General features: G+C 48.7%; 92 protein-coding genes, 3 tRNA genes and 2 rRNA genes. 40 read left to right on the top strand and 57 right to left on the bottom strand.

Annotated features, from left to right (window positions below):
• Window positions 1–212: 212 nt before the first annotated feature.
• Window positions 213–1580 carry a citrate/2-methylcitrate synthase gene (locus T488_RS0104850; RefSeq protein WP_028519828.1) on the bottom strand — a complete coding sequence of 456 codons (1368 nt, stop codon included), beginning with the start codon at window positions 1578–1580 and terminating at the stop codon, window positions 213–215.
• A gap of 280 nt (window positions 1581–1860) precedes the next feature.
• Here T488_RS0104850 and T488_RS0104845 point away from each other — a divergent pair, with 280 nt between their 5' ends.
• The 5 genes from T488_RS0104845 (at window position 1861) to T488_RS0104825 (ending at window position 5802) form a co-directional block, all read left to right on the top strand.
• Complete coding sequence (locus T488_RS0104845) at window positions 1861–2916, top strand: hypothetical protein (protein ID WP_028519827.1); 1056 nt, start codon at window positions 1861–1863, stop codon at window positions 2914–2916.
• The gene (locus T488_RS0104840) at window positions 2916–3872 is read left to right on the top strand and encodes a hypothetical protein (RefSeq protein WP_028519826.1); all 957 of its coding nucleotides are present in this window, start codon (window positions 2916–2918) and stop codon (window positions 3870–3872) included. The genes T488_RS0104845 and T488_RS0104840 overlap by 1 nt, the downstream gene beginning before the upstream one ends.
• A 203-nt stretch (window positions 3873–4075) precedes the next feature.
• Window positions 4076–4603, top strand: coding sequence for a TIGR04002 family protein (locus tag T488_RS0104835; RefSeq protein ID WP_028519825.1), 528 nt, complete (start codon window positions 4076–4078; stop codon window positions 4601–4603).
• A 198-nt stretch (window positions 4604–4801) separates the two neighbouring features.
• Window positions 4802–5506 carry an AzlC family ABC transporter permease gene (locus T488_RS0104830; RefSeq protein WP_028519824.1) on the top strand — a complete coding sequence of 235 codons (705 nt, stop codon included), beginning with the start codon at window positions 4802–4804 and terminating at the stop codon, window positions 5504–5506.
• Window positions 5503–5802, top strand: a complete 300-nt coding sequence (locus T488_RS0104825; RefSeq protein ID WP_028519823.1) for an AzlD domain-containing protein — start codon at window positions 5503–5505, stop codon at window positions 5800–5802. Before T488_RS0104830 ends, T488_RS0104825 begins: the two co-directional genes overlap by 4 nt.
• A gap of 93 nt (window positions 5803–5895) precedes the next feature.
• On the opposite strand, the gene T488_RS0104820 is transcribed toward T488_RS0104825, so the two are convergent.
• The 20 genes from T488_RS0104820 to T488_RS0104725 form a co-directional block, all read right to left on the bottom strand.
• The gene (locus tag T488_RS0104820; RefSeq protein WP_028519822.1) at window positions 5896–6429 is read right to left on the bottom strand and encodes a 2-oxoacid:acceptor oxidoreductase family protein; all 534 of its coding nucleotides are present in this window, start codon (window positions 6427–6429) and stop codon (window positions 5896–5898) included.
• Entirely contained in the window at window positions 6429–7202 is a 774-nt protein-coding gene (locus T488_RS0104815) for a thiamine pyrophosphate-dependent enzyme (RefSeq protein WP_019680243.1), read from the bottom strand. Before T488_RS0104815 ends, T488_RS0104820 begins: the two co-directional genes overlap by 1 nt.
• The gene (locus T488_RS0104810; protein WP_037297119.1) at window positions 7202–8245 is read right to left on the bottom strand and encodes a 3-methyl-2-oxobutanoate dehydrogenase subunit VorB; all 1044 of its coding nucleotides are present in this window, start codon (window positions 8243–8245) and stop codon (window positions 7202–7204) included. Before T488_RS0104810 ends, T488_RS0104815 begins: the two co-directional genes overlap by 1 nt.
• 45 nt (window positions 8246–8290) lie before the next feature.
• The gene (locus tag T488_RS0104805) at window positions 8291–8497 is read right to left on the bottom strand and encodes a 4Fe-4S dicluster domain-containing protein (protein ID WP_028519820.1); all 207 of its coding nucleotides are present in this window, start codon (window positions 8495–8497) and stop codon (window positions 8291–8293) included.
• A 132-nt stretch (window positions 8498–8629) separates the two neighbouring features.
• Window positions 8630–9286, bottom strand: a complete 657-nt coding sequence (locus T488_RS0104800) for a cobalamin biosynthesis protein CobQ (RefSeq protein ID WP_028519819.1) — start codon at window positions 9284–9286, stop codon at window positions 8630–8632.
• A gap of 297 nt (window positions 9287–9583) precedes the next feature.
• Window positions 9584–11482, bottom strand: coding sequence for a hypothetical protein (locus T488_RS0104795; RefSeq protein WP_028519818.1), 1899 nt, complete (start codon window positions 11480–11482; stop codon window positions 9584–9586).
• Between the two features lie 13 nt (window positions 11483–11495).
• Window positions 11496–12062 carry an RNA polymerase sigma factor gene (locus T488_RS0104790; RefSeq protein WP_028519817.1) on the bottom strand — a complete coding sequence of 189 codons (567 nt, stop codon included), beginning with the start codon at window positions 12060–12062 and terminating at the stop codon, window positions 11496–11498.
• A gap of 182 nt (window positions 12063–12244) precedes the next feature.
• A complete protein-coding gene (acpP, locus tag T488_RS0104785; protein WP_028519816.1) occupies window positions 12245–12481 on the bottom strand; it encodes an acyl carrier protein in 237 nt (78 codons plus the stop codon).
• 41 nt (window positions 12482–12522) lie between these two features.
• Entirely contained in the window at window positions 12523–13329 is an 807-nt protein-coding gene (locus T488_RS0104780; RefSeq protein WP_028519815.1) for an acetyl-CoA carboxylase carboxyltransferase subunit alpha, read from the bottom strand.
• Window positions 13330–13331: 2 nt separating this feature from the next.
• Window positions 13332–14177: an acetyl-CoA carboxylase, carboxyltransferase subunit beta gene (gene accD / locus T488_RS0104775; protein WP_028519814.1), complete on the bottom strand. Its 846-nt coding sequence runs from the start codon at window positions 14175–14177 to the stop codon at window positions 13332–13334.
• Window positions 14178–14198: 21 nt separating this feature from the next.
• Entirely contained in the window at window positions 14199–15551 is a 1353-nt protein-coding gene (gene accC, locus T488_RS0104770; protein WP_028519813.1) for an acetyl-CoA carboxylase biotin carboxylase subunit, read from the bottom strand.
• 21 nt (window positions 15552–15572) lie between these two features.
• Window positions 15573–16016, bottom strand: a complete 444-nt coding sequence (fabZ, locus tag T488_RS0104765; RefSeq protein ID WP_028519812.1) for a 3-hydroxyacyl-ACP dehydratase FabZ — start codon at window positions 16014–16016, stop codon at window positions 15573–15575.
• Window positions 16017–16070: 54 nt separating this feature from the next.
• Window positions 16071–16664, bottom strand: coding sequence for a hypothetical protein (locus tag T488_RS0104760; protein ID WP_028519811.1), 594 nt, complete (start codon window positions 16662–16664; stop codon window positions 16071–16073).
• 9 nt (window positions 16665–16673) lie between these two features.
• Window positions 16674–17270: a hypothetical protein gene (locus T488_RS0104755; RefSeq protein ID WP_028519810.1), complete on the bottom strand. Its 597-nt coding sequence runs from the start codon at window positions 17268–17270 to the stop codon at window positions 16674–16676.
• A 1-nt stretch (window position 17271) separates the two neighbouring features.
• Entirely contained in the window at window positions 17272–17745 is a 474-nt protein-coding gene (gene accB, locus T488_RS0104750; protein ID WP_028519809.1) for an acetyl-CoA carboxylase biotin carboxyl carrier protein, read from the bottom strand.
• A 12-nt stretch (window positions 17746–17757) separates the two neighbouring features.
• On the bottom strand, window positions 17758–19017 hold the full coding sequence (fabF, locus tag T488_RS0104745; RefSeq protein WP_028519808.1) for a beta-ketoacyl-ACP synthase II: 1260 nt from the start codon (window positions 19015–19017) through the stop codon (window positions 17758–17760).
• 77 nt (window positions 19018–19094) lie between these two features.
• Window positions 19095–19835, bottom strand: a complete 741-nt coding sequence (gene fabG, locus T488_RS0104740; protein WP_028519807.1) for a 3-oxoacyl-[acyl-carrier-protein] reductase — start codon at window positions 19833–19835, stop codon at window positions 19095–19097.
• Window positions 19836–19944: 109 nt separating this feature from the next.
• Window positions 19945–20151: a DUF4177 domain-containing protein gene (locus T488_RS0104735; RefSeq protein ID WP_028519806.1), complete on the bottom strand. Its 207-nt coding sequence runs from the start codon at window positions 20149–20151 to the stop codon at window positions 19945–19947.
• A complete protein-coding gene (gene fabK, locus T488_RS0104730; protein ID WP_028519805.1) occupies window positions 20148–21074 on the bottom strand; it encodes an enoyl-[acyl-carrier-protein] reductase FabK in 927 nt (308 codons plus the stop codon). The genes T488_RS0104735 and fabK overlap by 4 nt, the downstream gene beginning before the upstream one ends.
• Window positions 21075–21182: 108 nt before the next feature.
• Window positions 21183–22169 (bottom strand): beta-ketoacyl-ACP synthase III, encoded by a 987-nt coding sequence (locus T488_RS0104725; protein WP_028519804.1) that lies wholly within the window; start codon window positions 22167–22169, stop codon window positions 21183–21185.
• A 284-nt stretch (window positions 22170–22453) separates the two neighbouring features.
• On the opposite strand from T488_RS0104725, the gene fabD reads away from it, so the two are divergent.
• The 8 genes from fabD to guaB all read left to right on the top strand — a co-directional run bounded on the left by fabD (window position 22454) and on the right by guaB (window position 29533).
• On the top strand, window positions 22454–23362 hold the full coding sequence (gene fabD, locus T488_RS0104720) for an ACP S-malonyltransferase (protein ID WP_028519803.1): 909 nt from the start codon (window positions 22454–22456) through the stop codon (window positions 23360–23362).
• Window positions 23359–24195 carry a shikimate dehydrogenase family protein gene (locus T488_RS0104715; RefSeq protein WP_028519802.1) on the top strand — a complete coding sequence of 279 codons (837 nt, stop codon included), beginning with the start codon at window positions 23359–23361 and terminating at the stop codon, window positions 24193–24195. The genes fabD and T488_RS0104715 overlap by 4 nt, the downstream gene beginning before the upstream one ends.
• Entirely contained in the window at window positions 24192–24641 is a 450-nt protein-coding gene (locus T488_RS0104710) for a GNAT family N-acetyltransferase (protein ID WP_028519801.1), read from the top strand. Before T488_RS0104715 ends, T488_RS0104710 begins: the two co-directional genes overlap by 4 nt.
• Before the next feature lie 4 nt (window positions 24642–24645).
• A complete protein-coding gene (locus T488_RS0104705; protein ID WP_028519800.1) occupies window positions 24646–24972 on the top strand; it encodes a hypothetical protein in 327 nt (108 codons plus the stop codon).
• Between the two features lie 44 nt (window positions 24973–25016).
• Window positions 25017–25514 (top strand): shikimate kinase, encoded by a 498-nt coding sequence (locus tag T488_RS0104700; protein WP_028519799.1) that lies wholly within the window; start codon window positions 25017–25019, stop codon window positions 25512–25514.
• A gap of 7 nt (window positions 25515–25521) precedes the next feature.
• Window positions 25522–26691 carry an amidohydrolase gene (locus tag T488_RS0104695; RefSeq protein WP_028519798.1) on the top strand — a complete coding sequence of 390 codons (1170 nt, stop codon included), beginning with the start codon at window positions 25522–25524 and terminating at the stop codon, window positions 26689–26691.
• Between the two features lies 1 nt (window position 26692).
• On the top strand, window positions 26693–27901 hold the full coding sequence (locus T488_RS0104690) for a leucine-rich repeat protein (RefSeq protein WP_028519797.1): 1209 nt from the start codon (window positions 26693–26695) through the stop codon (window positions 27899–27901).
• 159 nt (window positions 27902–28060) lie between these two features.
• Window positions 28061–29533, top strand: a complete 1473-nt coding sequence (gene guaB, locus T488_RS0104685; protein ID WP_028519796.1) for an IMP dehydrogenase — start codon at window positions 28061–28063, stop codon at window positions 29531–29533.
• Between the two features lie 48 nt (window positions 29534–29581).
• Here guaB and T488_RS0104680 read toward each other — a convergent pair whose 3' ends face one another.
• The 17 genes from T488_RS0104680 to T488_RS0104600 all read right to left on the bottom strand — a co-directional run bounded on the left by T488_RS0104680 (window position 29582) and on the right by T488_RS0104600 (window position 41543).
• Window positions 29582–30610 (bottom strand): hypothetical protein, encoded by a 1029-nt coding sequence (locus T488_RS0104680; RefSeq protein ID WP_196243269.1) that lies wholly within the window; start codon window positions 30608–30610, stop codon window positions 29582–29584.
• 94 nt (window positions 30611–30704) lie between these two features.
• Window positions 30705–31421 (bottom strand): hypothetical protein, encoded by a 717-nt coding sequence (locus T488_RS0104675; protein WP_155267159.1) that lies wholly within the window; start codon window positions 31419–31421, stop codon window positions 30705–30707.
• A gap of 20 nt (window positions 31422–31441) precedes the next feature.
• Window positions 31442–32170: a hypothetical protein gene (locus T488_RS0104670; RefSeq protein ID WP_028519793.1), complete on the bottom strand. Its 729-nt coding sequence runs from the start codon at window positions 32168–32170 to the stop codon at window positions 31442–31444.
• Window positions 32171–32318: 148 nt separating this feature from the next.
• Window positions 32319–32462 carry a hypothetical protein gene (locus tag T488_RS19525; protein WP_155267158.1) on the bottom strand — a complete coding sequence of 48 codons (144 nt, stop codon included), beginning with the start codon at window positions 32460–32462 and terminating at the stop codon, window positions 32319–32321.
• Window positions 32463–32594: 132 nt separating this feature from the next.
• Window positions 32595–33275, bottom strand: coding sequence for a hypothetical protein (locus T488_RS0104660; RefSeq protein ID WP_028519792.1), 681 nt, complete (start codon window positions 33273–33275; stop codon window positions 32595–32597).
• Window positions 33276–33288: 13 nt separating this feature from the next.
• Complete coding sequence (locus tag T488_RS0104655; protein ID WP_028519791.1) at window positions 33289–34101, bottom strand: hypothetical protein; 813 nt, start codon at window positions 34099–34101, stop codon at window positions 33289–33291.
• Between the two features lie 18 nt (window positions 34102–34119).
• Complete coding sequence (locus T488_RS0104650; protein WP_028519790.1) at window positions 34120–34806, bottom strand: leucine-rich repeat domain-containing protein; 687 nt, start codon at window positions 34804–34806, stop codon at window positions 34120–34122.
• 57 nt (window positions 34807–34863) lie between these two features.
• Window positions 34864–36687, bottom strand: coding sequence for a translational GTPase TypA (gene typA / locus T488_RS0104645; protein ID WP_028519789.1), 1824 nt, complete (start codon window positions 36685–36687; stop codon window positions 34864–34866).
• Window positions 36688–36903: 216 nt separating this feature from the next.
• Entirely contained in the window at window positions 36904–37446 is a 543-nt protein-coding gene (locus T488_RS0104640) for a hypothetical protein (protein WP_028519788.1), read from the bottom strand.
• Window positions 37443–37985 (bottom strand): YcxB family protein, encoded by a 543-nt coding sequence (locus T488_RS0104635; RefSeq protein WP_028519787.1) that lies wholly within the window; start codon window positions 37983–37985, stop codon window positions 37443–37445. Before T488_RS0104635 ends, T488_RS0104640 begins: the two co-directional genes overlap by 4 nt.
• A gap of 1 nt (window position 37986) precedes the next feature.
• Window positions 37987–38547: a hypothetical protein gene (locus T488_RS0104630; protein WP_196243268.1), complete on the bottom strand. Its 561-nt coding sequence runs from the start codon at window positions 38545–38547 to the stop codon at window positions 37987–37989.
• Between the two features lie 133 nt (window positions 38548–38680).
• Window positions 38681–38766, bottom strand: a tRNA-Tyr gene (locus T488_RS0104625).
• A gap of 36 nt (window positions 38767–38802) precedes the next feature.
• Window positions 38803–38878 (bottom strand) — tRNA-Thr (locus T488_RS0104620).
• A gap of 72 nt (window positions 38879–38950) precedes the next feature.
• Window positions 38951–39027, bottom strand: a tRNA-Pro gene (locus tag T488_RS0104615).
• A 179-nt stretch (window positions 39028–39206) separates the two neighbouring features.
• Window positions 39207–39494, bottom strand: a complete 288-nt coding sequence (locus tag T488_RS0104610) for a hypothetical protein (RefSeq protein ID WP_028519785.1) — start codon at window positions 39492–39494, stop codon at window positions 39207–39209.
• Between the two features lie 108 nt (window positions 39495–39602).
• Complete coding sequence (locus tag T488_RS0104605; protein ID WP_028519784.1) at window positions 39603–40328, bottom strand: RsmE family RNA methyltransferase; 726 nt, start codon at window positions 40326–40328, stop codon at window positions 39603–39605.
• A 102-nt stretch (window positions 40329–40430) separates the two neighbouring features.
• Window positions 40431–41543 carry a D-alanyl-D-alanine carboxypeptidase family protein gene (locus T488_RS0104600; protein ID WP_028519783.1) on the bottom strand — a complete coding sequence of 371 codons (1113 nt, stop codon included), beginning with the start codon at window positions 41541–41543 and terminating at the stop codon, window positions 40431–40433.
• 351 nt (window positions 41544–41894) lie between these two features.
• Here T488_RS0104600 and T488_RS0104595 point away from each other — a divergent pair, with 351 nt between their 5' ends.
• The 7 genes from T488_RS0104595 (at window position 41895) to T488_RS0104565 (ending at window position 54061) form a co-directional block, all read left to right on the top strand.
• Entirely contained in the window at window positions 41895–43283 is a 1389-nt protein-coding gene (locus tag T488_RS0104595; protein ID WP_028519782.1) for an ABC transporter substrate-binding protein, read from the top strand.
• A gap of 194 nt (window positions 43284–43477) precedes the next feature.
• Window positions 43478–44560 (top strand): leucine-rich repeat protein, encoded by a 1083-nt coding sequence (locus T488_RS0104590; protein ID WP_028519781.1) that lies wholly within the window; start codon window positions 43478–43480, stop codon window positions 44558–44560.
• A 489-nt stretch (window positions 44561–45049) separates the two neighbouring features.
• Window positions 45050–47605, top strand: coding sequence for a glycoside hydrolase family 9 protein (locus T488_RS18610; RefSeq protein WP_051536289.1), 2556 nt, complete (start codon window positions 45050–45052; stop codon window positions 47603–47605).
• Between the two features lie 262 nt (window positions 47606–47867).
• Window positions 47868–50528 carry a glycoside hydrolase family 9 protein gene (locus T488_RS18605; protein WP_051536276.1) on the top strand — a complete coding sequence of 887 codons (2661 nt, stop codon included), beginning with the start codon at window positions 47868–47870 and terminating at the stop codon, window positions 50526–50528.
• Window positions 50529–50747: 219 nt separating this feature from the next.
• Window positions 50748–51005: a preprotein translocase subunit SecG gene (secG, locus tag T488_RS0104575; RefSeq protein ID WP_028519780.1), complete on the top strand. Its 258-nt coding sequence runs from the start codon at window positions 50748–50750 to the stop codon at window positions 51003–51005.
• Between the two features lie 84 nt (window positions 51006–51089).
• Window positions 51090–53261, top strand: a complete 2172-nt coding sequence (gene rnr / locus T488_RS0104570) for a ribonuclease R (protein ID WP_028519779.1) — start codon at window positions 51090–51092, stop codon at window positions 53259–53261.
• Window positions 53261–54061, top strand: coding sequence for a hypothetical protein (locus T488_RS0104565; protein WP_028519778.1), 801 nt, complete (start codon window positions 53261–53263; stop codon window positions 54059–54061). The genes rnr and T488_RS0104565 overlap by 1 nt, the downstream gene beginning before the upstream one ends.
• Before the next feature lie 163 nt (window positions 54062–54224).
• Here the strand turns inward: T488_RS0104565 and T488_RS0104560 are convergent, their stop codons facing one another.
• The 3 genes from T488_RS0104560 to glmM all read right to left on the bottom strand — a co-directional run bounded on the left by T488_RS0104560 (window position 54225) and on the right by glmM (window position 59597).
• Entirely contained in the window at window positions 54225–56039 is a 1815-nt protein-coding gene (locus T488_RS0104560) for a Na/Pi cotransporter family protein (protein WP_028519777.1), read from the bottom strand.
• A 159-nt stretch (window positions 56040–56198) separates the two neighbouring features.
• Window positions 56199–57794 carry a hypothetical protein gene (locus T488_RS0104555; protein ID WP_028519776.1) on the bottom strand — a complete coding sequence of 532 codons (1596 nt, stop codon included), beginning with the start codon at window positions 57792–57794 and terminating at the stop codon, window positions 56199–56201.
• A 417-nt stretch (window positions 57795–58211) separates the two neighbouring features.
• On the bottom strand, window positions 58212–59597 hold the full coding sequence (gene glmM, locus T488_RS0104550) for a phosphoglucosamine mutase (protein WP_028519775.1): 1386 nt from the start codon (window positions 59595–59597) through the stop codon (window positions 58212–58214).
• A 388-nt stretch (window positions 59598–59985) separates the two neighbouring features.
• Here glmM and T488_RS0104545 point away from each other — a divergent pair, with 388 nt between their 5' ends.
• From T488_RS0104545 to T488_RS0104510, 8 genes are all read left to right on the top strand, one after another.
• Entirely contained in the window at window positions 59986–63567 is a 3582-nt protein-coding gene (locus T488_RS0104545; RefSeq protein WP_028519774.1) for a YfhO family protein, read from the top strand.
• A 243-nt stretch (window positions 63568–63810) separates the two neighbouring features.
• Window positions 63811–64305, top strand: coding sequence for a CarD family transcriptional regulator (locus T488_RS0104540; protein WP_028519773.1), 495 nt, complete (start codon window positions 63811–63813; stop codon window positions 64303–64305).
• A 314-nt stretch (window positions 64306–64619) separates the two neighbouring features.
• Window positions 64620–66896 carry a cellulase family glycosylhydrolase gene (locus T488_RS0104535; protein ID WP_028519772.1) on the top strand — a complete coding sequence of 759 codons (2277 nt, stop codon included), beginning with the start codon at window positions 64620–64622 and terminating at the stop codon, window positions 66894–66896.
• 299 nt (window positions 66897–67195) lie between these two features.
• Window positions 67196–67912, top strand: a complete 717-nt coding sequence (locus T488_RS16975) for a CpsB/CapC family capsule biosynthesis tyrosine phosphatase (RefSeq protein ID WP_051536271.1) — start codon at window positions 67196–67198, stop codon at window positions 67910–67912.
• A gap of 47 nt (window positions 67913–67959) precedes the next feature.
• Complete coding sequence (locus T488_RS16970; protein ID WP_051536267.1) at window positions 67960–69912, top strand: polysaccharide biosynthesis protein; 1953 nt, start codon at window positions 67960–67962, stop codon at window positions 69910–69912.
• Between the two features lie 30 nt (window positions 69913–69942).
• Window positions 69943–70980 (top strand): flagellin lysine-N-methylase, encoded by a 1038-nt coding sequence (fliB, locus tag T488_RS0104520; RefSeq protein ID WP_028519771.1) that lies wholly within the window; start codon window positions 69943–69945, stop codon window positions 70978–70980.
• Between the two features lie 115 nt (window positions 70981–71095).
• Window positions 71096–73426 carry a leucine-rich repeat domain-containing protein gene (locus T488_RS0104515; RefSeq protein WP_028519770.1) on the top strand — a complete coding sequence of 777 codons (2331 nt, stop codon included), beginning with the start codon at window positions 71096–71098 and terminating at the stop codon, window positions 73424–73426.
• Complete coding sequence (locus tag T488_RS0104510) at window positions 73416–74957, top strand: leucine-rich repeat domain-containing protein (RefSeq protein WP_028519769.1); 1542 nt, start codon at window positions 73416–73418, stop codon at window positions 74955–74957. The genes T488_RS0104515 and T488_RS0104510 overlap by 11 nt, the downstream gene beginning before the upstream one ends.
• A 507-nt stretch (window positions 74958–75464) precedes the next feature.
• Here T488_RS0104510 and nifU read toward each other — a convergent pair.
• The 7 genes from nifU to T488_RS0104475 all read right to left on the bottom strand — a co-directional run bounded on the left by nifU (window position 75465) and on the right by T488_RS0104475 (window position 82585).
• Window positions 75465–75881 carry a Fe-S cluster assembly scaffold protein NifU gene (nifU, locus tag T488_RS0104505; RefSeq protein WP_028519768.1) on the bottom strand — a complete coding sequence of 139 codons (417 nt, stop codon included), beginning with the start codon at window positions 75879–75881 and terminating at the stop codon, window positions 75465–75467.
• A 29-nt stretch (window positions 75882–75910) separates the two neighbouring features.
• Window positions 75911–76315, bottom strand: a complete 405-nt coding sequence (locus tag T488_RS0104500) for an EF-Tu/IF-2/RF-3 family GTPase (RefSeq protein ID WP_028519767.1) — start codon at window positions 76313–76315, stop codon at window positions 75911–75913.
• Between the two features lie 24 nt (window positions 76316–76339).
• Window positions 76340–77533, bottom strand: a complete 1194-nt coding sequence (gene nifS, locus T488_RS0104495) for a cysteine desulfurase NifS (protein ID WP_028519766.1) — start codon at window positions 77531–77533, stop codon at window positions 76340–76342.
• Window positions 77534–77546: 13 nt separating this feature from the next.
• Complete coding sequence (gene rnhA / locus T488_RS0104490) at window positions 77547–77987, bottom strand: ribonuclease HI (protein WP_028519765.1); 441 nt, start codon at window positions 77985–77987, stop codon at window positions 77547–77549.
• A gap of 211 nt (window positions 77988–78198) precedes the next feature.
• Entirely contained in the window at window positions 78199–79644 is a 1446-nt protein-coding gene (gene proS, locus T488_RS0104485) for a proline--tRNA ligase (protein WP_028519764.1), read from the bottom strand.
• Window positions 79645–79734: 90 nt separating this feature from the next.
• Window positions 79735–80406, bottom strand: coding sequence for a hypothetical protein (locus tag T488_RS0104480; protein WP_028519763.1), 672 nt, complete (start codon window positions 80404–80406; stop codon window positions 79735–79737).
• Window positions 80407–80548: 142 nt separating this feature from the next.
• The gene (locus tag T488_RS0104475; protein WP_028519762.1) at window positions 80549–82585 is read right to left on the bottom strand and encodes an endo-1,4-beta-xylanase; all 2037 of its coding nucleotides are present in this window, start codon (window positions 82583–82585) and stop codon (window positions 80549–80551) included.
• Between the two features lie 476 nt (window positions 82586–83061).
• On the opposite strand from T488_RS0104475, the gene rplM reads away from it, so the two are divergent.
• The 4 genes from rplM (at window position 83062) to T488_RS0104455 (ending at window position 87190) form a co-directional block, all read left to right on the top strand.
• Window positions 83062–83490 (top strand): 50S ribosomal protein L13, encoded by a 429-nt coding sequence (gene rplM, locus T488_RS0104470; RefSeq protein WP_028519761.1) that lies wholly within the window; start codon window positions 83062–83064, stop codon window positions 83488–83490.
• A 16-nt stretch (window positions 83491–83506) separates the two neighbouring features.
• Window positions 83507–83908 (top strand): 30S ribosomal protein S9, encoded by a 402-nt coding sequence (gene rpsI / locus T488_RS0104465; protein ID WP_028519760.1) that lies wholly within the window; start codon window positions 83507–83509, stop codon window positions 83906–83908.
• Between the two features lie 236 nt (window positions 83909–84144).
• Window positions 84145–86007 (top strand): DNA adenine methylase, encoded by a 1863-nt coding sequence (locus tag T488_RS0104460; RefSeq protein WP_028519759.1) that lies wholly within the window; start codon window positions 84145–84147, stop codon window positions 86005–86007.
• On the top strand, window positions 85997–87190 hold the full coding sequence (locus T488_RS0104455; protein ID WP_028519758.1) for an HNH endonuclease signature motif containing protein: 1194 nt from the start codon (window positions 85997–85999) through the stop codon (window positions 87188–87190). The genes T488_RS0104460 and T488_RS0104455 overlap by 11 nt, the downstream gene beginning before the upstream one ends.
• Before the next feature lie 44 nt (window positions 87191–87234).
• Here the strand turns inward: T488_RS0104455 and T488_RS0104450 are convergent, their stop codons facing one another.
• Window positions 87235–88284: a tyrosine-type recombinase/integrase gene (locus T488_RS0104450; RefSeq protein ID WP_028519757.1), complete on the bottom strand. Its 1050-nt coding sequence runs from the start codon at window positions 88282–88284 to the stop codon at window positions 87235–87237.
• The gene (locus tag T488_RS0104445; protein ID WP_013499110.1) at window positions 88271–89047 is read right to left on the bottom strand and encodes a helix-turn-helix domain-containing protein; all 777 of its coding nucleotides are present in this window, start codon (window positions 89045–89047) and stop codon (window positions 88271–88273) included. The genes T488_RS0104450 and T488_RS0104445 overlap by 14 nt, the downstream gene beginning before the upstream one ends.
• Before the next feature lie 171 nt (window positions 89048–89218).
• Here T488_RS0104445 and T488_RS0104440 point away from each other — a divergent pair, with 171 nt between their 5' ends.
• The 5 genes from T488_RS0104440 (at window position 89219) to T488_RS0104420 (ending at window position 93690) form a co-directional block, all read left to right on the top strand.
• Window positions 89219–89473: a hypothetical protein gene (locus T488_RS0104440; protein ID WP_028519756.1), complete on the top strand. Its 255-nt coding sequence runs from the start codon at window positions 89219–89221 to the stop codon at window positions 89471–89473.
• Window positions 89454–91130, top strand: coding sequence for a DNA primase family protein (locus tag T488_RS16965; protein ID WP_051536266.1), 1677 nt, complete (start codon window positions 89454–89456; stop codon window positions 91128–91130). Before T488_RS0104440 ends, T488_RS16965 begins: the two co-directional genes overlap by 20 nt.
• Before the next feature lie 409 nt (window positions 91131–91539).
• A complete protein-coding gene (locus tag T488_RS0104430; protein ID WP_028519755.1) occupies window positions 91540–91896 on the top strand; it encodes a plasmid mobilization protein in 357 nt (118 codons plus the stop codon).
• Window positions 91897–92038: 142 nt separating this feature from the next.
• Window positions 92039–92251 carry a hypothetical protein gene (locus T488_RS0104425; RefSeq protein WP_028519754.1) on the top strand — a complete coding sequence of 71 codons (213 nt, stop codon included), beginning with the start codon at window positions 92039–92041 and terminating at the stop codon, window positions 92249–92251.
• A gap of 143 nt (window positions 92252–92394) precedes the next feature.
• Window positions 92395–93690: a hypothetical protein gene (locus T488_RS0104420; protein WP_028519753.1), complete on the top strand. Its 1296-nt coding sequence runs from the start codon at window positions 92395–92397 to the stop codon at window positions 93688–93690.
• A gap of 44 nt (window positions 93691–93734) precedes the next feature.
• Here the strand turns inward: T488_RS0104420 and T488_RS0104415 are convergent, their stop codons facing one another.
• The 4 genes from T488_RS0104415 to tnpA form a co-directional block, all read right to left on the bottom strand.
• Window positions 93735–94028 carry a hypothetical protein gene (locus tag T488_RS0104415; protein ID WP_028519752.1) on the bottom strand — a complete coding sequence of 98 codons (294 nt, stop codon included), beginning with the start codon at window positions 94026–94028 and terminating at the stop codon, window positions 93735–93737.
• On the bottom strand, window positions 94025–95524 hold the full coding sequence (tnpC, locus tag T488_RS16960; protein ID WP_051536264.1) for an IS66 family transposase: 1500 nt from the start codon (window positions 95522–95524) through the stop codon (window positions 94025–94027). The genes T488_RS0104415 and tnpC overlap by 4 nt, the downstream gene beginning before the upstream one ends.
• A 92-nt stretch (window positions 95525–95616) precedes the next feature.
• Window positions 95617–95973: an IS66 family insertion sequence element accessory protein TnpB gene (tnpB, locus tag T488_RS0104405; RefSeq protein WP_028519751.1), complete on the bottom strand. Its 357-nt coding sequence runs from the start codon at window positions 95971–95973 to the stop codon at window positions 95617–95619.
• Entirely contained in the window at window positions 95967–96287 is a 321-nt protein-coding gene (gene tnpA / locus T488_RS16955) for an IS66 family insertion sequence element accessory protein TnpA (protein WP_037297091.1), read from the bottom strand. The genes tnpB and tnpA overlap by 7 nt, the downstream gene beginning before the upstream one ends.
• Before the next feature lie 229 nt (window positions 96288–96516).
• Here tnpA and T488_RS19800 point away from each other — a divergent pair, with 229 nt between their 5' ends.
• From T488_RS19800 to T488_RS0104385, 3 genes are all read left to right on the top strand, one after another.
• Window positions 96517–96837 carry a hypothetical protein gene (locus T488_RS19800; protein ID WP_196243267.1) on the top strand — a complete coding sequence of 107 codons (321 nt, stop codon included), beginning with the start codon at window positions 96517–96519 and terminating at the stop codon, window positions 96835–96837.
• A gap of 615 nt (window positions 96838–97452) precedes the next feature.
• Window positions 97453–98028, top strand: a complete 576-nt coding sequence (locus T488_RS0104390; RefSeq protein WP_028519749.1) for an RNA polymerase sigma factor — start codon at window positions 97453–97455, stop codon at window positions 98026–98028.
• Window positions 98025–99170, top strand: a complete 1146-nt coding sequence (locus tag T488_RS0104385) for a hypothetical protein (RefSeq protein WP_028519748.1) — start codon at window positions 98025–98027, stop codon at window positions 99168–99170. Before T488_RS0104390 ends, T488_RS0104385 begins: the two co-directional genes overlap by 4 nt.
• 407 nt (window positions 99171–99577) lie before the next feature.
• Here the strand turns inward: T488_RS0104385 and T488_RS0104380 are convergent, their stop codons facing one another.
• From T488_RS0104380 to T488_RS0104370, 3 genes are all read right to left on the bottom strand, one after another.
• Complete coding sequence (locus T488_RS0104380) at window positions 99578–101335, bottom strand: ArnT family glycosyltransferase (protein ID WP_028519747.1); 1758 nt, start codon at window positions 101333–101335, stop codon at window positions 99578–99580.
• A gap of 104 nt (window positions 101336–101439) precedes the next feature.
• Window positions 101440–101556, bottom strand: a 5S ribosomal RNA gene (gene rrf, locus T488_RS0104375).
• 64 nt (window positions 101557–101620) lie between these two features.
• Window positions 101621–101777: ribosomal RNA gene (locus tag T488_RS0104370) — 23S ribosomal RNA — on the bottom strand; the annotation flags it as partial.

The raw sequence follows: 101777 nt of genomic DNA, 5'->3' as shown, positions 1-101777 counted from the left end.
GCTGTGTTTGCCATTTATATCACTTTCCTTTCGGATTTTTATGTCATCTGTAAGTTAAATTATAATTTACATTTGTAGGGGACGCCGCCCTCGGCGTCCCGTTGGGCGTGTAATATATCTCGCGGGACGCCGAGGGCGGCGTCCCCTACATTAGCTAACGGCTAAGGGCTAAGGGCTCAAATCATAATTTTGCTCCGCAAAATTATGATTTGTCAGTCCATTCGGTTCTCCATGTCGGTGTACTCGCGCATGGGAGATATTGCCTTGTAGGCAGGACGGATTATCTTGTTGGAGTTGATGAGCTCCTCAATTCTGTGCGCCGACCAGCCTGCTATTCTCGATGTTGCAAAGAGGGGCGTGAACAGCTCGTCGGGTATGCCCAGCATACGATATACGAAGCCGCTGTAGAAGTCCACGTTGGCACATACGCCCTTGTATATCCTGCGCTCCTCGGCTATTACCTCGGGAGCGAGGCGCTCCACCAGCGAATACAGGGCGAACTCCTCATGTCTGCCCTTCTCGGAGCTGAGGGACTCAACAAAGCTCTTGAACACCTTGGCTCTGGGGTCCGACTGGGAGTATACTGCGTGTCCCATGCCGTAGATAAGACCTGCGTGGTCGAAGGCTTCCTTGTGAAGGAGCTTTCTCAGGTAGTTCTTTACCTCCTCCTCGTCGGTCCAGTCACTGACATTCTGCTTCATATCGTCGAACATCATTGCCACCTTGATGTTTGCACCGCCGTGCTTGGGACCCTTCAGTGAGCCCAGCGCCGCTGCTATGGCGGAGTAGGTATCGGTGCCCGAGGAGGAAACTACATGGACGGTAAAGGTGGAGTTGTTGCCGCCGCCGTGCTCTGCGTGGAGAACCAGCGCAAGGTCAAGTATACGCGCCTCAAGCTCGGAGTACCTTCCGTCATCGCGGAGCATATACAGTATATTCTCGGCGATGGAGAGGTCGGGACGGGGACTGTGTATGAACAGGTCTCCCCCAAGTCTTGCGTACTTGTATGCGTGGTAAGCATATACCGACAGCACCGGGAACATGGTTATGAGCTCTACGCTCTGCCTGAGCACGTTTGGTATCGATATATCGTTAGCCTTGTCGTCGTAGGAATACAGCGCAAGGACGCTCTTTGCAAGGGTATTCATCATGTTGTCCGTGGGAGCCTTCATGATAACGTCTCTCATGAAGTTTGAGGGGAGCTCGCGGAAGTCCGCAAGGAGCTTCCTGAACTCGGCAAGCTCATGCTCCGAGGGCATTTTGCCGAAAAGAAGGAGATAAACGGTCTCTTCAAAGCCGAAACGCTTTTCCTTTATGAAGCCTGCGACGATATCCTCTACATCTATGCCGCGGTAATAGAGCTTTCCGTCCCCGTGATTGGGCATACCGTCCCCTGTTTCAAGGACTTTTATGGTGCTGATATTGGTAAGACCTGCTACTACGCCGTTGCCGTTTATATCGCGGAGCCCTCTTTTTACGTCGTACTGTGTGTACAGCTCGGGGTCTATCCTGTAGCCCTCAAGTGACATCTCTGCAAGTCTCGAAATTTCGGGGGTTATTTCTGAAAATTTGTATCTCATGTATCGTCATCCCTTTCTTTTACAGTTTGTAGTAATAAAAGTGCATATTACAATTATATTTGATTTTATTAATTTTGTCAAGGCTTCACAAATAGTTAGGACAATTACTTTTCTCCGTGGCGGCAGTCTGCTGATTTTTTCTCTTTTCTCTTGAAAAATATTATACGATATGGTAAAATATATTTATCGGATCGCTCCGACACATGATATAGAAATTATTCGCCGCGCTCTGCTTGTTTTTCAGGGGTAAAGCTCTGCGCTGCGCAAAGGAGTTGGTTTTTTGGAATCAGTTGAGTACAAGTGCCCGAACTGTAACGCAGACCTGAAATTCAATCCCGCCAATCAGAAGCTGGAGTGCGAATACTGCCTCAGTTCGTTTACAGTAGATGAAATAAAGAAGCTCTGCGCCAACACAGAGAACAGTATCCCACAGGAGGCTGTACAGGTTCAGGAGGACTTCGCCAACCATACTCACCTCTACCGCTGCAAGAGCTGCGGTGCCGAGATAATGGCTGACGATCAGCTCACCGCTACCTTCTGTTATTATTGCCACAATCCTGTCATTTTAGCAGGCAAAATGGGCGGCGAGTTCAAGCCCGACAAGGTCATCGGCTTCAAGCTCACAAGAGAAAACGCCATAGACTGCTTCAAAAAGTGGGTGGGCAAGCGCTGGTTCGTACCCAAGGACTTCAAATCCCAGCAGCAGCTGGAAAAGCTGACAGGTCTCTACGTCCCCTTCTGGCTGGCTGACTGCCATGTGAACGTGGACGTCCGCGCCGTGGGCAAGAAGCTCCGCCACTGGGTATCCGGCAATTACAGCTACACCGAGACCAAGGAGTTCCGCGTGGTCCGCGCAGGAACTATGGTAACAAGAGGTATCCCCGCCGACGGCGAGACCAAGATAGAGGACCTGCTCATGGAGGCTATCGAGCCCTATGACTACCGTGAGCTCAAGGACTTCTCAATGTCCTATCTCAGCGGCTTCTACGCCGATAAATATGACGTGGACAAGGCGGCGGTATTCCCCCGTATCCGCGCCCGCTCAAATCAGGCGTGCAGCGCTCTGGTAAGATCTACTATCAGCGGCTACAGCAGCTATATCCCTTCAAACGAGAATTATACAATCACCAACACCGACTGGAGCTATACCCTGCTCCCCGTTTGGTTCATGTCCTATAAGTATAAGGACAGGATATACGAATTCGCTATCAACGGTCAGACAGGCAAGCTGGCAGGCACTCCGCCCCTCTCAAAGGGCAGGCTGGGAGCTCTCTGCGGCGCTATCGGTATGGGCGTTGCGGCTGTTATCATGGTTCTGGGAGGTGCACTGTTCTGATGAAAAAATCAAGTAATGGTCTCCGCACCTTTCTTATAATTGCTGCAATTATCGCAGGTCTCTGCGGACTGGATTACCTCATTGCCTTCCACACAGGCTCTAAAAACCTGGCAGAGGGCTACAGCGGCTCATCTGCAGCTTCGGGCGTCATCGACGAAAACGGTATCTTCGATGAGGATCCCGCTGCCCTCAGGAAACTCGATCAGCTGGTAAAGGATACCGCCGATGAGCTGGATATGAACATTCTCATATACCTCCCCGACGAGAGCAAAAGATATTACAGCGATGATGCGGTAAGAGACTTCACTGCCAATGAGTACAACAGGAACTTCGGTGAATTTACCGACGGCCTGCTTTACTATATAGACATCTCCGGCAAGAGCCCTGCCTGCGATGACATCGCAAAGAGCGGAAAGGCTTCCCTCATTTATACAGATTCAGTGTGCCAGAGCATTTTCTATTCTCTGGACGAATACCTCCCGCCTTCTTCGGGTCCCGTTTATCCCGACCAGATCTCAAATGCCATAACTCATTTCTGCCCGTTTCTGATCTCTTATTACAGCAAGCCCGACAGGTCGGAGCAGTTCTATGACGACACGGCAGATGTCCCCACCTATACCTACACCAAGAACGGCAAAGTCTACATCACAAGCAGCAAGCCGCCTATGAAGAAGCTCTTCATCTGTATTGTTGCAGAGCTGACAGGCGGTCTGGTGGCACTTATCATATACCTCGCCTCAAGGAGCAGATATAAGTTCAAGAGCAAAACCAATCCCGGTATCTACCTCGCAAACAGCGACGTGAGATTTACCGAGAATTCCGATGTGCTCATACGTTCATATATCACCAAGCACAGGATACAGTCCTCCTCGGGCGGCGGCGGTTACCGCGGCGGAGGCGGAGGCGGCGGACACTCCCACGGCGGAAGTATCAGCCACAGCAGTCACCACAGATAATATAAGGGAGCAGTACGTGAAAACGTTCTGCTCCTTTCTTATTGCCTGTAATAGTTGGAGTTTATACGTTATCTCGCCTATTTTACCGTATTTTTGGTTTGCGAGATTTGGTGAAAAAAGCTCTTGAATTTGTACCGCTTCAATGCTATAATAATGAAAACCCGAAAACATATGGGTCTTGTATATATTAAGGAGGTATAGCTATGACCCGCGCAAATTCTTCCGAAAAGCTGAAAAGAATAGTCGTGACGGGACTTTTTTCCGCACTGATATTCGTTTTTACCGCCTATATCCATGTGCCTACGGGCTCGGGCTACACCCACGCAGGCGACGGTCTCATCTACCTCTCAGCCTGCATACTCCCAATGCCTTACGCTGTTGCCTCGGGTATCATCGGCGGAGCTCTTGCGGACGGGCTGTCGGGCTATCCCATATGGATACCTGCTACCGTTATCATAAAAGCACTGACCGCCATGTTCTTCTCAAACAAAAGCGATAAGATAGTCACAAAGCGCAATCTCCTGGCAATTATCCCCTCGTTCATTATCTGCGTTGCGGGATACAGCCTCTATGAGGGCTTCGTTATCACGAAAGGGCTCTCAGCCTCAGGCATCATCGCCGCCTTCACGCAGACTCCTGCCTATTTTGTGCAGATAGCCGCAAGTACAGTGCTGTACGTCGCCGCAGGCACTGCTCTGGACAAGGCAGGCTTCAAGAGCCGTTTCAAGTAATCAACAGTTATTATAGCATATTCGGGGGGCGCCGCAGGCGTCCCCTTTTTCGTTTTATCTTCCTGAGATACCTTTATATTACGGGCGCACACTGTGCGTCCCTGCAAGCTGAAGGGCTATTGACGGAAATTGCCGATTGTGATATAATGGTAAAGTTGTCGGACAAATAAAATAGTCCCTCAAATCGGAGGTATAAACTTGAAAAACAGCTTCTTACGCGGTATGTCACACGGTATACCTATCTGCCTCGGATACCTCTCCGTATCCTTCGGCTTCGGTATCCTCGCCGTCAGCAAGGCGGGACTTTCGGTATTCCAGGCGTCGATAATCTCCGCGTCAAACCTTACGTCGGCAGGTCAGAAGGCAGGCATAGACGTTATCGCAGCAGGCGGCACTATCATTGAGATGATACTGCTCCAGCTCACTATAAATATAAGATATTCGCTCATGGCGCTGTCCCTCTCGCAGAAGCTGGACAAGCGCTTTACAACTCCTCACAGGCTCATGGCTTCATACGGCATAACCGACGAGATATTCGCGGTGTGCTCCGCACAGAAGACTCCGCTGACCCCTGCTTATATGTACGGCATGATACTCATTGCCGCCGTGGGGTGGGTAACGGGTACGGCTCTGGGAGCGGCGGCAGGCGAACTGCTCCCCTTATCCGTCAGCAAGGCTATGGAGATAGTCCTCTACGGTATGTTCATCGCTATCATCATACCCCCTGCAAAAAAGCAGCACAGCGTCCTCTTTGTCATTGCCATGGCGGCTGCACTCAGCGTGGTGTTCAGGTACTGCCTGCCCATGGTCAGTGACGGCTTCGCTATAATCATCTCCGCTGTTGCAGCTTCCGCAGCAGCTGCCTTCATATTCCCCGTTAAGGACGAGGAGGCTGAAGAATGAGTATAGCTGTTTACATCATCGTTATGGCAGGGGTCACCTACCTCATACGAATGGTGCCCTTCACCTTCTTCCGCAAGAAGATAAAGTCGCGGTTCTTCCGCAGCTTTCTGTACTATATCCCCTATGCGGTGCTCAGCGCCATGACCATTCCCGCTATCTTCTACACCACCCATAATATGTGGACAGCCATTGCGGGAACTGCCGTGGCTGTGGCTCTGGCGTTCTTCGAGATGCCCCTTATCGTGGTGGCTCTGGCAGCCTCGGGTGCGGCTTTCCTGGTGGGACTGTTTATGTAAGTTGAGAGTTGAAAGTTAAAAGTTGAAAGTCGGAGCGTCTCATACGGCGCTCCTACAAGAAAAGGCTATCGGTAAAAACCGATAGCCTTTTTATTATGCGTTCATGCCAAGCTCGATAGCCTTGAAGTTATTGGGAATGAGTGCTGCCTTTTTGGGCGGTACTACCTTCTCGATAGCCTTCTGCATTGTCTCGAGTGAGCAGATATTTGTCTCCTTCAGAAGCTTTCCGAGGAGAATGATGTTTGATCCGCCCTTGAGCTGGTTGTCGTCAGCCATCTGCTGTGAGGGGATACCGTACAGCTCGATGTCTGTTCTGTCTGTCTCGGGCTCGATCATTGTGCTGTCGAAGAATACCTTTCCTCCGGGACGTACACAGCTTACAAACTTGTCGAATGAAGGCTGGTTCATTGCGATGAGGAGGTGAGGTGTGAGAACGAGGGGCGAACCGATAGGATCATCGGAGATGGTAACTGAACAGTTACAGGTACCGCCTCTCATCTCGGGACCGTATGAAGGAAGCCATGAAAGCTCCTTATTGTCCATAAGTCCGCAGTATGCAAGTATCTTTCCTGCGAAAAGGATACCCTGTCCGCCGAAGCCTGCAAGAAGGATCTCTGTGGTTGCCATTACTCATTACCTCCTTCTGTCTTGGGGAATACTCCCTCTTCAACGTCCTTGTAAACGCCAAGAGGATAGTAGGGGATCATTTCGTCCTGAAGTCTCTTGATAGCGTCAAGAGGTGCAAGACCCCAGTTTGTAGGACAAGTTGACAGTACCTCTACGATAGAGAAGCCCTTGCCTGCCTTCTGGTTCTCGAATGCCTTGCGGATAGCCTTCTTTGCAGCCTTTATATGAGGAACGCTGTCAACTGCAACACGCTCTGCATAAGCAGTACCTGTCAGTGTCGAGAGCATCTCACATACCTTTACGGGATAGCCTGCAAGCTCGGGGCTTCTTCCGAAGGGAGTTGTCTGTGTTACCTGACCGGGGAGTGTGGTAGGAGCCATCTGTCCGCCTGTCATACCGTAAATTGTGTTGTTGATGAAGATAACGACGATATTCTCGCCTCTTGTAGCAACGTGAACAGTCTCGGCAGTACCGATAGCTGCAAGGTCGCCGTCGCCCTGATATGTAAATACGAACTTATCGGGGTTTGTACGCTTAACGCCTGTTGCAACAGCCGGAGCACGTCCGTGTGCAGCCTCGATCATATCACAGTTAAAGTAATCATATGCCATTACAGAGCAGCCAACAGGACATACGCCTATTGTATCGCCCTCGATACCCATTTCGTCGATGACCTCACAGAGAATCCTGTGAACTATACCGTGTGTACAGCCGGGGCAGTAATGTGTAGGAACGTCGATGAGCGACTTGGGTCTTTCAAATACTACAGCCATCAGAGGGCACCTCCCATTCTCTTGATCTCGCCCAGTACCTCAGCAGGTGTGGGGATAACGCCGCCTGTTCTTCCGAAGAACTCTACAGGCTTTGAGCAGTTGATAGCAAGTCTGATATCGTCTACCATCTGACCCATTGACATCTCTACGCTGAGAAGCTTCTTAGCGCTCTTTGCAGCCTCGTTGATCTCCTTTACGGGGAAGGGCCACAGTGTCTTGGGACGGAAGAGACCAGCCTTGATGCCCTGTGCTCTTGCATCGTTTACAGCAGACTTTACGACTCTTGCTGTTGCGCCGAATGCGCATACGAGAATATCGCAGTCCTCTGTGAGGTAGAGCTCAGCCTCTGTCTCTGTCTCCTTGATGATATCGTATCTCTTATAACGTTCGATGATGGAGTTCTCCAGCTCATCGGGCTTGAGGTAGAGCGAGTTGATGATGTGGTGCTCTCTCTTCATCTTGTGGCCGTTTGCAGCCCAGCCGCTCTTATCGTAAGCGTCGGGATTGATCTCGGGGAATGTAACAGGCTCCATCATCTGTCCGAGGAGGCCGTCTGCCAGGATCATTGCGGGCATACGGTACTTATCGGCACGGTCGAATGCCTTTACAACGTAGTCTACCATTTCCTGTACGGAAGCAGGAGCATATACCAGAAGCTGGAAGTCGCCGTGGCCGAGAGCCTTTGTAGCCTGCCAGTAGTCAGCCTGTGAGGGCTGGATACCGCCCAGACCGGGGCCGCCTCTCTCTACGTTGATGATAACTGCGGGAAGGTCGGAACCTGCGATATAGGAAACGCCCTCGCTCTTCAGTGAGATTCCGGGTGATGATGAAGATGTCATTGCACGGACGCCTGTTGATGCTGCGCCCAGTACCATATTTATAGCAGCGATCTCGGACTCTGCCTGTAAGAATACGCCGCCTGCCTTATGCATACGCTTTGCCATATAAGCGGCAAGCTCTGTCTGAGGAGTGATCGGATAGCCGAAGAAGCATTTACAGCCTGCTCTGATAGCAGCCTCTGCCAGCGCTTCGTTACCCTTCATAAGATTTCTTTCCAAAGCTGAACAGCTCCTTTCACATTATAATGATCATTTTTCAATAACGATAGCGCAGTCGGGACACATAGTCGCACACATTGCGCAGCTTATACAAGCTGACTGGTCGGTACATTCCGCATAGAAATATCCCTTCTTGTTACGATGCTCCTTCTGAAGAACAACGATCTTCTTGGGACAGGCAGCTGTACACAGTCCGCAGCCCTTGCAGCGCTCGGTAATAACTGTCATCTTTTCCATACACCCTTCGCTCCTTTCAGATTAATTCATAATTCACAATTCATAATTCATAATCAATGCTGATAGGGAAATATACGGAACGCCGTTTTTCCGACAATTATGCATTATGCATTATGAATTATGCATTCTTGCTCAGCCCCAGACGGGCTTCACATATATCTTTGCGGGGAAAACGTCCTGCTTATCGGAAAGCGGGGCGATCTCCTCGGGATATACAGTATAGATAACGGGAAGCCCTGTTATCCTTGATGTTTCCTCGGCGAAGCTGCGTGACTCCTCGATTATCTCAAGGCTTGTCTCAACGCCGAGATTGGTGTTGTTGACTATTGCCGTATGCTTCATACGGGCGGCAGCCTCTATCTCATACATCAGCTTTGTGACCTCCTCAGCCGTATTGGTGAGGTAGCGGCGCTGATTGATGACGTAATACATCTCGATATTGTCTTTGAACTGCTCTAAAGCCTCGGCATAGCGTCCCAGGGCAACAGCTCCTGCGTCATCGCCGCCGACGTCGATAATGAGGCAGTCCTCGTCCATTGCAAGCTCGACCACGTCGAACTGTATGGAGGGAATATCCAGATTGCTCCTTGCGAAGTCGGGAGCTATAAGTCTTACGCCCTTTTCCTCAAAGAGGTCCTTGAAATCCGCGGTACGGAAATAGGGGTTTACTATGTCAAGGTCGACTATGGCTGCGGACTTGCCCTCCGCTGCGGCTTTTACCGCAAGGTTTACGGAGAAATTGGTCTTTCCGCTTCCGTAATGACCTGTGATTATCTTGATATTTTTCATAATTATCCTCTTGACTCTATTGTGAAAAATCCTACAACCTATATTATATCACGTTAAAGCATTAATTGCAAGTGGTATTTCACGCCATGCAACAACTTTGACGTTTGACAAGGCAAACATCATAATTTAACACCGCAGGTGTTAAATTATGAGTGAGTAGAGAGTAGTAAGTAGAGAGTAGTATTATTCAGTGTATCGGCTTCTACTCACTACTTTCTACTTACTACTTACTCAAATCATAATAAGCACAACGCCCCCGAGCACTTTGCAGCACTCAGGGGCTTACGTTAATATGCTTTAATTGTTGCGGCTGTCGTATAATTCCTTGTATACACCGGGAGGACGGGTAACAATATCATTTATGCGCCAGTCGTTGAATTCGGGGTCAAGCACGTACTTTACCTCAGCACAGGTCGCTTCATTGAGATCGTTATAAGGCTCACTTCCGCCGTACCACTCGGCAACATAGGCAGTAAATGATGTATCCGTCTTGTTTGTGATAATAACAGGATAAGCCTCGGAATACTCGGGTTCAAGACTTCCCTTGCCGCCGCCGGGAGCTGTCATGTAGAGCTTTCCGCGGTATATAAGGTAATACCCGATATATTCACTGTCGAGATAGCCGCCGTTTTCAAAATCGTCGGGAGCGGTTATCAGATTATCTTCCAGCCATCTGTATACAAAGCTGTTTTGTGTGAATGCACTTCTCACATAGCTTCTCAGCTCGTCGGCTGTTGTGAAGTTCTCATCGGCAGCAGGCAGGTAGAACTTTACATTGTCCACCCACTGACTGTTGTTGTGTTCATAGTCATAAGATCTGTATCCCAGTTCAGGATCGACACTGACCTTCAGGAAGCCGTCGCCGTAGCCCGAAACGCCTATGCCATTGATCTTGTCATTAACTGTCTCTGATCTCTTGTAGAGCTCAAAGGCGTATTTCTCAAGCTCGCCCTGTACATTTTCGTCAGGAGCCGCCATTGTGACAGTTTCTTCTGCTGCTTCGGCTGTTGTGGTGACTACGGCTGCTGTGCTGACGTCGGCTGCTGTGGTTGCAGCTGGTGCAACTGCCGTCTGTACCGCTGTAGTGAACGGCTTTTCGGGAGCATTGAGGAAATCAAGATTGTTTGCAACCGCAGGGTCAACTCTGTTGCCGTTTTCGTCAACTGCAATGCTTACATAAGGCTCAAAGCCGCTGTCTTCTATCCACTTTCTGAATTCAGAAGGTGTGGTGACGTGGGCATCGCCGTTGTACTTTATATCCGTTATCTCAAAGTCAACAGTATGTTCTTCGCTGGTTTTCCCCTCAGACACATACTTGAGCTCTACACCTGTCTCAGCATCATAATACTCGGTGCTCCTGCCGTATTCATCTTCACTTTCAATAACTACGCAGTCCCTGCCGCAGACAGTGTCCTTGCCTTTTATCGAAAACTTATCGGGATCCAGCGATTTACAGAATGAAGAAGCATTGAAAATATCAAGGTAAAACTCGTTGTCGCTGATGTAATCTCTGTTCCTGTACCAGTCATTGTCATAGGTCATGACCTCATAATGTGCTGCGTCATGGCTGACCGCTACGCTTTTATTTTTATAATAGTAATGTGTCCAGTGGCTATCAGATGTGACATCACCATCGCTCATATAATTGCTAAAATAGTTTTCTTCCGAGTCAAAAAGCAGATACTGTTCACCGGAGTTATACTCAAAATGCGCCTCTGTTGTGGTCCTTGTCTCTGTTGACTCTGTTTTATTATTTATATTCACCAATACATACGATGCCTCAAGCTTGTTGTAATAGTTCGGTGAATTCAGGCACAGCTCGGCAAGGGCTGCCTTGTCGGTATAGACATCTGCCAAAGGCGGGTCATCGGCATTTCTTGATCTTCCTTTTCTGAAAAGTGCCGCAGTTCCCGCAGCAACACCTGCTACAAGCACAAATGATGCTGCGACAGCCAGCGGTCTGAGCCAGACAGGTCTCTTTACGCGCTCAACGCCGCTGACTGCACCATCGTACTCTTTATTTTTATCTTTCCTTGTTCGTTCATATTCTTTCTTTTTCATTTTGTAGTTCCTTTCGCTCACAGCGAGCAGCTCTTCCAGCCGCTCATCGCTGATCTCGGGGCTCATTTCGGTAAGATCTTCCATAAGCTCATCCTCTGCGTTTTCAAATATATCAAACAGATCCGTATTTTTCACAGCTGCTCCTCCTTTACCTTGTGATGCCTGCTTCGGCAAGCTTTATCCGAAGCTTTCCCATCGCTCTCGTTATCCTTGATCGGACGGACGATGCGGTCATTGAAACTGTCTTTGCTATCTCCGCAGAGCTGCGTTCATAGTAGAATTTCTGCATCAGTATAGTAGAATCGGGCTCGCCCAGCTCCTTTATCTTCTGAAGGAGTATCCTGCGGAGTTCAGAACCATCCACCAGCTCATCAACGCTGATGTCCGAGACGAGCTCCGCCATTTCCTCTTCGTCCGCATGGGCATTATGCAGATCGGCGGCGGAAAGGGTCCTGAAGCGGTCTATAGCCTTGCGCTTCGCCAGAGTACCGATATATCCCCTGATGTCGCTCACATACTTCTCATCGTATTCAAACCTGAGAAATATGTCGGTAAACACATCGCAGAAGCATTCCTCTATATCCTCCCTTGTGCCGCAGCTTCTCAGCTTGTTGAACACTATGGCATAGACATATCTGCCGTATTCCTTCATAAGCTGTCTGTGGCATTCCTCGGGAGAAGCCTCAAGGAGCTCTTTAAGCTCATTTCCCGTCATGTTCATCCCTCCTTGTCAGTATATAGTGAAGATCGACCTTTCATAAATAACATTCGTATTAAAAAGCGAAAGTGCTGCAAAATCCAAAAAATTTTTTCATTTATATATTATCACACTTTTCTGTTCATGGCAATGGCATAAAAAAATCCCCCGATCTTCATCGGGGGAGCTTTTACCTATAATTATTCAGCGTCAGTGTTCTTCTCAACGTAATTAACGATGTCGCCTACTGTCTTGATCTCCTCTACAGCCTCGTCGGGGATAGAGATGTCAAACTCGTCCTCGATGGTTGTGATGAGGTCAACAACGTCGAGTGAATCTGCACCAAGATCGTCCTGGATATTTGAATCCATTGTTACTTCGTCTGCCTCCACACTAAGCTGTTCTGCAATAATATCTTTGAGTTTTTCAAAAATCATTATATGGTCCTCCATTTTCTTTATTTTTTCTCAAAACCGGCTCATTCCGTGAACGCTCCGATTTTTCTAAATTTAGTATAGCGTTCTTTAAGCAAAACGTCAATATCTTTTTTGCATTTTTCCGGAATTTTCTGTGACAAATATTCATGTATATTTTCTGAAATTTTGTCTAAATCGTTATGTGCGCCTCCGAGAGGCTCCTCGATTATGGCTTCTGCAACGCCCAGACGCACCATATCCTCGGCAGTTATCTTCATGAGCTCGCTGGCTTCCTGCTCGCGCGAGGCGTCCTTCCAGAGTATGCTTGCGAAGCCTCTTGGCGATAATACGGAATATTCCGCGTTCTCAAGCATTGCCAGCTCGTCGCATACGCCCAGTGCAAGAGCACCGCCGCTTCCGCCTTCGCCCAGAACGATGGAGACTATAGGTGTGCGGAGAGTCATGAACTCCGCGATATTCTTGGCGATAGCCTCACCCTGTCCGCGCTCCTCGGCTGCGACTCCGCAGAATGCTCCGGGAGTGTCGATGAAGCAGATTATGGGACGGTGGAACTTCTCTGCCTGTCTTGCTATCCTGAGAGCCTTTCTGTAGCCCTCGGGGTGAGGCATTGCGAAGTTGCATACCTTGTTCTCGTTGATGTCCCTGCCCTTTACCTCTGCGATTATAGTAACGGGCTCGCCGTCAAGACGGGCAAGTCCGCCGATAATGGCTCTGTCATCGCCGAAAAGACGGTCACCGTGCATTTCATACCAGTCTGTGAATATCTGTGGTATATAGTCCTTGATAGTGGGTCTGCCCTTGGTGTGTATGAGCTGAAGGCGTTCCCAGGCTGTTCTCTTCTCGTCCATACTCACGCCTCCTTAGGGTAAAATCCGTGAAGCTTCAGAAGGTGCGAAAGCACGCTCCTGAGCTTTCTGCGCTCAACTATCATATCAACGAAGCCCTTGTCATACATGAACTCGGCAAGCTGGAAGTCCTCGGGAAGTCTCTGCTTGATGGTCCCCTCGATAACACGTCTGCCTGCGAAGCCTATGAGCACCTTGGGCTCGGCTATGATTATGTCTCCCAGGGACGCAAAGCTGGCTGTAACACCGCCTGTGGTGGGGTCTGTCATTACCGATATATAGAGTCCGCCTGCCTCGCTGTGGAGCTTTACAGCTCCCGAGGTCTTAGCCATCTGCATCAGTGAAACTATTCCCTCCTGCATACGTGCGCCGCCGGAAGCCGTGAACATTATCACGGGGAGCTTGTGCTCTGTGGCGTACTCAAAGGCTCTGGTTATCTTCTCGCCCACTATGCTTCCCATTGAGCCCATCATGAAGCGGGAATCCATTATGCCGATGACCACGGGTGAGCCCTTTATAGTAGCCGTACCTGTGATGACAGCCTCGCTGAGTCCCGTGCTTCCGCGGAGCTCTGCCTGCTTCTCCTTATAGTCGGGGAAGTCCAGGGGGTCTGCACCGCGCATATTGGCGTTGAGCTCCTTAAAGCTCTCCTTGTCAACGGTTATGGCTATACGCTCCTGTGAGGACAGTCTTCCGTGATAATTGCACTTGGGGCATACTCTGTGGAGCTCCTCATATTTGGAAAGGGGGCTGGTGCCCTGACAGCGGGGGCATTTGAACATAGGAGGCTTGTATTCCTCTTCGCCGTCGCCCCAGCGCTTCTTTACAACGTTAAAAAAATCTTCAAACAATTATGTTCACCACATTCCGAGTTATTTGTTCTTTTCTTCCACGAACCTGCCAAGGAAGCCGATATCGTACTTTCCTGCCTTGAAATCAGCATTCCTGATGACTTCAAGCTGGAAGTCTATATTTGTGTCGACGCCCTCAACGATGAATTCGGACAGTGCCCATCTCATCTTGTTTATGGCGTCCTCTCTGTCAGAGCCGTGTGCTATCAGCTTGCTTATCATTGAGTCATAGTATGGAGTTATGGTGTAGCCCTGATATACCGCGCCGTCTATTCTTATTCCGGGGCCGCCGGGCATATAGAGCGCGGTTATTGTACCCGGTGACGGGCGGAAGCCCTTGTCGGGATTTTCTGCGTTGATTCTGCACTCGATAGCGTGACCGCGCATGGTAACGTCCTCCTGCTTTACCTCCAGAGGCTTGCCGTCGGCTATCTCTATCTGTGCCTTTACGAGGTCAAAGCCTGTTACCTCCTCGGTAATGGGGTGCTCGACCTGTATTCTTGTGTTCATTTCCATGAAGTAGAAGTCGCGGTTCTCGTCCACCAGGAACTCGATAGTGCCTGCGTTATAGTAGCCGCACTCCTTTGCAGCCGTAACGGCTGCTGCGCCCATCTTTGCGCGGAGCTTATCGTCCACTATGGGGCTGGGGCACTCCTCCAGCATCTTCTGGTTGCGGCGCTGCATGGAGCAGTCGCGCTCGCAGAGGTGGATATAGTTGCCGTGCTTGTCTGCGATTATCTGTATCTCCACATGGTGGGGATTTATAAGGAATTTCTCGATATATACCGCATCATCGCCAAAGAAGTTCTTTGCCTCCTGCTGTGCGGCAGTCATCTGAGCCTCAAGCTCCTCGGGGCTGTCGACACGGCGTATGCCTCGTCCGCCGCCGCCTGCGGAAGCCTTTACCAGTACGGGGTAGCCTGCCTTGTCGGCTATCTCCCTCGCCTCCTCCAGAGACTTTACGGCACCCTTTGAGCCGGGGATAACGGGAACTCCCGCTGCTGCCATGGTCTCCTTTGCGGCTGCCTTGTCGCCAAGCATCTCTATTGACTTATATGAGGGACCGATGAAAACTATTCCGTTTGCCTCACAGAGCTTTGCAAATTCTGCATTCTCCGAGAGAAATCCGAAGCCGGGGTGGATAGCATCGGCGCCTGTATTAAGTGCCGCCTGGATTATGGCGTTCATATTGAGGTAGCTGTCCTTTGTTGCCGCAGGACCTATACATACCGCCTCATCGGCTATCTGTGCGTGGAGCGATGTGCGGTCGGCGGTGGAATATACCGCTACACTGCGTATGCTCAGCTCCCTGCACGCTCTTATTATTCGTACAGCTATCTCGCCTCTGTTGGCGATAAGAACTTTTCTGAACATCTGTATTATCTCCTGTATGGATTATTTATTGTCTGTGATAACGAAGGTTATCTCGCAGGATACAGCCTTTTCGCCGCCTACCGAGGCAACTGCCTTGCCTGTGCCCACGGGTCCGCGCTGACGGATCATCTCCACCTCAAGGTCGAGAACGTCGCCGGGGACTACCTGTCTGCGGAACTTTGCCTTGTCTATGCCGCCGAAAAGTCCAAGCTTGCCCTTGAATTCGGGCTTTGAGAGCATACATACTGCGCCTGCCTGTGCCAGCATCTCAACCATGAGAACGCCGGGTGTCACGGGATAGCCGGGGAAGTGACCCTTGAACCAGAAGTCCTCCTCCTTGATGTACTTCCTTGCGTGTACCTTCACGCCCACCTCCATATCAACGATCTCGTCGATGAGAAGGAAGGGATCGCGGTGGGGAATGATCTCCATGATCTGCTCTTTATTCATAAGTATATCTGACATATCAAAGTCCTCCGTTATAATAAGCTCCTTCACGGTGAAGGAGGGGTCTGTATATCACAGGAACTCACCATTGTGGGGGTGATCCCTGTTTGCTTTCTCGCGTATACTGTCAAAAGTAAGGTTCTGCACACTGTCAGCACAGCTGTTGAATGTGGTGATATTGAGCTGAGTGAACGACGGGTAGCCAAGCTCCTTTGAAAGCTCGTTCTCGACGTACTCATAGTACCATGTCACAAGGAAGTTTCCCACGGGTATGAGCCAGAGCCTCCAGGAAATGGCTATGACCGAAAGGGATATAAGTGCGATGATGAACTTGTTGCGGCAGTGTTTAAAATAGGCGAACCATATTATAAGTCCGATATAGCCGAAAAACGCCAGAACTCCCAGCCATACCAGAATATCGGGGGTATAGCTGCCGTCGCCGAACTGCTTCATGGTAGTCTCTGAAAGTATCCTGATGACCTTGTATACAAAGTATATGAACTGCACTATCATCCAGACATTGAAGAGGACGTGTGCACCGTGGCGCCTGTTATAGTTCTTTGCGGCTTCGATGTTATACTGCCTTGCTTCCTCGAACATCTCGGGTGAGGTTATGTTCCTTCCTCCCGAGTCGATGACCTCCTGAGTGATATATCTGTACTCCATAAGCTGCTCCTATTTAAGGAATGTACCGTCGTGTCTGTGGGTATTCACCGCACGCTCACGGATATTCTCGAAGGTGAGCTCCTCGACGGTATTTGCCTCGCTGTCGATGGTGGTTATTGCCAGCTGTGTGAAATCGGGGTAACCCGGTTTTGTCTCAAGGTCTTTCTCGGTCTTGTTGTACAGGTATCCTATAACTCCGTTTGCGAGAACCAGTATTCCCAGTGCAGGGTGTGCGAGCATCATAGGTGCGGAGCAGGCGACCATCATCAGAGGTGTCCTCTTTTTACTTATCACAACAAAGTAGCCGTAAAAGACCACATAGGCTATGAGCCCTGCCACGCCAAGCCATATCCTGGCGGAGGAGGTGGTGGTGCCCGTATCTGCCTGCTTTATCGAGATATTGCCTATCAATATGAACAGCATAAGGAATATGAGGACGTTCTGAGCTATGAACCATATACCCATGCCGATATGGATGCGGCTGCGCCTGACATAGTTTCTGTGAGCATCTATGTTGTATTCCCTTGCTTCCTCATACATTGCAGGAGAGGTGATATTCACGCTTCCTGCGTCGATGATGTCCTGAGTCAGATACCTGTAGTTCATCTTATTTTATGACCATGATGGGCTGGTCATACTCAACTGCCTGACCGTCGGACACCAGTATCTGCTCAACTGTGCCGTCGAATTCAGACTGTATCTCGTTCATGAGCTTCATTGACTCGATTATCATGATGACATCGCCCTTCTTCACCTCGTCCCCTGTCTTTACGAAGGGGGGCTTATCGGGTGAGGGTGCAGAGTAGAATGTGCCCACGATAGGCGATCTTACTATCTTGCCGCTGACCTCCTCTGCCATGGAAGCCTCGCTCGCGGAGAGAGTGCTCTCCACAGAGGGCTGAGCCTGGGCGGGAGCTGCCGCAACAACAGGCATGGGCACAGGGGGTACACACTTCTTGCCCTTGAGGGTAATAGTGTTGTCACCGCTTGAGATAGTGAGCTCCGAGAGATCCTTCTTGTTGATTATATCAGCAAGCTTCTCTATTGTTTCAAGGTCAAACTGACCGTATATCTTCTCCATTGAATATCCTCCTTAATCCTTCACCCTTCTGAAGCAGAGAGTAGCGTTATGTCCGCCGAATCCGAGAGAATTGGACAGGACAGCCTTTACCTCCTGCTCTACATTACCGCTTCCGCAGTAATCCAGGTCACACTCCTCATCCGGCACCTTATATCCCACTGTTGCGTGAATGAAGCCTTCCTGCACGGATTTCGCGCAGACTACCGCTTCAACTGCACCTGCGGCGCCGAGGAGGTGTCCTATCATGGACTTGGTAGAGCTTATCTTTACTCTCCTTGCGTCCTTCTCGCCGAGGGCAAGCTTTATGGCTGCGGTCTCGTACTTATCGTTGAGACCTGTTGATGTGCCGTGAGCGTTTATGTAATCTATATCGGCAGGTTTGAGACCTGCTTCTTCCATTGCAAGCTGCATTCCCTTTGCAGCAGCCTCACCGCCGGGCATGGGCGATGTCATGTGATAACCGTCGCAGGTAGCACCGTAACCTGCTATCTCTGCGTATATCTTTGCACCTCTTGCCTTGGCGTGTTCGTATTCCTCGAGGACAAGCACGGCGCTTCCCTCGCCGAGTACGAATCCGCTTCTCTCCTTGTCGAAGGGGATAGAAGCCCTTGTGAGGTCGCCGCTCTTTGTAAGTGCCTTCATATTTGCAAATCCGCCGAAGGTGAACTCAACTCTTGTGGACTCGGTTCCGCCTGCAAGGCAGGCGTCAAGGTAGCCGTCCTTTATCTTGCGGAAAGCCTCGCCTATGGAATGAGTTGCAGAAGCGCAGGCAGTTGTTATATCGAAGTTTGCTCCCCTGAAGCCTGTCTTCATGGAGATGGTGCCTGCTGCCATATTGCTTATCATCATGGGGATGTAGAAGGCGGAAACTCTGCTGGGTCCCTTTTCAAGGTACTTGCTGTACTCGGAAAGAGTAAGGTCAACGCCGCCTATTCCCGAGCCTACCAGAACGCCTATCTTATAGGGATCCAGGTCGGAGAAATCCGTAGCTGCGTCTGTCAGCGCCTCATTGGAAGCCACCAGGGCGTACTTTGTGAAGGTGTCCATGTGCTTTGCTTCCTTCTTGGTGAAGTAACCCTTGCGGTCGTAATATTCCTCCTCATTGAAGTCGCGGACTATACCTGCTATCTTCACGCCCGTACGCTCTGTATCAAACATATCAATGAAGGATATGCCCAGCTTGTTTGCCTTTATTCCTTCCCAGAACTTTTCTACGCCCGTTCCGAGGGGAGTAACTGCTCCCATTCCTGTGATAACTACTCTTCTGCTCATATTTTTTCCTTTCGTTTTTTGATTAAAGTTGAGTGGTAGATACGGGACAGAAGTCCCCTGCTGCGATTATTGGTATGTCACATAGAAAGTCCGCCCGAGATCTCGATGACCTGTCCTGTAACGTAGGAGGCATCATCGGATACAAGGAAGGATACGACCGAGGCTATCTCCTCGGGCTCGCCGTAGCGTCTGAGGGCTACAGCCTCTATCATCTTTTCCTTCAGTTCGTCTGAGAGAACATCGGTCATAGGTGTTCTTATAAGTCCGGGAGCTACGGCGTTGCAGGTGATGTTGCGCGAGCCGAACTCCTTTGCCACAGTCTTTGTCATGCCTATTACGGCAGCCTTTGAAGCGGAGTAGTTCATCTGTCCGGGATTTCCGTAGAGTCCCGCAACAGAAGCCACATTTACTATCCTGCCGTGTCTCTGCTTCATCATAACGGCTGTAACGTGCTTTGTCATGTTGTAAACGCTCTTCTGGTTTACGGCGATAACTGCGTCATACTCGTCCTCGCTCATTCTGGCAAGGAGCTTGTCCTTGGTTATGCCTGCGTTGTTCACAAGTGCGTCGATGGTGCCGAAGTCAGCCTTTATCTGCTTGACCATAGCCTCGCACTGGTCGAATTTTGATACGTCAGCCGCATAGCACTCAGCCTTTACGCTGAAGCTGCGGCACTCCTCTGCAACTGCAAGAGCCTTTTCCTTATCGCTGTCACTGGGGTAATGATTTATAACTACGTCGAAGCCGTCCTTTGCAAGTCTTTTTGCGATGCAGGCGCCTATTCCCTGAGAAGCGCCCGTGATTATTGCTGTTGCCATAATATTTACCTCCGTTTTCGGTATCCGAATGTGATACTCTATTTTAGCACACTTTTCCCCTGATGTGAACGGGAAAAATGTCACTTTCCGCAGTTACAAATGTAACTATTTATTGAAGCTCCTTTTCAAATATCATGTCATACTCCGCCATGATACCATGTGAGCCCATTATCCTCACAGGGACATTCCCCACATATCTGTAGCCCATGGAAGCCATATGCTCTATAGCCTCCCGCGGCGACATTTCCGTGCCGTCCTTTTTATAGTGGAAGTATCCCGTAAGGCTTATCTTTACTCTGAGATACTTGTATCTCATATTTTCAGGAGCTTTTCAGCGCCGTCATTTATTTCCTTTACTATGTCTGCACAGGTCTTTATCTCGTTCACCATGCCGGAGATAGCTCCGCAGAGGAAGGAACCGCTGTCCACATCGCCGTCAACTACTGCTCTGCGGAGAGCGCCCACTGTGAGCTGCTCGAACTCCTCGGGAGAGAGAGTTCCCTCCTTCTCGCCTGTTGCAAGCTTCTTTGCGAACTTGGTCTTGATATTCCTGCACGGATGACCTGTATATCTTCCCGTTACGATATTGTCGGTGTCCTTTGCCTTGATGACAAGGTCCTTGAAGGTGGGGTGTATCTGACACTCCTCGGAAGCCAGGAAGCGTGTGCCTATCTGAACGCCCTCTGCGCCCAGCATGAAGACTGCTGCCATACCTCTGCCGTCGGCGATACCGCCTGCTGCGATAACGGGTATCTCAACCGCGTCAACTACCTGAGGAACGAGACACATAGTGGTGTTCTCGCCGATATGTCCGCCGGACTCCGTGCCCTCTGCGATGACCGCATCGGCGCCGGACTTCTCCATTCTCTTTGCAAGAGCTACCGAAGGAACAACGGGCATTACCTTTATCCCTGCTTCCTTCCATGCAGCCATATATTTACCGGGATTTCCCGCACCTGTGGTGATGACCTTTACGCCCTCGTCGATACAGAGCTGTGCCAGGTCATCGGCATTGGGGCTCATGAGCATGATGTTTACGCCGAAGGGCTTGTCGGTCTTCTCCTTGCAGAGACGTATCTGCTCACGGAGATAGTCGATGGGAGCGCTTCCGCCTGCGATAAGACCTATACCGCCTGCATTTGAAACTGCTGAGGCAAGTGTGTGCTCGGCTACCCATGCCATACCGCCCTGTATGATAGGATATTCACAGCCGAGAAGCTCGGTGATGCGTGTTTTCATAGTAGTAGTTCTCCTTTAATATTTTAGCCTTTAGCCCTTAGACATCCGCCTTCAGCCTGTGGTGTGCCCTTATGGGCGATATAAACTGACGGCTGACGGCTCTGAAGATCAGTATTCCATTATTATGCCGCCGTAGGTGAGACCTGCTCCGAAGCCTATGAGAGCTATCTTCTGTCCGCGCTTTATGATGCCTTTTTCTGTAGCCTCACAGAGCGCAAGGGGTATGGAAGCGCTGGAGGTATTGCCGTAATGGTCGAGAGTCACGATGAACTTCTCCATAGGCACGCCCAGCTTCTTGGCGGCAGTCTCGATTATCCTTATGTTCGCCTGATGGGGCACGAACCAGTCTATGTCGTCCTTGGTGATATTTATCTTTTCAGCCGCAAGCTCAAATGACTTAGGAAGTGCCTGAGTTGCGAACTTGTAGACCTCTTTTCCGTTCTGCTGGAGCTTGTGGAGAGGAGCCTGAGGGAAGGGATCGTCGAATTCCTTTTCCTGCGCCACCTCGGGAGCTACGTTCAGAGCTCTTGAACAGAGGTACTTTGCGCCGCTGCCCTCTGAGCGGAGAGCAGATGAAAAGAGCTTATCACTCTTCTCGACTATGGCTGCCGCAGCGCCGTCGCCGAAGAGTATACATGATGACCTGTCGGAGAAGTCAAGGAAGCGTGAAAGCGCCTCGTTGGCAACTACCAGGACGTACTTCAGCGAATCATCGGTCTCAAGAAAGCGTCTTGCGGTATCCAGTGCATATACAAAGCCCGAGCAGGCTGCATTCAGATCAAAGGCGGCAGCTTCAGCTGCTCCCACCTCATGCTGTATGACGCTTGCCATGCTGGGGGTATTGAAATCGGAGGTAACGGTACAGGATATGACAAGGCCTATATCCTCAGCGGCTATGCCTGCTGCCTCGATAGCACGCAGCGAAGCCATTTTTCCCATGTACCAGGTGGGCTCCCAGCCTGCCATCGGACGCTCCGTGATGCCCGTTCTTGTCCGGATCCACTCGTCGCTCGTCTCGACAAAACGGGTGAAGTCGTCGTTTGTCAATATCTGCTCGGGCACATATCTGCCCATTCCCAAAATGCTGATACCCATTAATATCTCCTTAGCAATTAAAAATTATGTAAATATGGTTGTAAAAACCAGAAAATTGTGTTATAGTAATAGTGTCGGCAGGCTGTCCGAAGACCATTTTCGTCAAACGGGCATAATACCACACATATAATATTGTAAATCATTTCGAGGTTTTTTGCAACGATATTTTGGCACTTTGACAAACTTAAAACAAAATATCGTCATTTCTCACAAATTTACAATGTGACATTAAGAGTTTTTCACCATAACATTGCATATAACGCACAGAAAGGATGTTTATTATTATGACAATTTCACTATTTTCAGGACAGGGCTCTCAGTATGAGGGAATGGGCAAAGATATAGCAGAAGCTATGCCCGAAGTCCTCCCGGTTTACGAGACAGGTTCTGAAATACTCGGCTGCGACCTGAAGGAGATATGCTTCAATGCTCCCATTGAAGAGCTGTCGAGGACCATCAACTCACAGCCCGCTATCATGGCGACCTCTATCGTTTGCCTGAAGGCTGCACAGGCTAAGGGCTTCACCTTCGACGGCGTGGCAGGTCACTCTCTCGGTGAGTACGCAGCTATGTACGCATCGGGCATGATAACTCTTGAGGACGCTTTCCGCCTTATAAAGGCAAGAGCTGCCGCTATGGATGAGGCTACCGCTTCCGCAAAGGGCGCTATGGCGGCTATCATGAAGATAGCTCCCGAGGAGGTGGAGAGAGTCTGCGGCGAGGCTAAGGAATATGTCACAGCAGTAAACTACAACTCCCCCGTGCAGACCGTTATCGCAGGCACTCCCGAGGGTATCGCCGAGGTCAGCGAGATATTCGCAGGCATGAAGGCGAGAGTTATCCCCCTCAACGTGGCAGGTGCCTTCCATTCAAAGCTTATGCAGCCCGCTGCGGATAAGTTCTACGAAACAGCTAAAACTATAGAATTCAAGGCTCCTCAGGTGAAGTATTACTCCAACCTGACAGGCGGCGAGCTCACAGACTTCTCGGATATGGCTTCTATGCTTGCCAAGCACATCGTTTCCCCCGTCCGCTTCACATCGGAGCTGGCAGCTATGCAGGAGGCAGGCGCGGATAAATTCGTTGAATTCGGCCCCGGAAGAACTCTCACAGGACTGGTAAAGAAGACTCTCAAGGACGTGACAGCTTTAAATGTTGAAAACACCAAAACTCTTGAAGGAGCATTATCATGAATAGATTTGCACTCATAGGTCACCCCCTGGGACACTCAATGTCCCCTCTCATACACGAAAAGCTCTTCGCTCTCAGCGGACTTGACGACAGCTCCTATGAGCTCATCGACATTGCTCCCGAGGATATTGCAGGCAGCCGCGGACTTCTGGAAGGTCTCCGCGGTCTCAACGTGACTATCCCCCACAAGCAGGCTGTCATCTCTCTGGTGGACGAGCTGGCGGACAGCGCTCAGCGCTATAATTCCGTAAACTGCATCAGCAATGACGGCGGCAGGCTCACAGGCTACAACACCGACTGCGACGGCTTCCTCCGTTCTGCGGAGCTGCTCCCCATCGGCGGAAACGTAGCTATACTGGGCTGCGGCGGCGTTGGCAGGATGATAGCTATCGAAGTCGCACGCCACGGCGGAAACATCACTCTCGCTGTTATCCCCCAGGACGTTAAGAACGCTCAGCTCCTCATGGCTGAGATACTCGCCAAGTGCAGCGGCGCTTCCGTGAGGATCGCCGATATATCTACACTTGATGGCAGCTATGACCTGCTCATAAACGCTACTCCCGTAGGTATGTACCCCAAGGTGGACGCCTGCGCCGTAAGCGATACCGTTATCGAAAACTCTCTCAGCGTCTTTGACGTTATCTACAACCCCACCGAGACCCTGCTGATGAAGAAGGCAAGGGCTCTCGGAAAGACCGCTGTGGGCGGCGCTTCAATGCTGGTATATCAGGCTGTGAAGGCTCATGAGATATGGTACGGCGGACAGTTCTCCGCTGAGGACATCTCAAAGATAATCCTTGACGTTGAAAGTGCCGTTGACAGCATGAACAGATGATAAGACCTGCAAAAGCCTGCGATGCCTCCCGTATCGCAGAGATAATCATAACCAACTACCGCGTGAACTTCTACCCGTTCTTCCGCAATGACCCCTTCTATTTCGGGGAGCTTAACGTGGTGGATATGGCGGCGGAGTACTGCGAGGGCTCCGAGGAGCTGCAAAACACCTATGTCTATGACGACCAGGGCGTTGTCAAGGGCATTATCCGCGTCAGCGGCACCGAGGTGGTGAAGCTCTATGTGGAGCCTCAGTTCCAGAACAGCGGCATAGGCGCAGAGCTTCTGGAGTTCGCCGTTAAGGAGTTCGGTGCGGACAACCTCTGGGCACTTGAATACAACACACGCGGCATAGCCTTCTATGAGCGCCATGGCTTTCAGCTCACAGGCGAGAAGATGACAGAGGACGAATGGGTGCCGCTGGTGAAGATGGAGAGAAAAGGGTGAGACCATGCTGGCACATGACTTCGGAATAATGCAGGAGACTCCCGAAAAAGGGAGCTATATCAGCTATGAGCCTGAGAAATACGGCTGTATTTCGGTGCATGATGACTATATCCTGCCCATATTCCCGAAGCTCGGGGAGCTGAAATGCTTCCGGCACAGCCTTGACCGTCCCGGATACGGACCGGCTTATTACGGCATTACCCTAATACCGCCCGAGTCCCTCGGCGGCTTTATCGAAGCCACTCTCGGCTGCCCTCAGCTCTCGGAGCTGACAGCCCTGCTGACCGAGGCTCAGCGCGAAAACAAATTCGTTATACATTTCGGAATCTGATACTGCCCAGGATACGGGCAGTTCCGTTATATAAGGAGAAATATATGACTGTATTTTTATGCGGCTTTATGGGCTGCGGAAAATCAACTATCGGCAAGCTCGCGGCAAAGAAACTGGGCTGCGGCTTCTGCGACACCGACGACATCATAGTCAGGACCCTCGAAATGACAATACCCGAGATATTCGAGCAGAAGGGTGAGCCCTTCTTCCGTCAGACAGAGGCTGAGATAGTGAAGTCCCTCTGCGGCAAGACCACCGTTGCTGCCTGCGGCGGCGGAGCTATGCTCAATCCCGATACTGCAAGGGCTGCAAAGGAGGCAGGTGCCGCCGTCATTTTCCTTGACGTCCCCTTTGAGACCTGCTATGAGCGCATAAAGGACGACACGAACCGTCCCATCGTGGTAAAGTCCACAAAGGAGGAGCTGGAAGCCCTTTACAACGCGCGCAGGGACGTCTATCTGAAGCACTCCACCATAAGACTCGAATGTAACGGCAGCCCCGTTGAAAATGCGGAGCGTATCGCCGAGGCTGTCAGAAAGTGAGCAAGCTATGCTTATCTATAACGCTGAAATTCACACCATGGACTCCCGGGGAGTCATCGAAAACGGCTGGCTGGAGGTCGAAGACGGCAAGATAAAGGCTCTGGGCGAGGGCTCGCCCGAGGCAGTCCCCGGGGACAGCATAGACGCCCGCAGAGGACTTCTCCTCCCCGGCTTCATCGACGCCCACACCCACCTGGGCATTATCGAGGACGGTCTGGACTTCGAGGGCGACGACTGCAACGAATCCACAGACCCCTTTACTCCTCAGATGAGAGCTATCGACGGTATCAATCCCTTCGACCGCTGCTTTGAGGAAGCCTGTATGCGGGGCATCACCGCGGCGGCATCAAGTCCCGGAAGCGCCAACGCCTGCGGCGGCGAGATAGCTGCCATAAAGACCTACGGCAGGCGTATCGACGATATGCTCATACGGAACTGCGGAATAAAGTTCGCTCTGGGCGAAAATCCCAAGAACGTCTACAACGGCAGGGAGGAGACTCCCGTGACCCGTATGGCGATAACCGCTCTCATCAGAGAGGGACTCTACAAGGCACGCCGCTACGTCCACGATATGGACAGCTACTACTCCGACAGCGAGAACTACGATCCCCCTGAGTACGACATAAAGTGCGAGGCGCTCATGCCTCTCCTCGACCGCAAGATAAAGGCTTTCTTCCACTGCCACCGTGCCGATGATATATGCACTGCAATGCGTATCTCCAAGGAGTTCAACCTTGACCCCGTCATTATCCACGGCACCGAGGGCTACAAGATAGCCGATATACTCGCCGAGGAAAATATCCCCGTTATCTGCGGTCCCCTTATGTGTGACCGCTGCAAGCCCGAAATGCGCGGACTTGAGCTGAAAAACGCCTCCGTCCTCCACGGCAGCGGCGTAAAAACAGCTATATGCACAGACCACACAGTCACCCCCATACAGTACCTGCCTCTGTCCGCACAGGCTGCGGTGAAGGGCGGTCTCAGCCTTGATGACGCTATCATGACCATTACGGCTTATCCTGCCGAGATACTGGGAATAAGCGACACCACAGGCTCGCTTGCCGAGGGCAAGGACGCGGATATACAGCTCTACGCAAAGGGCTGCAATCCTCTGGACCTTATGTCCGAGCCTCAGTTGGTGCTCATAGACGGCAATGTTTGCCGCAGGGAGATATGATATGAAAAAAATGCTGTCAATGCTGGCAGCTGCCGCTCTTGCCCTCAGCGCTGCTCCCGTAAAAGGGGCGTCCGCAGAGGAGACGGAAGGCTTCATGCTCAGCTATACCATAGACAACAAGCAGGCTACGGTCACAGGCTGCGTGGGCAGCGACTCAGTACTCATTATCCCATCGGAGCTTGAGGGCTTTCCCGTTACTGCTATCGCCGAGGACGCCTTCGCAGGCAACAAGGATATAGGTATCTGCGTTATCCCCGACAGCGTAAAAACCATCGGTGAAAGAGCCTTCAGCACCTGCCCCTCGCTGAGCACTATCACCATCGGCAGCGGCGTCACAAAAATAGGCGATTACGCCTTTACAGCCTGCCCTGCACTGGCTTATATCGACGTCAACAAAAACAACCCCACCTACAGCAATACAGGCGGCTGTCTCTATGAAAACGGCGACACTCTGCTCCTCTACGCAGGCAGCCCGGAGGCTGTCATCGGAAAGGGCACGAAAACTATCCGAAAGGGCGCCTTCTTCGGCAAGGCTGATATTGTTTCCGTAGAATTTCCCGACAGCGTCACAACTATCGACGACCATGCCTTTTCAGGCTGCCTTTCGCTGAAAAAGGTGGATATCCCCGACTCGGTGACCACCCTGGGAAAGGGCTGCTTCATGAGCTGCAGCGCTCTGGGAAGCGTTTCCCTGGGCAAGGGCGTGAAGGCTCTCCCCGAAGACTGCTTCCACTCCTGCACCTCGCTGAAGACCGTCAATATCCCCGACACTGTCACCTCCATAGGCGATGAGGCATTTTACAGCTGCGCAGGTATCAGCGGTATCTACATTCCCTCCTCGGTCAAGACCATCGGCAAGGAGGCACTTGGAAGAAGATACGACGCACGAAGCAGCTCCTCCGAGAATATCTCGGGCTTCACCATAAGGGGCGAAAAGGGCTCTGCTGCGGAGAAATACGCCTCTGACTCAAAGCTCAGCTTCAAAACAGGCAGGCTCTCCATGGGCGATGTCAACGGCGACGGAGCTGTCAACGCCGTGGACGCCTCGGCTGTACTGGCTGAGTACGCAGCCTCATCAACAGGCAGGGAGGGAAGCTTCTCCTCCGACCAGAGAGCTGCTGCCGACTTCAACAGCGACGGCAGCGTCAATGCCTTTGACGCCTCGGCTATACTGGCGGAATATGCACGGCGCGCCACCGCACCGCTTTAACACTGAGTTACTTTACTATAACAAATTGCTTTTTTCGCCAAAACCCGACCTTTTTTGAACTAAAAATTTCTATGCCGTCTCCGCCGCCCAAACTATTGACATAAGCCGTCAAAAATAGTATCATTAAAGTTAATAATATCAATGCAAGGAGGAATTATTATGCTGACCGACATGAACAGCAAATTTCAGAAGGAAGGTCTCACCTTCGACGATGTGCTGCTTATACCCGCTGAATCAAACGTTACCCCCAACATGATCCAGATCGGTACTCAGCTCACTAAGACTGTCCACCTCAATACTCCTATCATGACTGCCGCTATGGACACCGTTACAGATTCCCGTATGGCTATCGCCATCGCCCGTGAGGGAGGTATCGGTATCATCCACAAGAACATGACCATAGAGCAGCAGGCTGAAGAGGTCGATAAGGTCAAGAGAAGCGAGAACGGCGTTATCGTTAACCCCTTCTCACTTACAGAGGATCATATCGTTGCCGATGCGGACGAGCTCATGGGCAAGTACAAGATCTCAGGCGTTCCGATCGTTGACGGAAAGGGCAAGCTGGTTGGTATCATCACCAACAGAGATATGCGCTTCCTCACAGACTTCAATGCCAAGATCTCAGAGGTAATGACAAAGGACAACCTTATCACTGCGCCCGTGGGAACTACTCTCGCTCAGGCTCAGGATATTCTCCGCGCACACAAGATCGAAAAGCTCCCCATCGTTGACGAGGCAGGCTACCTGAAGGGTCTTATCACTATCAAGGATATCGAGAAGTCAGTTCAGTACCCCAATTCCGCCCGTGACAGCAAGGGCAGGCTCCTCTGCGGCGCTGCTATCGGCGTTACCGCAAACGTTCTCGAAAGAGCAAAGGCTCTCATCGACGCTCAGGCTGATGTTCTGGTCCTCGACTCCGCTCACGGACACAGTGCAAACATCATCAAGTGCCTGAAGATGGTCAAGGAAGCTTTCCCCGAGATCCCCGTTATCGCAGGCAATATCGCTACTGCTGAGGCTGCTGAGGCTCTTATCGCAGCAGGCGCTGACTGCCTCAAGGTAGGTATCGGACCCGGATCCATCTGCACCACCCGTGTTGTTGCAGGTATCGGCGTTCCCCAGATCACAGCTGTTTATGATGTAGCCTGTGTTGCCCAGAAGTACGGTATCCCCGTTATCGCAGACGGCGGTATCAAGTATTCGGGCGATATCGTAAAGGCTCTTGCAGCAGGCGCAAACGTAGTTATGCTCGGCTCGCTCCTTGCAGGCTGTGCAGAAGCTCCCGGTGAGACCGAGATCTATCAGGGACGTCAGTTCAAGGTTTACAGAGGCATGGGAAGCCTCGGTGCTATGGCAAACGGCTCCAAGGACAGATACTTCCAGGAGGGCGCCAAGAAGCTGGTTCCCGAGGGAGTTGAGGGTCGTGTCCCCTTCAAGGGCCCCGTTGCCGACACTATCTTCCAGCTTGTGGGCGGTATCCGTTCGGGTATGGGATACTGCGGATGCGTTGACATCCCCACTCTCCACGAGAAGGCTAAGTTCATCCGCATCACAGGTGCAGGACTCAAGGAGAGCCACCCCCACGATATTTATATCACCAAGGAAGCTCCCAACTACTCAACACAGATATAAAATGCAAAATGCCCCTGAGCGCTCGGCTGAACGCTCAGGGGCTTGTTTTTATGAGACCGAAAGCTTATTTATGCACCTGCCTGTATCATCGTCAAATACGAAGATATGCTCTCCGCAGGTCTCGAAGGTGTACGAGCCGTCCTTCTTTATTTCCGATGCTTTACGCAGATCCAGCTCTTTCCAGTCATCTGCGGAGTAAGTTATATATCGACCGCGGTAAATAGTCATCACTTTTTCTGCATCAGCATAGATCATCTTTTCACCCCTGCGGGTCTTATGCTGTTTTATGACCTCTCCGCTGTTTATATCTGTCAGAACAAATATATCATAGCGGTGCTTCTTCAATGATGATATATCGCCTTTATCGCTGTGTCCGCTCCCAAGCCCGACAGTGCTGTGTGTCGCTGTCAAAACTGTACATACACAGTCATCGATGACATTGGAAAATGAATGACAGGCTCTGAACTTATCAGCCAGATCCACTCTGATGATACTGTCCGTATCAGGATCGGCTATTATCAATTCGGGACTGTAGCTCCGTTTAAGATAGATCACCTTATCCTTGCTTCTGCCTATATATTTTGAAGCTGTATCAGTTATCAGCGCATAATATGTCCTGTCCCGATCCCCGAGAAAAGTAAAAACATCATCAGTATATTCAAGCTTTTTAATATCAGTATCTATTCTTTCTCCGCTGCTGTCGAAAGCGGCAGGCTCAATGCTTTCTCCGACAGAGATAACACCGTAGAAAACACCGTTTTCTTCCGCACATATATCCGCATCAGGAAAGTTTATCAGTATCGGCGTTGCTGATAAGTCCCCGTTAAGATCGTATCGCGAGACCTCTGTGCCGTTTTCGGTTGTCTTGCAGATACAAATACTATTTTTGTCACCTGAAAAGAACGCCTTTATATCCTGCCCGTTAAATGGTATCAGGCATTGGCGCTCTGATTTTTCGCCGACTTTATATACTCCGCTATTGCTGATACAGTATAATTCGTTATTAATCTCAGTTTTCCGCGGATCAGAACTGCTGTTTATCACGGTTATCCTGCCCTGAGAAGCAAAACAGCTCAATAAAAAACATACTGCGGATATCAGTGATACTGCTGCCAGCAAAAACAGCACGGACTTTTTCATGATATGATGTTTCCTCCGTATAGCGCAATGTTCAGCTGATATTGTTGTTTTTCTTCTTCCTTGTGCAGAGGTATATTATAAGCCCGATAACGAGGGCTATCACTACAGGGACGCCAAATATCAGCGCCATTACGAACAATTGAATAAATACGGAGCCGTCCCTGTGGACGGTGTATTCAGCCTTTGTGCCGTCTGCCTTTATTTCATACAGACAGCTGACCTTTGAAGGCTTTATCTTCACAGGCTCAGTGACGCTGAGCACATTGCCCTTTTCGTCGCAGTACGCAACCTTGAAGCTGCCGTAATACTCAAAGACCTCACGGTTTTCGGTATTGCTCGGCACACCGAACTCCAGCGAGCATTTATCCTTGTCGGCATGGTTGTACTTAACGAAGTACCTTTTCAGCATACAGCTTGTATAACCGTCATCGTAGACTGCAAGTCCGCAGCTGTCATCGAGGATTATGGGGTCATCGTTTCCCCTGCCCAGGTAGGCTGCGTACACATTGCGGCATACGCTGTGCTTCTCGTCATTTTCATTTGTGGTCGGGTCGGGATAGTATTTATCGTCAGTCTTCTTCGGGAAGAGCAGGTCAACGAAAGCTGTTCCCTCGGGAGCATTCTCATACTCTATGTCGATCTCCCATATGTCAGTACCGAGTCCCATTGCAAAGGCGTTCATGCCGCCTAAAATGCAGGTCATTACCGTGAATACGACTGCTATGGCAGCCTTGATATGCTTTTTCATAATATCCTCCATACCGAGCATTACTGTCTGTACTGCTGCTGATTTTTCTTTTTATTGTGTCTGACAACAAGTATCACCACAACTACAACAATTGCTGCTATGACCGCAATGCCAAGAACAGCTAATATACATACGATCACGCTGCCAAATATAATCGCAGTCAATCCTTTTCCCACATCTATGCCGTGGTCAAGCTTGCACTCAAGACTTGTTCCGTCCGCATTGACATAGAAATTCGCAGGCTTGTCGGTATGCTCTGTCTCCACAGGGTCTGTGACCGCAAGTACATTGCCCTTTTCGTCGCAGTACGCCAACTTCAGGCTGCCGTAGTAATTGGAAACGTCTGTGTTTATCAGCTTCTGCTCGTCCAGTACTATATCCATCCTGAAGCTGTTCACCCTGTACTCTGTGGCAATGTCCCTGCCGAAAAGGCAGCTGGTATAGCCGTCATCATACTTTGCAAGCTCGCAGTCCTCCGGAAGAGTCAGAGTTTCTTCTGTACGCTCGCCGTTTTCATCCTCTCCGTGAAGTATGATCGCTGCGGAGGGCTTACCGTCTGCGGAAGCATATTTGTCATTTTCGGTTTTCGGGAGCAGTATATCCGCAAACACCGTTCCCTCGGGAGCGTCTGTATAGCGGACAACTATAATACCGTCTGCAGCTACCCAAGCAAAGGCGTTCATGCCGCCGAAAATGCAGGTAACTATGGTGAATATAAGTGCGATGGATGCTTTGATGTATTTTTTCATAATGCTGCGCCTCTTATCTGTTTTTTTATATTATAGCACTGAGCAGGCACAACTTCAACCGAAAGCGGCAAATCTTAAATCAATTGTAAAAATATTGTAACAAAAAAGGACGGCATAATGCCGTCCTGTAATTTTTATTACTGCAGTCTTAACCTGCATATGCAGCATCTGCTGCTGTATACTCATTCTGTCCGCTGCACTCCTCTGCATTGGCAAAGCAGTTCATGCTCCCCAGGAAGCAGGCTACCGCTGCAAGTACAAGCGCTGCTGCTGTTTTTAACGCATTTTTCATAATGAAAAAGCTCCCCCTTATGCTTTGATAATCGAATTATATCACATAAAAACGGGAATTTCAAGAGGCTTTTGAAAAGTTCATAGAACTGTAACAAAATAAGGGAGCAAAGCTCCCTTTTTTGTCCATATATCACGAAATAACGTACGCCTTGCCGTCGATGGTATATACTGCAATATCCATATAATCACCGAATCTGTATCTCAGTGAATAGCTGTTACCGTCGTCCACCTTATTGTGGTAGGTAACGTCAACCATGTACAGATTCTTTGAGGTGATGTTACAGCCCGGTGAAGCTGTTTCCATGAGCTTGTCATAAGACTCAAAGGCGCCCTCGGTGTCCTTCAGTCTGCCGTCAACAAGAACGTAATCGAAGGTGAAGTCCATACCTGTGTACTGCTTGAGCAGCTCATACTCGCCCTCAAGGAACTCCTTTTCGGTAGAGTATTCGGAATTTTCCAGGCGGTACTTGATAAGGTCGGGGTGAACAGACTTCTCAAACGCCTCTGTATCGCCTGTGTTAAGGGCATAGAAGTAGTTGGTAAGGGCAGCGCCCTCGTCAGCGGTAACGAAACGGGGGTCCATATCTATACCCAGGGGGTAGTCATTATCGCCCGCCTCAAATTTCTGAAACTCTCCGCCGTAAGGCATATCCTCAAGGTCCTTGCTGTAATCATCGGGAATGTTTCCGCCTGCAAGGTTATTGGGGTCGCTTGAAAAAGAGCTCTTCTTTCCGCTGCATGATACCGATGCGGAAACAGTCAGTACTGCCGCAGCCAGAATAGCAGCTGTTTTTCTGAAAATATCTCTCATTGTATATGCCTCCTTAGCCGAATGTATAATACTTGCCGTCCTTTACGGCGAAAACTATCTCATAGGCGCTGACGATTATTCCCTCGTTGCCGTAGGAGTCCTCGCCCATGACGTAAAAGCTTGCATCTATGACCTCGTCGCTCTCGGACTTTACCTGCTCATAGTAGTCCTTGCCGAATACATCGTCAAGTGACTGGAAATAATTCTCAAGGTTGTCCTTGGTCTCGTCGTAAATGGGAGCAGTCTCCAGCTTTATCCTGGTTATCCTGTAATCGCCGTTCATATTGCTTGCAAGGGTGGAACAGCGCTTGCTGAATGAGGTCTTGAGGTCGTAATCGTATTCCCTGGTGAGGAATTCCTCCATCTCGTCGATATAGCTTGGGAATATGCACTTCTGATAGGTGTTGTAGTCAGCCGACGGGAATGACAGGAAATACTTTTCAAGCGTCAGCATGAGCTCATCAGAGAATACCGTATCGTCGTAATAGAGCTTTACTCCGCTGCTGCTTATCTTATATGCGCCCAGCTCTGCCTCCTGGTCGCTTTCGTCGGGGGTTATGAGCTCATTGCCCACCAGTCCCAGCTCCAGCGGCTCGCTGTCCACGGCGGTGCTGTTCACCTTTTCCTGTATCTTTGTGTAATACTCATCAGCGTTATAGCTGTCTCCTGACAGCTCTGCACCTCCTGCGGGAGCGGAAGTGGGGGTCTGGACAGCTGTCTCAGCGTAGGTAGGCATACTGATGTCTTTTTTCTTTGCACATCCCGAAAATCCCTGCACTGCTGCCGCTGCGGCAAGAGTCAGTGCTGTAAGCCCAAGCTTTCTCATAGACTTTTCCTCTCGTAATCAATAAACGGCGTATTTTCCCATGGCGCCCGCCCACCCGGCAGCTGCCGAGCCCTCGGGTGCAAACACGGTTATGTCGGGAAGCTCCTCAAGCCCCCAGTTATCATATCCGAGTTCAGGATCAAGTATAGTAAGCGCTCTCATCCCCGTACAGGCTGTGAATGCCTGCTGCTCTATGCGTGTCACTCCCACAGGTATGGTAAGTTCTGTAAGGCCTATACATCCTGCAAAGGCGCCGCACTGTATCTCCTTGAGACCTGACGGAAGGTTGATGCTTTCAAGTGACTGACAGTCCGCAAAGGCTCCCTCGCCTATAACTGTCACGCTCTCGGGAAGGGTCACGGAAATAAGGTCGTATTTTGCCTCAAAGGCGTAGAAGCCTATTTCCGTAACGGGAGCACCTTCTATATCTGAGGGTATGTCTACATAGGAGTCCTTGCCCTTGTAGCTGGTTATGACCGCTCCGCCGTCAACTATCTCGTAATCGAACTCCTCAGCCGAAACGATGTTGCGCTCTCTCACGGTAGCAAGGGGGGCATAGGAGCCTGCTTCGGTGGTCTCCTCTGACGTCGTTACAGCTTCGGAAGTATTTCCGCTCACCTCGCTGATCTTTTCCACCTTGCTGCCGCAGCCCGAAAAACAGACCGCCGCAGTCAGCAACAGCGAAGCGAATATAGTCTTTTTCATATCATATCTCCCAAACCTGCAAATTGTATGGTTTATATGTGTTGATTTGGTGAAAAATCAGGCCTTCTTGCCTCTTTCCTTAGCTCTCTGGGTATTGCTGAGGACTCTCTTTCTTATTCTGAGAGACTCGGGAGTTACCTCAAGCAGCTCATCATCGGCAAGGAATTCAAGGCAGTCCTCAAGGCTGAGAACTCTCGGAGGGACCAGACGGAGAGCGTCATCGCTTCCGCTTGCACGGGTATTTGTCAGGTGCTTCTTCTTGCAGACGTTGACAACAAGGTCCTCTGTCTTGGGAGAAGCTCCCACGATCATGCCCTCATATACGGGAGTGCCTGCTGTGATGAAGAGCTGTCCGCGCTCCTGAGCGTTGTAGAGACCGTAGGTAACAGCCTCGCCTGTCTCGAAGGAAACGAGAGAGCCTGTGTTTCTGCGCTCGATGTCGCCCTTGTAAGGCTGATAGCCGTCAAATACATGGCTCATGATGCCCTCGCCCTTTGTATCTGTGAGGAACTCGCTCTTATAACCGAAAAGTCCTCTTGCAGGGATAAGGAACTCGATACGCATACGGCTTCCCTGGGGGTGCATATCCACCATGTCACCCTTACGGGCACCTATCTTCTCCATTACGGAGCCTACGCAGTCCTCGGGAACGTCGATGACAAGGCGCTCGATAGGCTCAAGGCGTCTGCCGTTCTCGTCCTGCTTGTAGAGAACGTGGGGAGTTGATACGCCAAGCTCATAGCCCTCACGGCGCATATTCTCGATAAGTATTGAAAGGTGCATCTCGCCTCGTCCTGCAACGCGGAATGCATCGGTGTTCTCTGTCTCCTCAACGCGGAGGGATACGTCCTTGAGAAGCTCCTTGAAAAGTCTCTCGCGGAGCTGACGTGATGTTACGAACTTGCCCTCTCTGCCTGCGAAGGGGCTGTCGTTTACGGAGAATGTCATCTCAACGGTAGGCTCGCTTATCTTCACGAAGGGAAGCGGATCGGGAGCGTCTGTTGCGCAGATGGTGTCTCCGATGGTTATTCCCTCGATACCCGAGATCCACACGATGTCGCCCATGGTAGCCTCCTGAACGGGAACACGGTTGAGTCCCTGTATCTGGAGAAGGGAAACTATCTTTGAGTTATAGTTCTTCTTTGAGCCAGTGTAGTCACAGACAGTCACCTGCTGGTTCACAGCTATCTTTCCTCTTACGATACGTCCGATACCGATACGTCCCACATACTCATTATAGTCGATAGAAGAAATGAGCATCTGGAGAGGATCGTTCTCCTCGCCCTTGGGGGGCTCGATGTAGTTGATGATGGTGTCGAAAAGGGGCTTCAGGTCTGTACCTGCCTCATACTGGCTGAGGGAAGCAGTACCGCTTCTTCCCGAGCAGAAGAGCAGGGGGCTCTCAAGCTGTTCCTCGTTTGCGTCAAGGTCAAGGAGGAGCTCCAGCACCTCGTCGCCTATCTCGTCCAGACGGGCGTCGGGACGGTCTATCTTGTTTACAACAACGATGATCTTGTGACCCATTTCAAGAGCCTTTGACAGTACGAAACGTGTCTGGGGCATGGGTCCCTCAGCGGCGTCAACAAGGAGCAGAACGCCGTCCACCATCTCAAGTACACGCTCGACCTCGCCGCCGAAATCAGCATGGCCGGGGGTGTCGATGATGTTGATCTTTACGCCGTTGTACATAACTGAGGTATTCTTCGCAAGGATAGTGATACCTCTCTCCCTCTCGATGTCGTTTGAGTCCATTACACGCTCAGCGACCTCCTGGTTTTCACGGAACACGCCGCCCTGCTTGAGCATCTCGTCAACGAGGGTAGTCTTACCGTGGTCAACGTGGGCGATAATGGCAATGTTTCTTAAATCTTCTCTTATCATATTTTCTTTCCTCCATAAGGTTTTCGCAGGGCATCTCTAAAAACCTATCTGATCAAGAAAAAACGGATAGGTACGGCAGAGGCAAGGAAAGCTCCCGAAGGCGTGCTGACGCACTCCGAGGGAGTTTGACACAGCATATGTCGTGCATAGCCGTTTTTTCTCAAAGTGGGTTTTTAGAGATGTCCTATATGTGAACGGCTTTATGCCGTCGTCTTTTTACTTGTGTGTGACTCTGTCTCCCAGCTTGCCTGCCAGAACAGCCATAAGCTCCTCGGCAGTGCCCCCGGTAATCTCCGACAGTCTGAATACTGAGCTGTGTTCGGGAGACTCTATCTTTATGAAGTCCTTGTAGGTGGTGACCTTTTTGACGGCGCTGTAGTGATACCTTCCCTCAAAGGTCACGCCGTTTTTGGCAGTATTTCTTGCGGTGTAGCCCTCATCCTCAAAGATGAGCTCCTCATGAATATCGGGATTTGCAGCGAACAGAACAACAGCTGCCGCGCTGTAAAGAACAAAACGCGCCAGGGCAGTCACCGCGGTGACAAAGCCTGCGACCCCTGCTGTCAGGTACAGGAAACGGGCGTATCTGAAGCCTTCCCTGTATTTAACTACGGCATACACCGTATAAACGCAGAAGCCAAAGCACAGAACACTGAGAGCCAGTATCCCCAGAAGCAGCATGACCTCCCTGAACGAGAACATCATTCTGATCTCAGCCCGAGTGTGGGCTCTGGTCCTGTGACTGTCTATCCTTATCATATCTTCACGCTCCTTTTATCAACGAAGCGCTTGCCGAAGACTGACGCAAGGAAGTACTCCAGCTCGGGAACGCTGCCCTCGGTGAGCTCGGACTTGTGTATGATGAAAGCCTTTTTTGCCTCCACGAAGATAAAGAAGTAATTCATGGTCTCCACAGCTTTATTGATGGTGCCGTATGGAAAATCCCTGTGGACCGTGAAGTTCTCGCCGGTCTTGATTATCTCGAATGCCTGTCCGCCGAAGATAAGCTCTGTGGAATACTGATAGGGCGGAAGCTTGTTTTTGCCCTTGTCATCGCTCAGCAGCTTAATGATGTCTCTTATATACAGTGCCGCGAAAGTGAACGCCAGCGCTATCCAGATGTAGCCGGAGCTGGAACGCAGTATTATTGCAGCGCGCAGGAAAAAAATACCTGCCGCCAGACACACCGCCGTCCACAGTATCTTGGGTATCAGCTTTTTGATGACATATGGTTTTTTTGTCAGGGAGTAGAGTGCCTTCAGATGGTTGTCATTGTATGTTACTCTTGCCCTTACCATATCACTTCTCCTTATACTTATCGCCAAGCTTTGCGCGGAGCAGAGCTCTCAGCTCATCGGGAGTACCCTCGATGAAGTCCTCTGCATTGCACGCCACATATCCCGCAACAGAGATATTCATGAGAAAGAAGCCTTCCTTCTCGGCGGCGCTTATAAACTTGTCATAGGCGTATTCCGCGTGCTTGCTGCCGTTATCGGTCTTTGTGCCGATGATTATGCCCTCATCATTGAAGGTATACTCACCGGTCAGTCCCGGATTTGCCTCCGTGACCTTCTTGTGGAGCTTCATGGGGTCCATTCTCACCAGAAGCCGTATCATATAAGCTGCAAACAGCAGAAATAAAGCACTGACCAGCAGTATCAGAAAGGGCTGAGGTCTGTGAGTGCGGGCAGTTTCGATGACCAGTCCTGCGGAGTTTATGAGGAAAAGTGCGCCCATTAAAATGGCAATATTCTTAGTCGTCTTATAGGCTTTTGTGTTTCTGATTATCAATGAGTAGTGTTTCAGGTCGTTGTTTACTGCGATCTTTACCACGGCGATCCCTCCACAATCTTTATACATTTCTGCACAAAATGGCTGTGTTTCCGTGCAAATCCTCTTTTTTTCAGGGCATAAAAAAGCCCTTGCAGGAAAATTGCAAGGTCTGAAGCGGATACTGTCAAACAAAAACAGCCCCGAAAATTTCGGGGCGTTCTGGTGGGAGAGGATGGATTCGGACCATCGAAGCTGAAAAGCAACAGATTTACAGTCTGCCCCCTTTGGCCACTCGGGAACTCTCCCATAAAGGATCTTGTATTTTGTCTCAGGACAAAATAATGGAGCTGGTGGACGGACTCGAACCCCCGACCTGCTGATTACAAATCAGCTGCTCTACCAACTGAGCTACACCAGCGCTAATGCTTAATTATTATATCACATTTGCTTCTGCTTGTCAAGTACTTTTTTCAACTTTTTTGAAAAAGTCTGGTCGAGGCGACAGGACTCGAACCTGCGGCATCTTGCTCCCAAAGCAAGCACTCTACCAAACTGAGCTACGCCTCGGATAATTCTTCGGCAAGTCCTTGACGGACAGCTTTTATATTATATCAGAACTCGCCTTACTTGTCAAGCACCTTCCCCACATTTTGTAATATCATACAATAGATATTGAAGGTTTTTGTGTTTTTTTGCAGCCCTTGCAACAAAAAAGGGAGCTTTGCGCTCCCTTATCAGATCATTAATCAGTCCTTGATGTCGTCGACGATATCCTCAGCTGCGTCCTTTATATCCTCTGCAACGTCCTCAGCCTTGTCCTTGATATCCTCAACAGCGTCCTCAGCTGCTTCCTTTACGGAATTATCATTGATCTCGAAGTCGATACTCTCATCTGTGTCGAAGTTATCGAAATCATCGTAATCGTCATCATCATAATCTGAACCGGAGCTCTTATCCTTGAGTGCCTGTGCTGCAACATATCCCACAGCTGCTGCTGCGCCGGCTGCTAAAATAGCGACTAAAAACTTATTCATTTTAATTTCCTCTTTTCTCCGCAAGAATTAGTACTTACCGAACCGCTTGCGATCGGATTACGATAATCTGAATTTATTATACCATACTTTTTTTATAATTTCAACTCTTTACATATTATTTGTTAAAAACATCAAAATTGAAAGGGCAGTTATTGGTGCAGTTTCACAACGCAGTATTCTCTGTCCCAGCCAGACTCTTTCTGCGCCTGCTTCCACCAGTGCATCAGCCTCCTCTTTGTCGAAGCCGCCCTCGCTGCCGATGAACAATCCTGCGGTCTTTATGCCGTCAAAGTCCACCTCGCCGAAGGAGCGTCCGCCCTTCTCCTCATACAGCAGTATCGTACGGTCAAGAGACCTTGTCATATCCACGCTCTCCCTGAAGCTTACCAGAGGAGTGACCTCGGGGATAATGCCCCTGCCCGACTGCTTTGCAGCCTCCTCGGCTATCCTGCACAGTCTCGGCAGCTTTTTCCTCGCAAAGTCCTTCTCATCGGGACGTGATACGCAGCGTCTTGTCAGCACGGGGACTATCCTTGCCGCTCCCAGCTCCACGCTTTTCTGTATGATGTATTCAAGCTTGTCCAGCTTCGGGACAGCCTGAAAGAGAGTCACCGATATATCGGGCTCTGCGGCACATCTGTGCTTCTCGACAAGGTCAAGATACACGGCGTCGGCGGTGATACTGCCGATATTGCAGCGGTAGTCCGTACCGTTGCAGCACACCGTTATCTCCTCGCCCACTCTCATTCTCAGTGACCTGCCAATGTGGTTGGCATCGTCACCTGTGAGCACGATATTATCCTCATCTATCTCATTCCTGAAAAATCTCGGCATAGCAAGCACCTCATTACATTTAGTGTTAAAACAATCTTATCACATACCCCGCTCCCTGTCAAGGAGGCAATAAAAAACCCTGTCTGACGACAGGGACTTTTGTCACTCATATTTTGAATCAACTTTGAGGTACTCCTCAAGGCACTGTCCGCTCTTGTAGAGCTCTGTGGCGATCTTTGAACCCACGTATCTGATGTGCCAGGGCTCGTACTGATAGCCTGTGATGTCCTCCTTGCCCTGAGGGTAGCGGATTATGAAGCCGTACTCATGGGCGTGTTCTGCCAGCCATGCCGCTTCGGGAGTTGCTCCGAAGGCGTCGTCGATGGTATTGCAGTCGATGACCAGTCCCGTCTGATGCTCGGAATAACCGGGGCGTGCGGAATAGGTGTCCGCCATATCTGCTCCGTCGCTCTTGACGTAGTTGTCATATATGATCTCCTGATCGTGGTATGAGCGGTAGCCCGAGCCGATGTAGATGCTCAGATCCTCCTTTGCAGCCGCGCTGGACATTGCCTGGAACTGCTGATAGCAGATTGGCTCAAGTCCCGGCTCAAAGGTGGCGGGGAGTCCGTAGGACTTGTTGACTATGAGCACCCCGTCTATATAAGTAAGCCCCTCTGTATCATAAACAGGGGGCTCGGGCGCCTCAGCCGTATTCGACTGAGGCGATGCTGTATCATCTGTTGATTCGCCGCGTACCGTGACCTTGATCATTACCTCCTGTGAGGAGTCTGTCGCAGACCTGAGGGTAACGTAGCAGGTACCGGGCTTAACGCCTGTGATATTGCCTATATTATCGACTGTGGCAATAGAGGAGTCTCCTGAGGACCAGCGCTCGTCCGCTTCGCCCATACCGTCGGGATAACCCTGTACTCTGGGCATATCAGTCTCGCCTACCTCAAGGAATACCGAGTATTTATCGAGCTTGAAATCGCTCTTGTTCACAGGTTCCGTCATAGCTGCCGTAGTAGTAACGGCTGTTGTGGTTATAGCGGGATCTGTGGAAGTTGCCGTAGTTGTTATTGTCGTTACAGCTGTCTTGCCCTTGTTTTTGCTGTCTTTCTTGCCATTGTCAGAGCAGGCATGAGCGACCAGCAGCACGAAGAGGAGCACCAGAAGCGCTATAACGGCGAGAGCTGTCAGCTGTCGTCTTCTCAGCGTCTGACGGGATACTCTTTTGCGGGGACGATGTGAATCATATCTGTTATTGTCCATATAAAAATCCCTTTCACTGCATATATTATTATAGTACAGGCAGGATACTGCTGCCCATATAAAAACCTTACTATCATTATATCACAGGTTAAATAAAATGTCACGCAAAATTATTTCAATTCCGCATTTTTTTAACAACTTGACATATAACAGGCAGTATTTTTGGAGCTTTTTAACAAAGAGTCTCCGCCGCCGTATCATTACCATAGAAAAAAGCAACGTATTTTTCGCCTTTCTTCTTCCCCCTTGTTAACATTATATTCCTTGACACATCTCCGCAGAACGAGTATAATTATATTCGGTGACGACAGATCGCTCACTATGCACCGTTCCCGAAAGGAGTTATTATCTATGTCTTACACAAAGAGACTGTCCGCACTTCTCTGTGCAGCGTCAGTCCTTACAGCTGCGGCTGCCTGCAGCAGCAAGAAGAGCAGCAGCAGTAATATACAGACCACCGTCCCCCAGACCACCGCTGCGGCGTCCGAATATGACGGCACTCCCGCAGAGGCTGATCCCGAAATGGAGATCACCTGGCTGGCGGACTACGACCTGAACCCTCAGCAGGGCGTTCAGCGCTCTGCCGCTCTGGCTGTTTTTGAGGATATTTACGGCGGCAGGATAAACTGCGTCCGCACCGCTCCCAACGACAAGTACAACACCCTGTCATCAATGATAAATTCCGGCGAGACCGTGGATATGTTCCCCTGCGAGCCGGCAGCCTTCCCCAATGGCACCATGACGGGACTTTTCGATCCCCTTGACCCCTATTTCGCCGATATGGGCGTTGACGAGGGACTGTGGTCGGATATGTCCGATGTTATGGATATGTTCGCATACAACGGTCAGCACTATGTGGTGCCCTATTCCGTATCCGAGCCCCTGCTGCTCACCTACAGCAGAAAGCTCACCGACGCCGAGGGCATAGGCGACCCGAGAAAGCTCTGGCAGGAGGGCAAATGGGACTGGAACGCCATGAAGGACATGATAGACAAATTCAGAAAGAACCAGCCCGACGCCCCGAGATACGGCATAAACGGCTGGTACGGACAGGCTGCCCTTGCTTCAACGGGACATACAGTTGTCAGCTTCGACGGAAGCAGTCTGAAGAACAATATAGCCGACGCCGAGATAGGCAAGGCTGTGGGACTTATTGGCGAGATAAGGAACAACGGCTGGTACAGCAGCACTCTCCGCGACACCTTCCCCTCAGATCTGAACACTCTGTTCTTCGCTTCGGGAAGCTGGTCTCTGGGCATTTCTAACGCTGCTAACCCCGAGGCAGACCTGATGATAGTTCCCTTCCCCAAGTCTCCCGACGCGGACAAGAACTACATCTCCTGCAATTTCAACTCACGTATGCTGGTGAAGAACTCCCAGAAGGGCAAGGCTGTAGCCACTTACCTCAAGTGCGAGCGTCTGGCGGCGTCTGACGAGACAATGAAGGCTGCCGCAAAGGAACAGGCTCTTGTACAGCAGAAGAACGCCTCGGGCTCATTCAGGAGCTTCATCACCGAGGAGCAGTACAACGCATTGCAGGAATATCTTGATCTTTCAAAAGTCACTCCCGTATTCGACTGCGGCTGGGGCATGGGCGAAAGAATGAGCGGCAACGGCAACTATACCGCTGACAGCCGCGGCGTGATGCAGCGAATGGCTGAAGCAGGCAAGTCCTATGAGCAGCTCCGCGACGAATTTTCTCACGTTATCGACGAGGAGATAGCAAAGTATAACGGATAAGTGTAAGATCCTCCCCTGAGTGTTCTACAAGAGCGCTCAGGGGCTTTTTGCATCTGTTTATTTGTAAGTATTCACAATTCCAGGCTGTCACATTTGGCTATAATCACGTTTTTGCGGCAGAAAACTCCCTGTTTTTCGCAGAATGTGTTATACTTGAGTAAACACAGGCTGATGACGCAGAAGGAGGTACTACTATGAAAGCAAAACTCGCATCCCTTGTCACCTCGGCAGTTCTTGCCTTTTCCTGCACCGTCCCCACGGTCAGCTCGGCGGACTGGTGGAATTACGACGACATCGAGGAAACAGGCTTCGGCTATACCGTTGTGGAATACGATAATACAAAATACTCCGCGGTACTGATGGACGTGCCCGAGGTCAAGGTCAACGAATACAGCGATACTGTAGAAGAACTGGTCATTCCCGGAGAAATAGAGGGATTTAAGGTAAGGACAGTCTGCCTTTACGACCATGATATGTACAACATCAGGCATATCACACTGCCCTCCACCGTTGAAAACATAATTGTAGAGGGTACGGGAGAAAAGCTGCTGGAAATAGACGTGGACGAAAACAACCCCTGCTTCTGCTCCGTTGACGGCGTGCTCTACACCAAGGACATGAAGAAGCTGGTGGCTTATCCCGCGGGAAGGGATGACACTTCCTTCACCGTTCCCGACGGAGTTGAGGAGATAGGTGAAAGAGCATTTGCAATCTCGCCGAGCCTTGAGGAGATAGTTTTCCCCGACTCTCTAAGGACCATCGATAAATATGCGCTGTACACCAAAAATCTGAAAAACCTGACCATTCCTGCATCGGCAGTGATACATGATCCTGTAATATATGACCGCCATCTGGACAGCATTACCCTGCTCCGTGAGGATATAACCGATCCCTATTCAGACACGGATCAGCCCTTTGAGTATGACGGACTGTACAACGTTCTCGGCGCTCCTGTCCCCTGGACACCGCCGCTTATTATGGATAACGCCCCCACCAGGCTCTACGTTCCTGCCTCTGTCATAGACATATACAGAAAGCTTGTGGAGGACAAGAACTACTATGCCGTATGTATCCCTCTGGAGCTCAAGCTCCTGCCCGACCAGAAGTACGGCGATATAAACTGCGATAACGAGATAAATATCGCGGACGCAGTTACTCTCCAGAACTTCATTCTGGGTACTGGCGACGGCTGCGCTCACGGAGCGGACCTTAACAATGACGGCGTTCTGGACATATTCGACCTGATAACCCTTAAAAAGCTCATTATCGAACAATAATACACCGGACGGGCAGCGCTGATACAGAAGCTTTAAGCCATAGTATTTCTGATACAAGGTCAGAAGTACTATGGCTTTTTATTTCAGAAGCGTTATAAATCATAATTTAGCGGAGCTAAATTATGATTTGAGTTTAGAGTTGAGAGTTTAGAGTTGAAAGTTGTGGAGTCGCCTGCGGCGACAATATTTAAATATTGTGAGCGAAGCGAACACATTAACTCTCAACTCTCAACTTTCAACTATCAACTTAGCGCATACGCGCTAAATTATGCTTTTTTGCAGGCAATATGCGGCTTTTATGATAGTAAAATATAACAAAGGGACGGCAGCGTTTTTGATACATTCTCCAAATATATCACTTTTTGTGCCAAATTACATATAATGTTCACAAATTCAGAAAGAATTATGTTATAATAGTAACATGGAAGCTGTGACCTCAGGCAGCTTTCCTTACCTATCTATTTATATAATGAGAGGAGAATGGAAAAAATGAAACTCAAAAACACTGTTACCAGAAAGCTCACCGCTGCAGCCGCTTCCACTGTTATGGCACTGACATCGGCAGCAGCAGCATTCATTCCCATGAATGCAAGCGCAGCAGATCACGACTACTACAAAGCACTTGCAATGTCACTTTATATGTATGACGCAAACGCCTGCGGCAAGGGCATTACAGACGGCCCTCTGACCTGGCGCGGCGACTGCCATACCTATGACGGAGAGGCTCCCGTGGGAAGTCTCGGAGGCTCCGCAAAGTCCATCGTCGACCCTGACGGTGACGGAAAGGTAGACGTTTCCGGCGGCTTCCACGATGCAGGAGACCATATAAAATTCAACCTCACCATAGGCTTTGCTCTTAGCAGCCTTGCACTCTCGGATTACCTCAATCCCGGAGTATACGAAAAGGCAGGCTGTAAGGACCACCTTATCTATGAGCTGAAATGGGGCGCTGATTACCTCATGAAGACCACCTTCCTGGACAGCTCCGACAAGGTAGCTGCCGTAGCTCACGTTGTGGCAAACGGCGGCACTGACCACGGTATATGGTCCGCACCGGAAGTACAGACCTATGACAGACCCATCTACTGGCTCACAGAGGGCGACAACAACTCCTCCGTAAGCTGCGAGATGGCGGCAGGTCTGGCGGGCACAGCCTACGTCCTCAAGGACTCCGATCCCGCATATTCGGCTGAATGCCTGAAATATGCAAAGGCTCTCCTGGAGTTCGGTCAGAAGCACGTAGGAAACAATACGGGCGGTATCGGCGGATTTTATGACACCGCTGCACAGTATCAGGACGAGGAGGCTATGGCTCAGGCATGGCTCTGGGTCAATGACGCAGGCAGCAAGCCCTCACGCGTCGGCAAAAACGGCGACTACGGCAACAGCCAGTATGACGGCTGGGTATACTCCTGGGACAAGGTATGGCAGGGCTATTCCGCTCTCATGTACAAGGCTACGGGAGATAAGGCATACGCCGATGAGCTTCAGTACGAGCTCAAAAACCAGGGCGACCTGAAGGTCGGCACATACAACGCCGGCGGCTGGGGCGCTTCTCGCTATAACTGCGCTAAGCAGATGGACGCTCTCGCTCTTGCAAACGGCGACGCCAATGCTGATTACGCAAAGGCTGCAAAGTATCAGATGGACCATATCCTGGGCGATAACAACCTTGGCTACAGCTTCCTGCTGGGCTTCGGCGACAAGTGGCCCGTACATATCCACCACCGTGCAGCAAATCCCGGCAATGACAGCTCGGGAGCTTCCTCAAATCCTTCCGCTAAGTATACAGCTTACGGTCTCCTGGTAGGCGGCGATGACTCCAGCGGCTATCAGGATCAGACCGACAAATACCAGTACACCGAGGGTGCTCTGGACTATAACGGCTGCTTCGCTATCGCCTGCGCAGGCGTAGCAAACCTCTACGGCGGCGATGCAACTTCAATGCCCGCTCTTGCTAAGCAGGCAAGCGAGATCAACGCTGACTTCAAGTTCGGCAGCGCTGAGCCCATAACTACAACCACTACCACAACTGTCACCGAGACCACCACAACTACTACCACAACATCGCCTCAGCCCATTTATACCATTGTTATGCCTACTCACTACAATGTCCAGGAAGTCATCTCCTACCCTGCAAAGACCGAATACACCGTAGGCGAGAGCCTTGACCTTACGGGCATTTCCGTAAAGGTACGCTCCGAGACTTACTGGCAGGAGGTTGAAGGCGGCAGCAGAGCAGGTATCATCTACGGCGAGCCTTTTGTATTAGAAAATATCACTCTTGATCCTGCTAACGCCATTATCGGCGGTGAGAACGGCGCTATCTGGAAGGGTGATATGGCTGACGAGCTGACTCCCGGAAGCTATACTGTAATGTATGACAAAACATACACAGATGATCAGAATCGTGAGATACAGTTCGGGAACTTCAAGCACCATATAGCCGTCAAGGAAGCAGATAAGACCGAACCCTATACCTTTGTTTTCGCAATAAAGGACAAGGACACGGGCGAGCTCGTAAAGGCCCCGGAGCTCTCATTCCGCGTAAACGGTCTCATTTCTCTCCCCGAGGATTCGGGACTCCATATAGCCGATCCTTACGATCATGTCTATGTTAAACTCGATGCCGCTAACGGCAATCCCATGACCTACACCTGCGATACATTCAAGGACAGGAAAACAGTCAATGTGGATATGATCACAGCAAAGGCTGACGGCTATACATTTGTTGAGGTCAATGAGGACATCAGGGACGGCGGCAAGCCCAATACCATGTATTACGATGTACTTATGACCAAGGACGATGCAGGTCTCAAGGGCGACACCAACTGCGACGGCAAGGTTGAGCTGGCTGACGCTATCCTCATCATGCAGTCACTGGCAAATCCCGATAAATACGGCGAAAACGGCACTGCCGAAAAGCCCCTCACAAAGCAGGGCAGAAAGAACGGCGACGTAAACTCCGACGGACTCTCCGCCGACGACGCCCTCTCTATCCAGAAATTCCTGCTCCACCTCATACCCTCACTTAACGAGGCTTGATAAAACTTTACCCGGGCTCGTGCAGAACCTCTGTTCTGTACGAGCCCGTTTTTTTGCACCTTTTCTGCGTAAAATCCATAGCAATTATGCACAATGTGCAGATATGTTTTTTAAGCACTATGACGAAAATATTAATAATCTGTTCAATTTTACCAGATTGTAATATCTCTGTTACCAATTTGTTACCAAATTTCAGGGCAAACCCTGTATAATGGGTGTAAGACATATTATAGGCAGATCATATTGAAAGAAGTGTGATAACATGAACAAATTAAACAGGCTGAAATCAGCCATCATCAGCAGTGCTATCGCCCTCACCTCGATTGCAGCACCTCTCTCAAACATCGGTGCTCCCTCTCTCACAGCAAACGCGGCTGACGGTGATAACTACGCAAAGCTCCTTCAGTACTCCCTCTATCTTTATGACGCAAATATGTGCGGAAACAACTCGGACTGCGCTATCTCATGGAGAGGCAACTGCCACACCAATGACGAAGTGCCCGGCGGTTTCCACGACGCAGGCGACCACGTAATGTTCGGTCAGCCCCAGGGCTATGCAGCTTCTACACTGGGCTGGGCTTACTACGAATTCAAGGACGCCTTCACTGCTACAGGACAGGACGCTCATCTTAAAGTCATCACAGACAAATTCTGTAAATTCTTCCGTGACGCTACAGTTCTCAACGGCAACAACGTTTCCAAGGTCCTCATCGAAAAGGGCGAAGGTAACCAGGACCACGATTACTGGGGCGCTCCCGAAACTCAGGGCGACAGAGGCCGTATGGTCTGGACTACAGGCGGTGCTGCAAACATCACTGCCGAGTACGCAGCAGCTCTCGCAGCTAACTACGTAAACTTCGGTAATCCTGACGACCTCAAGTACGCTGAGGCTCTCTACAACTTCTCAAAGCAGAACACAGGAACATATTCAGTTGCTCCTTTCTATGTAAGCGGCACCAGCGGCTCCGCTGATGAGCTCGCATGGGCAGCAGGCTGGCTCTACAAGGCTACAAACAACCAGAAGTATCTCAATGATCTCGGAACTTGTCCCGAGGGCTACTGGGTACACTGCTGGGAGAACGTTGGTCTCGGCGCTTCTATCCTCAAGGCTGAGGCAACAGGCGACTGGAGCATCGTTCACGAGATCGGCGGCGGCAACGAGTACAAGTTCTACGACGAGTGGGGCTCGGCAAGACACAATGCTACCGCTCAGATGGCAACTCTCGTAGCTGCTAAGTACAACCACGGCGACGCAGGCTGGGCTAAGGGCCAGATGCAGTACCTCACAGGCGACAAGGCTTTCCAGAACGGAAAGAGCTACTGCCTCATCGTAGGTTTCAAGGATAATTCTTCCAGGAATCCTCACCACAGAGCTTCTTCACCCGATGCTAATGCAGACCCCAGAAATGACGGAACACCTAACAAGAACCTGCTGGTCGGCGCTCTCTGCGGCGGTCCTAAGCAGGCAAACGGCGACGGCTATGCTGACGTTCGTTCCGACTATCAGGCAAACGAGGTCGCTGTTGACTACAACGCAGGTCTCGTTGGTGCAGCAGCTGGTCTGTACCACTTCTACAAGACAGGCTCAACTGTTTCCACTATCCCCGGCGTTTCCAAGATCTACGGCGGCGGAAGCAGCATAACACCTACTCAGCCTTCTGTAACTACAACTACTCCCGCACCTTACAATCCGCCCACAACCACAACTTCTCCCAACCCCGGCACTTCTTCGGGCGGCGGCAAGACTCTCCTTCCCGCTGACATGAAGGTAGGCGTAGAGGATGGTACAGACGGACCTATCAGCTATGCTGAGTTTGCTCCTCAGGGCGCTAAGAAGGCTACACTTTACTTCAAGATCAATACCAGCGATACACAGGCTTCCGGCGGCTTCGGCACATGGACAGGCAAGTGGGATCAGGTAGACTTTGAGAACGTAAAGGCTGACGCAAACAAGGAAGTAGTTGTTGACTACGATATTCCTTCAAATGTTGGTTCAACTATCAAGGCTATGGTCTGGTGGCCTCAGGGCGACGGCGTTACTATCGAGAAGGTCGTTCTCGACGGCAGCGGAAGCAGCAGTGTAACTCCTTCACAGCCCGCAGTTACAACAACTACACCCGCACCCTACAATCCCCCTGCAACAACTACAACAGCTCCCAGACCCTCTACAACAGGCGGCAACGGAGTTTACAAGGTAGAGCTCAACAAGTCTCTCAAGTTCGATGACGGCGCTGACGACAAGATGATCGGCTTCGACTGGGCTGACTTCAATATCCCCAGCGGCGAGTACGCTACAAAGATCGAGTTCAACATCTCTGCAAGCGGCAACATCGACAAGTGGGTAGGTAACTTCGGTTCTTCAACAACTGTTGCTCCCGATTACTGGTTCATGGACGATGACGCTCAGCAGGATAAATCCATCAACAGCAGCAAGGGCACTATCACATGGAATCCCCCTGCAAGCGCTGCTCAGACATTCGCTTACAGCGGCGGCGAGCTCAAGTTCGGTACATGGTGGACTAACGTTTCATCCTACACAATGGATTCTATCGTAGTCTACACAGCAAAGGGCACAGCTGCTACTACAACAAGGATAACAACAACCACAACAACTACTACAACTACAACAACAGCACCTCCTGTTGTAACAACAACTACAGCTCCCACACCTGTTTTCGACGGTGTATGGGGCGACTCCAACGGCGACGGCAAGGTTGAGCTGGCTGACGCTATCCTCATCATGCAGGCTATCGCTAACCCCGATAAGTACGGCGAGAACGGAAGCGATCCCAAGCACATCACCGAAAAGGGCAAGACCTACGGTGACGTTGATAAGGGTACAATAGGTCTCACAGGAAACGATGCTCTCTTCATCCAGATGTATCTCCTCCACATGAGATCAACTCTCGCTCCCATTATCTGAGCTGAATAAATGAATTCAAGGCTGCACGGCACTGCTGTGCAGCCTTTTTCATGCCGTTTTTGCGGATCCTTGTTAGATTTCAACAATTTTGCTCCGTTTTTTTGTCTTGCTTTTTCGATAAAACCCCTTGCAAAACACTGCGGTCTGTGATATAATATTAAAGCTAGTTGAAATATATCGGCTTTGCCGTAATCCATACTTTACCCGGAGGTAGTTTTTATGTCAACTTTAGAGATCATCGGCGGTATCGTGATACTCGTCCTCAGCCTTTTAACCATCGTTATCTGCCTTTCACAGGAGCAGAAATCACAGGACAGCATGACTGCTGCTCTCACAGGTGCAAGCGCTGATTCCTTCTACGGAAAGAACGAGGGAAGAACAAAGGAAGCCATCCTCGCTAAGATCACAAGAGTTATGGCGATAATCCTTTTCGCTGCTGTACTTGCAGTAAACATCGTACCGATCTTCACAAAGTAAGAAAAAAAGCTGCCCTGTGACTCAGAGTCATGGGGCTTATTTTTTGCTCCGCTGTATGCGGATAATAAGACACAAGGAGAAAATATGGCAGAAAAAAAGAAAAAACAGTCCGACAAAAAGGGCAGCAGCCCTGTGTCAGTGGAAAGCTACAAGAATAAAATAGTCACCTTTCTGAAGGCTTACGGAAAGAAATCCATGCCCCTAAGCGAGCTTGAGGCAAAGTGCAGAACAAAAAAATCCGGCAGGGAGAATTTCGCCGCTGCCTTTTCGGAGCTCCGCACAGAGGGCGTTGTCATGATGAAAAAGGGCATGAAGGCTGCACTCTGCTCCCGTCTGGGAGTCTATGCAGGCGAGGTCACAAGACTGAGCCGCACCTTCGGCTTCGCAGTGACCGACGAGGGCGTGGAGTACTTCATTCCCGGAAAGTGTATGCTGGGCGCTATGCCCGGCGACAGGGTACTCATCTCCCCTATCGCCTCAAGAACAGGCGAGCCCGAGGGCGAGATACTGGATATACTTGAATTCGGCAGCTCTCAGCTCACAGGCAGAATTGAGTACGAGGACGGACGCCCCTACCTGGTGCCCGATACCGCCTCACGCAACCATGTCATCATAGTCCGCGAGGAGAGCGTTCCCTTTGAAAACGGCGACAAGGTACTGGCAGAGATAGTCTACCGCGGACGCCGCCATGCCGAGCACAAGGTAAAGATAACTCTGGTATTCGGAAGCTCAGAATACGCAGCCTCTACAGCCGCTTCAATTCTGGTGACACACGGCGCTCCCACAGCCTTCCCCGAGGAGGTAATGAAGGAAGCCCGCAAGATAGCCGAGGGCGGCGTGCAGGAGTACAGCTTCAACAACCGCGAGGACCTTCGCGATATGACTATATTCACCATCGACGGTGCGGAGTCCAAGGACCTTGACGACGCCGTTTCCGTTGAGAAGACAAAGAAGGGCTACCGTCTGGGAGTCCACATCGCCGATGTTTCACACTACGTCAAGGGCAACAGCGCTCTGGACAAGGAGGCTCTGCTCCGCGGAACAAGTATCTACTATGCGGACAAGGTCATTCCCATGCTGCCCAAGGAGCTTTCAAACGGTATCTGCTCCCTGAACCCCAATGAGGACAGGCTCACACTGTCCGCCTTCATGGAGCTGGACAAAGAGGGAAATATGCTCTCCTACCGCTTCTGCAAGAGCGTTATCCGCTCACGGGTCAAGGGCGTTTATTCCGAGATAAACCGTATCCTCGACGGCACAGAGACTGAGGACATCGCAGAGAAATACTCCGCGGTAAGAAAGAATATCGACCTCATGAATGAGCTGGCGGACAAGCTCATCGCAAAGAAGCAGCTCCGCCACGCTCCCGAAATAGAGACCACAGAAAGCAAGCTCCTCATCGGCGAGGACGGTATCTGCTACGATGTCCAGCCCCGTGAGCGCGGCAAGGCTGAGCGCATCATCGAGGAATTCATGCTGACAGCCAATGAGGCTGCCGCAAAGCTGGCAAAGGACAGGAAGGTTCCCTTCGTTTACCGTATCCACGAGGCTCCTCCCGAGGCAAAGGCAGAGGCTCTCCACGAGCTGCTGCCCAAATACGGCTTTGAGTGTCCTCATTTCAGCGAGTTCAAGCCTGCCCACGCGGCTAAGATACTGGACAGCGCAAGGGGCACGGACAAGTTTGAAGCCGTGAATATGCTGGTGCTCCGCTCTATGGCGAAGGCTAAATACTCCAACGAGCCCCTCGGTCACTTCGGACTGGTGCTGGACGACTACGCACACTTCACCTCCCCTATCCGCCGATACCCCGACCTGGCTATACACCGCATAATCACCGATATTCTGGCAGGCTACAACAACGAGTGGCTCAGCAAGCGCTATGAAGCCTTTGCGCTGAACGCCTCAGAGCGCTCATCTGCGGCGGAAATAAGGGCAGTCACTATCGAGCGCGAGTGCGAGGACTGCTACAAGGCTGAGTACATGAAAGCCCACATCGGCGAGAGCTTCACCGCAAAAATATCGGGCGTTACCGAGTTCGGCTTCTACGCTGAGCTTCCCAATACGGTGGAGGGACTGGTCCATATAAGGACGCTCCCCGAGGGCGAGTATGACTACTCCGAGCCCGTTTCACTTACCGAAAAGTTCAGCGGCGTTTCCTATACTCTCGGTCAGACCGTTCAGGTGGTCTGTGCAGCGGTAAACGTCAGCGACGGCACTATAGATTTCGTTCTCGACGACGAACAGGAGGATGACTGATGAAAAAGCTCTTATCACTCATAGCATCAGCGGCTGTGGCTGCGGGAGCTGTGTCATGCAGCGGCAAAAAGGCAGGAAGCTCCTCACAGACCGCTGAAAATTCAGCTGTCGAAGCAACCGACGCTTCCCAGCCCGTACCTACAGACCACTCCGAAGTCACCACGGCGGTCACAACCGCAACGACTACCGCGGCGGAAGCGGCTACTGTCACCACCACCACTACACAGCAGGCTACCCATCAGCCCGACCCTATGGGCGGCGACGCCTTTGAGATCAACGATGACGGAGCTGTGGTATTTGAAAAGCCCGTTGAGGACTCCGACGACAGGACTCTCATAGCAGCTGCACAGGCACTTTACGAGTCCGCAGGCCATGTTCAGCTGAACTTCACCGTCGGCTGCCCCTTTAAGGTGGACTACACCAACTTCGTGGAAAACGATCTTGGCTGGCAGTTCTACCGCATCACGGAAAGCGGCATAAGCAGCTTCAGCGACGTGGAGGACGCCTATTTCAAGGTGTTCAGCAGGCGCTATCCCTGCGATGAGCTGTCGGATCTTTACATTGAGAAGAACGGCGCGGTCTATGCCCTCTGCGGCAACCGCGGCAGCAATATCTATTACTCCTCATCGAAGGTAACGGGTATCAAGTCCCGCACCGCGGACGAAATAGTGTTCTCTGTGGACAGCTTCTATGACGGCAGCGACTTCGGCGAGGAGTCCTACACCCAGACCGACGATTTCTCCGTAGTTATCGAGGACGGAAATGTATGGAAGGCAGGACAGTTCACACTGCCTTATTAAAAAGCGGCGGCAGCTATGAAGGGGATTCCAAAGGGACTGTGTTCCTTTGGTCGGAGCCACGAGGCAGACAGCCTCATGCAGGGTCCAAGGGGCAGAGCCCCTTAGATCCTCATCTGCTGCTATCATAAAAAGAAAACCGAAGCAATAAGCTTCGGTTTTTTGTTTATGCTTCGGTTTTTACTTCAACGCTGTCAAGTCTGCGGAAATATTCCTCCGCATACTCGCGGTACTCGTTCCTGAACTGCTCATCGTTCTCCTTGACATCGTGGAGATAAGCGTGGAGATTGGTCTTCTCGTCAGTCTCGATAAGACAGCCCGCGATGTTGGAGCAGTGGTCGGAAATACGCTCCAGGTTGGTGAGTACGTCCTGGAAGATATAGCCCAGCTCAACTGTACACTCGTCGTTCTGGAGACGGCGGATATGTCTGTTCTTGAGCTCGGTGCTGAGGTTGTCCACCACTTCCTCAAGAGGCTCTACCTTATGGGCGATAGCAAGGTCATTCTTCACGTAGGAGTCGAAAGCCTTGTTGATATTCTCGCTGATAGCATCGGTGATGACGGTTATCTCGTTTATGCACTCCTCAGAGAACATTATTCCCTTTTCGTGCATTTCCTGAGCCGACTCCACCAGGTTCACGGCGTGGTCGGAGATACGCTCGAAGTTGCCCACGCAGTGCATCATCTTTGAAACGCTTCGGCTGTCCTTGCCTGTAACGCTTGCCTTGGATATTTTTATGAGGTAGCTGTTGATCTTGTCCTCAAAGCCGTCGATGATGTCCTCATTCTCAATAACAAGGTCGCACTTGTCGCTGTCGTAGTTTATCAGCAGCTTCAGCGCAATGTCGATGGTCTCTCTTGTGAGCTCTGCCATCTGTTCGGTTGCTGTAAGACAGGTCTGAACAGCAACAGCAGGAGTCTTGAGCAGGATGTCGTCCAGTCCTGTGAGAGTCCTTCTGGAGTCTACCTTCTCCTCCTTGCCGTCCCTTACAACTATCTTTGAAAGCTTTACCAGCTGCTTGGTGAAGGGCAAGAACATTACAGTAGTTGCCACGTTGAATATGGTGTGCATTACCGCAATGCCCACATAGCCGACAGTCTTGCTCATGATGCTCAGGTCTATGACGTTCTGGAGTATCATGATTATGGGGAGAAGCACCAGTGTACCGATGATCTTGATGATGATATGTGTCCAGGCAACGCGCTTGGCGTCCTTGCTTACTCCCACTGTTGCCAGAAGGGCAGTTACGCAGGTACCGATGTTGCAGCCCATGATTATAGGCAGCGCCATACCATAGGTAAGTCCGCCTGTCTTTGAGAACGCCTGGAGTATACCGATAGAGCCTGCGGAGCTCTGGATTATACCTGTGAATACAGTTCCTACAAGTACGCCCAGGAGGGGGTTCTTGAAGGCTGTGAGGATACGCTGGAAATCGGGTGAATTCGCCAGGGGGTCAACGGAGTCTGACATAAGTGTCATACCTGTCATAAGCACCGCAAATCCCACAAGGATACGACCCACATCCTTCTTCTTGTTCTTCTTGGCGAACATGATAAGGATAACGCCTGCAAGAGCTATAAGGGGCGAGAAGGAAACAGGCTTGAGCATTTTCAGTATGAAGCTGAGCACTCCGCCGCCGCCGTCATCCTTGATACCGTCAAGACAGAGTATCCACGCGGTAAAGGTAGTTCCGATATTTGAACCGAAGCAGACACCGATGGTCTGCTCAAGGGTCATTATGCCCGAGTTTACGAAGCCCACCAGCATTACGGTCATAGCAGATGATGACTGTATGGCTACTGTAACGCCCATACCGAGAAGTATAGCCTTTATCTTGTTCTCGGTCATTTTCTTGAGAGCGATCTCCAGCTTGCCTCCCGTGAGCTTTTCAAGTCCCGTAGACATTACTTTCATTCCGTAGAGGAAGAAAGCAAGTCCGCCCAAAAGGGTGAAGATGTTAAAAATTGAAAATTCTTCCATAATTCTCTCCTGTTTCATTTTTGTTATTTCCCTCATCTTTAATTATAACGATTACACGGCGCAAGTCAATGAGATAAGCCATTCTTTAACGTGGATTTAACATTTCATAAAAACAGAAAGGCGCTCCCGTTATTTCCGCGGGAGCGCCTGTAAGCCTCTTTATTTCTTCTTTTTATTGCTGTTCTTTACAGCCTTTTCAGCCTTTTCCTTTATTTCATCTGCTTTCTCCTCGATGGCGTCGATAACGTCCTCAAGGTCAGCCTCCTCTGAGTCATCATCGTCATCATCTGCGGCAGCCTTTACAGCCTTCTTGCCGCTGTTGTCCTTGAGAGCATTAATGAAAGCAAATGCAAAATAGATCATAAATATGAGAGCCTCAATAATGAACAGGGGCTTTACAGCATTCTTGACAGCCTCACTGAGCCCTGCGCTGACTGATCTCGAAGCGGGGATCAGGATATTATAAGCGTTTGCGAACTGAACATTCTCATAGTAATCATCAGCTGTCTGCTCAGTGAGCTCTACAAGACGAGTTACCTTTTCGCCGAGTGCAGCTATGTCAGTCTCAACCTTCTCAATGTTTGCCTGTGAGCTGTTCTTGTTGTTCTTGAGGGCGTCGCGTCTTGACTCATAGAACTTTATATCCTGCTTTGTCTGTGCAAGGCTTGACTCAACGCTGGTCTTCTGTCTGAACAGTGAATCGTACTGGTCTGAAGCAGTAGCGTACTCTGTATTAGTCGAGTCTGTACCGTTTCCGAAGATGAGGATGGAATCCTTCTCATACTGAGTGATAGAAGCCTCAAGAGCTGCAAGGCGCTCTGCGTACTCGTCCTTATCGCGGTTGAGGTTCTCTATTCTGTAATCATAGTAGGAAAGTGCAGCATCCTTGTCCTTGGTAACGTTGTTTACCGAGATATAGGATGAGATCCTGTCAAGATCGATGCTGCTGATAGTCTTTGCATATTCAGAGAGATCCTTGAAGCTGTAGCCTGTAACGCTTGAACGGAATGTGGTGTTATCGTCCTTGGAAAGTGAACTGAGGTAGCTTCTTATCTGTCTGAGTGAATCTCTGAACAGGTCGACCTGCTGAGCGTAGTCATAGTCCTGATATTCTACTGAATTAACAGCTGCACCAAGGGACTCGTTGTAGCCGTACTGCTCATAGAAGTAATCGCGGTAATTCTCAAGAAGGTTGTTGAGGACCTCAACGCCTGTCTTTCTGTCGAAGCCTGCTGCACCGAAATCGAAGTAAACGGTGAACTGTGTAGGATAATACTTTGTATCCAGCATAGCCTGAGCAGCGGAAAGGCTTCCGCTTGTAGCCTTGTCCATAACGCTGTAATAGGCAGTGAGCTTATCATAAGCATCATCGGGGATCTTATAATCAAATGTGATGTTTGCTCTTACGCTCTCGATCTTATCCAGCTCGATATTCATTTCCGTAAGAGTTTTCTCGATGATAACGGGGTTTTTCATTGTCTCGATCTCGAACTTGCGTCCTGCGGGATCCAGACCCTTTTCGATGTTGGGGTATGTAAAGCTTACCAGCGCTCTTGCGGGGTTCTTGGCGGAAAAGGTCTTTACAGCGGAAAGAACTACTCCGAGAATTCCTGCGATAATAGCGACTGCCAGCCATAAAGCCAGATATTTTTTAAGCTTGCGAAGGATAGACGATACAGAGATAACGACATCATTATCGCTGCTGTCCTGATTTTTTATTGTAACATTAAGGTTACGCTCATCTTTTTTAGCCATTTTGACCTCCGAAATCCTTTATATTCTTTTGTTACGGCATAACACGCCGTAATAATCATTATATCACTAAAAAAGCTGTCAGTCAATAGAAAAGGGAAAATTCCCGTTATTTGCATAAAAAGCTGTTCTCAGCCCTTTTCCGCTTTAACAAAATACACCAACATAGTGCAAAACAATACCCTGACGTTATCTGCTAAATCATAATTTTGCGGAGCAAAATTATGATTTGAGTAAGTAGTAAGTAGAAAGTAGTGAGTAGAAGACGATACACTGAATAATACTACTCTCTACTTACTACTCTCTACTCACTCATAATTTAACACCTGCGGTGTTAAATTATGATTTATCAGCGCAGCTGAATAAAACACAAAGCCCCTGAGCACTTTGCTGCACTCAGAGGCTTTTCCCTATATACTATTATAATATATGACCCTTTGTTCTGATGACATTGACAACTCTGTCAACGCAGCTGCGGCATACGGACTCATCCTTTGCCTCCACCATTACTCTTACAAGGGGCTCTGTACCGCTCTCGCGGACAAGTATCCTTCCCGAATCGCCCAGCTCTGCGGCTACCTTGTCCACCTCAGCGCGTACATCGGGGTCTGCCTGAGCGGCAGTCTTGTCCTTTACCTTTACGTTTTCAAGCACCTGTGGGTAAACAACGAAGGGAGCAGCAAGCTCGCTGAGCTTCTTCTGGCGTGACATGATGACCTGCATCATCTTCAGGCTGGTGAGTATGCCGTCGCCTGTTGAGGCATACTTGGAGAAGATGATATGACCCGACTGCTCGCCGCCGAGACAGCAGTCATGCTCCTTCATGTATTCGTAAACGTACTTGTCGCCGACAGCGGTCTTTGCGTACTCAACACCTATCTCGTCGAAGGCTCTGTAGAGACCGAAGTTGGACATTACCGTGGTAACGACAGTATTGTTGATGAGCTTTCCGCGCTCCTTCATGTATCTTCCGTAGATATAGAGGATATGGTCGCCTGTGATGACATTGCCCTTCTCGTCCACGCAGAGACAGCGGTCGGCGTCTCCGTCATAGGCAAAGCCTGCGTCCAGCCCCTTCTCCACTACGAATTTCTGTAAATTCTCGATATGTGTGGAGCCTGCGTTGTTGTTGATATTAGTGCCCGAGGGCTCTGCGTTTATAACATAGGTCTCGGCGCCGAGAGCGTCGAACACCGACTTTGCAATGTTCCATGCTGCACCGTTGGCACAGTCCAGACCGATCTTCATGCCTCTGAAGGAGTACATACCCAGTGAGATGAGGTATCCCACATAGCGGTTCCTTCCCGAAACGTAGTCCACGCTTCTGCCTATTTTCTCGCCGTGAGCGAAGGGGATCTCACTCCAGTCCTGACCGAAGGCGCTGAGCTTTCCGTCCAGATAAGCCTCCACCAGGTCGATGACCTCGTCCTCCATCTTCTCGCCCTGGCCGTTGATGAGCTTTATTCCGTTGTCGTAATAGGGATTGTGGCTTGCAGAGATCATGATGCCGCAGTCAAAGCTGTCTACTCTTGATATGTAGGCTACCGAGGGAGTAGTCGTTACATGGAGGAGGTATGCGTCTGCGCCCGAAGCGGTGAGACCTCCTACCAGAGAGTATTCAAACATATAGCTCGAAAGACGCGTATCCTTGCCTATAACTATACGCGGAGCGCTTTCGTCGCCCTTTCTTCTTCTGAGCTCGCCGTAGTACCAGCCGAGAAATCTTCCTACCTTGTATGCGTGGTCTGCTGTCAGATTTTCATTTGCGGTACCTCTGAAACCGTCTGTTCCAAAATACTTACCCACTGTCCTGTATCTCCTTAAATAAAATAATAATGATATGAACTTCTGAGCCACGTAAAGGCTCATAACATTTTAATTATAGCACTTTACACCGAAGCCGTCAACGGTTTTATCAGAATGTTTACAATAATAGTGCAATTTGCCGTAACGTCATAAGGGAAAGCGGCTCTACTATATTATACGAATGAAAGGGTGAAAACTCTCACCCTTTCTGCGAAGAATTTTCCTCCAAAAAATAAGCAGTAATGAGGAAATTTGACTATTGCAAAAGGGGAAGATTTGTAGTATAATAGAAAATAGTATAAAATCGGGTCTTATGTCTTTTCGGGGCTGAAAAGCAGCCTGCTCCGACAGGACCTTTCCTTACGCCCGAACAAAAGGAGGAACAAAATTGGCTAAGTCAACCGCTGCGGGCGCTGCAACAGCAAGCTCCCGCAAAAAGATCGGCAGTAAACGTCCTGCTGTAACTGCCGCAGACATCATAGCCGAGAAGAGAGGGAACAAGATCAGACCGATATTCTACTTCGCGTCTTTCATCATACCCTTCCTGCTCACGCTCTTAGCTTACATCGGCTTTGACGTCTACCCCTTCGGAGAGCGCTCAGTTCTCACCCTTGACCTCAACGGTCAGTATATCTACTACTTTGAAGCTCTCAGGAAAGCCTTCTGGGGCGACGGAAGCTTCTTCTACAGCTGGAGCCGAAACCTTTCGGGCGGCTTCATGGGCATCATAGGCTACTACCTTGCCAGCCCGTTCACTCTGATAATCATGCTCCTCCCGAGGAAGATGATACTCGAGAGCATGATGATAATGCAGATGACAAAGGTGGGTGCCGCAGGTCTTACCTTCAGCATCTACGCTCAGAAGTCAAAGGGTCTCAGACCCCTTCAGTCCATAATGTTCTCGACAATGTATGCTATGATGGCATACGTCGTTATACAGCTCATCGACCCCATGTGGATAGACGGTCCAGTATTCCTGCCCCTGATAATCCTGGGCGTTGAATACCTGGTCGATGACGGACGAAAGATAAACTATATCATCCCCACAGCTGTCATGTTCGTGGCTAACTTCTATATCGGCTTCATGATAGCGATATTCATCGCGCTTTACTTCGTTTACTATGTATTCTTCGGAACAAAGCGCAAATTCAAGGGCATAGAGGACTACGCCAAGACCATCGGCACTATGGTATTGTCAACAGTTATAGTCCTGTTCTGCAGCTGCTTCATGATACTGCCCGTTTACAATGCACTGGCTCTGGGTAAGTTCGACTTCTCAGTACCGGATTACAGCTACAAGGCAATGTTCAATCCTATTGAGCTCGTGCCCTGTCTGCTCCCCAACCAGTATTACTCCGTAAATGTTGACGAGGGAACACGTTTCTACGGACGCCCCGAGATATACTGCGGCGTGCTCACATTCGTTCTTCTCCCTCTGTTCTTCATGAACAAGAAGATAAGACGCAACAACAAGATAGGCTACGGTCTCATGACCTTTGCCCTCGTGTTCAGTATGTATGTAAAGCCCATCAACATGATGTGGCACGGCGGTCAGGATCCTAACTGGCTCCCCTACAGATACTCATTCCTTCTCTCATTCGTCCTTGTATCCATGGCAGCCGAGATATTCTCAAAGCTGGACGGCTACAAGATGACTCCGCTGAGCGCAGGCATATCCGCTGTGACAGTAGGCGGTCTCACCGCTGTATTCTGCGGAATGATGAAGAAGTTCAACTACAACGAGGAAAAGTACAAATATGTAGCTATCACTCCCTACAAGGCAAAGCTGGATCCCTCTGACACCACAGAGCAGCTCTGGCTGGGAACTATCGCCTTCGGTCTCATTCTTGGCGCTATATACCTCATCGGCGTATATATGTACAGCCATTCAAAGACCAGGAAGGCAAGAAACGCTATAACAGTACTCATGGCAGGTCTCATCTTCTTTGAGTGCGGATATAACTGCTTCGACTCATTCAGAAAGATATTCAAGGAAGTCGGAAACTCCGGCAAGGCTACCTACACCGAGATAATGACTGCTCCCGACGTGGTAAAGCAGCTCAAGGAATATGACGGCGGCTTCTACAGAGCTGAAAAGACCTTTGACAGAATGGTAAATGACCCTCTGGCATACGGTCTCAAGGGTATTTCCCACTCAAGCTCCGTAATGAACGCAAGAGCCATCACATTCATCGAGACCATGGGCTACTTCACCCAGAGCTTCGAGTCAAAGTATCAGGGCTGCAATCCTGTTGCCGACTCAATACTGGGCATAAAGTACGTACTCGATGACCCCGCAAGAAACTCAACCAGCAAGAACCTGCTGGACGCTTCATATGTCAAGGTATTCGAGTCAAGCTATACCAAGGACAAGGACGTTCCCGCACATATCGACGTTTATGAGAACCCCAACGCTCTCAATATCGGCTTCATGGCTGACGACGATATACAAATACTCTCAGGACTGGGCAACGATAACCCCTTCAACAGTCTGAACAACTTCCTCAGCTCTATGACAGGAAATACCGCAGACTACTACACAGCACCCATTGTCCCCAAGTCCTACTATGTACCTCTTGAGTGCAATGTAAGCTACGACGAAACAAAGGTATATCTCCACGATTACAACAACAATGGCACTATCCACGACTGCTATGAAGCATTCGCAGGTGTAAACGACGCCGTTGTAAACGTAGACGTAACTGTTCCCCACGACGGCAACATCTATATGCACCTGGGCTCTGAAATGAGACGTCAGTGCAACGTATGGGTAGCTGTCAAGGGCGAGGACGGAGTCTACAGAGGACAGAACACAGGCACAGAAGCATTTGACGGCTACGGTCAGTACTTCACCACCAACTCTTCTCCTATAGTAAGAATGGGCCCCTTCAAGGAAGGCGACGAGGTCGAGGTAAGACTCACTATCCCGCCCACAGGTCCCAACGGAAGCTATACAGGTCAGAACGAGTACATCATGGTCAGAAAGAACGCCGGCTTCAACTTCTACTACCTTGACGAGGAAGCCTTCACCGAGGACATCAACAAGCTCAAGGCTCATCAGTGGGAGCTGGATATGAGCAAGACCAACGACCGCTACCTTGTTGGTGACGTTGACGCTCAGGAAGGTCAGATACTCATGACCACTATCCCCTACGAGCCCGGCTGGAAGATACAGGTAGACGGCGAGACCGTGGACAGCCTCATCGTTGAAGAGACAAATGAAGCCGGTGCAAAGGTCCTCAAAAACAAGCAGGGCAACATCGGAGAGGTAATTATCCTGGGTACCATGATAGGTATCAGACTCCCTGCAGGTCACCACACAGTTTCAATGAAGTATACACCTCCCGGATTCAATACGGGCGTGATCACACTTATACTCGGAATTATCGCTCTTATCGCCTTCTATCTCTATGATAAGAAGCACAACAAGGTCCTCATCGCAAGAAAGAAGAGAAAGGAACTCTTCAAAAACCATTCCGTTGAGGAGATAGTTGCAGAGCTCAACAAGGAAGCCGAGACCACAAAGGGCAAGAAGAAGAAAAAGTCCAAGATCGAAAAGGTGAAGGAGGCTCCCGAGGAGGACGAGGCAGATACCGGGACTGAGACCGAGGAAACGGAAGCTCCCGAGGAAAAGCCCAGGAAAAAGGCTAAGGAAAAGACCAAGCCCGCTGTCAAGATAGCAGTGGAGGAGCCCGAAGAAGCCGAGGACAAAGCCGAGGAGATCGAAAGCGACGCCGAAAGATTCATCAGAAACGCTGATGCTTCTCTGAAGGAGGGCATTACAGACGTGGCTGATGAAGCCGAGGAAGCTGCCGAGGAGATCACCGAAAAAGCCGAGGAAGTAACGGACGAGGCTGAGGAGATCGCCGATGAAGTCGCTGAAAAGGCTGAAGAAGTCAAGGAAAAGGCTGAGGGAACAGTTCATCATACAGTTTCCAAAAAGAACAGCGGCAAGAAGAAAAAGAAGTAATATCATAATATGATAAAAGCCCGTGAACAGCTATGCTCACGGGCTATTTTTTTGCAGAAACACGCTGCCATGCGCCTTTTGCACAATAATATCATTCTGATTTAGCTAATATGCCTATGACATTTCAGCCAAAAATATGCTATAATTATTGTATAGATAACTAAAAGCAACGTGTAGCCCCCTATCAGGACGTAAATCCGGTTGATAAAGGGCTGCACTCTTTTTTTACGGAGGTGCATGACCATGTATAACACAGGTGACGCTGTTGTTTACTCATCATACGGTGTTTGTATGATAACCGCCATCGAGGATCACGATTTCAGCGGCGAAAACGTGGAATACTACGTTCTTCGCCCCGTCAGCGACAACAAGAACACATTTTACGTCCCCACCAACAACGAGGCGCTCAAAAGCCGCATGAGGAGCGTCTGCTCCAGAAGCGAGGCGGAGGAGCTTATAAGCGAGATTCCCCGGGAGGATATGTTCTGGATCGAGGACGAGTCCCGGCGCAAGGAGGAGTACCGCAAGGTCATCGACTCGGGCGACCGCCGAAAGATAATCGGACTCATCAAGACACTGTATATCCACGGCGAGGAGCTGGCTGCACAGCACAAGAAGCTCCGCTCATCGGACGAAAGGTTCCTTCACGAGGCTGAAAATATGCTCTATGACGAGTTCGCATACGCCCTCCGGCTCAGCAGGGACGAGGTCCTTCCCTACATCAGACAGCACATATGAAAACAGCTCCGAGTTGTGAACAAAGCAATTCGGAGTTAATTTTTTTATTCTAAAGTAAAACTGTTTTGACTTGCGGTGTGAAATCTTATATATAAATAATATAATTGAAATATTCGGGTTTTGTTTGTTGAATTTCTTATAGACATTTATACTAAATTCAAAACCGATATTTCTATGCAACTATTGTTGCATTTTGCACAAATCCTATTGACTTTATTCTACGTTTGTGCTAAACTTTAGTTGTAAAAAAAGAGAGGGATTTACTGCACTGGATCCCGAGAAAAAACAACACTAATATTAGGGAGGAATATTGTATGTTCACAAATTCTAAAAATGTGAAGCGTGTCATCAGCATATCAGCTGCGGCTATGTGTCTGTTCTCATCGCTCCGCATAGCTCCGATCGGTGACATCGCCGACGCAGCAGGCACAACTATGACAGCCTTTGAGATCACAGAAAACATGAAGATCGGCTGGAACCTCGGCAACACTCTGGACGCCAAGATCTCAAAGCCCGATCCCAATAATCCCAAAGAGTCTATTGATCTGGACAGCGCCGGTCTTGAGACCGAGACCAGCTGGGGATGCCCCAAGGCTAATCAGCAGCTCTTCGACGCTCTGAAGGCTAAGGGCTTCAACACAGTCCGCGTTCCTACCACATGGTTCCAGCATCTGGACGAGAATAACAACATTGATCCCGAGTGGATGGCTCGTGTAAAGGAAGTCGTTGACTACGGTATCAAGAACGATATGTACATCATCCTCAACGTTCACCACGAGAACTGGATAAACAGGACCGACCTCGTTAACGCTTATGATGACATCAAGCCAAAGCTCCTGAAAATATGGACCCAGATCGCTGAGGAGTTCAAGGATTACGATCAGCACCTCATCTTCGAGTGCATGAACGAGCCCCGTGCTGTTAAAACAGATCATGAGTGGTGGGCTGCTAAGGCTGTTCCCGAGTGCGACGTTATCAACGATCTTGAGCATGATTTCGTTGACCTTATCAGAAATACAGACGGTCCTTACGCAAAGACCCGTCTCCTGATGCTCCCCGGCTACTGTGCAAGCGCAGAGGAGACCTTCCTCAAGGCTATCGATGTTCCCAACGATCCTTACGTTGCTATCTCGGTACACGCTTACACCCCCTATGACTTCACAATGAATAAGGCAGTCGCAGATCACTCCGTATTCACAAGCACATATTCCGCTAACCTTGCTTCTATCCTCGAGGGTATCCGCAATACCTTCATCGATAAGGACATCCCCGTTGTAATCGGCGAGATGGGTACATCAAACTTCGGCAACACCGAGGCGAGAGTTGCATGGACAGATCAGTATTTCAAAACAACAAAGAAGTACGGTATCCCCTGCTGTCTCTGGGATAACGGTCAGCTGAGGAACCCTGACGATTCCGAGCAGGATATCAGCGAGATCCACGGCTATGTCAACCGTAATACAGGCGAATGGAACGAGGATTCACTTCCTATCATCAACAAGATGATGGAGATCATGAACGACAGCTCCATCACTTGGGGCAGCGAGAAGCACCTTCCCAAGCTCACTCACCAGAACTATGATGAGGGCACAAAGGTTTACACAGGTCCTACAGAGATCGACGTAGACAAGGCTGCTACATATCAGAACACAACTCCCGGCGGCGAGGGCGAGATCACATTTGACAAGCTTGAGGGCAAGGAAGTTGCTATCAAGTACACAGGCGCAGATCCTATCCTCTGCTTCTCAGACGCAAGCTACGGCAACTGGACAGAGCTCAAGCCCTACGGCATTGACAGCGAGCAGGGAATTGCTTACTTCAACATGGCTAAGCTTCCCGACGCATGGGGCAAGGATACAGCTCTCATAGCTCATATGCAGGCAAAGACTCTCGGCGTAACAACCGTTGACTCTATCGTTATCCTCAACGCTCCCGAGGGAGATATCCCCGAGCCCGTTGCTACTGCTCTTATCAAGAAGGTAGACCTTTCAGAGGCTAAGGATACAGATTCTCTCACAGTTACTATCGCAGGCCCCGCAGGCACAAAGAACGACGGTGCTCTCGGCTTCATGAAGGGCGATGACTGGACACAGATCGAGTGGAATGGCACTATCGGTGCTGACGGCACACTCACAGTTACTATCCCGCTGGCAGACGTTCCCAAGGGCAACGCTGAATTCCAGGTATGGGGCAACTTCGATATAGTTGAGATCAAGGACGTAAAGATCGGTGCAGGTGATGTTGCAACAACAACAACTACTACAACTACAACAACCACCACTACTACAACTACATCCGATACACCTACTACTACAACCACTACAACTACAGCTCCCGTTCAGAACATCAATTACGGTGATACAAACTGTGACGGAAAGGTTGAGCTGGCTGACGCTATCCTCATCATGCAGGCTCTTGCTAACCCCGATAAGTACGGCGAGAACGGAAGCGATGCTAAGCACCTCAAGGCTGAAGGCAAGCTCAACGGCGACGTTGACAAGTCAACTGAGGGTCTGACAGCTAACGACGCTCTCTTCATTCAGGAGTACCTCCTCCACCTCAGAGAGACTCTCGTACCCGCTAACGCATAAACCAATTCTTTCAATCATACCTCAGAAATGCAGCTGCAACAGCAGCTGCATTTTCTTTTTGCCATCGCGTTTATATGTTATGGATACTATCTCTATTGAATTATAATATATTATTAACTTTTGTAACCTATTGACAAAACAATACGAACTGTTATATAATTATAGCGGTATCGCTGTAATCGGACACTAACCGATCACAGCCTTAACACAAAAATTATAACAAAAGCAGAGACATATATATGCTTTTTTAATGTATTATAAACCCAACCTACTTATGAACAAAAGGATGACAACTGAATATGCTTACTGATTACCATTGCCATATTCTGCCCGGGATCGATGACGGTGCATACGATGTGGATACCTCCCTCGCCATGATCGAAACTATGAAGGAACAGGGCGTAGAGAGGATAATCGCTACACCTCATTTCTATGCACATGAGGAAAGATCTCTCACAGAATACCTTATCAGGCGCGAGATCGCCTATGAGAGCATCGCGGACTTCGCTGCGGTGCAGAATATAATGCTTGGCGCTGAGATCGCCATAGAACACGGAATATCAAAGATACACGGAATAGACAGGCTCGCCATCGAAGACACGGGCAATATCCTCCTTGAGCTGCCCTTCCGCGATCTTGAGGACTGGATGCTGGAGGAGATAGAGGCTATCACCTCGGAATACGGTCTTACCGTTATACTTGCTCATGTTCACCGCTATCCGGAGTATTACTCCGCCGAAAATATGGAGAGACTGCTGAAAACCGACGCCGTCTTCCAGTTCAACAATGAGGCTTTCCTCGTTGAACGGGACAAGGCTCTGTTAAAACAGCTCATCGACGATAAAAAAAGGATAGTTTTCGGCAGCGATGCACATAATATGGGTGCAAGGCACCCTAACTGGGATATGATTTTGGAGGAATGTGACCCTGAGATCTTAGAGGCTTCAAATAACTTTATCGCTGCTGAGGATAACAGTATTGAAGTGCTCACAGCCTGCGATTCCGCAAGCGGTTAAGGGGGACTAATATCGGCAGTATAACTGTTGATACGGGGGGAAGACTTTTGAAAAAATTAATAGGTAACTTCAGCTTCCGCAGAGTGGTGCTCGCTTTTGCCGACGCTTTTATCGTCATAGCCGCCGCTCTCATCGCAAACTTTATCCTCTCCTTCTTCGGTCGGGATATAAGCCGCTCGGATATGCTCATGAGCTTCGTTATCGGGTCAGTGACCTGCTGCGGGTGTCTGCTCATATTCGGCGCCTACAACAAGCTCTGGAGATTCTTCAACAGGCGCGATTACCTCTCCTGCCTATACGGAGTCGTCTTCGGGTTTATCGCCGCGGGAAGCTTCGTCTACATCATCAGGAACGAGATCGCCCTGAGCTATGTATGCCTTCACGCACTGCTCACCCTCATCGGCGTCTGTCTGTTCAGATACCTGTTCAAGGAGAGCTTCGTCACCTTCTCACGGATAAACTCCGAAGAGGGCAGAAAGCGCACTATGATAGTAGGCGGCGGTCAGACCTGCCGCATGATACTCACGGAGATCGAGAACGCACGGAAGTCTCCTTATGAGGGGGACAAGGTCTCGGCGGAATATGAGCCTGTCTGCATCATCGACGATGACCGCAGCAAGATAGGCACCGAGATACAGGGCGTTACCGTTGTGGGTACTACCTCAGAGATAATCAAATTCGCGGATCAGCAGCACATCGAGCAGATAATCTTCGCTATCCCCTCATGCCTTGAGGACGAGCGCAAGAGGATACTTGACGTGTGCTCGGGCACAAATGTCCCCGTCAAGGTGGTGCCCTTCATAGGAAACCTTATCTTCGACAACGGAAATACTCCCCTGCTGAACCAGATGCACGATATAAAGGTGGAGGACCTCCTGGGACGAGCCTCTGTCAAGTTCGACAACGAGGAGATACGCCGCTTTATCCACGGCAAGGTCTGCATGGTAACAGGCGGAGGAGGCTCCATCGGCTCCGAGCTGGTGCGCCAGATAGCAAGATACAGCCCCGAACGCATAATCCTTGTGGATATTTATGAGAACAACGCCTATGATGTGCAGCAGGAGCTGCTCATGGACTACGGCGACGACCTTGACCTGAAGGTGCTCATTGCCTCCGTCAGGGACTATTACCGACTGGACAGCATTTTCGCAAAGTACAAGCCCGATATCGTGTTCCACGCGGCTGCCCACAAGCACGTTCCCCTTATGGAGAACTCGCCTATGGAGGCTATCAAGAACAACGTCATCGGCACCTTCAATACTGCTACTCTTGCCCAGTTCCATAAGGTAAGAAAGTTCGTGATGATCTCTACGGACAAGGCGGTGAACCCCACAAACGTTATGGGCGCTTCAAAGCGCTGCTGCGAGATGATAATACAGTACCTCTCACAGCAGAAGGATGGCTGCACTGAGTTCGTGACCACACGCTTCGGCAATGTTCTCGGCTCAAACGGCTCCGTTATCCCTCTTTTCAGAAAGCAGATAGAATCGGGAAAGGCTGTCACAGTCACTCACCCCGATGTTATAAGATACTTCATGACCATACCCGAGGCTGTCAGCCTTGTGCTTGAGGCTGCTGCCATCGCTCACGGCGGTGAGATATTCGTCCTGGATATGGGTCAGCCTGTCCACATCGTAAGACTTGCGGAAAACCTTATCCGTATGTACGGAAAGGTGCCCTATAAAGATGTGGAGATAAAGTTCACGGGTCTCCGCCCCGGCGAAAAGCTGAAGGAGGAGCTGCTCATGGACGAGGAGGGACTTCAGAAAACCTCCAACGAGCTCATTTTCATCGGCAAGCAGATACACCTGGACGGAGATGTATTCATCAAGAAGCTGAGAAAGCTCCGCAACGCTGCCAATGAAAACCTCAACGAAGCCGCTATCGAAGCCCTTCATGAGATAGTTCCCACCTTTATAACTCCCGAGGAGTTCAACAGAGCGGAGCTCATCAAGGAGCACAGAAACACGGAAAATATAGCAAACATCAAAAGGGACTGATTTACAGTCCCTTTGTTTTTGGAGGATAATATGATTTACAGGACACCCACATATTACAGGGATTTCCGCTGCATTGCAGGCGACTGCCGCGACAGCTGCTGCAAGGGCTGGGAGATTGACATTGATGAGGATACCGCCCGATACTACGCAGGTGTGGGCGGCAAATTCGGTGAAAGGCTCCGCAGCAGCATACGTGACGGCTCCTTCCTGCTCACTGAGGACGAGCGATGTCCCTTTCTCAATAAAAGCGGTCTATGCGACATCTACACTGAGCTGGGCGGCGACAAGCTGTGCAGGATATGCTCCGACCATCCGCGGTATTACGAGTGGTTCGGCTCTGTGAAGGAGGGCGGCGTGGGACTCTGCTGCGAGGCTGCGGCGGAGCTGATAATTTCCCGTCCCTTTGCCCTCTGCGAAGATGAGGCCCCCGACGAGACCGCCTCGGGGGATTATGATGAGGAGCTCTTTGCCATGCTCCTTGACGCCCGTGAGGAGATGTTCACAGTCCTGGCGGACGAGAAAAAGCCCCTCTGTGACTGTCTCTGCCGCCTGCTGGATATTGCCTCGGAAATGCAGCTTTGTATTGATATGCCCTTCCCCGACGGGGAGACCGAGGTCGCAGCAGAAGCGGCTCTCCGCGGCGCATTTGCCCTGCTGTCGGAGCTTGAACCCATTGACGAAAAGTGGCAGCCCTACATAGCGGAATGTACCGAAAGGCTCTCCTGCTCACCTGAGCGCAGCAGCGGCACAGACGTGTTCCTCCGCAGACTGGGCAGCTATTTCATCTTCCGCTATCTGCTGAAAGCCGTGTTTGACGGAGAGGTGCTGAGCCGCGCAAAATTCGCGGTGTTCAGCCTTATAATCCTGGACAGGCTCTTCTGCCTGAGCGGCAGCTCCGCTCCCGAAAGCTGCGCCGGGACAGCAAAAAACTACTCCAAGGAGACGGAATACTGCGAGGAGAATATGGAGGAGCTGCTGCTCCGCTTCGGTGAAGCCCCTGAGTTCAGCCTGCTGTCGCTGAAAGCTCTCATTGCGGAGTCTATGGGCGGAAATATGGACGAATTCTGAAAAAAAGCCTCAAATTACGAAAAATGAGTGAAATTCATTGCAATATCACGCCTATTGTGCTATAATGTATAAGAATTAACAGCTCCAGAAAGCTGAAAAATGAGAGGGTAATATTATGTTTGACCGTAAAAAAATCGCCGCATTTGTGGCAGGACTTCTCCTGTGCGCCTACGGAGCCGCTCCCGCAGCGTCCTTCGCGGACAATAAGGCTGAGTCCGCTGCCGTGACCGAGGAATTTGAGCCCACGGAAGGCGCTCCCGACGGTGACTATATCATCAGCGGCGACTTCATGTATACAAAGACTGTGGACGGCGACGCCCGTATTGAAAACTGCACCGCCACAGGGACTTCGCTTGTTATCCCTGACACCATCGACGGACTTACCGTAGCCGCTCTGGGCACCACTGCCTTTGGCGACGATATGGAAAACAACACCTTCACCAGCATTGAGATACCTGCTTCGGTGAACTATATATCCGCAAATAATCCCTTTATCTACTGCTCGGTGCTCACCGAGATAAAGGTAGCTGAGAACAGCAAATACTTCACTGCTGAGGACGGAGTCCTCTATGACAAGGACAAGAAGACCCTTGTCGCCTATCCTGCCAAGAAGGAAGGCAAGAGCTTCACTGTTCCCGAGGGCGTAACATCTATTTACGCAGGCGGTCTCTATGACGCCGACCTCTCTGAGCTCAAGCTCCCCTCAACTCTTGAGGAAGTGAACTACTTTGCATTCGGCGATATGAAGTTCATGGAGAAGATAGACATGAGCGGCACCAGCCTTACGGATCTTGGCTCCTACGCTTTTTCACAGTGCAAGAACCTTTCGGAGGTGCTTCTTCCCGATACTCTTGAGAACATCGGCGGCGCTGCCTTCTCGGGCTGTAAGAGCCTTGAGAGCATAACTCTCCCCGAAAACCTCATCAGCATAGGACAGTACGCCTTCGTTGATACGGGGCTCAAGGAGATAGATATTCCCGACTCTGTGGTCGATATAGGCTACTGCGCATTCGGCTATTCTACAAGCAAAACAGGGGAATTCGTCGCTGACAGCGACTTCACCATAATCGGCAGCACAGGCTCTGCCGCCCAGATTTACGCTGTTGACGCAGACTCGGATTACGATTATGTCAACAACTTCGACTTCCTCACCCGTGAGGCTAAGGAGGAACAGGGCGAGCTTCTCAGCCTTGAGCAGATAACCTCCGGAGATTTCGTCTACGCGATCACAGATAACGGCGCTGTACTGCTCTCCTGCCAGTCCACTGACGCAAAGGTAACTGTTCCCGAGGAGATAGACGGCAACAAGATAGTAAAGATATATCCCACCTGCTTCAGCCCCTGTCAGGCTTCGGAGATAATCCTCCCCGAGTCCATTGACGAGATAAGGGAGATGGCTTTCTACGGCTGTCCCAACCTGACTTCCATATCCATTCCCGCAAGCGTAAAGACTATCGGCAACAACGCCTTTGACAAGTGCTCTGTTCTCTCAACTGTGGAGATAAAGGGCGCCGAGACCATGGGTGAGCTGGTATTCTGCGACTGTAAGGCACTCAAAAAGCTTACCCTTTCGGGAGAGCTGAAGGAATGGAACGACGATGAGCCCTTTGTAGACTGCCCTAACCTTGAGGAGATAACCGTTACCGACGGAAGCGGCAATTTCAGCTCACAGGACGGCGTGCTCTACAACAAGGACAAGTCCACTCTCGTTGCCTATCCCGCAGGCAAGACCGACAAGAGCTTTACCGCTCCCAAGTCAGTAAAGGAAATAGCTCAGTCAGCATTCTACAAGGCTGTAAATCTGGAAAGCGTTGACCTTTCCTCCGTAAAGACTGTCAACGCCTTTGCCTTTGAGAACTGCGAGAATCTGAAAAAAATAAAGTTCACGAAAAATCTGACCACATTAGGCTCCGACGCCTTATATAACTGCAAGTCACTGAAAAAGCTGCGCCTTCCCAAGTCGCTGACGGATATCGGCGCCTGCGCATTCGGCTACATCTATCAGGAGAAGGTAAATTCCGACGACCCGGAGGATACAAACGCCCTCCTTGAGGGCTTCAGGCTCTATGCCCCCAAGAACTCCACCGCCCACAAATACGCCAAGGGCTGCGGAATGGACGTAGTCACAGGCACAGTTGAGCTCTTCGGCAAGAATTACGATGTAAGACTCCTCGGCTTCCTTGGAGCACTCATACTCGCCTTTATAGCTGTACTCATAGGTAAAAAGGCAGCTTCCAAAGCAAAGGCAAAGAAGGCTGAAAAGGAACTGGCGGAGAAGCGCGAAAAGGCAGCTCAGCGCCGCAAAAAGCAGGCTGAGGAAGCTGAGGAAGACGATGATGAGGACGAGGACGAAGACGATGATGATACCCTCGACCTTGAAGATGATGACGACAACAACGATGCCGACGAAGCTGAGGACGAGGAGGACGATGAAGATGAAGACTGATCTCAGAAAGCTCGCCGCATTTCTTGCTTCGGGCATTATTGCAGCCTGCTGTGTGCCGTTCAGCGCAGCAGCAGACAATCTTTCAGGTGTAACAGGTGAACCGATGAGCGACGGCTCTTTCTACTATGAGCTCAACGACGATGATACCTATACGATCGTATCCTGCACCGCCACTATTGTTACAGAAGTGCCTTCCATGAGAAACGGAAAAGCCATTACCGCTATCGGCGATGAGGCTTTCTCAAACTGCACCGCGATCACTGAGCTGAAGCTCCCCGATACTGTCAAGACTATCGGCAGCCACGCCTTCTACGGCTGTACAGGTCTGGAAAAGATCACCCTGCCGAGGAAGCTGGAAAGCCTGGGCGATAACGCCTTTTTCAGCTGCAGCTCACTGACAGAGATAACCATTCCCGATACCATGACCAAGATAGAGGATATGACCTTCGCCCTCTGTGACGAACTCCAGCAGGTAAATCTGCCCGACACCATCACCGAGCTGGGTGAATACTCCTTCTATCAGTGCCCTGCGATCAGCAGCTTCAGGCTCCCCGCCTCTCTCACCACCATAGGCGACAACGCCATGGGAAGCTGGTTCTCCATAAAGGACATCGACGCCTCTGCCGCAAGCGCATTCGTATTTGAGGACGGTATGCTCATGTCCAAGGACAAAAAGTCTATCTACCGCGCCTCAGTTGACACCGCCGGTGAGATCAGTATCCCCGACGGAGTATCCGCAGTCAAGAGCGGAGCATTCTCCACCTGTTCGGAGATAACCGCCCTTCACTTTCCTGCCACAGTCACCACCATAGGTGACGAGGCGTTCAGCTACTGCTCGGGTATCACAAGGCTGGACCTTTCAGAGGGACTTCACAGCATAGGCACCGGCGCATTCATGTTCGACCAGGCTATCACCTCTGTTGATATTCCCACCACTGTACAGACCATAGGCGAAAACGCCTTTGCCTACTGTATGGCAATGGAAAGGGTCATTCTCCCCGAAGGTCTTGATGAGATAGGCGCAAGCGCATTTCTGGTATGTGATAAGCTCCAGCAGGTAAGCATTCCAAAAAGCGTAAAGACCATAGGCGAAAACGCCGTGGGCTTCACAGTCAACAACTCACAGCGCGAGAAAATGCAGAACTTCTCACTGAGCGTATTCGCAGGCTCAGCAGGTGAAAAATACGCAAAATCCTCGGGACTTGAATACACCGTCACCGACCGCAATATCATGAAATTCGCATTCATAGCGGTGATGATCGCCGTAGTGATCCTGGTCATAGTTTTCGCACTTGTTCTCATGAAGCGCAGCCGAAAGACAGCTCCTGCCGCTGCAAGAAAGGCAGAAAAGGCTGCCAAAAAGAAGGCTGAGGAGATAGCTGAGGAGAAGAATTACAAGAAGATCGCGGACGATAATGACGACGATGATGATGACGATGACGACGATGACGACGATGACGACGATGAAGATGACGATGACGACGATGAAGATGATGATGACGACGATGAAGACGACGATGAAGATGATTGACTTCTGATAAAAAAGTTTAAGCCATAGTATTTCTGATATATCGTCAGAAGTACTATGGCTTTTCTATTGACTTTTAATAAGACAAATCATAATTTATCATAATGTAGGGGACGGCGCAGCTAACAGCTGCACGTACCCTCTGTCAGCTTCGCTGACATCTCCCTACACCGTAGGGAGTCACTCGACGTCCCACAAAATTCGTATTATAGTGGCGACTATCATCCGCTCAACCAGGGGACGCCTTCTCTTACAAGGCGTCCCCTCTCCAAAAACAGTCCACCGGACTGTTTTTGGATTCACCCCTTGCGAGGCGCCTGACGTAATAAGGGGCTCTGCCCCTTGACCCCCGCCAGAGGCGCTGCCTCTGGACTCTGCCAAAGGAACAAAGTCCCTTTGGAATCCCATTCATAGTTGCCGCAAGGTATTACGATAAATTTTGATTTACCTTAGCAACTGAATAAAACACAATGCCCCTTAGTGCTGTGAAACACTAAGGGGCAAAACTTTTTATTCCTCGGGCTCCTTGATCTCGCCTACGATGGGGAGGGGATCAATTCCCTGTCTTGTGTAATAGTCGGAAAGTGCAGACCTTACTGCCTGCTCCGCCAGTACTGAGCAGTGTATCTTTACTGCGGGAAGTCCGTCAAGAGCCTCCACAACAGCCTGATTTGTCAGCTTCAGCGCATCGTCTATGGACTTGCCCTTGATGAGCTCAGTCGCCATTGAAGATGTGGCAACTGCCGCACCGCAGCCAAAGGTCTTGAACTTTGCGTCTGTGATGATGCCGTTGTCTATTTTCAGGTACATCTTCATGATGTCGCCGCACTTTGCGTTTCCGATCTCTCCTACGCCGTCAGCGTCCTCGATCTCGCCCACATTTCTCGGGTTTGAGAAATGATCCATTACCTTTTCACTGTATAACATAGCAATTACTCCTTTGCAAATATTGAAGCCTACTGCTTCTTGATGATGTCATTCCTGCCTATCTGCTTTCTGTCCACGTCCTTCAGCATAAAGGCAGCATTTGCACCCTCCGAGACGGTATTGCAGACCTTGCGGAACTGCTCTATGCCTATTATCTCGGAATATATCTCGTTCTCTCTGCCGCGGACGATGATTACTTTGTCCCCGACACTGAAAACTCCGCCTGTTACGGTCCCCACCGCAACAGTTCCCCTGCCGCTTACAGTGAACACATCGCTCACCACAAACTCGGCATAGGTACCGTCGGCAACTCCCGACTGAGGAGTATAGTACTCCTCATACTCGCGGAGCTCCCTTTCATCGTCTGTAAGAAATTCATGGTTCTTTGGCTCCCTGTTGAGGAGCTTGTCCTTTAAATTATCAAATATACCCATAATCTTACACCCCGTTGTTATTATTTATTCGTATTTCTCGCCTTTCATCATGCGCTCCCACACGGGTGACATAGAACGCAGCCTGTCCACTACCTTTGGAATGACCTCGAGGATATAGTCCACATCCTCGTCGGTGACGTCCTCCTCTATGGAAAGTCTCAGTGAGCCGTGAGCAACGGCGTGTACCAGACCGATTGAGAGCAGAACGTGCGAGGGGTCAAGTGAACCCGATGTGCAGGCTGAGCCCGATGAACCGCAGATACCGTTGAGGTCAAGCATGAGCAGGAGCGACTCTCCCTCAAGACCCTCGAAGGAAATATTGAGATTTCCCGGGAGGCGCTTGTCCCTGTCGCCGTTAAGGCGTGTATAGGGTATCTTCAGAAGCTCGTCGATGAGGCGGTTTCTTCTTGGAGTTATGATAGCTGCCTTTTCGGCAATATTGCGTGTGGCAGCTTCAATTGCCACGCCCAGTCCCACGATAGCGGGAACATTCTCTGTACCTGCGCGTTTTCCGCGTTCCTGTCCGCCGCCGTGGATAAGGTTGGGAAGGGTTATGCCCTTACGGATATAGAGGACACCTATGCCCTTCTGAGCGTGTATCTTGTGTCCCGACAGCGAAAGCATATCAATGCCCTGCTTGTGGACGTCTATCTCAACATGACCAACAGCCTGAACGGCGTCGGTGTGGAAAAGAACCTTCTTTTCCTTGCATATTGCAGCTATCTCATCGATAGGCTGGATAGTGCCTATCTCGTTGTTTGCGTACATTATGGTGACCAGTGCTGTATCCTCGCGGATAGCCTTTCTTACGTCCTCGGGGTCGATGAGACCCTTGTCGCTTACGGGGACATAAGTCACCTCAAAGCCCTGCTTTTCAAGGTATTCGCAGGTGTGGAGCACTGCGTGATGCTCGAAAACAGAGGTAACGATGTGTTTCTTGCCTCTTTTCGCCATCATCTCGGCAGTTCCCTTTATAGCCCAGTTGTCCGACTCCGAGCCGCAGCTTGTAAAGAATATCTCTCTTGGCTCTGCGCCGAGAGCCTTTGCCACCTTTTCACGGGCTATCTCAACATCGCGCTGGGCGTCACGTCCCAGCTTGTATATACTGGAAGCATTTCCGTAGGCTGTACGGAAATAGGGCAGCATGGCGTTGAGGACTTCCTCTGATACCGCCGTAGTTGCCGCATTATCGGCATATATGAACCTTTTCTCTTCCATTGGTAGATTCCTCCTATTTTGCATATATATCGCGCTGCTCCACGGCAAGCCTGTCGCAGCGTTCATTTTCGGGATGACCTGCGTGTCCCTTGACCCAGTTGAAGGTCACCTCATGCTTTTCCAGCAGAGGCAGGAGCTGCTCCCAGAGGTCTACATTGAGTGCGGGCTTCTTGTCGGATTTTATCCAGCCCTTTTTCTTCCAGCCGTATACCCAGCCCTTTGTGACGCTGTCCACCACATACTTGCTGTCGGTGGTAAGTATCACCTTACATGGCTCCTTGAGTGCGGAAAGTCCCGTAATAACGCCCAGGAGCTCCATTCTGTTGTTGGTGGTGGCGCTGTCGCCGCCGGAAAGCTCCTTTTCCACGCCGTTATAGCGGAGCACAACACCGTATCCGCCGGGACCGGGATTGCCGCTGCAGGCGCCGTCTGTGAAGATCTCAACTGTTTTGATAAGTCTCACCTCTGAAAACCTAAGTCAATTGATTATAACATATTATATATACAAAATGGGTAGGTGTTACCTGAAGTAAACCTGTTTTATGTTTGTATAAGCAAACTATTTTGACATCTGTCTGCTGACAGTCTTTAATACGATGCCCCTAAGCCGTCATCTGAAAACTTAGGGGCACTATTTCTGTGTATCGCGTTAAGCTATGGGGCGATCAATATGCCTTGCCCCAGTATACCATGCACTTTGCAGGCTTGCCGCAGCAGACGCACTTGTCGCTGAGTTTCTCCTGCTCGAAGGGGATACATCTTGAGCCGACGCCTGTCTTTTCCTTTATCTCGTCCTCACAAGCCTCGTCGCCGCACCACATTGCCTTTACGAAGCCGTCGCCGTGCTCCTCAAGAGCCTTGTTTATCTCGTCAATAGTTGTGCAGGCATATGTTCTGTTTGCGCGGTTCTCAGCAGCCTTGTTGAACATACCCTCGGGTATCTCCTTTTCAAGGAGAGCCTTTACATATGTTGCAAGGTCGCCCAGTGCTACTGTTTTCTTCTCGCCGCTGTAACGGATAGCGACAACGCACTGATTTTCCTCTATATCACGGGGACCTATCTCAATACGTACAGGTACGCCCTTCATCTCGTATTCTGCGAACTTCCAGCCGGGTGAGTTCTCGCTGTCGTCAAGCTTTACTCTGATACCTGCTGCCTTGAGCTCGTTGAAGAGCTCGCCTGCCTTGTCAAGAACGCCCTCCTTGTGCTGGGCGATAGGCACGATAACTGCCTGTACAGGAGCAACTGCGGGAGGAAGAACAAGACCGCTGTTATCACCGTGAGTCATGATGACTGCACCGATAAGACGTGTTGTAACGCCCCAGCTGGTCTGGTGGGGATTGACTCTCTTGTTTTCCTTGTCTGTATACTCAATGCCGAAAGCCTTTGCGAAGCCGTCGCCGAAGTAGTGTGAGGTACCTGCCTGAAGTGCCTTACCGTCGTGCATAAGAGCCTCGATAGCATATGTGGAAACAGCTCCTGCGAACTTATCGCTCTCTGTCTTCTTGCCCTTTATAACAGGCATAGCAAGGGACTTCTCGCAGAAATCCGCATATACGTTCAGCATACGCTCTGTCTCCTCAATAGCCTCCTCAGCTGTAGCGTGTATGGTGTGACCCTCCTGCCAGAGGAACTCTCTTGAACGGAGGAAGGGACGTGTGGTCTTCTCCCAGCGAACAACGCTTACCCACTGGTTGTACAGCTTGGGAAGGTCGCGGTAGGAGTGAACGATATTAGCGTAATGCTCGCAGAAAAGGGTCTCTGATGTAGGACGTACACAGAGCCTGTCCTCAAGCTTTTCGTTGCCGCCGTAAGTTACCCATGCAACCTCGGGAGCAAAGCCCTCAACGTGGTCCTTTTCCTTCTGGAGAAGGCTCTCGGGAATGAACATAGGCATACATACATTCTCATGGCCGGTTTCCTTGAAGGTAGTATCAAGGATATGCTGCATATTCTCCCATATAGCATAGCCGTAGGGGCGTATTACCATACAGCCCTTGACGCTTGTATATTCAATAAGCTCTGCCTTCTTGCAGATGTCGGTATACCACTGAGCGAAATCCTCGTCCATTGAGGTTATCTCAGATACCAGCTTTTTATCTTTTGCCATATATATGACCTCTTTCTGTTATATTTTAGATAGATATATTTATTATATCATTTATTATGCCTGTTGTCAATGCAAAAAAGGCTTATCCGCTCAGTTCAGAAGGATATTGTAGATGAGCAGATAGCCTGCCACAAGCATTCCTGCCAGATCCACGAAGCCTATGAGACCGCCCACAACTCCGGCTGAGCCGCCGTTTCTGCCCTTTATAACACAGTTCAGGACAACTGTTGCAACAAGGAGCAGATTGATAGCTGCAATGATGAACCACTTTATGCTCCGGCTCTTATAGGTGGTGTCGATATACATGAGTGTGGGGTTCAGAATGGTGGTGAGATCGCTGAACTTTGCTGTTACATCATTTGAGGCAGTCCTTACCTTTCCCTTTACGGAGGCTCCCTTCACGTTTTCAAAGCTTTCGCTGTCGAAATTGTCACCGAAGTCCTTATCGGCGCGGACAAGAAGTACATTGTCCTGAGACTCGTCCATAATCATGTAGTAGTACTCATGTCCGATAGTTACCGAGTTTATGCCGTGCTCATAGTCAAGATTGGGCTGTGGAGCTCCATAGGACGGAACGCCGCTTACAACGGTATCCTTGTCCAGACCGATCTCAAACGCCTGATCCAGACTGCGGCTGTCTCCCATAAGACCGCTGATGCCGAAAAACAGTGATATTGCGAAGATAATTCCGAAAACGATGATTGCTGCGGCCGGTGATGCAGGCTTTGCTGTGTAGCCTTGATTTCTGCTGAAAAGACTCATAAAAACACTCCTTGATAGTTATTCGTAAGTATAGTGCCCGATAGCGGGGCAATATCATAGAAATATCATATCACATAACGGAGAATAAGTCAATATAGCGTAAAAAAAAGCTGCACGGCAAAGCCGTGCAGCCTGTAGTTTTTTACTTTTTGGAAGGTATGAGAGACTCTCTGGTATGGAGGAGATACTCCTGAATGAAGAGAGCATCGTTGGGTGTCAGACCTTCGGTGGAATCGTCAACATCGCCGTTCATCTTGCCCTGTGAGGTAAGGTGCTTTTCAGCAGTACCCTTCTCGCCGTACTTGTCGGGGTTGGCAAGTGCCTGCATGATGAGGATAGCGTCAGCCAGCTCGACCTTGTCGTCGCAGTTGGTATCGCCCCATAATATCTCAAGAATTCCACCCTGGGGAGTGGTAGTTGATGTAGTAGTTGTGGTTTCTGTTGTTGTGGTGGTTGTGGTAGTAGTCTTTACTTCGCCGCCTGCAATAGTTGTTCTTACAGGATCAGCAGCTGTTCTGCTTCCAACGATGGAAGTGAAAGCGGGCTTAGCCTTGAAGTCGCCGTCGAAGATAAGAGGATTCTGTGTCTTTCTCCAGCTCTTGGGATCTGTAACGCCCCAGAAGATAACAGCTGAAAGCTTGTCGCTGTACTTCTCATAGAGATCGAAGAGACCCTTGTAGTACTGAGCCTGTACGTCGAAGTACTTGTCGCCTGAGTTCTCCTGAACAGTAACGTCAAGCTCTGTGATCTGAACATCAAGGCCTAATGAAGTATAATCCTTGAGAGCGCTCTCATACATACCCAGTGATGGGAAAGCAGCATCCATGCTCTGTCTTACGTCAAGGTGAGACTGCATACCGATACCGTCGATGTTGCCTGCTGCCTTGAGTCTCTCTGCCATTTCGCAGATAGCCTTCTTCTTGTCCATATACTCGTTGAAGTCGTTGTAATAGAGCTTACAGCCCTCGGGAGCATACTGTCTTGCGAACTTGAATGCGTAGTCGATGAATGAGTTGTCGCCGTAAACAGCTACCCAGTCGGAAGCCTCATAGTTGTTGGACTGACCGCAGTGGCCGGGCTTACGGGGAGTACCGTCGTTCTGCCATGCCTCGTTTACAACGTCGCAGGCATAGAAGTCAATATCAGGATAGAGAGCTGTAAGAGTCTCGAAATAGCTCTTGATGTAGTTCTCCATACGCTTTGTCATCTTTTCAGGTGAAACGTAATCCTTCTTTTCGTCAAAGTCCTCCTTGAAGAACCACTCAGGAGTCTGGCTGTGCCATACAAGTGTGTGGACTCTTACAGGGATACCGTATTTTCTTGCATAGTTGAGAACGGGCTTAGCCTGTGCAAAGCTGATCTGAGGAGTCTCATCGTCGCCTGTCTCTTCAAAATATTTAAGTGTAGCGTCCTTGTTGAGAACATAGTCGGGCTTCATCTGGTTGCCCACTGTGATGCTCTCGCCGAAGTGCTTCTGAACAAGGTCCATAAAGGGCTGTGAAGCCAGATCCTCGGGAGTAAGAGCAGTACCGATCTTGAACTTGTCCTTGTACAGCTCGCTGAGTGAGGGAAGATCCTTCTCAATATCGATATGGGGAGCCTTTACGATCTTGAAATCGTCAACATAAAGATCATCAGAGCCGCCCTCGAAGTAAACGTATACTCCCTCCATGCCGTCGCTGTAGCTGATCGGAACGTCCTTGACGCTCATCCAGTCGCTGCCGTTGAGGTTCTGTACCAGGTTGGAATAGGATGTAACTCCGTCTGCTGAAGACTGGAAGCTCAGCATTGCGCTTGTGTAGTACTTGCCCTTGACAGAAGCGCTGAGATAATACTGAGTATTGGGCTCAAGAACTCCGTCAAGACGGAATGCGGGACCGTTCCAGCTCTCGGATCTGCCGCTTGCAAGAAGTCCGCTCTTGCCGCTCTTTGCAGCATCTGCCGAAATAGAGACCTTTGTGGTATCGTCTCCGCCGCGGTTGGACCAGTTAGCAAGGTCATCCTCGCTCTCAAAGCCGAGTTCATATACGACTTCGCCCTCTGCTGATGCAGATACCTTTGCGTTTGTCAGCTGTACATTTGCGGGTGCTACCGCGTATACAGCTGAGGCTGTTGAAGAAAATGCTATAGCTGCACCCATAACACCTGCAACAACCTTGTTGATGTTTTTTCCTTTCATAGTAAATTCCTCCAAAAATAAATTTTTGTATCTTCATTGTAGCACAATTGCACAAATAAGTCAATGAGACCACGGTATAATGAGCAATAATTGGCAAGACAGCTGTGCTATTCCATACAAAAACGGTCAGTTTCAGCAATAAATGACTGCTGCGACCCTATGGAAAAAGTGCATATAATTCGAGGGGAAACCTCCCCTTTTTTCTACTTCGCAAAACTGAAATGAAACACGAGAAACGGAGAGATTGAGAGAAAAACAGAGCGATTGCAAGAGAAAACAGGGTATATATTAAAAAAATCTCAGAAAAAGCCTTGACATTACCTTCTATATCGTGTATAATAATTCTTGCACTGCAAACGGTAATGGCGTTTTTTCGGGAAGCAAGAGGCAGCGGCTTCCGACCGTTGTCAGAGGTTCTGCCTCTTGTTTCCGTACTCGCTTTCCGTTCTGAAAATATTTTACAGGAGGAAAAATTTATGTCAACTACACTGACAAAACCGGCTGAAGTAAGCCGTACATGGTATATCCTCGACGCCGAGGGTAAGCCGCTGGGTAGAGTTGCTGCCAAGGCTGCTCACATCCTCAGAGGCAAGCACAAGCCCACTTACACTCCCAACGTAGACTGCGGAGATCACGTTATCGTTATCAACTGCGCTAAGGCTGTTCTCACAGGCAGAAAGCTGGAGCAGAAGAAGTACTACTGGCACACAGGCTGGATCGGCGGACTCAAGTCCATTTCTTACAAGGACATGATGGCTGAGCAGGCTGACAGAGCTATGATGATCGCTGTTAACGGAATGCTTCCCAACAACAGCCTCGGCAGAGCTCAGCTCAAGAGACTCAGAACCTACAAGGACGCTAATCACAAGCAGGAGGCTCAGAAGCCTGTTGCTTACGAGCTTTAATAGGAGGTGCTTTTAAATGTACGAATCAAAAGTTAAATACTACTACGGCACAGGCAGAAGAAAGCACTCCGTAGCAAGAGTCAGAATTTACCCCGGTTCAGGTAATGTAACCATCAACGGCAGAGGCATCGACGATTACTTCGGTCTTGAGACTCTCAAGCTCATCGTTCGTCAGCCCCTCGCACTCACTGACAATGTAGAGAAGTTCGACGTTATCTGCACAGTTGCAGGCGGCGGCGTTACAGGTCAGGCCGGTGCTATCAGACACGGTATCTCAAGAGCTCTTCTCGAGTTCGATGCTGAGCTCCGCCCCACTCTCAAGAAGGCCGGATTCCTCACTCGTGACCCCAGAATGAAGGAGAGAAAGAAGTACGGTCTCAAGGCTGCACGTCGTGCTCCTCAGTTCTCAAAGAGATAATTTTATCCCTGTTGGGAGTATTCAAAATCACGTATTTACGCTGTTTTGTTCGGTTTGGGTTTATCTGAAATATGTTGAATTTCGGACGGTAACTAACACGTAACTAACGGGTAACTAACAAGAATTTAAGGCATTTGCCCTTGCGGTGAATGCCTTATTTATTAACCTGTTGTATTTTTAATTAAAATATGTTATAATGAGGCTATAAGCTCGTTTTGTGTATATGGAGTGTCTAAATGCGTTATTTAGGAAATAAAGAATCGATAGTATCAGAAATATACTCGTTATTATCTGATAAGGGACTGATCAATAAAGAATTGTCCTTCTTTGATGCTTTTTGCGGATCAGGTTCTGTTGCTGATTATTTTAAGGAGTACTATAACAATATAATAATCAATGACAATCTGACCTGGTCTGTTGTATACACAGGTGGCAGATTACGTTCTCAGCACTGTTCATTTTCAAGATTAGGCTTCGACCCAATTGAGTATTTTAATAACACTAATGATGTTGCTCACGGGTTTATTTATAAAAACTATTCGCCTGCTGAATCATCAAGAATGTATTTTACGCCTGAAAATGCCGAGAGGATTGATTTTTTTCGTTCAAAGATAGAAGAATGGAAAAACAGTTCACTTATTACTGATGATGAGTATAATTATCTACTTGCCTGTTTAATCGAATCGGTTTCTGATGTATCAAATACCGCTGGTGTGTACGGTGCTTTCCTAAAGAAGTGGGATGCACGTGCGTTGAAGCCTATAGTATTTGATCGTGTAGATAGCAAAACAAATAAGTGCCATAAGCTATCAACTTTTAATTCTAAAATAGAAGAAATCATAGATACTATTGATTGTGACATCTTGTATTTAGATCCACCATATACGCAAAATCAGTACGGAACGCAGTACCATTTATTGGAAACACTCGTTTTGGATGATAATCCGTCAATAAGTACTGTCACAGGTTCTCGAAGCACAGCACCAATGCGTTCTGATTGGTCAAAAGAATATAAAGCAAACATTCTTTTTGATAGAATACTTGCCAAAACTAAAGCACGTTATGTTATATTAAGCTATAATAATGACGGCTTCATGTCCAAAGAATACATTGAAGCTGCTATGAAACGTTATGGCAAGTCTGAAACTTATGTTTGTAAAAAGATTTCATATAAGAAGTATCAGAACTGGAAATCAAACAATCCAAATGCGCATTTTGAATACTTGTTTTTTGTTGAACTAAAAGACAAATCCGATGTTTTATATGAATCCCCTTTAAATTACATAGGAAGCAAGTCTAAAATCGTATCTGATATTCGTTCACACGCTCCTGCCCGTTACAAGAAATTTATAGACGCTTTTGGCGGTGGATTTAATGTAGGCATAAACATCAGCGCTGATTCCATTATCTATAATGATATAAATCATTTTGTTACAGAGCTTGTTGAATCGTTCAAAACGAACGATACATATCAATATTTATTATACATTAAAAGAATAACAAATAAATTTGGGCTTGAAAAAGCAAATGCAGAAGCATATCAAGCAGCCCGTGCTTATTATAATTCTTTTCCAGAGGATAAACGTGATCCTCGACTGCTATATACTATTATCCTTTATGGTTATCAGCAGCAGATACGCTTTAACGGAAGTCATGAGTTTAATAATCCTGTTGGAATGCGATGGTTTAATGATAAAGTTCTTGAAAAGATGATTAGTTTTTCAAGAGCAATTAAAGAAAATGAATACATTTTCAAGACAGGACAATATTTCGATCTATTACCCCAAATAGATAACAATACTTTTGTATACCTTGATCCGCCATACAAGCTTACAACCGGCTCTTATAATGACGGAAAAAGAGGCTTTAATGGGTGGAATGATAAACTTGAACGTGATATGTTTGAGTTCTTAAATAAGCTGAATGAAGACAACATACCCTTTATGTTATCCTATGTTATTGAACATAAAGGAAAAGTAAATGATAATCTTGTAAGTTGGATAAATCGTAACCACTATAATATAATTGAATTAGGTGATATAATCGGTATATCTGGCTCGCGCAGAAAGGAAGTGCTAATAGTTAATTATGAAGTATGACATTCCTCATTTTGTTATCAAGAATAACCTTCAAAAATCCAAACAGACCAACGTTTACTTTGGCGATGCTGTAACTCCTGAGGTCCTGAAAGACGTTTGCAAACGTATAACAGATTTAGATAATTTCTCATATGAATATGTGAATAACGACTATACCGATGATTTCCTTCCGCCAACATATAATAAAGGCAGAATGGCTCTACTGTACTATAAGAATGATGTAATGTATATCAGTTTTTCTGAAAAGGATATAAATGGACGGAATTCAAGCGTTCAAAGCGTCCCAACAGCTTTCAATATGTTTTTCTCAAATACATATGATAACAAACGATTATACTATTATTTTCTAAGTGTTGAAGGCAATCCTGAAACAGATTATCATATACTCATTTATAGATTGATGAAAACAATTGGTTTTCATTTTTTGAATGATGAAGTGTTACAGCATAAAATCGTTCCATTTTCTTCAATAGAAGATATAATGTTTAACAGAAAAATCAATTCTGGCAAAAACAAAAGTAACAATTCAACATACATTACCAAAAGTACCGTCAGGAACTATGATATATACGGAAAAACCTATGGTGCAAATAAGTATGAAACCAGTTTAATATGCTATGCTCTATCTATGCTGGCAAAAAAAGAACAAAGGATTACGCTTTATGAGGTACTGGAACAAGACCTTAAAGAATTACCTGAAGCATCTTTAAACGTAATAAAAAACATGGGCGTAATACGTGTTATTCCAACTGACCTTCAATTGGAAAAGAAAGCTTTCGAGGAAAACAACAGTCTTCGTTCACCGAGATATATCTACAATTTGCTTAACAGGCTTGGTAAAAAGCATTGTGCAATGTGTGGCTGCGAAATACCTGAAATCATACAAGGTGCACATATTTGGCCTGTTGCTCTTATCAAAAGGCAAGGACATATTTCTTTTGAAGAAAAGCTACAGCACGCTACGAGCGGAGATAACGGCTTGTGGCTATGTGAGAATCATCACAAACTATTTGATCAAAATATAATATCAATAACTCATTCTGGTAATATTATGTTTAGCGAAGCATTAAGCAGTGATAATGAAGCGTTCTTAAGCAACATTACTACTTATAGACGATTACCAGAACAGATAATGACAGAACAATTTGTGCATTATCTCGATTTAAGAAACAAGGCTATATAAAGTAATCTCCCACCGTCCATATTGATAGGTGGGAGATTTTTTGCCTATATCTTATTAATAGCCTCCAAAAGCTCCTGCACATTAACGTGCGTATAAACCTTCTCGGTCAGTGACATTGCACCCGAATGACCGACGATCTTCTTTATCAGCGTAGGCGATACCTCCTTCTCGGTCATCATCGAGATGCAGGTGTGACGGGTATCGTGGGGCTTGTGGGAGCAGCCGATCAGCTCCATGACAGGAGTCCAGTAGGAATCATAGTAATTGCGGTAGATGAATTGCTTGCCGTCGGGAGTATGAAGAAGATACTCGTTTCCGTCCTCGTACCACTTCTTGAAGAACGGATAAGTCCTGTCGTGTATCGGTACAACACGGATACCGCTTTCGGTCTTGCTCTCCACCACCTTGAAGCAATGCTCCTCGATGTTGACATTCTCACGCTTGAGATCAAGCAGCTCGGACACACGTACTCCACTGTATATCAGCATCAGGACGATCTGAGCGTAGAGATTGTTTTCCTGCAGCCACAGAGCATCAATTTCTTCCTTACTGAAAGGAGAACGGTCTGTCTTGTTCGGGTTCTTGTCCTTGAACTTGATAATATCCACATACTCAGAGTAGTCTTTCATGCAGATCTCATACTTCATGGCATACTCATACATCTGGCTGAACAGCACTTTCAGCTTGCGGAGCGTCGGATAGTTCTTACCGCAGTTGTCTACAACACCCTGCAAGTCAGTCAGCTTCAAATCCTTGAACACTCTGTCGTGGAGGGGTTCACAGGTATTATATGACGCTTTGTAGGCTTTGGCGTTGCTGTCCGAGATCGTGGGGAACTTCTCCGCCGACCACTTCTCAAAGACTTCGGCAAAGGTGATTTTGGACGCTTCAATGTCATAGGGATTCTTATTGTAGTCCATGAGCATTTCAAGCCCTTTAGCCCTGGTCGGAGCATAACCGATAGTGATGTACTGTTGTTTGCGCTTGCCTGTTTCGGTATCAATGTCCCAGCCGACTGTCTTGCGGACAATGTAGGGATTACGCCTGTTGCCCGACAGCTTGTAGACAGTGCCAACACCGTTAGCTAACTTCATTCTGCTTCTCCTCCTTCAGCCGTACTACCTCACGGCAGGTGTCAACGATCTCGGAAATGCGGTCAATCTGAGTTTTCAGCTCGTCAAGGGGCATTGGTGCTTCTTCCTGTTCGTCCTTGTTGACGGTGAACTTCTTAAAATCGCTGATTATGGACGATGTAAAGCCCTTGACGGTCATTATCAGATAGTTCTCGAATTGCAGGTATTCGCTTATAGACATATAGCACATTGTCTTTCCTGCCTTTTTGAGAGCAATAACATATCCCTCTGAGAACAACTGCAACAACTCAGGCGGCATATCATACACTGGCTGTCCCTCGTCCGTCTGAGAAAGAATGAAGTAATCGCTCCATACATCACGTGAGGCCTTGATCTCCAGCGTATAACCGAGGTTAGCAAGCACCGTTGACAGCACGTTCTGGTTACGCTTGCCTACGAATGTCGCAGTATCGAGCAGTACAGCCTGCGATTTCAGGCTATCAAAGCTGTCTCCCATAAGGTGATTGAACTTCTGCAATGCTTCATAATAATCATCGTCATAACTGTCCGCATAGACAACTATATCCTCGACAGGCACATCATAGAACTCAGCAAGCATATTGATATAGCTATTTGTTATTGTAGCTTTGCCGTGTTCGATACCGTTGTAATGTGTACGTGAAGCACCGAGAGCTTCTGCAAGCTGATTCTGCGACAAACCACGCTCAGTACGCAGAGCAACTATCTTTTCTCTTGTTTTCTCCTGATCTATTGCTGTTTTCATTTTGTCCTCCACTATTTATGAATAAATTGTTAATGTACTATTTTTATCAAGACAATTGAAATGTCTGGAAGTGTATGGTACAATTATATCAGAATCGCAGAGAGATGTCAAGAGGCACCCTGAGATTTTTTCACACGATTAGAGATAGATATATAATCGGAAGGAGACCACATGAATAATACTATTAATTCTCTGCCGGCTTTTACAGGCAGAAACGTACCGATCAAGGAGATTGCACAGGCAACAGGCAAAGACCCGCAGTACATCAGGATAGGCTTACAGAAAGGCATATTCCGTTTCGGATATGCCTTCAAGAAGGACGGTTCAAGCGAGTACAACTATCTTTGCCCTGACAAGAAAGTATGGGAGGACTTAGGCTATTTCAGGGCAGAAACGGAGGTCAGCGATGCAGGAAATGATGAATGATGCTGCAGAGCTGATTACGGAAGCGAACAACGGGGATGATCTCCCCGTTGTACCTGATGAGGGTGTACAGCCCGAAGAACAGGAGAAGTCCGAGCTTGATAAGCAGAAAGAAGCACTATCATCGGTAACGTATGATGATATACTTAACAGTACTGCACCCTATGAAAAGATACTCACCCTACCTGATGAATTCGCCGTGTCGCAGTATATCACCGCATTCAGACAGGTAGCCAAGAAATTCAAGCTGACAGCGGACTTTGACAGCCTTGTAGCTCCATATAGGGAAAAGGCATTACGGCAGCTTAAAGAAGCAGAGCATCAGGAAAAGAAAGAGGAGAAAAGCAAATATCCGAAGTGGTGGGACGGAACACAGGTCAATGAGGACGTATTCTGTACGGAGCTTCTTGCACAACACAATCTGTACTGCATCAATGGACTGTTCTATGACATAGACGGCGAGTTCCTTATCTCGGAGCTGAGCAAGGTCATATACGAGCGTATCAAGCCTTATGTAGTGAAGAATGTCGCAGACCGTACCAAACGTCTGGTGGAAGCTATGAAGATTAAGTGCTACCGTCCTGCACCTGAGCCTAACGAACACACTATACATCTGAAAAACGGCACACTTCATCTGGCACAGGGACACTTTGTATTCTCTCAGGGAAAGCAGTTTACAATGAACCGCTTGGGCATTGAATACCGTTCCGATGCTCCGAAGCCTGAACGCTGGCTCAGGTTTGTGCAGGAGCTATTGAACGAACATGACGTTCTGACCTTGCAAGAGTATATGGGGTATCTGCTGATACCGTCCACAAGAGCACAGAAAATGCTGATGATCTCAGGCAACGGCGGCGAGGGAAAGTCCCGTGTCGGCAAGGTGCTTTTTGAGATCATGGGATATAAGAATTCTGTAAGCGGAAGTGTATCAGGTCTGGACAACGGACCTGCCGCCCGATTCAACAAGGTCAAGCTCCTCGGAAAGCTTTGTATGATAGATGATGATATGGATATGTCTGCACTTGAAAAGACAGAATTCCTAAAACAGCTTATCACAGCGGAGATACCTATGGAGATCGAGCCGAAAGGCAGTCCTTCTTTTCAGGCGTTATTGTACACAAGAGTTATCGCATTCGGCAACAATCCGATCTCTGCACTTTATGACCGCAGCGAAGGCTTCTTCCGCAGGCAGATGATACTTGTTGCAAAGCCCGTTCCGAAAGACCGTACAGCAGACAAACATCTGACCGAAAAACTGCTTGCTGAAAAGGAAGGAATATTCCTCTGGTGTATCGAGGGATTGGAGCGTTTGATTGCGAATGATTTTGAGTTTACCATAAGCGATCAGGCGAAAGAAAACCTCAAACGCAGCGAGCGTGAATGCAACAATATCATTCCCTTTATGGAGAGCGAGCATGACTTCAAGTTTGACGCTTCGGGGCAGATACATTCTCAGGAATTATACTGGGCATATCAGAGCTGGTGCAGGCTCAACAGCCTTGATGAATTATCAAGAAGAACCTTCTCCGGCTATCTGAAATCTCACGCAGATGATTACGGAATAACCTACTCCGAAAATGCAGTCAACGAGCAGGGCAAACGTGCGAGAGGTTTCATCGGAATCAGATACACATACCGACCGCCGACTATCATGTATTAAAACGCATTTTACACGGTACGCTACACGCTTCATAACACACCTGAAAAGAAGAAATATCAGGACTTACACGCTTACACATTTCTTTTTCTATTATAGATATGGAGAGCATCACAGATATTTTATCTTTTTTGATGATGAAAACTTCGGTCAGGTATATTCATGTGTGTGAAGTGTGTAACCGTGTAGATCGAATAGCTGTCTGAAAAGAAAAATGACAGGGCAGACAGGCATAAAAGTGCCTGGAATTCTCTTTTGAAAAGAGAAAAATGAAACTACGCCCACAGGGGCGTTTGGAAGAGTAGCAAGCACGGTATTGTGTGGGTACAAAAACTGAAAACCACACAATACAAAGCTTGTGAGAGGGACACCCCTCAGACCCCGAACCTGAATAAAAGAAAGAGAGATTTTTATGAGAAGAAAAACAAATAAAAAACAGAAAACCAAGCGTGACATTTTCCTGAAAATCAGAGTAACCGAGGAGGAACTTGAAGCGTTCCGGCGTAAGTATAAAAACAGCCGCTGTAAATCATTCAGCGACTTCGTAAGGCGATGTGTCTTCGACGGTCTGATTCTGCTTATAGACAATGAAAAAATGCAGGGACTTTATTCAATGCTAAACAGTATCAATAATAATGTCAATCAGATCAAAGTCAGAGTCACGAAAAACGATGACGCTTACGCCGATGATTTCAAGGAGATCGAGGAACGTATTCTTGAGATATGGAGGATCCTGTTTTTCTTTCAGAAGCTGGCTCCAAGGGAATAGAATTCAAGGCAATATGCACTGGCAAAATAATAATTCTTGCTGCGCATTTCACAAGAATTATTACAATCATTCCGCAGAGCTGGACTCTGGAATATTTATCCGCTATAATGGATTCACAACAATATTTTATGGAGGCGATTTTATGTTTAGAATACCCGAACTCGCAATGCCGAGAACACGCACCGTCACTACCATCTGCAACGGCAAGAAAGAGGTTTGGGACGATCGTGAGGAAGCACAGGATTTCTTTCTCAGGCAGATGATGACTACCGAGGGTGAGGAACGTGACCGAGCAGAGTGTATTTACATCCAGCTCATACACGGGTTGGAGGAGTGTTCGGACGAGGATGAATAGTTAGTAACATAATTCCCTGTAGGATTATAATTCCTATGGGGAACTCTTTTTGTTTTTTATCTTGACGAAAATGATATTATGAAGTATAATTTATGTAGGATATAACGATTGCAAAAAAGTATCATTTTGCAAAGGAGGTCATCATGGGTATACACGAAGAATTGATACAACTGAAATTGTCATTTTCAGCTAAATATTATGAGGGAAACGATTTTGCTACAAACTTTGAAATCAAACAGATAATAGAGAATAAAACTTATTTTGAAACACTTTTTACAAGATTCAAATTAAAAAGTATAGATTCCATTGATGATTACTATAATTATCTGTTTGCTTCAAAAATAATCTGTTTTGAAAAAAATATCCCAACTCTCATTAACGATGAACACAAAGACTTGTTAAGCAGAATAATCTCTGATGCAAAGAACAGTATTGTCACAATCCAAAATGGCAATATAATAAAGTACATCAATACTGCCTATCAATCATTATTGGTACACTCTTATGAGCCTTATGGAATATCTGAGGTTTTTGATGCAACCATTGAATTAATCACTAAATACGGGAACGGTATGTCATTAAATGTAAAGCATTATGTCTTTAGCAAATGCGGAAACACAGTAATACAGCACTTTGATGCTTTTGAAAGGATATTAAAAGTCAATCCTGAATTATTTGATGATCTTTTTCCAGAATACAGCTTAGAAAGCATACGAAGGTATAGCTTTAAGAATACATTAAACGTCATTGCTCACTTATATCAAAATCCTAATACATCTTTTTTTGAAAAAACTGAGCTTTGGATCAAGTCCATAAGCAATGATGTTGAAGCACTTGCCAAAACTCTAAACACTGATAATGTTTTACGGCATGATCAAACAATTAGAAATTACGTCGCATTTCTACGTAGAATACAGCATATAGATGCTAACAGATTTGAAAAAGTGCAGCATGACCTTGACAAATTATTGAGCGAATCCATATTACAAAACGGACATACGTTTACTATGGAGATACCTACCGAAAAAATCAAAGCTATGCTTACTTCAAAGCAAAATATATTTATAAGAATACTTAACATTACTCATACACCAGACAAGGATTCATTGACTTGGAAAAGTAACCTTAATACTCCGCCTGAAAGCAAAAAATCATTTATGGATATTGTATCTACCAACGTTCCAACAAATGATTACTTTACATTTTCGCATCAGAGGTTTTTAGAGAGTGTCATAACCGTCGGTGCAGCTACAATACATATTATTTTTACAAATAAGGACATAACAAATGAGTATTTGAATGGCTTCTTCGATTTAGTAGATTGTATTGCAATAGAAACACATAATGATATTGATGAATTGGCATCTGATTATGAATTAATGGCTCAAATGGTAGGAAATATCTTTTCTCTCGTAACCGTCAAACTTTCCGCACCCTAAAAATTAAGACCCTGCAAGGAATCAACATCCCTGCAGGGTCATATTTATTCATCGTCATTGAATTTAAGAATTTTATCTACATACCTGATCATGTCCTTGTATTCGATCTCAGCTTTCTTCAGTTTGATCGACATCAGAAAATGCAGGAAAGCATTAGTCTTTTCAGACTGATACGACTCAGCCTGAAACATGTTATTGCATTTTGTGCAGGCAAGACTGGGTTCATGCTTTATCGTGAATTCATTCCTGTGACCTTGAAATGTATGAATCGAGGTCTCACTTATCTCGAGTTTCAGCGGTGCATTGCAGTAACAGCATTTGTCAAATACTTCTTTCATTTTTCTTCCCTCCATGGTAATAATATCGTTCCTGCCGGCTGTGAAAACAGCTCTGTCAGATATTTTTCTGCATCAAGACCATTTGCCTGTGCGGTTGAAATGATCGAGTACAGCACTGCACTTGCTTTTGCACCGTTTGCTGTGTTGCTGAAAAGCCAGTTTTTTCTTCCGACTGCAAATGGGCGGATAGCATTCTCGGCTCTGTTATTGTCGATCGGAATATCACCGTTTTCAAGGAATGTGTAAAGATACTTTTTCTCGTTCATAGCATACCTCACTGCATCTGTCAGCTTTCCCTTTCCGCTGACCTGAACAGTTTCAAGCCACGCAAAAAACTCGTCAAGCAAAGGCTTTACCTTCGCAAGGCGCTGTTCATATCTGTATTCTGCGGAGCTGTCGGCAAGCAGACTTTCTTCGTGATATATCCTGTTGCAAAAAGAAACCGCCTTTGCTGCGACAGAAGTACTGTAAGCTGACTTGTCTTTCGGCAGACACTCTACAAAATGTCGTCTGTTATGAGTCCAGCAGCCACATCTTTTTGCACCTTCGACTGCATTGTAAGCATCGTATCCGTCACAGATAAGATATCCGATAAAGCCTTTCAGGAAATTCGAGGCGTGCTCACCTTTTCTCGTCGGCTGATAATCGAAAATGATGATACTGCGGTCGTTCATCTTGCCGTTGCAGTACACCCACATCCTCGATACCGATGTGGCTTTTCTGCCTTCCTCGTGAAGGACTTGCACTGTTGTCTCGTCGGCGTGGATGATCTGCCCCGAGATAAGCATCTCGTGCATCTTCTCTACAATAGGCATACACCATTTTTCGGCGGCTGTACCCACCCAGTTTGAAATAGTTGCTTTGAGCAAAGGTATCTTCTTTGAATTAAAGTCCTTTTCCTGACGGTGCAGAGGTACAGACTTTGCATATTTTTCGTAGATGATATGCGCCAGAAGTTCGGGAGAACAATAGCTTCCCGGGATCATTGCATGAGGATACGGTGCACGAACGATATGACAGTTTTCGTCTCTTTCTTCGGGCTTTTCTCCGCACTCGGGACACTTGTATTTATGTACGATATGTCTGCGGATATGAAACTTGGCAGGAGTATATACAAGTTCATCGTAAGCCTTTTCTGTACCGATATCTTTCATTTCGGCACCGCATATCTCACAGACGGGATCTTTGATCTCATGATGTTCCTCTTTAACAGGAAGACTGCTCATCCAATCATCGTGAGTGCGCTTTTTCTTGCGCTTGTATTCGGGAATGGTGACAGTTTCTTTTGGTATTGATTTTTCTTCGTTATTTCCGAACATCGAAAGCTGAACACCAAATTCCTTTTCCATCACAACGGAAGTCTGTTCTGTCTTGCGTCCGAATATCTGCTTTCTGAACCATTCAAGCTGTTGATTTGCCAGTGCGAGTTCTTCCCTGAGAACAGCATTTTCATTACGGAGCGATACGATTTCCGATGTCATATTCTGTTCGGACATAAAGAACCCCTCCGTTCGTGATGATACATTCATGATACCACGAAAAGAGGGGCTTTTCAAGCACATATTCTGAATATTCATATGGCATTGGTTTAATACATCGCACCGGGTTTTCCCTCACGGATAGCTTTAGGCTGTTCGATCTTCAAGCCTTCCAGAAGCCAGCGGATTTGCTGAGACGTAAGCATTACCGCCTCGGTCTCACTGCGTGGCCACTGAAATCGACCGTTGTCAAGCCGTTTATACAACAGCAGAAAACCATCGCCCTCCCATAGAAGACCTTTGATCCTGTCACAGCGTCTGCCGCAGAACAGGAACAATGCCTTACTGAAAGGATCGAGCAAAAGCTGACCTTGAACGATAGCTGCAAGACCGTCTATCCCGCGCCGCAGGTCTGTATACCCCGTCACAAGGTAAACTCGTGTATTATTTGCAATATCCTTCAGCATAATTCTTTGACCAGTGCCAGGAGAATTTCAGGAGAAATATCTGTTGGCAGAGATATCTGCAAACCGTTTTTCTCGATACGGATATTCTCACTTGAACGTGGCAACGGTACCGGGACGACAGTCGGAGATTTCTCCATATACTGCTCCCGAACTTTTCTTAAGCGGTTGTAATACGTGTTAGGCTTGATCCCGTTTTCTTTGCACCATTCCCGGATCGTCAGACCGCTTGCCTGTTGCGCTTCGATCTGTGCAGTCCATTCTTGCAGACGTACTTCCTGCTTTATTGTTGTGATGCTTGTCATATTTGACTGCATATATTTCACCAACTCCTATCTGTCTAATATACTTCAATAAACTCCATGGTGTTCCTTGGAGTTTATTATACTTCATTAGACTTCGGCGGGATAGGTGCGGAGGGTTATACGCTTACTTTCTCTCCCCGTTGACGCAGATAGACTACTTGTCCATTCTTTGTGCTATGGAGCAGCAGTATTCATATGTGCGTTCTCTGAAAAGCTACTAAGACTTTGTTATTTTGAAGAGATGAAAAATAGCATATACATTCCGTTAAACAAATCGACTATAGGAAATCTTCTTTCAGATGGTAATGAAGCTATGACGAAAATACTTGGAAAGTACCAGCTCAAGCACTTGAATTATTTTTTCGGACAAGATAAAGACGGAAATGTTGGTATGAGTTATAGAAACCGATTAGCTCACTGGGCTGAAATCAATGAGAATTATCTCACCCCACAGCTTGTATGCCAACTCTTTTATTTGTTTACTTGCATCATCAACTCAATCAGCTTATATTATAATAAGCGAAATGAAGAAGCAAATAAAGAACAAACAAAGGAAGAATAAGAAGCGATTATGCTTCTGGATTGTAATAAAACAGACAGGATAACTAACACGTAACTAACAAAACAACCTTGAAACAACGTATTTACGAGAATGCACTTTATCGAAGAGATAAGTTCATTATCGGCTTTCAAAGTACCTTTGCTTTTGCAGAGGTACTTTTTTATTCCCCTGCTGAGGAGTCCTCGCAGCGCAGCTGCTGCGGTCATCGCTAAAAACAGTCCACAGGACTGTTTTCTTAACGCGCTGACAGTTCTCGAAGAGATAAGTTCATTATCGGCTTTCAAAGTACCTTTGCTCATGCAGAGGTACTTTTTTATTCCCCTGCTGAGGAGTCCTCGCAGCTCAGCTGATCCGCGTTATATATTTTTTTTTACACTCAGACCTCGCAGACTATTCTGTGAGGTCTTGTTTTATACGACCGTTGAGCTTTAGCGTCTGATATGATACAATATATAAATAGGAGAATTTAACCCAAAAACGCCGCTGTGGACGTCCCCGAAAAGTTTTTCGGAAAAATTTTCAAAAAGTTTGTTACACTTCGGACAGTCACAGCAAGTATATGTTATGAAAGCGCTTACAACAAATACATTAAAAACCAACAAAAGGGGTGGTCCTATGACAGATAATGAATACCGCAAAATTTACGATAAAGATCCTCGCAAGGCGCAGACCGCGCTGTTTGACGAATACCTCAACTATGTTTACGCCATCGTGTACAACAAGCTGAGAAGCTGCGGAAGCCGCGAGGACATCGAGGAATGTGTGGGAGACGTTTTCTCCGCAGTCTTTATAAGCTATGACCGAAACGGCAGCTTCGACGGTGACCTTAAAGGTCTCATCGGTACGATCGCCAGCCGCACAGCTATTCAGATGTACAGGAAGCTGGTTCGCCACAGCGATACAGTCTATATCGAAAACGAGACGACCGAGCTTGCCGATACGGAAAACGTTGAGGAGAACGCAGAACGAAGTGTTCTGAAAAATACGCTGCTCAGGCTGGTAAACAGTCTCGGTCAGCCCGACTCGGATATAATTATACAGAAGTACTATTACAATATGAACTCAACTGAGATCGCAGAAAAGCATTCGATGTCGCCCACATCTGTGAGAATGAGGTGCAGCAGAGCACTGAAAAAGCTGAAAGAGCTGCTTGCCACTGAGGGCTATGATATGAAGGAGGGAAATATATGAACAACAAGAAGGAAATAGGATTTGATGTCCTTGAAAACGCTGATATGAAAACGATTGAAGAGATAGGTACAGGTAAAATGAATATTGATAAGAACGCCCGCGAAAGGATGCTGAAGAACACTATGAAAAAATATGAAGCCGAAAAGGCAAAGCTTGATATAACTCAGTCGGTAAACACTGAGAACAACGAAACAGAAGACGCTGTAACAGGTGTTGAGATATATAGCAGGAAGAAGCTGCCCAGGATCATCTATATGAGCTTATGCTCCGCAGCCGCTGTTGCGCTCGTAGGAGGAAGCATATTCGCATTCAGCCGCCGCAATCGCGTTACTCCCGATATAAAGGAGCCCGTAGTTGTAGCAACTACCGTAGAAACATCTACAAAGCCCGGAACTTCCGTAACCACCGACCAGGATCACGCAGTTGTCACTGTAACTGCAACAGGTACGGAAACAGGCACTAAGGCTGCTGCTACGACCGCAAATTCAACAACTACAACAGCCGCAACAACTGCAAAGGCTGAGGAAGCGACCGATACCGAGACTGCTCCCGAAGATAAGCCTGCTGAAGCAGAGACAGCCGGTGCCTACACAAATCCCCATACAGACCGCGAAGACATTACTCAGGAAGAGCTTGAAGCAGCTGCACTGAGAGCTGTCAAGGAGATAAACAACGCCGACAAAGCTTCCATGCCGGAGTTAGACACAGGCTACTCATTCTATGACGTCAACTCAGATTCAGTGCCTGAGCTTTTCATCTGGAACTCCTCTGTACTGAGCAGGAAGTATATGCTGGTCTATGACGGAAGTGAATATGTTATCGCCCGCTTCAACGGTCATGACAAGGACAGAAAAGTACAGGTCTTTGAAGTAACAACCGAAAATGTAGACGTATTCAAAGGAAGCAATACATTCGGCATGATGGGGCATCAGGCAGGCAGCCAGAGCTTTATCCTCTCACTGGGCGAGGACAATACTATCACGCCTGTTTACGAATACACACAGTACGGCATCTATAAAAACGGTGAATCTACAGGCGAACGCGCTTTCGATTCAGATACAAGCAATTTCAAGGATTTCGCCGACAAATATATGGCAAATAATATTAGAGAGCTTGAATGGACCATATATAACGGCGAATGATAACTATTATAAATCATAATTTAGCATTATGTAGGGGACGGCGTCCTCGACGTCCCACAAAATTCGTATTATAGTGGCGACTATCATCCGCTCAACCAGGGGACGCCTTCTCTTACAAGGCGTCCCCTCTCCAAAAACAGTCCACCGGACTGTTTTTGGATTCACCCCTTGCGAGGCGCCTGACGTAATAAGGGGCTCTGCCCCTTGAACCCTGCCAGAGGCGCCGCCTCTGGACTCCGCCAAAGGAACACAGTCCCTTTGGAATCCCATTCATAGTTGCCGCAAGGTATTACGATAAATTCTGATTTACCATAGTAGCTGAAAAAGCAACAATACCCCTGAGTGTTAAAATGCACTCAGGGGCATTGTTTTGTTTTGGTATCTTTCTGAAACCTGTGGAGCAGATTTCATCGGTCAATGACGACCATAAGATATACAAGTGAGGACATAACTGCAAACGCCAGAACAGCGGCATAGGAGCTGAGCTTCAACACCTTTGCGGCAGTGCTGCCCTGCTTGTCTGCCCGTGTCAGGGAAGCTCCCAGGAAAAAGGCTCCGATAATGACCGTGGGCATTATATAGCGGAAATTCATACTGCAAACCATGGGGTATTTCTTCGACAGCATATAGAGATTTCCAACCAGGATAAGGTGGAAGCTCACCATAAAGAACTTCTGTACACCGTCTGCGGCGCACTTCCTGAAAAGGCTGACTATCATAGCGATAAAAGCTGCGGCAGCTATGAATGCAGCCAGCCAGAACAGCCATTTGCAGACATTCAGCATAAAAGGATAATGTGTGAAATTTCCTTCGGTAATGAACTCACCGAAAACTGAATTTTTCATGATAGCGATAAGAGGATTGTGCTCATTGTAGCTCTGAGGATCGCCGTTCCCGTCATACCAGAGCCAGTTTTCAAAGACTCTGCTGAATTGATAGGCGGAGAAGTCCGTGATACGCTCCATGAAGGTAGTTCCCTTTATGGTCTGATCCATCTCGGGAAGCTCCTGGACATAGGTGAAGGGTATCCCCCAGCGGATACGGGCTCTCAAAGGGAACCAGAGTCCAAGAGGAGCACAGACCGCAGCAAAGGCGGCGAACTGCCCCAGAAGCCTTGCGAAAGCACCCTTGCGGGACTTTACAAGAACGGCTATGAAGACAATCGTCACCGAGGGAGCTATCAGTCCCACGGAAAGCTTCGTCATCATGCCAAGACCGATACAGAGGGCAAGCTTGATGATATTCTTCAATGTGGACTCTCTGTACCACCTGAGAGTAAAGTAGACAGCTCCCAGAGTCAGCGCCCATGAGAGGGGATCATTGTTCATAAGACCTGCCAGGAAGGTAAAGCAGGGGTGAAAGGCTGTGATAATGAGCGGAACATATAGAGAAGTTCCCTCCAGCTTAAAATAGCGGAATATCTTATAGGCAGTTATGACGATGGTCATTGACCAGAACAGTGACAGCATCTGAGCGGATTCCGCCGCTCGGTCAAGATCAACTCCAAGAACTTTATTAAAAAAACCTATCCACAAAGCGCAAATACTGTGGTGGAGGGGCGGATGACAATACTGGAAAATGCCGCGATAATCCCCGTCATACAACCTGTGATTATAAAAGAGATAGGAAATATAGCCAAGGTGTCCCGTTGCGGCATCATCAGGACCGCCGAACCAGTCTGTATCATGTTGTCTGTCATGGATAGAGGTGCCGAGAACGTAACAGGTTTTAATAACAAAGCATAATCCCATGATGAGCATGGTATTGAAGCGCTGTGCCTGCTTTTTGGTATAGAAAGCAAAATACAGGGCAGACAGCAGGATACAGCCAAATGCAAAGATAAAAAGTATCCTGTTATGTGTCCTGTTAAACCATACAAAAAATGGAGCTCCTCCCGCGCATACAGCAGCTGTCAGCAGAGCCGTGACAGCGGCATTGACCTTATTTATAATGCAGAAATGGCTGACAATAAGGGCGGAAACTCCGCAGAACAGGGCATAAAATATAACAGGGACATAGGTCGCCATGGAGTCGGCAGCCCCCAGAAAAAAAATCGCAGAGCTCAGGCACAGTATGAAAGCTGTGATATATGGATGACCGGCAGCACCTGCAAGGAGGTTTCTGAACGCCTTACAGCTCGCCGAAGAAGTTTTGGTATTACTCATGATTTAACTCCCGGATCGTAGTGTGATTTATATTATTTATTTTACCATAATATCAAATATATGTCAACGTAATAAAAAAGGACTACCGAAGTAGTCCTTAAAAGTGTCGGCACTGATTTAGTTTCCCGGGCCGTCACCAGCCAAGTATCGTCAACGTGAATGAGCTTAACTTCCGTGTTCGGAATGGGAACGGGTGTGACCTCATTGCCATAAGCACCGACTAAATATAAATGAAGTTTTCAAGGAATAAAGCGTAATGCGAGGCGAAAACTCTGAATGAAGTAAAAAGGAAAAGCCCTCGACCGATTAGTACTCGCAAGCTGAACGTGTCACCACGCTTACACTTTGAGCCTATCAAACTCATAGTCTATGAGAGGTCTTACTCTTACGAAGGGATATCTTATCTTAAGGTCGGCTTCACGCTTAGATGCCTTCAGCGTTT

The sequence above is a fragment of the Ruminococcus flavefaciens ND2009 genome (assembly GCF_000621785.1).
Lineage (GTDB): Bacteria > Bacillota > Clostridia > Oscillospirales > Ruminococcaceae > Ruminococcus > Ruminococcus flavefaciens_C.
This window is presented reverse-complemented; position numbering and strand designations above follow the sequence as displayed.

Coding starts and splice junctions, on each gene's coding strand:
- T488_RS0104850 (WP_028519828.1), bottom strand. CDS start 1,580: ATGAGATACAAATTTTCAGAAATAACCCCCGAAATTTCGAGACTTGCA.
- T488_RS0104840 (WP_028519826.1), top strand. CDS start 2,916: ATGAAAAAATCAAGTAATGGTCTCCGCACCTTTCTTATAATTGCTGCA.
- T488_RS0104835 (WP_028519825.1), top strand. CDS start 4,076: ATGACCCGCGCAAATTCTTCCGAAAAGCTGAAAAGAATAGTCGTGACG.
- T488_RS0104825 (WP_028519823.1), top strand. CDS start 5,503: ATGAGTATAGCTGTTTACATCATCGTTATGGCAGGGGTCACCTACCTC.
- T488_RS0104820 (WP_028519822.1), bottom strand. CDS start 6,429: ATGGCAACCACAGAGATCCTTCTTGCAGGCTTCGGCGGACAGGGTATC.
- T488_RS0104815 (WP_019680243.1), bottom strand. CDS start 7,202: ATGGCTGTAGTATTTGAAAGACCCAAGTCGCTCATCGACGTTCCTACA.
- T488_RS0104810 (WP_037297119.1), bottom strand. CDS start 8,245: ATGAAGGGTAACGAAGCGCTGGCAGAGGCTGCTATCAGAGCAGGCTGT.
- T488_RS0104805 (WP_028519820.1), bottom strand. CDS start 8,497: ATGGAAAAGATGACAGTTATTACCGAGCGCTGCAAGGGCTGCGGACTG.
- T488_RS0104800 (WP_028519819.1), bottom strand. CDS start 9,286: ATGAAAAATATCAAGATAATCACAGGTCATTACGGAAGCGGAAAGACC.
- T488_RS0104790 (WP_028519817.1), bottom strand. CDS start 12,062: ATGACGGGAAATGAGCTTAAAGAGCTCCTTGAGGCTTCTCCCGAGGAA.
- acpP (WP_028519816.1), bottom strand. CDS start 12,481: ATGATTTTTGAAAAACTCAAAGATATTATTGCAGAACAGCTTAGTGTG.
- T488_RS0104780 (WP_028519815.1), bottom strand. CDS start 13,329: ATGGACGAGAAGAGAACAGCCTGGGAACGCCTTCAGCTCATACACACC.
- accC (WP_028519813.1), bottom strand. CDS start 15,551: ATGTTCAGAAAAGTTCTTATCGCCAACAGAGGCGAGATAGCTGTACGA.
- fabZ (WP_028519812.1), bottom strand. CDS start 16,016: ATGTCAGATATACTTATGAATAAAGAGCAGATCATGGAGATCATTCCC.
- T488_RS0104760 (WP_028519811.1), bottom strand. CDS start 16,664: ATGGAGTACAGATATATCACTCAGGAGGTCATCGACTCGGGAGGAAGG.
- T488_RS0104755 (WP_028519810.1), bottom strand. CDS start 17,270: ATGAACTACAGGTATCTGACTCAGGACATCATCGACGCAGGAAGCGTG.
- accB (WP_028519809.1), bottom strand. CDS start 17,745: ATGGAGAAGATATACGGTCAGTTTGACCTTGAAACAATAGAGAAGCTT.
- fabF (WP_028519808.1), bottom strand. CDS start 19,017: ATGAGCAGAAGAGTAGTTATCACAGGAATGGGAGCAGTTACTCCCCTC.
- fabG (WP_028519807.1), bottom strand. CDS start 19,835: ATGGCAACAGCAATAATCACGGGCGCTTCTCAGGGAATAGGCGCCTGC.
- T488_RS0104735 (WP_028519806.1), bottom strand. CDS start 20,151: ATGAGATACAAGTATCTCAGAGTAAAGATAAGCCTTACGGGATACTTC.
- fabK (WP_028519805.1), bottom strand. CDS start 21,074: ATGAAAACACGCATCACCGAGCTTCTCGGCTGTGAATATCCTATCATA.
- T488_RS0104725 (WP_028519804.1), bottom strand. CDS start 22,169: ATGGGTATCAGCATTTTGGGAATGGGCAGATATGTGCCCGAGCAGATA.
- fabD (WP_028519803.1), top strand. CDS start 22,454: ATGACAATTTCACTATTTTCAGGACAGGGCTCTCAGTATGAGGGAATG.
- T488_RS0104715 (WP_028519802.1), top strand. CDS start 23,359: ATGAATAGATTTGCACTCATAGGTCACCCCCTGGGACACTCAATGTCC.
- T488_RS0104710 (WP_028519801.1), top strand. CDS start 24,192: ATGATAAGACCTGCAAAAGCCTGCGATGCCTCCCGTATCGCAGAGATA.
- T488_RS0104705 (WP_028519800.1), top strand. CDS start 24,646: ATGCTGGCACATGACTTCGGAATAATGCAGGAGACTCCCGAAAAAGGG.
- T488_RS0104700 (WP_028519799.1), top strand. CDS start 25,017: ATGACTGTATTTTTATGCGGCTTTATGGGCTGCGGAAAATCAACTATC.
- T488_RS0104695 (WP_028519798.1), top strand. CDS start 25,522: ATGCTTATCTATAACGCTGAAATTCACACCATGGACTCCCGGGGAGTC.
- T488_RS0104690 (WP_028519797.1), top strand. CDS start 26,693: ATGAAAAAAATGCTGTCAATGCTGGCAGCTGCCGCTCTTGCCCTCAGC.
- guaB (WP_028519796.1), top strand. CDS start 28,061: ATGCTGACCGACATGAACAGCAAATTTCAGAAGGAAGGTCTCACCTTC.
- T488_RS0104675 (WP_155267159.1), bottom strand. CDS start 31,421: ATGAAAAAGCATATCAAGGCTGCCATAGCAGTCGTATTCACGGTAATG.
- T488_RS0104670 (WP_028519793.1), bottom strand. CDS start 32,170: ATGAAAAAATACATCAAAGCATCCATCGCACTTATATTCACCATAGTT.
- T488_RS19525 (WP_155267158.1), bottom strand. CDS start 32,462: ATGAAAAATGCGTTAAAAACAGCAGCAGCGCTTGTACTTGCAGCGGTA.
- T488_RS0104660 (WP_028519792.1), bottom strand. CDS start 33,275: ATGAGAGATATTTTCAGAAAAACAGCTGCTATTCTGGCTGCGGCAGTA.
- T488_RS0104655 (WP_028519791.1), bottom strand. CDS start 34,101: ATGAGAAAGCTTGGGCTTACAGCACTGACTCTTGCCGCAGCGGCAGCA.
- T488_RS0104650 (WP_028519790.1), bottom strand. CDS start 34,806: ATGAAAAAGACTATATTCGCTTCGCTGTTGCTGACTGCGGCGGTCTGT.
- typA (WP_028519789.1), bottom strand. CDS start 36,687: ATGATAAGAGAAGATTTAAGAAACATTGCCATTATCGCCCACGTTGAC.
- T488_RS0104640 (WP_028519788.1), bottom strand. CDS start 37,446: ATGATAAGGATAGACAGTCACAGGACCAGAGCCCACACTCGGGCTGAG.
- T488_RS0104635 (WP_028519787.1), bottom strand. CDS start 37,985: ATGGTAAGGGCAAGAGTAACATACAATGACAACCATCTGAAGGCACTC.
- T488_RS0104630 (WP_196243268.1), bottom strand. CDS start 38,547: ATGTATAAAGATTGTGGAGGGATCGCCGTGGTAAAGATCGCAGTAAAC.
- T488_RS0104610 (WP_028519785.1), bottom strand. CDS start 39,494: ATGAATAAGTTTTTAGTCGCTATTTTAGCAGCCGGCGCAGCAGCAGCT.
- T488_RS0104605 (WP_028519784.1), bottom strand. CDS start 40,328: ATGCCGAGATTTTTCAGGAATGAGATAGATGAGGATAATATCGTGCTC.
- T488_RS0104600 (WP_028519783.1), bottom strand. CDS start 41,543: ATGGACAATAACAGATATGATTCACATCGTCCCCGCAAAAGAGTATCC.
- T488_RS0104595 (WP_028519782.1), top strand. CDS start 41,895: ATGTCTTACACAAAGAGACTGTCCGCACTTCTCTGTGCAGCGTCAGTC.
- T488_RS0104590 (WP_028519781.1), top strand. CDS start 43,478: ATGAAAGCAAAACTCGCATCCCTTGTCACCTCGGCAGTTCTTGCCTTT.
- T488_RS18610 (WP_051536289.1), top strand. CDS start 45,050: ATGAAACTCAAAAACACTGTTACCAGAAAGCTCACCGCTGCAGCCGCT.
- T488_RS18605 (WP_051536276.1), top strand. CDS start 47,868: ATGAACAAATTAAACAGGCTGAAATCAGCCATCATCAGCAGTGCTATC.
- secG (WP_028519780.1), top strand. CDS start 50,748: ATGTCAACTTTAGAGATCATCGGCGGTATCGTGATACTCGTCCTCAGC.
- rnr (WP_028519779.1), top strand. CDS start 51,090: ATGGCAGAAAAAAAGAAAAAACAGTCCGACAAAAAGGGCAGCAGCCCT.
- T488_RS0104565 (WP_028519778.1), top strand. CDS start 53,261: ATGAAAAAGCTCTTATCACTCATAGCATCAGCGGCTGTGGCTGCGGGA.
- T488_RS0104560 (WP_028519777.1), bottom strand. CDS start 56,039: ATGGAAGAATTTTCAATTTTTAACATCTTCACCCTTTTGGGCGGACTT.
- T488_RS0104555 (WP_028519776.1), bottom strand. CDS start 57,794: ATGGCTAAAAAAGATGAGCGTAACCTTAATGTTACAATAAAAAATCAG.
- T488_RS0104540 (WP_028519773.1), top strand. CDS start 63,811: ATGTATAACACAGGTGACGCTGTTGTTTACTCATCATACGGTGTTTGT.
- T488_RS0104535 (WP_028519772.1), top strand. CDS start 64,620: ATGTTCACAAATTCTAAAAATGTGAAGCGTGTCATCAGCATATCAGCT.
- T488_RS16975 (WP_051536271.1), top strand. CDS start 67,196: ATGCTTACTGATTACCATTGCCATATTCTGCCCGGGATCGATGACGGT.
- fliB (WP_028519771.1), top strand. CDS start 69,943: ATGATTTACAGGACACCCACATATTACAGGGATTTCCGCTGCATTGCA.
- T488_RS0104515 (WP_028519770.1), top strand. CDS start 71,096: ATGTTTGACCGTAAAAAAATCGCCGCATTTGTGGCAGGACTTCTCCTG.
- T488_RS0104510 (WP_028519769.1), top strand. CDS start 73,416: ATGAAGACTGATCTCAGAAAGCTCGCCGCATTTCTTGCTTCGGGCATT.
- nifU (WP_028519768.1), bottom strand. CDS start 75,881: ATGTTATACAGTGAAAAGGTAATGGATCATTTCTCAAACCCGAGAAAT.
- T488_RS0104500 (WP_028519767.1), bottom strand. CDS start 76,315: ATGGGTATATTTGATAATTTAAAGGACAAGCTCCTCAACAGGGAGCCA.
- nifS (WP_028519766.1), bottom strand. CDS start 77,533: ATGGAAGAGAAAAGGTTCATATATGCCGATAATGCGGCAACTACGGCG.
- proS (WP_028519764.1), bottom strand. CDS start 79,644: ATGGCAAAAGATAAAAAGCTGGTATCTGAGATAACCTCAATGGACGAG.
- T488_RS0104480 (WP_028519763.1), bottom strand. CDS start 80,406: ATGAGTCTTTTCAGCAGAAATCAAGGCTACACAGCAAAGCCTGCATCA.
- T488_RS0104475 (WP_028519762.1), bottom strand. CDS start 82,585: ATGAAAGGAAAAAACATCAACAAGGTTGTTGCAGGTGTTATGGGTGCA.
- rplM (WP_028519761.1), top strand. CDS start 83,062: ATGTCAACTACACTGACAAAACCGGCTGAAGTAAGCCGTACATGGTAT.
- rpsI (WP_028519760.1), top strand. CDS start 83,507: ATGTACGAATCAAAAGTTAAATACTACTACGGCACAGGCAGAAGAAAG.
- T488_RS0104460 (WP_028519759.1), top strand. CDS start 84,145: ATGCGTTATTTAGGAAATAAAGAATCGATAGTATCAGAAATATACTCG.
- T488_RS0104455 (WP_028519758.1), top strand. CDS start 85,997: ATGAAGTATGACATTCCTCATTTTGTTATCAAGAATAACCTTCAAAAA.
- T488_RS0104450 (WP_028519757.1), bottom strand. CDS start 88,284: ATGAAGTTAGCTAACGGTGTTGGCACTGTCTACAAGCTGTCGGGCAAC.
- T488_RS0104445 (WP_013499110.1), bottom strand. CDS start 89,047: ATGAAAACAGCAATAGATCAGGAGAAAACAAGAGAAAAGATAGTTGCT.
- T488_RS0104440 (WP_028519756.1), top strand. CDS start 89,219: ATGAATAATACTATTAATTCTCTGCCGGCTTTTACAGGCAGAAACGTA.
- T488_RS16965 (WP_051536266.1), top strand. CDS start 89,454: ATGCAGGAAATGATGAATGATGCTGCAGAGCTGATTACGGAAGCGAAC.
- T488_RS0104430 (WP_028519755.1), top strand. CDS start 91,540: ATGAGAAGAAAAACAAATAAAAAACAGAAAACCAAGCGTGACATTTTC.
- T488_RS0104425 (WP_028519754.1), top strand. CDS start 92,039: ATGTTTAGAATACCCGAACTCGCAATGCCGAGAACACGCACCGTCACT.
- T488_RS0104420 (WP_028519753.1), top strand. CDS start 92,395: ATGGGTATACACGAAGAATTGATACAACTGAAATTGTCATTTTCAGCT.
- T488_RS0104415 (WP_028519752.1), bottom strand. CDS start 94,028: ATGAAAGAAGTATTTGACAAATGCTGTTACTGCAATGCACCGCTGAAA.
- tnpC (WP_051536264.1), bottom strand. CDS start 95,524: ATGTCCGAACAGAATATGACATCGGAAATCGTATCGCTCCGTAATGAA.
- tnpB (WP_028519751.1), bottom strand. CDS start 95,973: ATGCTGAAGGATATTGCAAATAATACACGAGTTTACCTTGTGACGGGG.
- tnpA (WP_037297091.1), bottom strand. CDS start 96,287: ATGCAGTCAAATATGACAAGCATCACAACAATAAAGCAGGAAGTACGT.
- T488_RS19800 (WP_196243267.1), top strand. CDS start 96,517: ATGAAAAATAGCATATACATTCCGTTAAACAAATCGACTATAGGAAAT.
- T488_RS0104390 (WP_028519749.1), top strand. CDS start 97,453: ATGACAGATAATGAATACCGCAAAATTTACGATAAAGATCCTCGCAAG.
- T488_RS0104385 (WP_028519748.1), top strand. CDS start 98,025: ATGAACAACAAGAAGGAAATAGGATTTGATGTCCTTGAAAACGCTGAT.
- T488_RS0104380 (WP_028519747.1), bottom strand. CDS start 101,335: ATGAGTAATACCAAAACTTCTTCGGCGAGCTGTAAGGCGTTCAGAAAC.